108 protein-coding genes, 1 pseudogene and 1 riboswitch (2 of these 110 only partly in view) are annotated in these 112,303 nt (G+C 70.7%); of the genes and pseudogenes, 33 read left to right on the top strand and 76 right to left on the bottom strand.

Going from position 1 to position 112,303, the window contains the following annotated elements; translation table 11 throughout:
• The 13 genes from nuoL to BUB75_RS32015 form a co-directional block, all read right to left on the bottom strand.
• Nucleotides 1-1,676 carry the 5' portion of an NADH-quinone oxidoreductase subunit L gene (gene nuoL / locus BUB75_RS31955; protein WP_073262244.1) on the bottom strand. It extends 256 nt beyond the left edge of the window, so 1,676 of the gene's 1,932 nt are visible here — the first part of the coding sequence; the start codon lies at nt 1,674-1,676; the stop codon falls past the left edge of the window.
• Nucleotides 1,677-1,690: 14 nt separating this feature from the next.
• Nucleotides 1,691-1,990, bottom strand: coding sequence for an NADH-quinone oxidoreductase subunit NuoK (gene nuoK / locus BUB75_RS31960; RefSeq protein ID WP_073262246.1), 300 nt, complete (start codon nt 1,988-1,990; stop codon nt 1,691-1,693).
• 23 nt (nt 1,991-2,013) lie between these two features.
• Entirely contained in the window at nt 2,014-2,799 is a 786-nt protein-coding gene (locus BUB75_RS31965; protein WP_143175548.1) for an NADH-quinone oxidoreductase subunit J, read from the bottom strand.
• A gap of 5 nt (nt 2,800-2,804) precedes the next feature.
• Nucleotides 2,805-3,362, bottom strand: a complete 558-nt coding sequence (gene nuoI, locus BUB75_RS31970; RefSeq protein ID WP_073262248.1) for an NADH-quinone oxidoreductase subunit NuoI — start codon at nt 3,360-3,362, stop codon at nt 2,805-2,807.
• Nucleotides 3,363-3,364: 2 nt separating this feature from the next.
• Nucleotides 3,365-4,669, bottom strand: a complete 1,305-nt coding sequence (gene nuoH, locus BUB75_RS31975; RefSeq protein ID WP_073262250.1) for an NADH-quinone oxidoreductase subunit NuoH — start codon at nt 4,667-4,669, stop codon at nt 3,365-3,367.
• On the bottom strand, nt 4,669-7,203 hold the full coding sequence (locus BUB75_RS31980) for an NADH-quinone oxidoreductase subunit G (RefSeq protein WP_073262252.1): 2,535 nt from the start codon (nt 7,201-7,203) through the stop codon (nt 4,669-4,671). The genes nuoH and BUB75_RS31980 overlap by 1 nt, the downstream gene beginning before the upstream one ends.
• The gene (gene nuoF, locus BUB75_RS31985; RefSeq protein WP_073262254.1) at nt 7,203-8,510 is read right to left on the bottom strand and encodes an NADH-quinone oxidoreductase subunit NuoF; all 1,308 of its coding nucleotides are present in this window, start codon (nt 8,508-8,510) and stop codon (nt 7,203-7,205) included. The genes BUB75_RS31980 and nuoF overlap by 1 nt, the downstream gene beginning before the upstream one ends.
• Nucleotides 8,507-10,045 carry an NADH-quinone oxidoreductase subunit NuoE gene (nuoE, locus tag BUB75_RS48925; RefSeq protein WP_084741952.1) on the bottom strand — a complete coding sequence of 513 codons (1,539 nt, stop codon included), beginning with the start codon at nt 10,043-10,045 and terminating at the stop codon, nt 8,507-8,509. The genes nuoF and nuoE overlap by 4 nt, the downstream gene beginning before the upstream one ends.
• A gap of 34 nt (nt 10,046-10,079) precedes the next feature.
• Nucleotides 10,080-11,402, bottom strand: coding sequence for an NADH-quinone oxidoreductase subunit D (locus BUB75_RS31995; protein ID WP_073262258.1), 1,323 nt, complete (start codon nt 11,400-11,402; stop codon nt 10,080-10,082).
• 19 nt (nt 11,403-11,421) lie between these two features.
• Nucleotides 11,422-12,078: an NADH-quinone oxidoreductase subunit C gene (locus BUB75_RS32000; protein WP_245806349.1), complete on the bottom strand. Its 657-nt coding sequence runs from the start codon at nt 12,076-12,078 to the stop codon at nt 11,422-11,424.
• 62 nt (nt 12,079-12,140) lie between these two features.
• Nucleotides 12,141-12,803: a NuoB/complex I 20 kDa subunit family protein gene (locus BUB75_RS32005; protein ID WP_073262262.1), complete on the bottom strand. Its 663-nt coding sequence runs from the start codon at nt 12,801-12,803 to the stop codon at nt 12,141-12,143.
• Between the two features lie 108 nt (nt 12,804-12,911).
• Nucleotides 12,912-13,289: an NADH-quinone oxidoreductase subunit A gene (locus BUB75_RS32010; protein ID WP_073262263.1), complete on the bottom strand. Its 378-nt coding sequence runs from the start codon at nt 13,287-13,289 to the stop codon at nt 12,912-12,914.
• A 156-nt stretch (nt 13,290-13,445) separates the two neighbouring features.
• A complete protein-coding gene (locus tag BUB75_RS32015; protein ID WP_073262513.1) occupies nt 13,446-14,750 on the bottom strand; it encodes a geranylgeranyl reductase family protein in 1,305 nt (434 codons plus the stop codon).
• A gap of 456 nt (nt 14,751-15,206) precedes the next feature.
• Between BUB75_RS32015 and BUB75_RS32020 the strand changes: the two genes are divergently transcribed.
• A complete protein-coding gene (locus tag BUB75_RS32020) occupies nt 15,207-15,815 on the top strand; it encodes a superoxide dismutase family protein (RefSeq protein WP_073262265.1) in 609 nt (202 codons plus the stop codon).
• A 138-nt stretch (nt 15,816-15,953) separates the two neighbouring features.
• Here BUB75_RS32020 and BUB75_RS32025 read toward each other — a convergent pair whose 3' ends face one another.
• Entirely contained in the window at nt 15,954-16,640 is a 687-nt protein-coding gene (locus BUB75_RS32025; protein WP_073262267.1) for a demethylmenaquinone methyltransferase, read from the bottom strand.
• A gap of 189 nt (nt 16,641-16,829) precedes the next feature.
• Here BUB75_RS32025 and BUB75_RS32030 point away from each other — a divergent pair, with 189 nt between their 5' ends.
• Both BUB75_RS32030 and BUB75_RS32035 read left to right on the top strand, forming a co-directional pair.
• The gene (locus BUB75_RS32030) at nt 16,830-17,354 is read left to right on the top strand and encodes an SCP2 sterol-binding domain-containing protein (RefSeq protein ID WP_143175528.1); all 525 of its coding nucleotides are present in this window, start codon (nt 16,830-16,832) and stop codon (nt 17,352-17,354) included.
• A gap of 77 nt (nt 17,355-17,431) precedes the next feature.
• Nucleotides 17,432-19,072, top strand: coding sequence for an AMP-binding protein (locus BUB75_RS32035; RefSeq protein WP_073262269.1), 1,641 nt, complete (start codon nt 17,432-17,434; stop codon nt 19,070-19,072).
• A gap of 48 nt (nt 19,073-19,120) precedes the next feature.
• Here BUB75_RS32035 and BUB75_RS32040 read toward each other — a convergent pair whose 3' ends face one another.
• The 3 genes from BUB75_RS32040 to mqnC form a co-directional block, all read right to left on the bottom strand.
• Nucleotides 19,121-20,212, bottom strand: a complete 1,092-nt coding sequence (locus BUB75_RS32040) for a polyprenyl synthetase family protein (RefSeq protein WP_073262271.1) — start codon at nt 20,210-20,212, stop codon at nt 19,121-19,123.
• Nucleotides 20,213-20,257: 45 nt separating this feature from the next.
• The gene (locus BUB75_RS32045) at nt 20,258-21,241 is read right to left on the bottom strand and encodes a MerR family transcriptional regulator (RefSeq protein ID WP_073262517.1); all 984 of its coding nucleotides are present in this window, start codon (nt 21,239-21,241) and stop codon (nt 20,258-20,260) included.
• 108 nt (nt 21,242-21,349) lie between these two features.
• On the bottom strand, nt 21,350-22,519 hold the full coding sequence (gene mqnC / locus BUB75_RS32050; RefSeq protein WP_073262519.1) for a cyclic dehypoxanthinyl futalosine synthase: 1,170 nt from the start codon (nt 22,517-22,519) through the stop codon (nt 21,350-21,352).
• 159 nt (nt 22,520-22,678) lie between these two features.
• On the opposite strand from mqnC, the gene BUB75_RS32055 reads away from it, so the two are divergent.
• Complete coding sequence (locus BUB75_RS32055; RefSeq protein WP_073262272.1) at nt 22,679-22,972, top strand: hypothetical protein; 294 nt, start codon at nt 22,679-22,681, stop codon at nt 22,970-22,972.
• A gap of 59 nt (nt 22,973-23,031) precedes the next feature.
• Here BUB75_RS32055 and BUB75_RS32060 read toward each other — a convergent pair whose 3' ends face one another.
• Genes BUB75_RS32060 through BUB75_RS32070 form a run of 3 tightly spaced genes read right to left on the bottom strand, consistent with a single transcriptional unit; the run spans nt 23,032 to nt 26,198 of the window.
• Nucleotides 23,032-24,978 carry a molybdopterin-dependent oxidoreductase gene (locus tag BUB75_RS32060; protein WP_218617896.1) on the bottom strand — a complete coding sequence of 649 codons (1,947 nt, stop codon included), beginning with the start codon at nt 24,976-24,978 and terminating at the stop codon, nt 23,032-23,034.
• A gap of 41 nt (nt 24,979-25,019) precedes the next feature.
• Nucleotides 25,020-25,874 (bottom strand): menaquinone biosynthetic enzyme MqnA/MqnD family protein, encoded by an 855-nt coding sequence (locus BUB75_RS32065; protein ID WP_073262276.1) that lies wholly within the window; start codon nt 25,872-25,874, stop codon nt 25,020-25,022.
• A gap of 48 nt (nt 25,875-25,922) precedes the next feature.
• Nucleotides 25,923-26,198, bottom strand: coding sequence for an isoamylase early set domain-containing protein (locus tag BUB75_RS32070; RefSeq protein ID WP_073262278.1), 276 nt, complete (start codon nt 26,196-26,198; stop codon nt 25,923-25,925).
• A gap of 250 nt (nt 26,199-26,448) precedes the next feature.
• Here BUB75_RS32070 and BUB75_RS32075 point away from each other — a divergent pair, with 250 nt between their 5' ends.
• On the top strand, nt 26,449-28,491 hold the full coding sequence (locus BUB75_RS32075; RefSeq protein WP_073262280.1) for a HelD family protein: 2,043 nt from the start codon (nt 26,449-26,451) through the stop codon (nt 28,489-28,491).
• A 59-nt stretch (nt 28,492-28,550) separates the two neighbouring features.
• On the top strand, nt 28,551-29,141 hold the full coding sequence (locus BUB75_RS32080) for a Uma2 family endonuclease (protein ID WP_143175529.1): 591 nt from the start codon (nt 28,551-28,553) through the stop codon (nt 29,139-29,141).
• Between the two features lie 9 nt (nt 29,142-29,150).
• Here the strand turns inward: BUB75_RS32080 and BUB75_RS44520 are convergent, their stop codons facing one another.
• Nucleotides 29,151-29,450 carry a DUF4229 domain-containing protein gene (locus tag BUB75_RS44520; protein ID WP_178380026.1) on the bottom strand — a complete coding sequence of 100 codons (300 nt, stop codon included), beginning with the start codon at nt 29,448-29,450 and terminating at the stop codon, nt 29,151-29,153.
• 1 nt (nt 29,451) lies between these two features.
• Nucleotides 29,452-30,621, bottom strand: coding sequence for an aminofutalosine synthase MqnE (gene mqnE / locus BUB75_RS32090; protein ID WP_073262284.1), 1,170 nt, complete (start codon nt 30,619-30,621; stop codon nt 29,452-29,454).
• Between the two features lie 156 nt (nt 30,622-30,777).
• Here mqnE and BUB75_RS32095 point away from each other — a divergent pair, with 156 nt between their 5' ends.
• Together BUB75_RS32095 and BUB75_RS45670 are read left to right on the top strand one after the other, a co-directional pair.
• Nucleotides 30,778-32,544 (top strand): NlpC/P60 family protein, encoded by a 1,767-nt coding sequence (locus tag BUB75_RS32095; RefSeq protein WP_073262286.1) that lies wholly within the window; start codon nt 30,778-30,780, stop codon nt 32,542-32,544.
• Nucleotides 32,545-32,663: 119 nt separating this feature from the next.
• Nucleotides 32,664-33,923 (top strand): hypothetical protein, encoded by a 1,260-nt coding sequence (locus BUB75_RS45670; RefSeq protein ID WP_143175530.1) that lies wholly within the window; start codon nt 32,664-32,666, stop codon nt 33,921-33,923.
• Between the two features lie 118 nt (nt 33,924-34,041).
• On the opposite strand, the gene BUB75_RS32105 is transcribed toward BUB75_RS45670, so the two are convergent.
• Nucleotides 34,042-34,488: a MarR family winged helix-turn-helix transcriptional regulator gene (locus BUB75_RS32105; RefSeq protein WP_073262290.1), complete on the bottom strand. Its 447-nt coding sequence runs from the start codon at nt 34,486-34,488 to the stop codon at nt 34,042-34,044.
• 117 nt (nt 34,489-34,605) lie between these two features.
• Here BUB75_RS32105 and BUB75_RS32110 point away from each other — a divergent pair, with 117 nt between their 5' ends.
• Nucleotides 34,606-35,025, top strand: a complete 420-nt coding sequence (locus BUB75_RS32110) for a DUF6069 family protein (protein ID WP_073262292.1) — start codon at nt 34,606-34,608, stop codon at nt 35,023-35,025.
• Between the two features lie 14 nt (nt 35,026-35,039).
• Here BUB75_RS32110 and BUB75_RS32115 read toward each other — a convergent pair whose 3' ends face one another.
• Entirely contained in the window at nt 35,040-36,167 is a 1,128-nt protein-coding gene (locus tag BUB75_RS32115; RefSeq protein WP_073262294.1) for a MalY/PatB family protein, read from the bottom strand.
• 77 nt (nt 36,168-36,244) lie between these two features.
• On the opposite strand from BUB75_RS32115, the gene BUB75_RS32120 reads away from it, so the two are divergent.
• A complete protein-coding gene (locus tag BUB75_RS32120) occupies nt 36,245-36,832 on the top strand; it encodes a putative glycolipid-binding domain-containing protein (protein ID WP_073262296.1) in 588 nt (195 codons plus the stop codon).
• Here BUB75_RS32120 and BUB75_RS32125 read toward each other — a convergent pair.
• The 4 genes from BUB75_RS32125 to BUB75_RS32140 all read right to left on the bottom strand — a co-directional run bounded on the left by BUB75_RS32125 (nt 36,829) and on the right by BUB75_RS32140 (nt 41,270).
• Nucleotides 36,829-38,187 carry a hypothetical protein gene (locus BUB75_RS32125; protein WP_143175531.1) on the bottom strand — a complete coding sequence of 453 codons (1,359 nt, stop codon included), beginning with the start codon at nt 38,185-38,187 and terminating at the stop codon, nt 36,829-36,831. The two genes, BUB75_RS32120 and BUB75_RS32125, sit on opposite strands and share 4 nt — an antisense overlap.
• A 114-nt stretch (nt 38,188-38,301) precedes the next feature.
• The gene (gene cds1 / locus BUB75_RS32130) at nt 38,302-39,408 is read right to left on the bottom strand and encodes an L-cysteine desulfhydrase Cds1 (RefSeq protein WP_218617897.1); all 1,107 of its coding nucleotides are present in this window, start codon (nt 39,406-39,408) and stop codon (nt 38,302-38,304) included.
• Nucleotides 39,405-40,388: a threonine ammonia-lyase gene (locus BUB75_RS32135; RefSeq protein WP_073262302.1), complete on the bottom strand. Its 984-nt coding sequence runs from the start codon at nt 40,386-40,388 to the stop codon at nt 39,405-39,407. Before BUB75_RS32135 ends, cds1 begins: the two co-directional genes overlap by 4 nt.
• A gap of 426 nt (nt 40,389-40,814) precedes the next feature.
• Entirely contained in the window at nt 40,815-41,270 is a 456-nt protein-coding gene (locus BUB75_RS32140; RefSeq protein ID WP_073262304.1) for an Lrp/AsnC family transcriptional regulator, read from the bottom strand.
• Nucleotides 41,271-41,804: 534 nt separating this feature from the next.
• Between BUB75_RS32140 and BUB75_RS32145 the strand changes: the two genes are divergently transcribed.
• Nucleotides 41,805-42,020: a BldC family transcriptional regulator gene (locus tag BUB75_RS32145; RefSeq protein ID WP_073262306.1), complete on the top strand. Its 216-nt coding sequence runs from the start codon at nt 41,805-41,807 to the stop codon at nt 42,018-42,020.
• A gap of 19 nt (nt 42,021-42,039) precedes the next feature.
• Here BUB75_RS32145 and BUB75_RS32150 read toward each other — a convergent pair whose 3' ends face one another.
• The 4 genes from BUB75_RS32150 to BUB75_RS32165 all read right to left on the bottom strand — a co-directional run bounded on the left by BUB75_RS32150 (nt 42,040) and on the right by BUB75_RS32165 (nt 46,024).
• Nucleotides 42,040-42,705, bottom strand: a complete 666-nt coding sequence (locus tag BUB75_RS32150; RefSeq protein ID WP_073262523.1) for a UbiX family flavin prenyltransferase — start codon at nt 42,703-42,705, stop codon at nt 42,040-42,042.
• Nucleotides 42,702-43,598: a menaquinone biosynthesis prenyltransferase MqnP gene (gene mqnP / locus BUB75_RS32155; protein ID WP_218617900.1), complete on the bottom strand. Its 897-nt coding sequence runs from the start codon at nt 43,596-43,598 to the stop codon at nt 42,702-42,704. Before mqnP ends, BUB75_RS32150 begins: the two co-directional genes overlap by 4 nt.
• Complete coding sequence (locus tag BUB75_RS32160) at nt 43,595-45,040, bottom strand: menaquinone biosynthesis decarboxylase (RefSeq protein ID WP_073262320.1); 1,446 nt, start codon at nt 45,038-45,040, stop codon at nt 43,595-43,597. The genes mqnP and BUB75_RS32160 overlap by 4 nt, the downstream gene beginning before the upstream one ends.
• A 75-nt stretch (nt 45,041-45,115) precedes the next feature.
• Entirely contained in the window at nt 45,116-46,024 is a 909-nt protein-coding gene (locus BUB75_RS32165) for a C40 family peptidase (protein WP_143175532.1), read from the bottom strand.
• A gap of 84 nt (nt 46,025-46,108) precedes the next feature.
• Nucleotides 46,109-46,246: riboswitch (cyclic di-AMP (ydaO/yuaA leader) on the bottom strand.
• Between the two features lie 343 nt (nt 46,247-46,589).
• Between BUB75_RS32165 and BUB75_RS46610 the strand changes: the two genes are divergently transcribed.
• Nucleotides 46,590-46,742 (top strand): hypothetical protein, encoded by a 153-nt coding sequence (locus BUB75_RS46610; protein ID WP_178380027.1) that lies wholly within the window; start codon nt 46,590-46,592, stop codon nt 46,740-46,742.
• A 29-nt stretch (nt 46,743-46,771) separates the two neighbouring features.
• Here BUB75_RS46610 and ccsB read toward each other — a convergent pair whose 3' ends face one another.
• Genes ccsB through hemL form a run of 6 tightly spaced genes read right to left on the bottom strand, consistent with a single transcriptional unit; the run spans nt 46,772 to nt 52,902 of the window.
• Nucleotides 46,772-47,797 carry a c-type cytochrome biogenesis protein CcsB gene (gene ccsB, locus BUB75_RS32170; protein WP_073262324.1) on the bottom strand — a complete coding sequence of 342 codons (1,026 nt, stop codon included), beginning with the start codon at nt 47,795-47,797 and terminating at the stop codon, nt 46,772-46,774.
• On the bottom strand, nt 47,797-49,473 hold the full coding sequence (gene resB, locus BUB75_RS32175) for a cytochrome c biogenesis protein ResB (protein ID WP_084741956.1): 1,677 nt from the start codon (nt 49,471-49,473) through the stop codon (nt 47,797-47,799). Before resB ends, ccsB begins: the two co-directional genes overlap by 1 nt.
• Nucleotides 49,473-50,345 carry a cytochrome c biogenesis CcdA family protein gene (locus BUB75_RS32180; protein ID WP_073262326.1) on the bottom strand — a complete coding sequence of 291 codons (873 nt, stop codon included), beginning with the start codon at nt 50,343-50,345 and terminating at the stop codon, nt 49,473-49,475. Before BUB75_RS32180 ends, resB begins: the two co-directional genes overlap by 1 nt.
• On the bottom strand, nt 50,342-50,926 hold the full coding sequence (locus BUB75_RS32185; protein ID WP_073262328.1) for a TlpA family protein disulfide reductase: 585 nt from the start codon (nt 50,924-50,926) through the stop codon (nt 50,342-50,344). Before BUB75_RS32185 ends, BUB75_RS32180 begins: the two co-directional genes overlap by 4 nt.
• Nucleotides 50,927-50,931: 5 nt before the next feature.
• The gene (locus BUB75_RS32190; protein ID WP_073262330.1) at nt 50,932-51,582 is read right to left on the bottom strand and encodes a histidine phosphatase family protein; all 651 of its coding nucleotides are present in this window, start codon (nt 51,580-51,582) and stop codon (nt 50,932-50,934) included.
• Nucleotides 51,583-52,902: a glutamate-1-semialdehyde 2,1-aminomutase gene (gene hemL / locus BUB75_RS32195; protein ID WP_073262332.1), complete on the bottom strand. Its 1,320-nt coding sequence runs from the start codon at nt 52,900-52,902 to the stop codon at nt 51,583-51,585.
• 154 nt (nt 52,903-53,056) lie between these two features.
• On the opposite strand from hemL, the gene BUB75_RS32200 reads away from it, so the two are divergent.
• Together BUB75_RS32200 and BUB75_RS32205 are read left to right on the top strand one after the other, a co-directional pair.
• Nucleotides 53,057-53,701, top strand: coding sequence for a carbonic anhydrase (locus BUB75_RS32200; protein ID WP_073262334.1), 645 nt, complete (start codon nt 53,057-53,059; stop codon nt 53,699-53,701).
• 213 nt (nt 53,702-53,914) lie between these two features.
• Complete coding sequence (locus BUB75_RS32205; protein ID WP_073262336.1) at nt 53,915-54,526, top strand: hypothetical protein; 612 nt, start codon at nt 53,915-53,917, stop codon at nt 54,524-54,526.
• A 112-nt stretch (nt 54,527-54,638) separates the two neighbouring features.
• Here the strand turns inward: BUB75_RS32205 and BUB75_RS32210 are convergent, their stop codons facing one another.
• Nucleotides 54,639-55,784, bottom strand: a complete 1,146-nt coding sequence (locus BUB75_RS32210; RefSeq protein ID WP_178380028.1) for an NAD(P)/FAD-dependent oxidoreductase — start codon at nt 55,782-55,784, stop codon at nt 54,639-54,641.
• 118 nt (nt 55,785-55,902) lie between these two features.
• On the opposite strand from BUB75_RS32210, the gene BUB75_RS32215 reads away from it, so the two are divergent.
• Nucleotides 55,903-56,994 carry an S-(hydroxymethyl)mycothiol dehydrogenase gene (locus BUB75_RS32215; RefSeq protein ID WP_073262338.1) on the top strand — a complete coding sequence of 364 codons (1,092 nt, stop codon included), beginning with the start codon at nt 55,903-55,905 and terminating at the stop codon, nt 56,992-56,994.
• Nucleotides 56,991-57,620 (top strand): MBL fold metallo-hydrolase, encoded by a 630-nt coding sequence (locus BUB75_RS32220; RefSeq protein WP_073262340.1) that lies wholly within the window; start codon nt 56,991-56,993, stop codon nt 57,618-57,620. Before BUB75_RS32215 ends, BUB75_RS32220 begins: the two co-directional genes overlap by 4 nt.
• Before the next feature lie 60 nt (nt 57,621-57,680).
• Here the strand turns inward: BUB75_RS32220 and BUB75_RS32225 are convergent, their stop codons facing one another.
• Nucleotides 57,681-58,763, bottom strand: coding sequence for a hypothetical protein (locus BUB75_RS32225; protein ID WP_073262342.1), 1,083 nt, complete (start codon nt 58,761-58,763; stop codon nt 57,681-57,683).
• Nucleotides 58,764-58,859: 96 nt separating this feature from the next.
• On the opposite strand from BUB75_RS32225, the gene BUB75_RS32230 reads away from it, so the two are divergent.
• On the top strand, nt 58,860-59,867 hold the full coding sequence (locus tag BUB75_RS32230; protein ID WP_143175534.1) for a lytic transglycosylase domain-containing protein: 1,008 nt from the start codon (nt 58,860-58,862) through the stop codon (nt 59,865-59,867).
• On the opposite strand, the gene BUB75_RS32235 is transcribed toward BUB75_RS32230, so the two are convergent.
• The 4 genes from BUB75_RS32235 to BUB75_RS32250 all read right to left on the bottom strand — a co-directional run bounded on the left by BUB75_RS32235 (nt 59,849) and on the right by BUB75_RS32250 (nt 65,105).
• Nucleotides 59,849-60,706: a tetratricopeptide repeat protein gene (locus tag BUB75_RS32235; RefSeq protein ID WP_073262346.1), complete on the bottom strand. Its 858-nt coding sequence runs from the start codon at nt 60,704-60,706 to the stop codon at nt 59,849-59,851. The genes BUB75_RS32230 and BUB75_RS32235 overlap by 19 nt on opposite strands.
• Nucleotides 60,703-61,983: an MFS transporter gene (locus BUB75_RS32240; RefSeq protein ID WP_073262348.1), complete on the bottom strand. Its 1,281-nt coding sequence runs from the start codon at nt 61,981-61,983 to the stop codon at nt 60,703-60,705. The genes BUB75_RS32235 and BUB75_RS32240 overlap by 4 nt, the downstream gene beginning before the upstream one ends.
• Nucleotides 61,984-62,011: 28 nt before the next feature.
• Complete coding sequence (locus BUB75_RS46615) at nt 62,012-62,155, bottom strand: hypothetical protein (protein WP_178380030.1); 144 nt, start codon at nt 62,153-62,155, stop codon at nt 62,012-62,014.
• 124 nt (nt 62,156-62,279) lie between these two features.
• Nucleotides 62,280-65,105 (bottom strand): AfsR/SARP family transcriptional regulator, encoded by a 2,826-nt coding sequence (locus BUB75_RS32250; RefSeq protein ID WP_073262352.1) that lies wholly within the window; start codon nt 65,103-65,105, stop codon nt 62,280-62,282.
• 327 nt (nt 65,106-65,432) lie between these two features.
• Between BUB75_RS32250 and BUB75_RS32255 the strand changes: the two genes are divergently transcribed.
• The gene (locus tag BUB75_RS32255; RefSeq protein ID WP_073262354.1) at nt 65,433-67,325 is read left to right on the top strand and encodes a serine/threonine-protein kinase; all 1,893 of its coding nucleotides are present in this window, start codon (nt 65,433-65,435) and stop codon (nt 67,323-67,325) included.
• Between the two features lie 24 nt (nt 67,326-67,349).
• Here the strand turns inward: BUB75_RS32255 and hemB are convergent, their stop codons facing one another.
• The 6 genes from hemB to BUB75_RS32285 all read right to left on the bottom strand — a co-directional run bounded on the left by hemB (nt 67,350) and on the right by BUB75_RS32285 (nt 73,748).
• Nucleotides 67,350-68,402, bottom strand: a complete 1,053-nt coding sequence (gene hemB / locus BUB75_RS32260; protein ID WP_084741957.1) for a porphobilinogen synthase — start codon at nt 68,400-68,402, stop codon at nt 67,350-67,352.
• Nucleotides 68,403-68,504: 102 nt separating this feature from the next.
• Complete coding sequence (locus BUB75_RS32265) at nt 68,505-70,079, bottom strand: bifunctional uroporphyrinogen-III C-methyltransferase/uroporphyrinogen-III synthase (protein WP_073262356.1); 1,575 nt, start codon at nt 70,077-70,079, stop codon at nt 68,505-68,507.
• A complete protein-coding gene (gene hemC / locus BUB75_RS32270) occupies nt 70,076-71,017 on the bottom strand; it encodes a hydroxymethylbilane synthase (protein ID WP_073262358.1) in 942 nt (313 codons plus the stop codon). Before hemC ends, BUB75_RS32265 begins: the two co-directional genes overlap by 4 nt.
• Nucleotides 71,014-72,378: a glutamyl-tRNA reductase gene (locus BUB75_RS32275; protein WP_073262360.1), complete on the bottom strand. Its 1,365-nt coding sequence runs from the start codon at nt 72,376-72,378 to the stop codon at nt 71,014-71,016. Before BUB75_RS32275 ends, hemC begins: the two co-directional genes overlap by 4 nt.
• Before the next feature lie 43 nt (nt 72,379-72,421).
• Nucleotides 72,422-73,216 carry a redox-sensing transcriptional repressor Rex gene (locus tag BUB75_RS32280; protein WP_084741958.1) on the bottom strand — a complete coding sequence of 265 codons (795 nt, stop codon included), beginning with the start codon at nt 73,214-73,216 and terminating at the stop codon, nt 72,422-72,424.
• 283 nt (nt 73,217-73,499) lie between these two features.
• Nucleotides 73,500-73,748, bottom strand: a complete 249-nt coding sequence (locus BUB75_RS32285) for a glutaredoxin family protein (RefSeq protein ID WP_073262362.1) — start codon at nt 73,746-73,748, stop codon at nt 73,500-73,502.
• Between the two features lie 488 nt (nt 73,749-74,236).
• On the opposite strand from BUB75_RS32285, the gene BUB75_RS45675 reads away from it, so the two are divergent.
• The 3 genes from BUB75_RS45675 to BUB75_RS32300 all read left to right on the top strand — a co-directional run bounded on the left by BUB75_RS45675 (nt 74,237) and on the right by BUB75_RS32300 (nt 77,984).
• Entirely contained in the window at nt 74,237-75,448 is a 1,212-nt protein-coding gene (locus BUB75_RS45675; RefSeq protein WP_143175535.1) for an ECF subfamily RNA polymerase sigma factor, BldN family, read from the top strand.
• A gap of 133 nt (nt 75,449-75,581) precedes the next feature.
• Nucleotides 75,582-76,946 (top strand): DUF5667 domain-containing protein, encoded by a 1,365-nt coding sequence (locus BUB75_RS32295; protein WP_143175536.1) that lies wholly within the window; start codon nt 75,582-75,584, stop codon nt 76,944-76,946.
• A gap of 159 nt (nt 76,947-77,105) precedes the next feature.
• Nucleotides 77,106-77,984: an HAD family hydrolase gene (locus BUB75_RS32300; RefSeq protein WP_073262366.1), complete on the top strand. Its 879-nt coding sequence runs from the start codon at nt 77,106-77,108 to the stop codon at nt 77,982-77,984.
• Between the two features lie 47 nt (nt 77,985-78,031).
• Here BUB75_RS32300 and BUB75_RS32305 read toward each other — a convergent pair whose 3' ends face one another.
• The 9 genes from BUB75_RS32305 to BUB75_RS32345 all read right to left on the bottom strand — a co-directional run bounded on the left by BUB75_RS32305 (nt 78,032) and on the right by BUB75_RS32345 (nt 85,791).
• Nucleotides 78,032-78,226, bottom strand: coding sequence for a hypothetical protein (locus BUB75_RS32305; protein ID WP_073262368.1), 195 nt, complete (start codon nt 78,224-78,226; stop codon nt 78,032-78,034).
• Nucleotides 78,227-78,261: 35 nt separating this feature from the next.
• Entirely contained in the window at nt 78,262-79,656 is a 1,395-nt protein-coding gene (locus BUB75_RS32310) for a lysophospholipid acyltransferase family protein (protein ID WP_084741960.1), read from the bottom strand.
• 78 nt (nt 79,657-79,734) lie between these two features.
• Entirely contained in the window at nt 79,735-80,835 is a 1,101-nt protein-coding gene (locus BUB75_RS32315; protein ID WP_073262370.1) for an NAD-dependent epimerase/dehydratase family protein, read from the bottom strand.
• Nucleotides 80,836-80,855: 20 nt separating this feature from the next.
• Entirely contained in the window at nt 80,856-80,954 is a 99-nt protein-coding gene (locus tag BUB75_RS32320) for a 30S ribosomal protein bS22 (RefSeq protein WP_003948845.1), read from the bottom strand.
• 461 nt (nt 80,955-81,415) lie between these two features.
• On the bottom strand, nt 81,416-81,622 hold the full coding sequence (locus BUB75_RS32325; protein ID WP_425430909.1) for a helix-turn-helix domain-containing protein: 207 nt from the start codon (nt 81,620-81,622) through the stop codon (nt 81,416-81,418).
• Nucleotides 81,623-81,922: 300 nt separating this feature from the next.
• A complete protein-coding gene (gene proC / locus BUB75_RS32330) occupies nt 81,923-82,726 on the bottom strand; it encodes a pyrroline-5-carboxylate reductase (protein ID WP_073262372.1) in 804 nt (267 codons plus the stop codon).
• A 21-nt stretch (nt 82,727-82,747) separates the two neighbouring features.
• Nucleotides 82,748-83,668, bottom strand: coding sequence for a proline dehydrogenase family protein (locus BUB75_RS32335; protein WP_073262374.1), 921 nt, complete (start codon nt 83,666-83,668; stop codon nt 82,748-82,750).
• Nucleotides 83,669-83,907: 239 nt separating this feature from the next.
• Entirely contained in the window at nt 83,908-84,756 is an 849-nt protein-coding gene (locus BUB75_RS32340; RefSeq protein WP_073262376.1) for a sugar phosphate isomerase/epimerase family protein, read from the bottom strand.
• A 48-nt stretch (nt 84,757-84,804) separates the two neighbouring features.
• A complete protein-coding gene (locus BUB75_RS32345; RefSeq protein ID WP_073262378.1) occupies nt 84,805-85,791 on the bottom strand; it encodes a Ppx/GppA family phosphatase in 987 nt (328 codons plus the stop codon).
• 101 nt (nt 85,792-85,892) lie between these two features.
• On the opposite strand from BUB75_RS32345, the gene BUB75_RS32350 reads away from it, so the two are divergent.
• On the top strand, nt 85,893-86,681 hold the full coding sequence (locus tag BUB75_RS32350; protein ID WP_073262380.1) for a DUF3109 family protein: 789 nt from the start codon (nt 85,893-85,895) through the stop codon (nt 86,679-86,681).
• Between the two features lie 9 nt (nt 86,682-86,690).
• Here BUB75_RS32350 and BUB75_RS32355 read toward each other — a convergent pair whose 3' ends face one another.
• Nucleotides 86,691-87,665, bottom strand: coding sequence for a helix-turn-helix domain-containing protein (locus BUB75_RS32355; RefSeq protein WP_073262382.1), 975 nt, complete (start codon nt 87,663-87,665; stop codon nt 86,691-86,693).
• 117 nt (nt 87,666-87,782) lie between these two features.
• On the opposite strand from BUB75_RS32355, the gene BUB75_RS32360 reads away from it, so the two are divergent.
• On the top strand, nt 87,783-87,983 hold the full coding sequence (locus BUB75_RS32360; RefSeq protein ID WP_073262384.1) for a hypothetical protein: 201 nt from the start codon (nt 87,783-87,785) through the stop codon (nt 87,981-87,983).
• Nucleotides 87,984-88,129: 146 nt separating this feature from the next.
• On the opposite strand, the gene BUB75_RS32365 is transcribed toward BUB75_RS32360, so the two are convergent.
• Complete coding sequence (locus BUB75_RS32365; protein ID WP_073262386.1) at nt 88,130-88,810, bottom strand: response regulator transcription factor; 681 nt, start codon at nt 88,808-88,810, stop codon at nt 88,130-88,132.
• A 314-nt stretch (nt 88,811-89,124) separates the two neighbouring features.
• A pseudogene (locus BUB75_RS32370) lies at nt 89,125-90,222 on the bottom strand (sensor histidine kinase); the annotation flags it as partial.
• A gap of 200 nt (nt 90,223-90,422) precedes the next feature.
• On the opposite strand from BUB75_RS32370, the gene phoU reads away from it, so the two are divergent.
• Together phoU and BUB75_RS32380 are read left to right on the top strand one after the other, a co-directional pair.
• Complete coding sequence (gene phoU / locus BUB75_RS32375) at nt 90,423-91,073, top strand: phosphate signaling complex protein PhoU (protein WP_073262390.1); 651 nt, start codon at nt 90,423-90,425, stop codon at nt 91,071-91,073.
• Between the two features lie 17 nt (nt 91,074-91,090).
• Nucleotides 91,091-91,789 carry an HAD-IA family hydrolase gene (locus tag BUB75_RS32380; protein ID WP_073262392.1) on the top strand — a complete coding sequence of 233 codons (699 nt, stop codon included), beginning with the start codon at nt 91,091-91,093 and terminating at the stop codon, nt 91,787-91,789.
• A gap of 59 nt (nt 91,790-91,848) precedes the next feature.
• Here BUB75_RS32380 and BUB75_RS32385 read toward each other — a convergent pair whose 3' ends face one another.
• The 5 genes from BUB75_RS32385 to mshA all read right to left on the bottom strand — a co-directional run bounded on the left by BUB75_RS32385 (nt 91,849) and on the right by mshA (nt 99,372).
• The gene (locus BUB75_RS32385) at nt 91,849-92,604 is read right to left on the bottom strand and encodes a phosphoglyceromutase (protein WP_073262394.1); all 756 of its coding nucleotides are present in this window, start codon (nt 92,602-92,604) and stop codon (nt 91,849-91,851) included.
• A gap of 24 nt (nt 92,605-92,628) precedes the next feature.
• Entirely contained in the window at nt 92,629-95,616 is a 2,988-nt protein-coding gene (locus BUB75_RS32390; RefSeq protein WP_143175537.1) for a discoidin domain-containing protein, read from the bottom strand.
• 249 nt (nt 95,617-95,865) lie between these two features.
• Nucleotides 95,866-97,533, bottom strand: coding sequence for an MFS transporter (locus BUB75_RS32395; protein ID WP_073262398.1), 1,668 nt, complete (start codon nt 97,531-97,533; stop codon nt 95,866-95,868).
• Between the two features lie 54 nt (nt 97,534-97,587).
• The gene (locus tag BUB75_RS32400) at nt 97,588-98,091 is read right to left on the bottom strand and encodes a type III secretion system chaperone family protein (protein ID WP_073262400.1); all 504 of its coding nucleotides are present in this window, start codon (nt 98,089-98,091) and stop codon (nt 97,588-97,590) included.
• A 15-nt stretch (nt 98,092-98,106) separates the two neighbouring features.
• Nucleotides 98,107-99,372, bottom strand: coding sequence for a D-inositol-3-phosphate glycosyltransferase (mshA, locus tag BUB75_RS32405; RefSeq protein WP_073262535.1), 1,266 nt, complete (start codon nt 99,370-99,372; stop codon nt 98,107-98,109).
• A 195-nt stretch (nt 99,373-99,567) separates the two neighbouring features.
• Here mshA and BUB75_RS32410 point away from each other — a divergent pair, with 195 nt between their 5' ends.
• Together BUB75_RS32410 and BUB75_RS32415 are read left to right on the top strand one after the other, a co-directional pair.
• On the top strand, nt 99,568-100,326 hold the full coding sequence (locus tag BUB75_RS32410) for an SDR family oxidoreductase (RefSeq protein WP_073262402.1): 759 nt from the start codon (nt 99,568-99,570) through the stop codon (nt 100,324-100,326).
• The gene (locus BUB75_RS32415; RefSeq protein WP_073262404.1) at nt 100,323-101,126 is read left to right on the top strand and encodes an SAM-dependent methyltransferase; all 804 of its coding nucleotides are present in this window, start codon (nt 100,323-100,325) and stop codon (nt 101,124-101,126) included. Before BUB75_RS32410 ends, BUB75_RS32415 begins: the two co-directional genes overlap by 4 nt.
• A gap of 44 nt (nt 101,127-101,170) precedes the next feature.
• On the opposite strand, the gene BUB75_RS32420 is transcribed toward BUB75_RS32415, so the two are convergent.
• Nucleotides 101,171-102,223, bottom strand: coding sequence for a UDP-N-acetylmuramate dehydrogenase (locus BUB75_RS32420; protein ID WP_084741962.1), 1,053 nt, complete (start codon nt 102,221-102,223; stop codon nt 101,171-101,173).
• Nucleotides 102,224-102,403: 180 nt separating this feature from the next.
• Between BUB75_RS32420 and BUB75_RS32425 the strand changes: the two genes are divergently transcribed.
• A complete protein-coding gene (locus BUB75_RS32425) occupies nt 102,404-103,162 on the top strand; it encodes a maleylpyruvate isomerase family mycothiol-dependent enzyme (protein ID WP_073262408.1) in 759 nt (252 codons plus the stop codon).
• Between the two features lie 7 nt (nt 103,163-103,169).
• Nucleotides 103,170-103,814 carry a hypothetical protein gene (locus BUB75_RS32430; protein ID WP_073262410.1) on the top strand — a complete coding sequence of 215 codons (645 nt, stop codon included), beginning with the start codon at nt 103,170-103,172 and terminating at the stop codon, nt 103,812-103,814.
• On the opposite strand, the gene BUB75_RS32435 is transcribed toward BUB75_RS32430, so the two are convergent.
• Genes BUB75_RS32435 through BUB75_RS32445 form a run of 3 tightly spaced genes read right to left on the bottom strand, consistent with a single transcriptional unit; the run spans nt 103,795 to nt 105,398 of the window.
• Entirely contained in the window at nt 103,795-104,166 is a 372-nt protein-coding gene (locus BUB75_RS32435) for a DMT family transporter (RefSeq protein WP_073262412.1), read from the bottom strand. The genes BUB75_RS32430 and BUB75_RS32435 overlap by 20 nt on opposite strands.
• A gap of 48 nt (nt 104,167-104,214) precedes the next feature.
• The gene (locus BUB75_RS32440; RefSeq protein ID WP_073262537.1) at nt 104,215-104,937 is read right to left on the bottom strand and encodes an alanyl-tRNA editing protein; all 723 of its coding nucleotides are present in this window, start codon (nt 104,935-104,937) and stop codon (nt 104,215-104,217) included.
• A 5-nt stretch (nt 104,938-104,942) separates the two neighbouring features.
• A complete protein-coding gene (locus BUB75_RS32445) occupies nt 104,943-105,398 on the bottom strand; it encodes an Lrp/AsnC family transcriptional regulator (RefSeq protein WP_073262414.1) in 456 nt (151 codons plus the stop codon).
• Nucleotides 105,399-105,477: 79 nt separating this feature from the next.
• Here BUB75_RS32445 and BUB75_RS32450 point away from each other — a divergent pair, with 79 nt between their 5' ends.
• Nucleotides 105,478-106,518, top strand: coding sequence for a Glu/Leu/Phe/Val dehydrogenase family protein (locus tag BUB75_RS32450; RefSeq protein WP_073262416.1), 1,041 nt, complete (start codon nt 105,478-105,480; stop codon nt 106,516-106,518).
• Here the strand turns inward: BUB75_RS32450 and BUB75_RS32455 are convergent.
• The 5 genes from BUB75_RS32455 to BUB75_RS32475 all read right to left on the bottom strand — a co-directional run bounded on the left by BUB75_RS32455 (nt 106,499) and on the right by BUB75_RS32475 (nt 110,556).
• Entirely contained in the window at nt 106,499-107,263 is a 765-nt protein-coding gene (locus tag BUB75_RS32455) for an alpha/beta fold hydrolase (RefSeq protein WP_073262418.1), read from the bottom strand. The two genes, BUB75_RS32450 and BUB75_RS32455, sit on opposite strands and share 20 nt — an antisense overlap.
• Complete coding sequence (locus BUB75_RS32460) at nt 107,257-107,559, bottom strand: DUF2516 family protein (protein WP_073262420.1); 303 nt, start codon at nt 107,557-107,559, stop codon at nt 107,257-107,259. Before BUB75_RS32460 ends, BUB75_RS32455 begins: the two co-directional genes overlap by 7 nt.
• 59 nt (nt 107,560-107,618) lie before the next feature.
• On the bottom strand, nt 107,619-108,293 hold the full coding sequence (locus tag BUB75_RS32465) for a DUF4352 domain-containing protein (RefSeq protein ID WP_073262422.1): 675 nt from the start codon (nt 108,291-108,293) through the stop codon (nt 107,619-107,621).
• 87 nt (nt 108,294-108,380) lie between these two features.
• Nucleotides 108,381-110,063 carry a GGDEF domain-containing protein gene (locus BUB75_RS32470; RefSeq protein ID WP_073262424.1) on the bottom strand — a complete coding sequence of 561 codons (1,683 nt, stop codon included), beginning with the start codon at nt 110,061-110,063 and terminating at the stop codon, nt 108,381-108,383.
• A 127-nt stretch (nt 110,064-110,190) separates the two neighbouring features.
• Nucleotides 110,191-110,556, bottom strand: coding sequence for a VanZ family protein (locus BUB75_RS32475; protein ID WP_218617904.1), 366 nt, complete (start codon nt 110,554-110,556; stop codon nt 110,191-110,193).
• Nucleotides 110,557-110,589: 33 nt separating this feature from the next.
• Between BUB75_RS32475 and BUB75_RS32480 the strand changes: the two genes are divergently transcribed.
• The 3 genes from BUB75_RS32480 to BUB75_RS32490 all read left to right on the top strand — a co-directional run.
• Nucleotides 110,590-111,216, top strand: a complete 627-nt coding sequence (locus tag BUB75_RS32480) for a DUF47 domain-containing protein (protein WP_073262426.1) — start codon at nt 110,590-110,592, stop codon at nt 111,214-111,216.
• 3 nt (nt 111,217-111,219) lie between these two features.
• On the top strand, nt 111,220-112,215 hold the full coding sequence (locus BUB75_RS32485; RefSeq protein ID WP_073262428.1) for an inorganic phosphate transporter: 996 nt from the start codon (nt 111,220-111,222) through the stop codon (nt 112,213-112,215).
• Between the two features lie 77 nt (nt 112,216-112,292).
• On the top strand, nt 112,293-112,303 hold the beginning of the coding sequence (locus BUB75_RS32490) for a Uma2 family endonuclease (RefSeq protein ID WP_084741963.1). It continues 583 nt past the right edge of the window; only the first 11 of its 594 coding nucleotides appear in the window; it begins with the start codon at nt 112,293-112,295; its stop codon lies beyond the right edge, outside the window.

Consider the following 112,303-nt stretch of genomic DNA (forward strand, 5'->3'; position numbering starts at 1 on the left):
GCCACCACCAGCTGGTTGGCCGGCTGCTCCACCTTGGCGGTGCCGCGGCGGAAAATCAGGTAGGCCAGCGCCGCACCGATCACCGAGACCGCCACGACCAGGCCGGTGACGACGATCGGCTCCATCTTGTGCGCGACCTCGTGCACCTCACCGGTCTCGCCGACGAGCACGGGCTCGAGCCAGTGCACGGTGCGGTCGCCCTGGGTCAGCAGGAAACCGCCGGCCACCGAGCCGACCGCCAGCAGGATCATCGGCACGGTCATCGACAGCGGGGACTCGTGCGGGTGCGGAGCCCCACCCTCCTCCTCGGTGGTCCAGCGCGGCTTGCCGAGGAACGTGAGGACGAACAGCCGCGTCATGTAGAACGCGGTGAGCCCGGCGCCGAGCAGCGCCGCCCCGCCGAACAACCAGCCGGTCCAGCCCGGACGGTCGAACGCGTGCTCGATGATCGGGTCCTTGGAGAAGTACCCGGACAGCGGCGGGATGCCGATGATCGCCAGGTAGCCGAGTCCGAACGTCGCGGTCGTGATCGGCATGTACTTCGCCAGCCCGCCGAACCTTCGGATGTCGACCTGATCGTTCATCCCGTGCATCACCGAGCCCGCGCCGAGGAACAGCCCCGCCTTGAAGAAGCCGTGCGCGAGCAGGTGGATGATGCCGAGCGCGTACGCCTCGCCGCCGAGCCCGACGGCCAGGAACATGTAGCCGATCTGGCTGACCGTGGAGTACGCCAGGACCTTCTTGATGTCGTCCTTGGCGCAGCCGATGATGCACCCGATCAGCAGCGTCAGCGCGCCGATCGCACACACGACGGTCTGGCCGGTCCCGGACAGGTCGTAGATCGGGTGTGCCCTGGCGATCAGGTAGACGCCCGCGGTGACCATCGTCGCGGCGTGGATCAGCGCGGACACTGGCGTGGGGCCGGCCATCGCGTCCGGGAGCCACGCCTGCAGCGGGAACTGGCCGGACTTACCGCAGGCGCCGAGCAGAAGGAGCAGCGCCAGGATCGTGACCGTCGTCGACGAGAGCTCGTCGACCGACGAGAAGACGCCCTCGAACGAGGTGTCGCCGAGCGTCGCGAAGAGCAGGAAGATGCCCAGCGCCAGGCCGACGTCGCCGACCCGGTTCATGATGAACGCCTTCTTCGCCGCGGTCGCGGCTTCCGGCCGGGTGAACCAGAACGCGATCAGCAAGTAGGACGCCAGACCGACGCCTTCCCAGCCGACGTAGAGCGCGACGAAGCTGTTGCCGAGAACCAGCAGCAGCATCGCGGCGACGAACAGGTTCAGCATCGCGAAGAAGCGCCGCCGGCCCTCGTCGTGCGCCATGTACCCGATCGAGTACACGTGGATGAGGAAGCCGACGCCGGTGATCAGCAGCACGAACACCGCGGAGAGCGGGTCGTAGAGCAGCCCGGCGTCGACCTTCAGCCCACCGACCTCGATGAACGTGAAGAGGTGCTGGGAGACTGCCCGGCTTTCCTCTCCGAGCCCGCGCAGTTCGAGGAACTGGACGACGCCCAGGACGAACGCGATGCCGACCGTCGCGCACCCGAGCAGGTGGCCCCAGGCGTTCGCCCGGCGGCCGAGCAGGAACAGGACGAGCGCACCGGCCAGCGGCAGCGCGATCAGCAACCAGAGCAGGGCGAGAGACCCCGTCGGCTCTGCATACTCCACGGCGCTTTATCCCCTCAGTACTTCAGCAGGTTCGCGTCGTCGACCGAGGCCGACCGGCGGGTGCGGAAGATCGACATGATGATCGCGAGCCCGACGACGACCTCGGCCGCGGCGACGACCATGACGAAGAACGCCATGATCTGACCGTCGAGCGTGCCGTTGATCCGGGAGAACGTGACCAGCGAGAGGTTGGCCGCGTTGAGCATCAGCTCGATGCACATGAACACGACGATCGCGTTCCGGCGGATCAGAACACCCACCGCGCCGATCGTGAACAGTGCAGCGGAGAGCAGCAGATAGTAGGTAGGAGTCACTGCCGGCCCTTCATGGAATCAGCTCAGCCCTTCGGGGTGGTCAGACCGCTGTCGAGTTCACGCCGCTCGACCGACGGCGCGACGCTGCCCTCGGCCGGCGTGCCGTCGGGCAGCAGCGCCGGGGTGGCCACCGAGTCCGACAGCGCGTAGACGCCCGGGCCGGGCTTCGGCGCCGGGTAGTTCCCCTTCCGGAAGCGGGCGATCGAACGCTCGCGCTGCGTCGGGAGGCCGGCCTTGTCGCGTTCGATGTGGGCCAGGATCATCGCCCCGACCGCCGCCGTGATCAGCAGCGCGCTGGTGACCTCGAACGCGAACACGTAGCGGGTGAACAGGAGCGCGGCGATCGAATCCACGTTCCCGCCGCCGGCCTCGTTGGTCTGCGCCAGGCCGCGCGCCGACGTCTCGCCGAGCGCCCGGTAGAGGGCGGTGGTGACCAGCGCGGCCAGCCCGATACCGAGCAGGACGGCCGCCAGCCGTTGCCCGCGGAGCGTCTCGACGATCGAGTCCGCGGAGTCCCGGCCGATCAGCATCAGCACGAACAGGAACAGGATCATGATCGCGCCGGTGTAGACGATGATCTGCACCATGCCGATGAACGGGCCGGCCTGGAGGACGTAGAACACGCCCAGGCTGAACATCGTGCAGACCAGGAACAGCGCCGAGTGGATCGCGTTGCGGGCCATCACCATGCCGATCGCGCCGCCGAGCGCGACCGGACCGAGGATCCAGAACGCGACCTTCTCACCGGTCGGCGGATCGCCGGGGGCGGCGGCCGACAACACAGTCAGCCCGTCGAGAGCAACACTCAGCGTGCTCACCGGACGACCTCCTTCGGTTCCGACCGGTCCGGACGCTCGGCACCCGCCGAGGCCCCCGGGTTGGTCGGGCCCTGGACGTAGTAGTCGGTCTCGTTGGCGCCCAGCCGCATCGCGTGCGGAGGCGCCTCCATCCCGGGCAGCAGCGGCGCGAGCAGCTGCTCCTTCGTGTAGATCAGGTCGGCCCTGCTGTCGCTGGCCAGCTCGTAGGAGTTCGACATGGTCAGCGACCGGGTCGGACAGGCCTCGATGCAGAGCCCGCAGAAGATGCAGCGCGCGTAGTTGATCTGGTAGACCGCGCCGTACCGCTCACCCGGCGAGTAGCGGGCATCCTCGGTGTTGTCGCCACCCTCGACGTAGATCGCGTCGGCCGGGCACGCCCAGGCGCAGAGCTCGCACCCGACGCACTTCTCCAGCCCGTCGGGGTGCCGGTTGAGCACGTGGCGACCGTGGTAGCGGGGCGCGGCCGGCTGCGGGACGTCCGGGTACTTGATCGTCACCCGCTTCTTGAACATCGTCGAGAAGGTGAGCCCGAAGCCTTTGACGGAGTCGAACACGATCAGTTCTCCTTCTCGCTCGGCGACTCGTCGTCGGCGCCCACCTTGGCGGGGACCTGCTTGAGCCGTGGCGACGGTGGAACGACGAGGTCGAGCGGTGGCACCGGGAAGTCGGACTGGGGGTTCGGGTCGCGGGCGTCGACTTCCTTCTTCTCCCGCTCCGGGATCAGCAGACTCAGCGCGACCACGACCAGCAGCACGACCGCGACGCCGATCAGGATCTCGCGAGTCGAGAACTCGTACTCGCGGCGCAGCGTGTTCATCGCGGCGACCAGCAGCAGCCAGACCAGGCTGACCGGCACCAGGACCTTCCAGCCGAAGTGCATGAACTGGTCGTAGCGCAGGCGGGGAAGCGAGCCACGCAGCCAGACGAACACGAACAGCGCGGCGAGCACCTTGCCCATGAACCAGAGCACCGGCCACCAGTTCTCGTTCGCGCCCGGCCAGATCGTGCCGAGGCCGAACGGAGCGCGCCAGCCGCCGAGGAACAGCGTGGCGCAGAGCGCCGACACCGTCACCATGTTCACGTACTCGGCGAGGAAGAACATCGCGAACTTCAGCGACGAGTACTCGGTGTGGAACCCGCCGACCAGCTCGCTCTCGGCCTCCGGCAGGTCGAACGGGGCGCGGTTGGTCTCGCCGACCGCCGAGATCGCGTAGACGACGAAGCTCGGCAGCAGCGTGAACACGAACCACGTGTTCTCCTGTGCCCAGACGATCTCGCTGGTCGACAGCGACCCGGCGGTGAGCAGCACCGGCACGATCGAGAGGCCCATCGCGACCTCGTACGAGATCATCTGTGCCGCCGACCGCATACCGCCGAGCAGCGGGTACGTCGAGCCGGACGCCCACCCGGCGAGCACGATGCCGTACACGCCGAGCGACGAGCAGGCCAGGATGTACAGGACGCCGACCGGCAGGTCGGTGAGCTGGAGTGCGGTGGTGTGGCCGAAGACCGAGACGTTCGGGCCTAGCGGGATCACCGAGAACGCGATCAGCGCGACGACCGCGGAGATGATCGGCGCCAGGATGTAGACCGCCTTGTCAGCGGCCTTCGGGATCAGGTCTTCCTTGAACGCCAGCTTGATGCCGTCGGCGAGGCTCTGCAGCGTGCCCCACGGGCCGACGCGGTTCGGCCCGGGCCGGACCTGCATGTAGCCGATGACCTTGCGCTCGGCGACGATCGAGAACAGCACCAGGACGACGAGGATGGCGAACGTCGCGACGATCTTCGCGAGGATCAGCCACCACGGGTCGTTGCCCACCGCGGCCGGTTCGGCGGCGGCCAGCACCGCGCCTGCGTCCATCAGGACTCTCCTTCGTCCGAGTCGACCGCCGGTCGGCCGCCGTCCGCCGGGTCACCACCGTCACTGGTGGCGCGGGCCTCGACGTCGCCGAGCCCGCCATCCGGGCCCGGCCCGGCGCCGGTAGGTGAGCCTGCCGTAACGCGCACCAGATCGCCTGCCCCCACGCCGAGCGTCGGCCGCACTCGGGAGTCGACCGAGTTCGTCGGCACCCAGACCACCCGGTCGGGCATCTCGGTGATCGCGACCGGCAGCTGGATCGCCCCGCGGTCGGTGGAGACCAGGATGTGCGCTCCGGCGCGTACGCCCAGCTCGGCGGCGGTGCCCGGAGACAGGTGCGCGAACGCGGGCTTGGCGGTGCCCGCCAGGTGCTCCTCGCCCTCCTGCAGCGTCCCGACGTCGAGCAGGTGGTGCCAGGTCGCCAGCACGGCCTCGCCGTCACCGGGGCTGACCCGCGGTGCGGCCGGCTCCATCGGCGACGGTGGCGGGTCGGCGTCCGGGCCGGCGACGCCCAGCGCGGTGGCGTCGGCGAGCACGGCCTCCGCCGACGACGCGCCGAGGTAGGCACCGAGCTCGTCGGCCAGCGCGTCGAGCACGCGGGCGTCGGACATCGCGCCGGTGCCCTCGAGCGTCAGCCCGAACGGCCGCACCCGGCCTTCCCAGTTGATGAAGCTGCCGCCCTTCTCGGTCACCGGAGCGACCGGGAAGACGACGTCCGCGTAGTCCGCCACCGCCGAGCGGCGCACCTCCAGCGAAACGACGAACGGCGCTGCGTCCAGCGCCGCGCGCGCCACCGCCGGGTCCGGCAGGTCGTCCGGGTCGACGCCGCCGACGATCAACCCACCGAGCTCGCCGGACGCCGCCGCGGCGAGGATCTCGCCGGTCGAGCGTCCCGGGGTCTCCGGCACCGACACGCCCCACGCCGACTCGACCGCCGAGCGTGCGACCTGCGACGTGACCTGACGACCACCGGGCAGCAGCGTCGGCAGCGCGCCGGCTTCCACCGCACCACGCTCACCGGCCCGCCGCGGCACCCAGCCGAGCGTCGCACCGGTGTTGAGCGCCAGCAGCGACGCCGCGGAGTACGCACCACGGATCCCCGCCGCGCGTTCCCCGACCAGGATCACCGCGCCCGGCGTCCGCAGCGCGTCCGACAGCGACGTCAGGTCGGGCAGCTCACCGGCGCGCAACGCGTCCAGCACCTTGGGCTCCGCGCCCGGCGTCGCCTGGATCAGCGTTCCGCCGAGCTTGTCCAGGCCGCGGGTGGCCAGCGGCGCCACCGACCAGACCTTCGTCCCGTGCTTCCGCCACCCCTTGCGCATGCGGAGGAAGACGATCGGCGACTCCTCCTCCGGCTCGAACGCGACGAGCAGGACCGCGGGCGCGTTCTCCAGGTCGGCGTAGGTCACCTCGAGCGGCTTGCCCGCGACATGTGCCCCGAGGAACAGCGCCTCCTCGTCGGAGTGCGGCCGGGCACGGAAGTCCACGTCGTTGGTGCCCAGTGCGACCCGGGCGAACTTCGCGTACGCGTAAGCGTCCTCATAGGTGAGACGGCCACCGGGCAGCACGCCGACGCCCCCGGCCTCGCGAGCGGCCGACAGGCCGCGTGCGGCAACCGTGAAGGCCTCGCTCCACGAGGTCGGCTCCAGCTCACCGGCGGCGTTCCGCACCAGCGGCTGGGCCAGCCGGGCCTTGCCGGTCGCGTAGGTGAAGGCCCAGCGACCCTTGTCGCAGTTCCACTCCTCGTTGACCGCCGGGTCCTCGCCGGCCAGCCGGCGGAGCACCTTGCCGCGCCGCCAGTCGGTACGGAGCGCGCACCCGGAGGCGCAGTGCTCACACACCGACGGCGTGGAGACCAGGTCGAACGGACGGGCCCGGAACCGGTAGGCGGCGCCGGTGAGCGCACCGACCGGGCAGATCTGCACGGTGTTGCCGGAGAAGTACGACTGGAACGGCTCGTCGGACGCGATGCCGACCTGCTCCAGCGCCGAGCGCTCCAGCAGCTCGATGAACGGGTCACCGGCCACCTGCTTGGAGAACCGGGTGCAGCGCGCACACAGCACGCACCGCTCCCGGTCGAGCAGCACCTGCGAGGAGATCGCGAGCGGCTTCGGGTAGGTGCGCTTGACGTCACGGAACCGCGACTCGGCGGCTCCGTTGCTCATCGCCTGGTTCTGCAGCGGGCACTCGCCGCCCTTGTCGCAGACCGGGCAGTCGAGCGGGTGGTTGATCAGCAGCAGCTCCAGCGTGCCGCGCTGCGCCTTCTCGGCCACCGGGCTGGTGAGCTGCGTCTTCACCACCATGTCGGGCGTCACCGCCGCGGTGCAGCTCGCGACCGGCTTGCGCTGCCCCTCGACCTCGACGATGCACTGGCGGCACGCGCCGACCGGATCCAGCAGCGGGTGGTCACAGAACCGCGGGATCTGGATCCCCAGCTGCTCGGCGGCGCGGATGATCAGCGTCCCCTTCGGGACGGTGACGCTCAGGCCGTCGATCGTCAGCGTGACCGTGTCGACTTTGTCAGGTGCGATCGTCATCAGTGCGCTCCGGCGAGGGCGGCCTGTTCGGCGGAGAAGTACGGCTCCTTGCGACGCTCGATGTAGGCGAGGTAGTCGTCGCGGAAGTACTTGAGCGACGAGAGCACCGGGCTGGTCGCGCCGTCGCCGAGCGCGCAGAACGACCGCCCGAAGATGTTGTCGCAGGTGTCGCTGAGCGTGTCGAGGTCGGCCTTGGTGCCCTGGCCGGAGAGGATCCGGCGGAGCACCTGGACCATCCAGTAGTTGCCCTCGCGGCACGGCGTGCACTTGCCGCACGACTCGTGGGCGTAGAACGCGATCCAGCGGTACGTCGCGTAGACCGGGCAGTCCTTGTCGCTGAAGACCATCACGGCGGTGGTGCCGAGCATCGACCCGGCGGCGGCCGCCCCCTCGAAGTCGAGCGGGACGTCCAGGTGTTCCTCGGTGAACATCGGCGTGGAGGAACCGCCCGGCGTCCAGAACCGCAGCTCGTGACCGTCCTTCATGCCGCCGGCGAGTTCGAGCAGCTCGCGCAGCGTGGTGCCGAGCGTGCACTCGTACTGGCCGGGGCGGTTCACCCGGCCGGAGATCGAGTAGATCTTCGGGCCGGGCGACTTCTCGGTGCCCATCGTCTTCCACCACTCGGCCCCGCCGAGCACGATGTACGGCACGCTCGCGATCGTCTCGACGTTGTTCACCACGGTCGGCCCGCCGTAGAGGCCGGCGACCGCGGGGAACGGCGGCTTGAGCCGCGGCTGGCCGCGGTAGCCCTCGAGCGAGTCGAGCAGCGCGGTTTCCTCGCCGCAGATGTAGGCGCCCGCGCCGGAGTGCACGACGAGTTCCAGGTCGAAGCCGCTGCCCAGGATGTTGCGACCGAGGTAACCGCGCGCGTAGGCCTCGTTGACCGCGTTGCGCAGCCGCCGGGCGGCGTGCACGGCTTCACCACGGATGTAGATCGCGGCGAAATTCGCCCGGATCGCGTATGACGTGATGACGATGCCTTCGATCAGGCCGTGCGGGTCGGCCATCATGTACGGCAGGTCCTTGCAGGTGCCGGGCTCGCCCTCGTCGGCGTTCACCACGAGGTAGTGCGGCTTGCCGTCGCCCTGCGGGATGAAGCTCCACTTCAGACCGGTCGGGAAGCCCGCGCCGCCGCGACCGCGCAGCCCGGAGTCCTTGACCAGCTGGATCAGGTCGTCCGGGTGCGCCTTCATCGCCTTGCGGAGGGCGGAGTAGCCGTCCAGCCGCTCGTAGGTCGAGATCTTCCAGGCCTCGGGCGAGAGCCAGCGCTTCGTGAGTACCGGGGTGAGGACGTTGCGCTCGCTCATTTCTGCCCCTCGTTCTCGGTGCGCGGGTCTGTCGGCGGCGCGTCACCGGCCGGCTTGGAGTCGGCGGACGGCTCCGGGACGGTCGGCGACGTCTCGGCTGGGTTTGTCGGCGTCTCCAGGTCCTTGACCTGCGGGTCCGTGGCAGGCTGGGCCGGCGTGGCGTCGGCCTGCTCGACCGCCGGCGCCGAACGCTCGGTCTCCGGGTCGCGGTTGGTGGGGCGGCGGGTGCCGCCCCGCTTGGCCGGGGCCTTGTTGGCCGGGCGGCGCTTGGCCGGGTCGGCTGTCGCCGAGACCAACGGCCCGCTGCGACGGCGCGGGCGTGGTGCGGGCTTGTCCGCCGTTACGTCCTCGTCGGACGCTCCGCCGCCGGCCTCCGCCGGTTCGCTCGCCGCCGGAGCGGCCTTCGGCGGGGTTGCCTTCGTCGACTTCGTCGCCCGCGGAGCCCGCGGCGCCCGCGGCGCCCGAGACGCCTTCGCCGGAGGCGCCACATCGGCACCGGGCGCGTCCCCCGCGGGGCCGTCGGCCGCGGGCGCGTCGGCGGCCGGGGCCGTGGTCGCCGCAGGCGCCTCAGCCGGGGCCTCGGCCGCCGGGGCCGTGCTGGTCGCCGCAGGCGGCCCGGCCGGAGCCTCGGCCGCCGGAGTCTTGCTGGCCGCGGGGGCGGTGCTGGTCGCCGCGGGCGGGGTCTCGGCGGCGGGGGTCGTGCTGGCCGTCGCGGGCGGCTCGGCGGTCTTGGGGCCCTCGTCCGTAGACGCCGCCGCGGCCTTCGCGGCCGGGGACGCGCTCGCAGCCTTGGCGGGCGCGGCCTTGGTCGGCGTGGGCTTCGCGTCCTGGTCAGCTTTCCGCGGAATGGGCGTGTTCGGGAAGAACCCCGGCACGCTCACCCCACGCTCCTCCGCCAGCCGGTTCCCGGCCACCGTCGGCTCGAAGTCCGTCATCGGATCGGCGACCGCACCGTTCCGCGCCTCGGCGAACCCCGCCAGCTGGCGCGACATCTCCTTGAACGAGCACAGCCGAGCGCCCCGCGTCGGCATCGGACGCTCGCCGTCCTGGAGCTGCTTCACCAGGCTGAGCGCCGAGTCGGCGTCCACCTGGTCGAAGTACTCGTAGTTGACGGTCATCACCGGCGCGTAGTCACACGCGGCCAGGCACTCGGCGTGCTCCAGCGTGATCCGGCCGTCCTCGGTGGTCTGGTCGTGCCCCACCTCGAGGTACGCCGAGAGCGCCTCGTACGCCTTGTCTCCCCCGAGCACCCCGCACATCGTGTTCGTGCAGACGCTCACCAGGTACTCGCCGGTCGGGCGGCGCTTGTACATCGTGTAGAACGTCGCGACGGCCGCCACCTCGGCCTTGGTGATCCCGAGCTGCTCGGCGCAGAACGCGATCCCCTCCGGGCTCACGTACCCGTCCACCGACTGCACCAGGTGCAGCATCGGCAGCAACGCCGATCGGGACCGCCCCTCCGGGTAGCGCGCGACGATCGTCGCGGCCTGCTCGGCCAGGTCGGCGCGGACCGTCTCGTCGGTCAGCTCACTCATACTGCGGCCTCGCTCAGATCGATAGTTCCCGCGGTCACCGGTCGACGCCCCCCATAACCGGGTCGAGCGAGGCACCCGACGCGATCGCGTCCGCGATCGGAGCACCCTCGACCATCGCGGGGAACGCCTGCAGGTTCACGAAGCTGGGTTCGCGCACGTGGACGCGGTACGGCCGGGTGCCGCCGTCGCTCACCACGTGGAAGCCCAACTCGCCGCGGGGCGACTCGACCGCGGTGTACACCTGGCCCGCGGGCACCCGGAAGCCCTCGGTCACCAGCTTGAAGTGGTGGATCAGGGCCTCCATCGACTGGCCCATGATCTGCCGGACGTGCTCCAGCGAGTTGCCCATGCCGTCCGCGCCGAGCGCGAGCTGCGCCGGCCACGCGATCTTCTTGTCGGTGACCATGACCGGCCCCGGCGCGAGGCGGTCCAGCGCCTGCTCGACGATCCGCAGCGACTGCCGCATCTCGTTGACCCGCACCAGGTACCGGCCGAAGACGTCCCCGGTGGTCTCGGTGACGACGTCGAAGTCGTAGTTCTCGTACCCGCAGTAGGGCATCGTCTTCCGGAGGTCCCACGGAAGCCCGGCCGACCGGAGCACCGGCCCGGTGATACCGAGCGACAGGCAGCCGGTCACGTCGAGGAAGCCGACGTTCCTGGTGCGTGCCTTCCAGACCGGCTGGCCGGTGAGCAGCTTCTCGTAGTCGTCGAACTTCTCCCGCATATACGGGATGAACTCGCGGATCTTGTCCTCGATGCCGACCGGGAGGTCCTGCGCCAACCCGCCGGGGCGGACGAACGCCATGTTCATCCGCAGGCCGGTGATCTCCTCGAACAGGTCGAGCACGAACTCCCGCTCGCGGAAGCCGTAGATCATCATCGTGGTGGAGCCCAGCTCCATGCCGGTGGTGGCCAGCCAGACCAGGTGCGAGCTGATCCGGTTGAGCTCCATCAGCAGGACGCGGATCGTGGTGGCCCGCTCCGGCACCTCGACGCCGAGCAGCTTCTCGACCGCGAGGCAGTAGCCGGTCTCGTTGAAGATCGGCGAGAGGTAGTCCATCCGGGTGACGAACGTGGTGCCCTGCGTCCACGTCCGGTACTCGGTGTTCTTCTCGATGCCGGTGTGCAGGTACCCGATGACGGTACGGGCCTCGGTGATCGTCTCGCCCTCGAGTTCGAGGACGAGCCGCAGCACCCCGTGCGTCGACGGGTGCTGCGGGCCCATGTTGACGACGATCCGCTCACTGGCCAGCGGATCTTCGGCGTGGATCGAGTCCCAGTCGCCGCCGGTGACGGTATAGACGCGACCCTCGGTGGTCTCCCGGGAGTCGGCGTACGGGTCGCTTGTCTGGGTCATTCGGCCACCTCCTGGCGGCTCATCGGTAGGCCCGGCGGGTGTCGGGTGGCGGGATCTCCGCGCCCTTGTACTCGACCGGGACACCGCCGAGCGGGTAGTCCTTGCGCTGCGGGTGGCCATCCCAGTCGTCCGGCATGAGGATCCGGGTCAGCGCCGGGTGACCGTCGAAGATCACGCCGAACATGTCCCAGACCTCGCGCTCCTGCCAGTCCGCGGTCGGGTAGACCGAGGTGACCGACGGGACGTGCGGGTCGTCGACGGTGACCCCCACCTCGAGCCGGATCCGCCGCCGGTAGGTCATGCTGGTCAGCTGATAGACGACGTGCAGCCGCTCGGACTGCTCGGTCGGGTCGGTGCTCAGCGGAGCGTCCAAATAGTCGACGCCGGAGACCGAGCTGCAGAGCTCGAACCGCAGACCCTCGCCGTCGCGGAGCAGGTTGCAGACCTCGACGATGCGCTCCCGGCGGACGTAGAGCGTCAGCTCTCCGCGGTCGACCACCACTCGGGTGATCGCGCTCTCGAAGCCGACGTCGCGCTTGGCCAGTTCCTCGGTGAGGAGGTCGGCGACCTCGTCGAAGTAACCGCCGTAGGGCCGCTGGGTCGCGTGCGGGTCGGCGACCGGCCGGACCAGCCCGCCGAACCCGGAGGTGTCACCGGAGCCGGAGACGCCGAACATGCCCTTCTGGGCGCCGTGCTCGCCGTGCTCGCCGAGTTCGTCGGCGCCGTTGCCGTCAGTGCTCACTTGCGAGCCACCCCTGCCTCGTTCTGCCGTGCGGCCGTCTCGATCCGGAACTGCTCGGCGCGGCCCTCGGCCTCGGCCCGCTCCCACTCCCGCCGGAGCGTCTTGTCGTACCGGAAGGAGGACGGCATCGTGCCGTACCGCTTGGCGGTTCCGTCGGCCTTGGCCGCCGCGAGCTCGGCTCGGCGCTTGGGACCGAGCGGCTCGTGCATGACCTTTTCGTGCAGCTTCAGGACGGCGTCGAGCAGCATTTCCGGCCGCGGCGGGCAACCGGGCAGATACATGTCGACCGGAACCACGTGATCAACACCCTGGACGATCGCGTAGTTGTTGAACATTCCGCCCGAGCTGGCGCAGACGCCCATCGAGAGCACCCATTTCGGCTCCGGCATCTGGTCATAGATCTGCCGCAGCACAGGCGCCATCTTCTGACTCACCCGACCGGCGACGATCATCAGATCGGCCTGCCGCGGAGTTGCGCTGAACCGCTCCATTCCGAAGCGCGCGAAGTCGTATCTGGCGGCACCGGTCGTCATCATCTCGATGGCGCAGCAGGCCAACCCGAAGGTGGCCGGCCACATCGACGACTTCCGGCTCCAGTTGACGATCTTCTCGACGGTGGTCACCAGCACCCCGCCGGGGAGTTTCTCCTCCAGCCCCATGGCGCGGACCCCTCTCAGTCCGGTCGACCGGTATCCGGTTCCAACCGGTTTATTCAGACGGTCAGTTCAATCGGTGGGTCGGTGAGCGGACGAGCCTCGGTGTAAGGCTCAGTCCCAGTCGAGGCCGCCGCGACGCCAGACGTACGCGTAGGCAATGAACACAGTGCCGATGAACAGCACCATCTCCACCAGCCCGAACAGGCCGAGCGCCTCGTTGGCGACCGCCCACGGGTAGAGGAAGATGATCTCGATGTCGAAGACGATGAACAGCATCGCGGTCAAATAGAACTTGACCGGGAATCGGCCGCCACCGGTTGCCTGCGGTGACGGCTCGATGCCGCATTCGTAGGCGTCCAGCTTGGCCTTGTTGTAGCGCTTGGGCCCCACGAAGGCCGCCGCACCGACGCTGAACACCGCAAAAGCAGCAGCCAGCACGAAGAGGCCGACGATCGGCGCATAGAGCGCGAGTGAACCACCGGTGTCCATCGGTTCCCTTCCCTGACGTCGATGTGCAGCGAGGAGGTGCCGTAGAGCTATTTGGTCCTGCGTCTATCAGGACGCAGTCTTTTATCGGGGGTTTCTTTCGTTATCGACGGTTATGGTGTGACTCGTTATTCGGGGGTACTCAATCACACTGCAGGCTCACACTGCGGGCGCCAGCTTGGACAGGCCGTTGATGACCCGATCCATAGCGTCCCCACCGCGGGGATCGGTGAGATTCGCGAGCAGTTTGAGCACGAAGCGCATGAGGAGCGGATGCGGCAGCCCATGGCGAGTCGCGACCTTCATGATGTCCGGGTTGCTGATCAGCTTCACGAAGACGCCGCCCAGCCGGTAGTAACCGCCGTACCGCTCGGTGAGGAGCGTCGGGTAGGCGCGCAGCGCCCGCTCGCGGCTCGGGCCGGCGGCACGCGCGAGGGCCTGCACGGCGACCTCGGCGGCGATCTCGCCGGACTCCATCGCGTAGGCAATGCCCTCACCGTTGAACGGGTTCACCATGCCACCGGCGTCGCCGACGAGCATAAGTCCGCGGGTGTAGTGCGGCTTGCGGTTGAAGCCCATCGGCAGCGCCGCGCCGCGGATCGGCCCGTCGGCGTTCTCCTCGCGGTAGCCCCACTCCTCCGGAGTGCCGGCCATCCAGGACTTGAGCAGCTGGCGGTAATTGACGTCCTTGAACGCCGCAGAGCTGTTCAGGATGCCCAGGCCGACGTTCGACCGGCCGTCACCGAGACCGAAGATCCAGCCGTAGCCGGGCAGTAGCCGATCCTTGCCGTCGACCTTGTCCCACAGCTCCAGCCACGACTCCAGGTAGTCGTCGTCGTGGCGCGGGCTCTGGTAGTACCGGCGCACGGCGACGCCCATCGGGCGAGCCTCGTTGCGGGCCAGCCCCAGCGCGAGCGCGAACCGGCCGGAGACGCCGTCGGCGGCGATCACCAGCGGCGCCCGGTAGGTGGCCTTGGTCTTCTCCGGCCCGACCTCGGCCTCGACGCCCACCACCCGGCCGGCGGTGGACAGCACCGGGCCGGTGACGGTCGTGGAGGTGCGCAGCTGGGCACCGGCCTTCACGGCGGCCTTCGAGAGCATGTCGTCGAAGTCCATCCGGGTACGGGTGAGCCCGTAGTTCGGGTAGGCCGCCAGATCGGGCCAGGGCAGCTCCATCCGGACGCCGCCACCGATCACCCGCAGGCCCTTGTTGTGCAGCCAGCCGTTCTCGGTAGAGGTGTCGATACCCATCGACACGAGGGACCGGACCGCCCGTGGCGTCAGCCCGTCGCCGCAGACCTTCTCCCGGGGGAACTCGGTCTTCTCCAGCAGGAGGACGTCGAGCCCCGACCGGGCCAGGTGGTAGGCGGCCGCGGAACCGGCCGGGCCGGCGCCCACGACGATCACGTCGGCGTCCGCGAGTCTTTCCGCGTTGCCGACCGGCCCGCCGACAACTCCGGGCAGGCTAATGGAACGGCTATCGGCGGCGGTGTCGACCACGGGGGGCTCGGCACCGCGGGGAGCGGGCTCGGTGGTCACGGCTGCCTCTCGACTGTGGTGCTGACCGTGTTGCTGCTAGGGGTCTCAGGGGCCATCGGGCGGGGCTTGCGTGCGCTTGTGAAAATCTTCACGAACTCAGCACGGGCAGTCTATGCCGCGCATCACATGGCTGGGTACTAAGGCTCGCCTAACCCGAACCGGCGAGCGCCCGACGCCACGGCGACCACCCGCCGACAGCCTCGCGAGAAGACCTGACTTGAGACGTTTTGTCCACCGCACAAAAACGTCGATGCCGTTGTGTACGGGGTCACAAAAAATCGACGCAAGGAGTAGCGTGCCCGCAGAACGAAATAGCACATATCAGCACTTACGCTGATTGACTCGCACCGCAGCGACCCCTGCGCTCCCAAGGAGACCGTGATGCGCCGATCCGCAGCACTCGTCCTCGTAGCCACCTCGCTGCTCGCTGCCGGGTGCGGCGGGGCGTCCCGGGAGGACGGCGGTTCGCAGGAGGAATCGGCGTCCGCGGCAGTCGAAGCAGCGCAGCCGATGGTGGCGGAGGGTACGTTCGGCAGCTACTCACCGACCAGCGTCGCGGTGACGTACGACCCGTCGCTGGTCCCGCCCGGCGCCACCGCCCGCCTGACGATCGCCGAGATCGCCGACGCGACGACCGTGACGCTCGACGTCGGGGGGATGAAGCCCGACCGCACCTACGGGGCGCACCTGCACACGAAGCCATGCGGAGCCACCGGCACCGCAGCCGGGCCGCACTACCAGCACCGCCCCGACCCGGCCGCGTCCGCCTCGCCCCCGTCGGTGAACCCGACGTACGCGAACCCGCAGAACGAGGTGTGGCTCGACTTCACGACCGACTCGCAGGGCACCGGGATCAGCAAGAGCACGCAGCCGTGGCGGTTCACCACGAAGCCTCAGTCGCTGATCATCCACGCCCAGAAGACCCAAACCGCCCCAGGCAAAGCCGGTATCGCCGGCCCCCGCCTGGCCTGCCTGACGGTCAAAGGGTGAAAGGCGCGCTGCGCCTTTGCTCTGACGTGGAGCCCGCTGAGAGCGTCGGGGACAGTCGAGCGGGCCGACGCCGTGACATTAGGGGGCCGTCATAAGGAGGCCCGCTCGCCTGTCATCCGTCGTTCTCAGCGGGCCGCCCTACGCGCGGAAGGCGTGGTGGAGGGTGACGATTCCGCCCGTAAGGTTGCGCCAGCGGACGGAGCGCCAGCCGCTGGCGCCGATCGTTCCGGCGAGGTCGGCCTGCGTCGGCCACTCGCGGATCGACTCGGCCAGGTAGACGTAGGCGTCCGGCGCGCTGCTCACCGCGCGGGCCACCCGGGGTAGCGCGCGCATCAGGTACTCGGTGTAGACGGTCCGGAACGGCGCCCACGTGGGGTGGCTGAACTCCAGCACGACGAGCCGCCCACCCGGCTTCGTCACCCGCGCCATCTCGGCGAGCCCTGCGGCGGTGTCCGCGACGTTGCGCAGCCCGAACGAGATCGTCACCGCGTCGAACGTGGCGTCCGGGAACGGCAGGTGCATGGCGTCGCCTGCGACCAGCGGCACTCCGCGGTCGAGGCCCTCGCGCAGCATGCCGAGCGAGAAGTCGCACGCGATCACCTCGGCGCCGGAGTGCGCCAGCTCCGCGGTGGAGACCGCGGTACCGGCCGCGAGGTCCAAGCACCGCTCACCCGGCCGCAGGTCCAGGACGTCGGCGGTGAGCGTCCGCCAGCGCCGGTCCTGGCCGAACGAGATCACCGTGTTCGTGAGGTCGTACCGGCGTGCGACCTGGTCGAACATCGCCGCCACGTCGCGTGGTCGCTTGTCCAGTGATGCCCGCGTCATGACGTCAGCCTAAGTCAGGTCCGGACGCGACCCCGCGCCGCGCCCGGCGTCGGCGACTTTGTCATTCCCACCAGTAAATGGCGGAGTTTCGAGGAACCAGTAGCCCCGTTGTTTAACGCGGGAGTAACCTACTGGCGCGTTAAGTCGAACAGAGGGAGCACCGTCGTGTCGTCCTTCGATCCTCGGCAGTTGGCCGAGATTGATCCCAAGCAGATCAGCGCCGCTGAGTTCGAAGAGCTGCTGACCGCCGCCTCGCAACAAGCCGGAGAACCGGGCGCCACCGAGGGGCTCGAGGCGATCGACCCGGCGGCGTTCGCCCGGTTGATCGGGCGGGCCCGCAAGGACCAGCTCGAGGCCGTGATGAGCAGCCCGGTCCGGTCGATCGTCCTGGACCAGATCCTCCGCCGCTTCGCCGACCACTACCGCGCAGGCGACCCCCGCCCGCCGAAGGTCATCCACTGGAAGATCACCGGTCGGCCGGACGGCGGCACCGACGACTTCGAACTGGTCCTGTACGGCGATCGGTGCGAGGCCAACGCGGTCGCCCAGCACGGCGCCGACACCACGATCATCCTCGGCGGGCCTGAGTTCCTGCTGCTCACGTCGGGCAACGGCAAGCCGACGACGATGTTCATGACCGGAAAGCTCAAGGTCCGCGGCGACCTCGGTCTCGCCGCCGTGCTCGCCAAGATCTTCGTCATCCCTACGTCGTAGCCCCGCCCGCCCCTTCACCCAAGGCCCGCCCCTTCCCCCAAGGCCCGCCCCTTCCCCCAGGAACGAGGTGTCACCGAATGGCAGCGCAGGACGCCGTGGCCAGCCCCACCGGCGGCAAGGTGGCGTACGCCACCCAGCTGGCGACGACGCTGATCCGGGCAGGGGTGATCGCACCCGGACGCCCCGACCGCGTCACGCGGCAGCTCGCCGCACTGCGGAGCTGGGGGTTGAGCCTGGCAGGCGGCTACACCAGCGCTGCGGCACGTGACCCGGAGCGGATCGCGCTGATCGACGAGCGCAGGCAGGTGACGTTCGCCGAGGTGCGCGACCGCGCCACCCGGATCTCGCAGGGCCTCGCGGCGCTCGGCGTCAAGGGCAAGAGCCGGGTCGCGGTGCTCTGCCGCAACCACGCCGGGTTGATCGAGGCGCTGGTCGCGTCCGCGGGCCGCGGCGCGGACACCGTGCTGCTGAACACCGGCCTCTCGGCGACCCAGATCCAGACCGTCCTTCGTGAACAGAAGGTCGAGCTGCTCATCGCCGACGAGGAGTTCCTGCCGCTGATCGGCGAGCCGCCGCCCGGCGTCCAGCTGCTGCTGGCGTGGACGGACGGAACGAGCCCCGGCCCGACGACGCTCGAGGAGCTCGTCGCGTCGAACCCCGGTGGGAAGGCCTCGCCGCCCGAGATCGTGGGGCGGACGATCGTCCTGACGTCCGGCACCACCGGAGCGCCGAAGGGCGCGCGCCGTCCGCCGCCGCACGGGCTGGGGGCGCTCGCGTCGATCCTCTCCAAGATCCCGCTGAAAGTGCGGGACACAATCGCGATTCCGGCGCCGCTGTTCCACACCTGGGGTTTTGCCGGACTCCAGGTCGGGATGGGGCTGCGCGCGACGCTGGTGCTCCGGCGCCGGTTCGAGCCGGAGTCCGTGCTCGCCGACATCGCCACGCACCGCGCCGGGGGCGTGTTCGTCGTCCCGATCATGATGCAGCGGATGCTCGAGCTGCCGCCCGACGTCCGCAGCAAGTACGACCTGAGCGCGCTCCGCGCGGTCGCCAGCAGCGGGTCGGCGTTGATCGGCGACTTCGCGCTGCACTTCATGGACGCGTTCGGCGACGTGCTCTACAACCTGTACGGGTCGACCGAAGTGTCGTGGGCGACGATCGCGACGCCGAGCGACCTGCGCCGCGAACCCCGCACGGCCGGCCAGGCGCCGCTCGGTACCCAGCTGGCGATCCTCGACGAGAGCGGCAACGACCTCCCGACCGGGACGCCCGGCCGGATCTTCGTCGCGAACGGGATGCTGTTCGAGGGGTACACGAACGGGGCGAACAAGGAGGTCAAGCGCGGGTTCATGAGCACCGGCGACGTCGGGCACATGGACTCTACCGGCCTGCTGTTCGTGGACGGCCGAGACGACGACATGATCGTGTCCGGCGGGGAGAACGTGTTCCCGCGCGAGGTCGAGAACATCCTGACCGAGGCCGAGGCGGTACGCGAAGTCGCGGTGGTGGGGGTTCCGGACCCGGACTGGGGGCAGCGGCTCGCGGCGTACGTCGTCCTGCACGACGGGTACACGCTCGACGCGGACGAGGTCCGCGACCTGGTGAAGAACAAGGCAGCACGCTTCTCGGTCCCCCGCGACGTGCACTTCCTCGCCGAGCTCCCCCGCAACGCCACCGGCAAGGTCGTCCCCCGCCTTCTCCGCGAGGCCGCCTCCTGAACCGACGCGAAACCGGTCTCTAACCCCGGCTCAGAGGCCGGTTTCGCGTCAGGCGCTGCGGTCTACGGCGGCGACGGCCAGGTCTCGGAGGGCGGCGCGGCCCTCGGGGGTGAACGGCGCGCTCGCCAGCACGGCCAGCGCGTGGTCGCAGCGCTCGGTGATCATCCGCTCCACGCTCTCCCGGGCCCCGGTCTCGACGATGAGCGCGCGCAACGCGGCGACCCCCTCGTCGTCCAGATCGGGGTTACCGAGGCGCTCCGCGAGGAGCGCCCTCCCGCCGTTCGACGCCCGGGAGCGCGCCAGCGCGACCAGCACCGTCTGCTTGCCTTCCCGCAGGTCCTCGCCGGACGGCTTACCGGTGACCGCGCTGTCTCCGAACACGCCGAGCAGGTCGTCGCGCAGCTGGAACGCCTCGCCGATCGGGAGCGCGAACGCGGTGTAGGCGTCGACGACCGTCGCAGGCGCATCGGCGACCGCGGCGCCCAGGTGCAGCGGTGCCTCCACCGTGTACTTGCCGCTCTTGTACCGGGCGATCCGCAGTGCGCGCTCCAGCGGCACTCCCCCGCGGGTCGGAGCCGCGATGTCGAGGTACTGGCCGGCCATCAGCTCCAGACGCATCGTCGCGAACACGTCCCGGGCCCGCGACGCCGCGAGCGACGGCAGCCCCGCGGTGGCGAGCATCTGCTCGGAGAGCACCAGCAGCAGGTCACCCAGCAGGATCGCGGCGGCCTGACCGAAGCGCTCCGGGTCGCCGTGCAGACCGGCCGCCCGATGTGCCGCCTCCAGCGCGCGGTGCGCCGACGGGCGTCCGCGGCGTAGGTCGGAGCCGTCCATCACGTCGTCGTGGATCAGCGCGAACGCATGCAACAGCTCCAGCGACGCGGCGGCGCGGATCAGCGTCTCGTCGTCCGGCGCACCGGCCGCCCGCGCACCCCAGTACGCGAACAGCGGGCGGAGACGCTTGCCCCCGGCGAGCACCGCGGCCTGCAGCGGGCCATCGAGGTCGGACAGCTCCTCGCCGACTCGCCCCAGCACCGCCACGTAGTCGGCCAGGAAGTCCTCCAGCGCGAGACCGACGCGGGCCCGGACGTCTGCGTTGGTCGGGCTGACTCTCGCCGCTTCCACCGTCCGCGTGCTCATCTCGACCTCGTCCCGTTCGGCGGTGCATCGGTTGTGAGTCGATTCCTACCGTGAGACGCGCCGCCCCGCATCTCGAGACGCGGCCGGCCCACCCAGCGCGGCGAGCACACCCTCGACGGCTTCCACCAACGACGTCGGTAGCGCGACGCCGGCGGGCAACCGTCGCCGGACCGGACCGAGCCAGCCGGGGCCGGCCGCGATCATCCGTACGGGACGCCCGATCCCGGCCAAGCGGGTGAACACCGTCGGGTCAGCGGTCTCCGGCACCTGTGACCAGAGCACGACCACCGACGGGCCGGTCCGCCGCACGGCCTCGACCATCGCCTCGGCAGGAACCCGGGCACCGAGGATCCGTGTTCCCCGCCGCACCTCGCGCAGCGCGGCCGCCAGCGCCTCCAGCGGCAGCGTGTGCTGCTCCTCCTCCACCGCGGCGAGCAGCGTCCGGGGCGGGGCGAGCGCGGGCACCGGCTCGTCGGACGTGCGGGCCCGCCGCGGACCCGCCGGACCCGGCACGACCATGCGCAGCTCGGTGGAGATGTGCCAGGACAGCAAATGCTCGACCTCGACGACGCTGTGCCCGGCCTGCCAGCGCTGCCCGAGCGCCGAGAGCACCGGGACCAGGACCTCGCTCCAGGTCAGCACCGTGCCGTACGTCCGCAGGCAGGTGCGGATCTCCTCGGCGATCGCGTCCGAGTCCATGCTGCCCGCGGCCCTGGCCAGCCCGCGTGCGGCCGCCTGCGCCAGCCCCACCGGCATCACCCGCCGGTTCGGCACGCGGGCGCCGGGGCGCGGCGCGGGTTCGGTCAGTTCGCCCGGGTTGGCGGCCAGCGCGGTGCGCGCGGCATCCGCTGGTGAGACCCCCTGGAACGTGAGGCGGCGCATCATCTCCAGCCGCCGGACGTCCTCTGCGGAGTACCGCCGGTGCCGTCCTGCCTCGTGCTCACTCGGGCCGAGGCCGTACCGCTGGTCCCAGGTCCGCAGGGTGGTCACCGCTACGCCGAGCCGCCTGGCCACCGCCCCGGCGGTCAGGCGTGGACCGGCCCAGGACGGACGTACCGCCTCGGACGCCCCACTGCGCTCGTCGCTCGCCACCTACAGATCATCGCGCGCAACGGCGTAACGCGCGCGCCGAGCGCTTTATGACGCTTCGACCAGCGGCAGATTGCGGCCGACGCCACCGCCGGGCAGGGCGATCGACGCGAAGTGCGAGACAATGTGGTCGTCGCTCGGGTCGTTCGCCGGGTCGTCGTGGACGACCAGGTGGCGGTAGAGCGTGTCGCGCTGAGCAGGCGTCCGGCCCGCGCTGCGCATCAGGTGGATCAGCTCGGTGCGGTTGGAGCGGTGCTTCGCCCCCGCGCTGGAGACCACGTTCTCCTCGAGCATGACCGAGCCCAGGTCGTCGGCGCCGTAGTGCAGCGTCAGCTGGCCGATGTCCTTGCCGGTCGTCAGCCAGGAACCCTGCAGGTGCTTGACGTTGTCGAAGAACAGCCGCGCGACCGCGACCAGCCGCAGGTACTCCAGGCTGGTGGCCTGCGTCCGGCCCTTGAGGTGGTTGTTCTCCGGCTGGTACGTCCACGGAATGAACGACCGGAAGCCACCGGTGCGGTCCTGCACGTCGCGGATCATCCGCATGTGCTCGATGCGCTCGGCGTTCGTCTCGCCGGTGCCCATCATGAACGTCGCGGTCGATTCGACGCCGAGCCCGTGGGCGGTCTCCATCACCTCGAGCCAGCGCTCACCGGACTCCTTGAGCGGCGCGATCGCCTTCCGCGGCCGCTCGACCAAGATCTCGGCGCCGGCACCGGCGAACGAGTCGAGCCCGGCCGCGTGGATCCGGGTGATCGACTCCTCGATGCTGACCTTCGAGACCTTCGACATGTGCATGACCTCGGACGCGCCGAGCGAGTGCAGGGTCAGCGACGGGTACTCGCGCCGGATCGCGCCGAACACCGCCTCGTAGTACTCGACGCCGTACTCCGGGTGGTGACCACCCTGGAGCATGATCTGCGTCGCACCGAGCTTCACCGCCTCGTCGCATCGGCGCAGGATCTCGTCGAGGTCGTGCGACCAGCCTTCCTTGTGCTTCGGCGCGCGGTAGAACGCGCAGAACTTGCACGCGGTGACGCAGACGTTCGTGTAGTTGATGTTCCGGTCGATGATGTATGTCGCAATATGAGCGACATCACCATAAATCCGGCGCCGGACCGTGTCGGCCGCCGCCCCGAGCGCGTGCAGTGGCGCGTCGGTGTACAGCAGCAACGCCTCCTCCGGCGAGATCCGGCCGCCGTCGGCGGCGCGCTGAAGGATGTCGGCTGTGAATTCTTTTCGACCGGCCTCTGCCGAGGTCGGTCGACCTCGGAGAAGGCCGGACGTTGAAGAGAGTTCATCGGCAGCGTTTCCGGTCACGACGTCGAGCGTAACCCGGGCCGTGGAGTGCACCGGGCCGTACCGGGGTATGCGGCGCCCATGGCACAGAAGATCGATGTCCGGCCGATGGGGCCGCACGAGTACGCGGTGACGCTCACCGAAGGCACCGACACCACGAACCACCGCGTCGTGGTGCCCGACGATCTCCTCGACGAACTGGCGCTCGACCCCGATGACCGGGAGGTCGAGGCGGACCTGGTCCGGGAGTCGATGGCGTATCTCCTCGACCGACTGGCCGCCGACGAGATCGACCACGACGTCGACCTCGAGGAGGTCGCCAACGACCACGCCGACTACTCCGGCGAACTCCTGTCCCGCCTCGGCCTCGGCTGACAGCGGCGGGCGAGGCGCTGAACATTTTGTGCCGCCAGAGGGGCACAAAATGTGCAGCGCTATCGGGCGGTGACGCTTACCTGGTGCCAGCCCTCGGATCCGTTCGGAGCCGGGGGGCGCTCCGTTCCGGACTGGATGGCGCCGGTGGCGTCGGTGGCGCGGACCTCCAGGGTGTGGCGTCCGCCGCCGGCCTCGGTGGCATCCCAGTCCCAGCGCCACTGACGCCAGGTGTCCACGGAGTCGGCGTCCGCCAGCGTCGCTTGCTGCCACTGCCCCCCGTCGACCCGAACCTCGACGCGGCTGATGCCCCGGCGCTGCGCCCAGGCGACGCCCGCGACCGTGACCGTGCCGGAGACCCGGTCGGACTGCCGCGGGGTGTCGATCCGGGACGACGTCTTGATCGGGGCTTGCTGGGACCATCCGCGCGGCACCCAGTACGCGTCGAAGTCGTCGAACCGGGAGAGTTCCAGATCGACGAGCCACTTCGTGGCCGAGACGTAGCCGTAGAGGCCCGGGACGACCATCCGCACCGGGAAGCCGTGCGCGATCGGGAGCGGCACACCGTTCATGCCGACCGCGAGCAGCGCGTCCCGGCCGTCGCGGCACGCCGCCGTGGGTGTGCCGCAGGTCCAGCCGTCGGCCGAACGGCCGACGAGTTGGTCCGCGTCCGGGTGCGGGTCCGCTCGGTCCAGCACGTCAGCCAGTCGGACGCCGAGCCAGCGGGCGTTTCCGAGAAGGTCGCCGCCGACCTCGTTGGAGACGCAGGCCAACGTGATGTCGCGCTCGACCAGCGGCAGGTCCAGCAGATCCTGATAGGTGAGCGTGAGCTCGCGGCGGACGCGTCCGTGGATGCGCAGCCGGTAGGAGCGCGGATCGACCTGCGGCAGCACGAACGCGGTGTCGACCCGGTAGAACGTGTCGTTGGCGGTGGTCAGCGGGGTGATGCCGGGGACGTCGAGGCTCGCGCCTGCCGGTACCGGTGGCGCCGGGGACGCGGGGGCGGGCAGGCGGATCGCGGCGCGCTGGTCACTCACGCCGCGCCAGCGGGCGAGGAGGCGGCCGACGCCGCCCGCGGCCACCGCAGCCGTCGCGGCGCCCCCGGCGATCCAGAAAAACGTCCGCCGAGACGCCGCACCCCCACCCCCGACGAGCCAAGGAGCGGGAGAAGCGGAGCCGGCCGTACCCCCGGCCCCCACCGCCCGGCTCTCTGAGCCGGCGGACGAAGCGGAGCCGACCGTACCCCCGGCCCCCACAGCCCGGCTCTCTGAGCCGGCGGACGAAGCGGAGCCGGCCGTACCCCCGGCCCCCACAGCCCGGCTCTCTGAGCCGGCGGACGAAGCGGAGCCGACCGTACCCCCGGCCCCCACAGCCCGGCTCTCTGAGCCGGCGGACGAAGCGGAGCCGACCGTACCCCCGGCCCCCACAGCCCGGCTCTCTGAGCCGGCGGACGAAGCGGAGCCGGCCGTACCCCCGACATCGGCCGGCTCCGCGGTTCGATGGGAGTCCGCTGCTGCGACGCGCTCAGCCGCCTCGGCGTCCAGCGCCGCCCCCGCGTCCCGCGCGCGTCCGACGAGCAGCGACAGCACACCCATCGCCACACCGGCGCCGACCAGCGTCGGCACGACCGCGAAGCTCGTCGAGTCCGGACGCGACACGCAGGCCGCAGCCCCGATAGCCGCAAAAGCCGCAAAAACTCCCAAACCGAAGCCTATATGACGCGCCGCCAGCGCGCCCGTCACCGCGGCCACCCCGGCGAGCACCACCAGGATGATCAACGTCAGCACCGGCTTGTCCCAGCTGCCGAACGTCTGGACGCCGAACTGCTCGACCGACCGCGGGACCCGGTCCACGATCTCCCCCGCGACCGCGGTCAGCGGCGAGGACGACGGCCCGACGAACGCCGCGGCCACTTCGGCGACGCCGAGCGCGATCGCCGCCGCCACGATTCCGGCCAGCGCAGCGAGTGGCCGCGTCGCACGCGACCGCAGGATGATCACAGCTGTCACGATCCCCCGTCCCGGCAAGCCGCCGGAAGGGCCGCGCGCGCTCAGAGCTGGATGAACTCCGGCCCCCCGGCCGGTAACGACGGCGCCTCACCGGCCTCGGTGGCCTTCGCCGCGAACGCCCGCAACCCTTCCACCTGCCGCACCCCGAGCGAGAAGTCGAGCGTGCGGAAGTAGTTCGCGAGCGTGTGCGCGTCGAACACCTCCCAGCGGGCGGCGTCCGCGGCGACGTCGTCGATCTGGGTCAGACAGAGGTCTCGCGAGCGCAGGAACGCGTCGTGGACGTCCTTGACCTGCCCGGGGTGCCGTTCGGCGAACTCGCGCCTGGCCGCCCAGACCGCGAACACCATCGGCAGCCCGCTCCACTCGCGCCAGGCAGCGCCGAGGTCGGTGACCGCGAGCCCCATGTCCGGACCCTCGTAGAGCGCCCGGAGCGCGGCGTCGCCGATCAGGACCCCCGCCTCGGCCTCCTGCATCATCACGCCGAGGTCCGGCGGGCACACGTAGTAGTCGGGGCGGACGCCGTACCGCTCGGCGAGCAGCATCCTGGCCAGCAGCACGCTGGTCCGGCTGGTCGACCCCAGCGCGACCCGCCGGCCGTCCAACTCCTCCAGCGGCCGCTGCGAGACGACGTTCACCGAGAGCACCGGCCCGTCCGACCCCACCGCGATATCGGGCAGGAGCAGCAGCTCATCGGCGTGCCGCAGGTACTCGACCAGGCTGATCGGCCCGATGTCGAGATCGCCGCCGACCAGCGCTTCGCTGAGCCGATCCGGGGTGTCCTTCGTCAGGTCGACGTCGAGGAGAGCACCGGTGCGCACCAGCCCGTAGTAGATCGGGAGGCAGTTCAGGAATTGGATGTGTCCGACCCGGGGGCGTCGCGGCGCGTCCTGTCTCACGCTCCGACAGTACGTCGGCGTCTCCCCGACCGCCCCAGCAGTCGCGCCCTATACCTCCAGGACACTGCCCTGCGCGTCGATCCGGTCGGCCTCCGCGTCGTCGAGCCAGACACCGCCGGTCCCGAGGTAGCGGAAGCGGTGCACGCCGGTCGGCAACGTCAGCGTGACGCTGCGCATGCCGTTCCGTCGCGGGGTCAGCTCGTGCTTACCCGGCTGCCAGCCGTTGAAGTCGCCCACGACACTGACGGACGGCGTCGTGTCGTCCATCGGCAGCGTGAAGGTTACCTTGGTCTTGGCGTCGTTCAACCGTGTGCGCTTCAGCACGAACGGGCTCCTCTCCTACCACGAGGGGGGCCGAACTATGACTTACTAGACATTATTCCACAAATTTCCGGAGTTAAGCTCGGCTCCCGCCGAGGCGTGGAGCGCGCCCGCAAACGGCTCGCGGCCTCTCGTCCACTGGCTTAATGTTTGTCGGTCGCCGTAAGGCGGCCCCGTCGAAGCCGGGCGCCCCGGAGCGGAACCGCGCCGGGCCTAGGGCAGTGGGGACCAGCTACCGGTCCCGGAGGCCCGGATGACGACCCTGGACGCTGAGCTCGCCGACGAAGCCGTACACCTCGAGACCTCGCGCACCGCGCTGGCCGCGATGCGGGAGCGCACCGAAGCACTGACCCGCAGCGACGCCACCGGCGACCCGTTCTCCTCGGAGATGCTGGCCAGAGCACTCGCCCGGCGGATGGAACAGCTGCTCGACGACGGCACGACGCCCCTGTTCTTCGGCCGGCTCGACTTCGGGCCCACCGGGTCGCCGTACGCCGGCGAGACGTTCCACGTCGGACGCCGACACGTCACCGACGCGGCCGGCGATCCGCTGGTCGTCGACTGGCGCGCTCCGGTCTCGACTGCGTTCTACCAGGCCAGCGCGCTGGCACCGCAGGGCGTGCGCCGACGGCGCCGGTTCGGGTTCGCCGGTGGCAGGCTGACCTCGTTCGAGGACGAGCACCTGACGTCCGGCGAGGAGTCCGGGCTCGGCTCGCGGCTGCTGACCGAGGAGATCGAACGCCCACGGGTCGGGCCGATGCGCGACATCGTGGCGACGATCCAGCCCGACCAGGACGTGCTGGTCCGGGCCGATCTGGAGACCAGCCTGTGCATCCAGGGCGCTCCCGGCACCGGCAAGACCGCGGTGGGTCTGCACCGGGCGGCCTACCTGCTGTACGCCTACCGCGAGCGGCTGAGCCGTACCGGTGTGCTGGTGGTGGGTCCGAACGCGGCGTTCCTGCGTTACATCGCCGAGGTCCTGCCCGCGCTCGGTGAGGTCAACGTCCTCCAGCGCACGGTCGCCGAGCTCGTCGGCCGCGTTCCGATCAAGGCCGTCGACACCCCCGAGGCGCTAGCGGTCAAGGGCGACGCCCGGATGGCGGCGGTACTCGCCTCGAGTCTCACCAGCGCACTCAGGGCCCCCTCCGAACCACTCGTGTACCCCGAAACCGGCGCACGACTCCGCCTCGGACCGACCGAACTGGGCGAGATCACCACCGAAGCACGGACCGCCTACACCGCAGGCACCCCGTACTCCACCGCCCGCGACCGAGTCGCCCACCGAGTGGCCGAGCGGTTCCGGCGGCAGGTCGAACGCCGCGGCGGCTCACCGACCGACGCCTGGGTGAGCCGGGTCGCCCGGTCCCGCACGATGCGGACCTGGCTGGACGCGGTCTGGCCGCCCGCCGACCCCGCCGCGCTGGTGGCTCGCCTGTTCAGCGACCAGGACCTGCTGGCCCGCGCCGCCGACGGCATCCTCTCGCCCGCCGAGCAGGACGCGATCGCCCGGCCTCCCGGGCGTCCGCGCTGGACCGAGGCCGACGCCGTGCTCATCGACGAAGCCGCCGCACTGCTGGAGCGGACGCCAGGCTTCGGCCACGTCATCGTCGACGAGGCCCAGGACCTGACGCCGATGCAAGCGCGAGCGATCGCACGCCGGTCGCCGCACGGGTCGCTGACCGTGCTGGGTGACCTGGCCCAGGGCACCGCGGTCGGCGGCGCCCGCGACTGGGCCACGCTGCTGGAGCACCTGGCCAAACCCGCGACCGTCGTCACGCCGTTGACGACCGGCTACCGGATGCCGTCCGAGATCGTCGAGTTCGCCAACCGCCTGCTGCCCGCACTGGCCGCCGGCGTCGGGCCCGCCCGGTCGGTGCGGCACGCCCCGGGCGCGCTGGACGTGCAGGCGGTCCGCGACCCGATCGCGGCAGCCGTGGCAGCCGCGCGGGCCGCCGTTGCCGAGCCCGGCTCGGTCGCCGTGATTTGTGCGGACGCCATGGTCGCGCGCATTTTCCGGAAGCTGACCGCTGCGGGCCTCACCGCTGTCCGAGCGGACCAACCGTCCGACGAGCCCTCCGAGCCACCGATCACCGTGCTGCCGGCAACGCTGGCGAAGGGGCTGGAGTTCGACACGGTTGTCGTGGTCGAACCGGCGGCGATCGTCGCGGCGGAGCCCCGCGGCCTCAACCGGCTCTACGTAGTGTTGACCCGCGCCGTGTCACGCCTGATCGTTCTGCACACCGAAAACCTGCCACACTCGTTGGTACCTGTGGATACGATGGGAGACGCCCAGTGAACTTCCTACGCTGGCTTCGCCCCTCCGATCCGTCGGAGCAACGAGAGCAGGTGAAGTTGATGAGCGCACCAGCGCCCACGTACGGCCCATCCACGATCGACGACTATGACGCCCTGGGAGAGGACGACTGGGTCCACCACGAACTGATCGACGGACACATCATCGTGTGCGCGAGCCCTACCAATCTGCACAACCGTGTGGTCTTCATGCTGTGGGCCGCACTGGAGGCGGTGCTGCCCGCGGGCTTCGTCGTCGTCGGTGACGTCGACGTCGCGATGGCCGACAAGCGGCAGTGCCCCCGACCCGATCTGATCGTGGTGCCGCGAGAGGTCGGCGAGGGACGAGTTCGTACCCAGAGCGACGACGTCCGCCTCGCGGTCGAGGTGCTCTCGCCGGGCACTGCGCGGATCGACCGGCAGAACAAACCCCGCATCTACGCCGCCGCAGGCATCCCGTCGTACTGGCTCGTCGATCTGGAGCCGTTCACGATCGTCGAGCACCGAGTGACCGGCCGCTGGTACCAAGAGGTCCAGCGGGTGACCGGTGATCAGATCTCGGTCACCGAGCCGTTCGACCTGATGATCGACGTCTCGGAAGCACGGGCCGCCACCGTCCGGGCCGAGTCGACCCGGTCGCGCAACCGCCGGTAACCCGACCGGTCAGCGCTCGTCGTCCTCGCCGGCCAGGGCGGCGCGCAGTTTGGCCTTCTCCTCTTGACGCTTGCTCATCCGCCCCTCGACGCGCATGGCGAAAGCCTCCCGCTGCTTGCGCAGAAGGAAGAACGACAGCGGTGCGGAGAGCAGCAACGCCCCGAGCACGAGCAGCCAGGAGCGGAACCCGATCACGAACAGCACGACTACGCACGCGCCGAACACCATGAATCGGGCGACCGTATAGAGGAAACCCGGGTGCAGGTTCTCCAGCGTGCTCGACCGGTCGTTACCACGTGGCTCGGTCATCTCAGCTCCACATCGGCTGCGGCTCGGCTCGACGCTCCGCCAGCGGCGTCGGCCCGTCATACTGCCGCACGACCTCGTAGCGGGTGTTCCGCTCCACCGGAGTGAACCCGGCGTCCCGGATCAGGTCGAGCAGGCCCTCGCGGTGCATCGTGTTGGGCGTCCCGTACCGGTCGGCGTCGTGGGTGATCTTGTACTCCACCACCGAGCCGTCCAAGTCGTCCACGCCGAAGTTGAGCGACAGCTGGGCCAGCGAGAGCCCGTGCATCACCCAGAAGCACTTCACGTGCGGGACGTTGTCGAACAGCAGCCGGGAGACCGCGAACGTCTTCAGCGACTCGGCCGGGGTCGCCATTTGCGTGCGCTCTTCGAGCCGGTTACGGACCTTGCCGTCCGCCGGCTTCGCCCCGTCGTGCTGGTAGCGCAGCGGGATGAAGACCTGGAAGCCACCGGTCTCATCCTGCAGTTCGCGCAGCCGGAGCACGTGGTCGACGCGGTGGCGCGGCTCCTCGATGTGGCCGTAGAGCATCGTGCAGGGCGTCTTGAGGCCCTTCGAGTGCGCGAGGCGGTGGATCCGCGACCAGTCCTCCCAGTGGGTGGCGTGGTCGACGATGTGCTGCCGGACCTCCCAGTCGAAGATCTCGGCACCGCCGCCGGTCAGCGACTCGAGCCCGGCGTCGATCAGCTCGTCGAGGATCTCGTCGGCAGACAGGCCGGAGATCTTCTCGAACCAGTGGATCTCGGTCGCGGTGAACGCCTTCAGCGAGACGTTCGGCAGCACTTCCTTCAGCGCCCGGAGCGACCGCGGGTAGTACCGCCAGGGAAGGTTCGGGTGCAGGCCGTTGACGATGTGCAGCTCGGTGAGGCCCTCGGATTCCATGTCCTTGGCGAGCCGGACCGCTTCCTCGATGCGCATCGTGTAGGCGTCCTTCTCGCCCGGCTTGCGCTGGAACGAGCAGTACGCGCACGACGCCGAACAGACGTTGGTCATGTTCAGGTGGCGATTCACGTTGAACACGACGGTCTCGCCGTTCTTGGCGGTGCGCACCTCGTGCGCGAGACCACCGAGCCACGCCAGGTCGTCGCAGTCGTAGAGCGCGACGCCGTCGTCGTACGAGAGCCGCTCCCCAGCTCGTACCTTCTGCTCGATCTCGCGCTTGAGGCCGGAATCCATGCGGCCCAGCGTACGCGGGCCGGAATGTGCTCCGACCTGGGACGGCACGCCTCAGTCACGCTCGTTGGGCGTATCCGACAAACGTGACTAATCGTGCATACACTGCTATACCCAGTTAGTGGACACAGACGGGCAGAACCACGGGAACCGAGGCTGATGGCCGGCGCGCACCGAAAACCCACCCCGTCCTTCCGCCGTAGCTCGGCGCTCTTCCCGTCCGCGCTTGCCGCGATCCGGAACTTCGACGGCCTTCGTGCTGTCCGGCTCTCGGCCGCCGTCGGTACGGCGCTGACGCTCGTCGCCGGCTCCGGCCCGGCCGACGCATTCGGCGGGACGCCGGCGCGGGTGGTGCCGGCCCGGGTGGCGATCGACCGGCCGCTGGTCAGCGTCGAGCTGCCGAAGGGCGTCGCCGGGCCGGCCCTCCCCGCGACGTCCGCCCTGCGCCCCGAGTTCCACCCAGCCGCCACCCCGGGCCGCCCAGCCGCCCGACACCCGGCTGTCGGCGCAAAGCGTCCGTTGGCGGCCGGACACCCGGCCGGCGTAAATCGCCCGCCGTCTGCCGGCCGGCCGGCCGTCGGCGTGAAGCGGCCGCTGGTCGGTGGGAATCCGGCTGTCGGCGCCGGACGCGGGGCTGCGGTAGGCGCGCAGCCGGCGATCGGCGCGCGGCAGTCGCTGGCGGCCGGACACCCGATAGCCGGGGGGCGACCCGTGGCTCCGGCGCGGCCTGCGAGTCGGCCGCGGCCGGTGACCGACCCCGTGCTGGCGCAGATCGCCCGCGAGTCCGCGGCCGGCGAGGCAGTTGCCGAAAGGCTCACCGACGCCAAGATCACGCTCGGCACGCTCGCCGCCGCACACACCACCGCGGAGTCGGAGCTCGCCGCCGCCCGGGCAGTCACCGCCGACGCCGAGTCCGAAGCAGCGGCGTGGGCACGCGACTCGTTCATCGCCGAGGCGAGCCGCCCAACAGGCCTCGCCGCCGACCCCCGCAGCGCGGTCCTGGGCCGCCCCAAGGTAGGCCCGGCGCTGCTCGCCCTGGAGACCGCCGAGGCCCACGAACGCGCAGCCGCCGACGCCGCCCGCCGGGCCGGCGAACTGCTGGACGTGCAACGGAGCCGAGTCGACGCGCTCCGCCGCGACCTCGCCGCTCGCGGGGCGACGCTCCGACGACTGCGCGCCGCACGGGCAGCAGCGTTGGCCGCGGCCCAGCGTCGGCGGGACGCGGTCGAGGCGGCGCTGGTTCGTCGTCACCTGCGGGACGCGAAGGGCGCCGCCGGGAAGGCCGCCGTGTCCGCGGTGGAATTCGCACTCGCACAGCGCGGCAAACCGTACGAGTGGGGCGCGGAAGGACCGCAGCGCTTCGACTGCTCCGGCCTCGTACAGACCGCGTACGCGTCGGCCGACGTGACGCTGCCCCGCACCGCCCGCCCGCAGTACCGGGCGAGCCGGCCGGTGTCGATCACCGCCCTGCTCCCCGGCGACCTGCTGTTCTTCGCCACGGACCGGGCCGACTGGGACACGATCCACCACGTCGGCGTCTACCTCGGCCGCGGACTGATGGTGCACGCGCCCACCACCGGGGACGTCGTGCGAATCGCGCCGGTGTGGTGGTCGGAGTTCTTCGCGGCGGGGCGCGTGGTGCCGGGACGAGCCGGGAAACGGGGCGACGACCGTTCACGCATCGCGATTCGTCCGGAACGACGCGCGAAGCCACAAGCCACTCCGTCCCGGCCCGGCGCGACCGGCAGTCCGTCCGGCTCTCCGTCGACGTCCGGCAGCCCCGAGGCGTCGGGAAGCCCCACGGGTGCCGCGCGCACGTCGGAGAACCCGCGGGCGGTGAGGCGGAAGGCCGGTAAGGCGCGGCGCAGCCCTCACTCTCCGGCCACTGAACGGCCGAAGCCGACCACCCACAGTGACCGCGGCTGAAGAATGTTTCAGCATTCCCCGCTGGTAGGGGGTTCTGTCAGCTGTCCAACGGAAATCCTTACTCCCACGTGGCACGGTTTCGCTGGGCCGCCCGAACGACCGAGAGGTGGGAGATGGTCATGGCCGAGGAGGAAGAGGGTCCCCGCACCGTCAGGCTCGATCCGTCGCAGCTGCCGGGTGGATCCCGCTTCACGCCGCCGGTCATCCCGGAGCCGACGCCGGCTGCGCCGGCCGAGGGTGATGCATCCGGTTCGGGTCCCGCCAAAGCCGAGTCGGACGCGGTGCCTGCCGCGCCGGCCAGCGAGGACGACGCGGAGCCGGTGAAGCCCAGCGCGGCGACGCGGATCGCGCCACTCCCGGCCGACCTGGTCACCCGCCTCGCTGCGGCACAGCAGGAGGCTGCCGCCGCACCGGAACCCCCGAGCGACCAGGCCACTGAAATCGCCCCGGCCCCCAATCCCGAAGCCACACGCGCATCGGCCCCTCCCACCGCGAGCACCCCAGCTACCCCCGCCGGTCCGAGCGCCCCGGCCCCCGCCGCTGCGGCTAGTGCCTCGGTTCCGGCGCCGGCGAGCACGCCGACGCCGCCGCTGGAGAGCACCCGTGTGGCGGCCCCGAAGGGCGAGGTCGCGGATAAATCGCGCACCGATCAGACCGCTGCGCACCAGTCTCCGGTTGCGCCCTCCCGCACGGACGCGACCGCGGTCCACCAGACGCCCGTGCCGCCTCAAACGCCCGCGCCGCCCCAACCCACCGCGCAGCCGCAATCCACTGCGCCGCCCCAACCCACCCCGCAGCCCACCGACCAGACGGTCGTCCGCCCGACCAGCCCCGCCGCACCGGCGGCGGCAGGTAAGGCGTCCGTTCCGGTGCAATCCGCTCCGAACGTGGAGCCCCAGCAGGTTCCGCCACCGCGTCCCCCTGCCGGAGCGCGCGCCGCGGTACGCGTCCCCACGCACCCGGCCCCGCCGGCCCATCCCGTCCAGCCCACGCCGCAGCCCCCGGCCGCGCCGGTGTCGACCCCGCCGCAGGTCAGTCGGCCGGCGTGGACGATCGAGCCCGGATGGTCGGCCTACCCGGACGGCGTGCCGCCGCCCCAGCCCGAGCAGCCGCCGAGCTTCGACGAGCCGTTCGCGCCCGGCCGTGCCACCCCTCACCCGAGCGGCCGGTCGTCGGAGAACATCGAGAACACGTCGTCGCTGGCCGGTGCCCTGCTCGGCACCGGCACGAACGCCGCCGAGCCCGAGCCGGAGACCAACGGACGCAAGACCGTGCTGATCGTCGCCATCGTCCTGATCGTCGCGGTCGCCGCAGGAGCCGGCATCGCCATGCTCGCCGGCGACACGATCATGTCCCTACTCGACTCGATCCTCGCCTAGCGAACGCCGCAAATCCCGCCCCCGCGCAGGATGAAACGCGGATCGGTCCAGCCAGGGCTGGACTAATCCGCGTCTCACGCGATCCGAGCCCCGCTCCGCGCCGGAGCGCACCGCTGAATCAGCAGCACCCGGTCGGCTGTGTGGGGATTCTGCCTGCCACTCGGCGTAGCAAGTCCCGCAGCTGCGACTGGTCGGCGTCGGGCAACGCGAACACCTCCGCGGCCTGTGCGTCCGCGCGGGACCGCAGCTCCGCCCGTTTGCGCTCGCCCTCCTCGGTGAGCACCACGTGCTTGACCCGCCGATCCGCGGGATCGGGCTGACGAGTGACCAGCCCTCGACGTTCCAGGCCGTCGACGATTCCGGTGACGTTGGACGGCTCGCACGAGAGCCACTCTGCCAACTCTCGCATCGGCGCCGGCTGCGACAGGTTCGTCAGGACGAGCGCCTGCGCCGGCGGAAGGTCCAACTGCGCTGCCGCCGCGTTGAACTGCGTGCTCAGCCGTCGGGTGATCCAGAACGCCAAGGTGGTCAACTCGGCAACGACCTCGTCGGCTTCCGCACTCATCGTCCCAGCGTAACGCGCCACTTCAGAACCAGGACTGTTCAGCTTCTGAAGTAATCAGCTAGGCTGCGGGCTAATACTTCAGTTCCTGAACCTTGTACTAGCTTAAGGAGTACGGAGATGACACGCGCACGCCACCGCGCACTGGCAGTCGCCGGTGCTGTCCTGGCCACTGTCGTGATCTGGGTCGTGGGTGAGCCACTGCTCGGCAACGACCTGGTCTTCACCCAGCCCGGACAGGACCCACGCGACCTGGGCCCGGGCGAGATCGCGACGTTCGCGTCAGTCGCGTCGTTGCTGGGCTGGGCGCTGATGGCCGTCCTGGAGCGCGTCACCCGGCACGCGCGATCGATCTGGACGGTCGTGGCCCTGCTGGTCCTGGCCGCCTCGTTCCTACCGGTTCTCCAGATCGAGGCGTCGGGCGGCACGAAGGTCGTGCTCGCACTCACCCACCTGGCGGTCGGCGCCGTCCTCGTTCCGGTCTTCTGGCGGACAGCGACGGCGCCCAGCAGCCAGGTCGTCCCCGCACCCGCGGGCTGACGACAACAGCAGCGTCAGAGCGCTGCGGTGATGCGGGCCACACCTTCGGCGAGGATCTCGGGGCTGGTCGCGAGGTTGAGGCGAGCGAACCCGGCCCCCTCGGGTCCGAAGTCGAGCCCGCGGTAGAGCGCGACCCGTCCCCGTTCGAGCAGCACGGAGGCGGGTTCGTCGCCGAGCCCGACGTCCCGGAAGTCGAGCCACGCCAGGTACGTCGCGTCCGGCGGCCGGTACCCGACGCCCAGCGGGGCGAGCGCCTCCGCGAGCCACCGCCGGTTCACCTCCAGCGCCGCCCGCAGCTCGTCGAGCCACGCCTCGCACTCTTCGAGCGCGGCGACCGACGCGATCACCCCGAGGTTCCCGGTCGACGACCAGACGTCGTCCGGGATCCGCTCGAACTTCCCCACCACCTCGTCGCCCCCCAAGAGGAGCGCGGTCTTGAGGCCCGCGAGGTTCCACGCCTTCGACGTCGACACCGCGGCGAACCCGTGATGCGCCGCGGGCCGGTCCAGCGACAGGAACGGGGTGAACCGGGCGTCGCCGAGCGTCAGCGGAGCGTGGATCTCGTCGGACACCACGCAGACACCGTACTGCTCGGCGAGCTGGGCGACCGCGTCGAGTTCCGCTCGCGTATGGACGGTGCCGGTCGGGTTCTGCGGATTGCACAGCAAGTACACCCGCGCCCCGTCAGCGAACGTCGCCTCGAGATCGTCCAGATCCAGGCGCCATCCGTCCGGTCCGGACCGGAGCGGGCTCGGCACCAACCGCCGCCCGGTCATCTCCAGCCACTCGTAGAACGGCGGATACACCGGCGGGTTGATCACCACGGCGTCGCCCGGTTCGGAGGACAGCTCGATCGCAGTCCGCGCCGCCCGGGCGACGTCCGGCATCAACGTCATCGAACCCGGATCGGGGTGCCAGCCCCACCGCCTGCCGGCGAAGCCGGCATAGGCCTCGGGCAACACGTCGGGTTGGGCGTACCCGGTGTCGGAGTTATCCAGTGCGGTGGTGAGCGCGGTCCGGATCGGCTCGGCGAGCGTCGAATCCATCTCCGCGACGAACAACGGTAGGACGTCCGACGGGTAGCGCCGCCACTTTTCGCTGCGCCGCCGACGCAGCTCGTCCAGGTTCGCCCAGAGGTCCATGACACCAATGCTCCCCGACGACGGTGCGGACCGCAGCGTGGAAGGGTGGAGGAACAGCCGTCCGGAAGGAACCGCACATGCTCGAGCTTTCGTGGAATCGGGTGGGATTCGGGGCAGAACTGGCGGTCGTCAACGCCGACCGGGGCTTGCGAGCCATCGGCTGGACGCTCGGCGCGGCGCCGGAGCCGTACAGCTGCCGCTACACGCTGGCCACCGACGACCGGTGGGCCACGACCTCGCTGGAGATCCTGACCGAGGGCGCCGGCTGGTCACGCTCCCTGCGCCTGACCAGGCAGACCGGCCGCGACCCGTGGAAGGTGCGCGCGAGCGAGACCGGCACGTTGGCCGGGCCACCCGCAGGCGCCGAGTACCCGGAGACGTTCGCCGACGCGCTCGACGTCGATATCGAGTTCTCACCGCTGACCAACACGTTGCCGATCCGCCGCCTCGACCTGCTGAAGCAGCCGGTCGGCAGCGAGTTCGAGCTGAACGTCGTCTTCGTCGAGCTACCGTCGCTCGCGGTGATCGCCAACAGCCAGCGGTACGCGGCGGCAGGTGACGGGCAGGTCGGGTTCCGCTCCGGCGACTACCGGGTCCAGATCGCGGTCGACCCCGACGGGTACGTCGTCGACTACCCGGGCCTCGCGACCCGCGCCGACCGTTAGGCGCGCGGCGCCTCGTAGGTGACGGTCGCGGACGGGCCGGTCGAGGCGGGAAGGCCGGGCCCGGCCACCGGCAGCTCCAGCCGCGTCTGATGGATCACGGTCGCCCGATGGCGGACGGCGAGGTGCACCCGGTACACATCCGGACGCCGGGGCGCGACGAACGGCAGTTCCAGCCGCTCCGAGCGTTCCTCGGGCAGGCACGTGTGCGGGCCGCCGGGCTGGCACGGACACGTCCACGCCGCACCGTGCCGTGGGACGAACATCGTGTGCGGGCCGGCCGGCACGGTGGCGGTCTCGGCGACGACCGAGACCTGCACCCACGCCCCGATGGTGCCTGCCGTCGGCCCGTCCGGCGGCGCGCCGGTGGACGCTGCCCGCATGGCGACCTGGATCAGGTAGTACCCGCCCGGCGCCAGCGGACGGTCGATCCGGGTGCCGGTGGTGTCGGTGACGGCCACCGTGACGCCGACCGCGGGATCAGCCACCACGTCCGCAGCGGGTGGGACGGCGGACGGTGTGACGACGGCGGGTGGGACCGCGGCCGGCTGGCCGTCGGCGTCGAACGGCGACGCCTGGCGCCGCGCGCCGTCCGGGTGCACGGGATCGATCGACGGCACCGGCGGCGGCCCGACCGGCGGCGACCCCAACGACTCCGGCGTCGGTTCCGTCCGCCGCCACCACCGTCGACGCCGCGCGCCCGAGACGCTGGTGTCTTCCGGTTCGCGCGGTTCGGGCGCGGGCACCGAAGCGGTCGCGACCACCGGAGGAACCGGCTTCGCCAGCTCGGCAGCGGCCTCCGCCCAGGCGCGCCGCTGCGGTGGTACGTCGGGAGCGGTCGAGCCGAGGAGGTCGGCCACCGGGTGGACGCCACGGATCGTCTGACCGTCGACGCTCACCACGGCGCCGAACCGTAACGCGACCTCGCCGAACCGCTCGGCCTCGGCCAGGTCGTCCAGTACCAGCACCACCGTCCGCCCTGGCGCCACCAGCGCGCCGACGGTCTGGGCCGCATCGTCGTCGCCGAGCGCCGCGGACAGGCCTCGGAACGTGTCGACGAGAACCACGGAAGGCGGCATCGCCACCGCGCCGATCGCACCCGCGATCGCTTCCCAGCCCTTACGGCCGACCGCGGACGGCGCCCCGTTGAGACGGACGGTACGGGGACGGTCGCCGGGCGGGTCGACGGCCATCCACAGCGCACCGAGGTCGATCATCGTCCCCCCGGCGGCCGGACCGGCGAGAAGCGTGAGCGCCGCACTCCGCCCCGCCCCGGGCGGACCGACGACGAGCACCAACGGCTGACGGGCGACCAGGCCGGCCACCCCGTCAGCAGGGCGGCTCGGTTGTCCCGGCACGTGTCTGCTCACCGTCTACCCCGATACCTCCGGCCCTCGCCCCGCTTTTACTCCAAGCCAATGCTGCCTTGCGCTCAGTACGAAAGCCAGCGATTCCCCCGCATCCCAGGGTCGTTAGATCGAGACCCCAGGGGTGGGGCCGCCCCACTCCCCGGTCTCCTCGAACCGCATCAGCTTGTCGGTGTACGGGCCGAGGTCGAGGCCGGCGGCGCGGAGCCACTCGTCGTCGTAGTAGGTCCTGGCGTACCGCTCACCGCCGTCGCACAGCAGCGTGACGACGCTCGCGCCGCCGGCCGGGTCGGCCGCGCGCAACTCGGCGAGCAGCCGGAACGCGCCCCAGAGGTTGGTGCCGGTGGAGCCGCCGACGGGGCGACCCAGCCGTCGCGTGGCGAACCGGGCAGCGGCGATCGAGGCGGCGTCCGGAACGCCGATCATCCGGTCGACCACGCCGCCGACGAAGCTGGGCTCGACGCGCTGGCGGCCGATGCCCTCGATCCGCGAACCCCGGGCGGTGGTGACGCTCGGGTCGGCTGTCGACCAGGCGGGCAGGAAAGCGGAGTTCTCCGGATCGACGACGCAGAGCCGGGTCGGGTGCCGCCGATAGCGGAGGTACCGGCCGATCGTCGCGCTGGTGCCGCCGGTACCCGCACCCACGACTATCCAGGCGGGCACCGGGTGCCGCTCGGCCACCAGCTGGCCGAAGATCGACTCGGCGATGTTGTTGTTGCCCCGCCAGTCAGTGGCGCGCTCGGCGTAAGTGAACTGATCCATGAAATGGCCGCCGAGCTCCTCGGCCAGGCGGCGAGACTCCGCGTACACCGTGCTGGGGTCGTCGACCAAGTGGCACCGCCCGCCGTGGAACTCGATCAGCGCGACCTTCTCCGCGCTGGTCGTCGCCGGCATCACCGCGACGAACGGCAGACCGAGCATGCGGGCGAAGTAAGCCTCGCTCACCGCGGTCGAGCCGGACGAGGCCTCGACGACCGTGGTGCCCTCACGGATCCAGCCGTTGCACAGCCCGTAGAGGAACAGCGACCGCGCGAGCCGGTGCTTCAGCGAGCCGGTCGGATGGGTCGACTCGTCCTTGACGTACAGGTCGAGCCCGACCTCGGCGTACCCGGCCGGGAGCGGGAACGTCAGGAGGTGGGTGTCGGCGGAGCGGTTGGCGTCCGCCTCCACCCGGCGGATCGCCTCGTCCGTCCAGTTCCTGGCCCGTGTCACGCGTAGTACTCCAGGTATCTGGCCGGATCGACGTTGCCGCCGGAGACCACGGCCACGGTCCGGGACGCCGCGGGCAGCTCCGCGGCGTGGAACAGGTAGGCGGCGGTGGTCACCGCTCCGGACGGCTCGGCGACCAGACGCGACTTCCGGCCGAGCACCCGTACGGCCGCCGCGATCTCGTCCTCGGACACCGTCACCACGTCGTCCACGTACTTGCGGAAGTGCTCGAACGGCAGCACCCCCAGCGACGTCGTCCGCAGCCCGTCGGCGCTGGTCCGGTACGTCAGCTCGGGCGACCAGGTGACGCGCTCACCGGTGCGGAAGCTCTCCGCGGCGTCGGCCGCCAGTTCGGGCTCCACGGCGACCACGCGGGCCTCCGGCGCCAGTGCCTTGATCGCGGTGGCGACACCGGAGATCAGCCCACCACCGCTCACCGGCACGAGCACGAGGTCCGGGGACCCCGCCCCCAGGTCTTCGGCGATCTCCAGACCCACGGTCCCCTGGCCGGCGATGATCCGGGCGTCGTCGTACGGCGGGATGTGGGCATAACCGTGCTCGGCCACCAGCTCGAGCGGACGGATGTCCCGCTCGGCGGGCGGTACGACGACGACGTCCGCGCCGAAGCCGCGGGTCGCCTCCAGCTTCACGGCGGGCGTCGTGTCCGGCATGACGATCGTGGCCCGGATGCCGAGTCGCTGGGCGGCGTACGCGACGGCCTGGGCGTGGTTGCCGCTGGATTGTGCGACCACACCACGCGCGCGCTGCTCCTCGGTCAGCTGCGCCAGCGCGTTGCTGGCGCCGCGGAGCTTGAACGCCCCGGTCACCTGCAGGCTCTCCGGCTTCAGCCAGAGCGGACGCCCGGCCTCCGCCCAGGCGCACGGGAGCAACGGCGTCCGCACCACGAGGTTTCGAATCCGGGCGGCTGCTGCCTGAATGTCGCTCAGCGTCACCAATGACGGGGATGTGGCGGAGATCGTCATGTGCGCCACGATAGCCAGACCACCTGCGGATATCCGGTGCGCGGCCGGGACGGACCCGCAGGCTACGGTGGCTTTATCCGCTTTTAGGCGGATGCTATTTCGATCCAGAAAACGCAAGCGCTCAATTCGACATCCCCCGACCCGGCAATCACCATCATCGTTCGACGCCGAAGTGCCGACCGTTCCCCCTATCAGTCAACCACTCTCGGTATCGGCACCCGACGCGCGAAATTCACTCTGCGATTCCGAAACCGACGAGCGCAATCGATACGAGTACGCGGTAAATTGTCGCGACCCGAGACAGGGGCAGCCAACCGCTCGACGCAATTACTGAACGATCGGCATTTCGTTGGCCACCGAAACATCGTCTCACGACGCGAGATCGCAAAATACGAGCGCGGCTCCGGTTTCATTCCGTGCCATCGATTACCTCGGTTCGTCGAGCGGGCGCGCCCGCCCCTCCCACTTGGTCGAAAGCACAACGGTCGTACGGGTTCTCGCGACTCCGTTGATTCGGTTGAGCCGCCCGATCGTGTGCTCCAGCGCAGCGACGTCGGGTACCCGCACCAGCAGCAGGAAAGACTCCTCGCCGGCCACGAACCAGCAGGACTCCACTTCCGGTAGGCGATGCAGCGCATCCGCGATCTCGTCCTGTTCGGAACTCTCGGCCTGCAGAACACCGATGAGCGCCGTCACCCCCAGACCGATCGCCGTGGTGTCCACCGCGGCGTGGTAACCGGTGATGATTCCGGACGCTTCGAGCTTGCCCACCCGGTCGTGCACGGCGGGCGCGGAGAGCCCCACGCGCCTCGCCAACTCGGCGTACGTCTCTCGGCCGCTGCTCCGGAGCGTGTCCAGCAATCGCCGATCGATCTCGTCCACGGGCACCTCCCCGGCGGTAGCAGCTACTGCACCGACTGCGGCCGCTCCGATACCGGCCTTGCGCATCGTAAGCCGCTCGCGCAGTAGGTGCTGACCCCCTAGCCGCGATCCACCGTGGAACCCCAGGTCAGTAAGCGAAAGCGCCGACGTTGTCGCCAGGAAGTGCAACCCTGCGCCGCACGAACGGACCGTTGCACACTCCTTGATCAGGGCTCGACAATTCGTGACCGTAGACACAGAGCCGCGCAAGCGATTGAGAGAGCCGAGCGGGCCGTCTTCCACACACTGTGGATCGACGCAGCGGAAATCGCCGTAATCCCAGGTCATCCTAGGGATACGGACGCTCCCGGCGCGGCGAATCGATGTGCGCCCATACAATCGGTGACGCATCGACCATCGGATCCCGATCGATAAGTTTTGCCGTTTCCGGTCTGCAACCGTACCCACGGTGCTTGAATGACTCGCGAACCAATACCGCCGCGCCGTTCGGCGCATCATCGTGCGATTTCGCACCGGCGAAGAAGAGAGGCGAAAGTGGAGGTTGGCGAGCGTCTACTCACCCCAGGTGAGGTCGCGGCGCTTTTCCGGGTGGACCCGAAGACCGTGACGAGGTGGGCGGCCGCCGGGCGAATCAGCAGCATCCGCACCCCCGGGGGTCACCGTCGGTTCCGGGAATCCGAGGTTCGTGCGTTACTCGCTTCCGGCGACCCGGATGTCGAACTCGAGGACCGGAGAGCAGCCGGGCACTGAGGCCCCGGGCAGCACGTGGTCAGACGGCCTGTTCCGGGCCGGTCTCTCCGATACCCGCGTGTTCGCCCTGCGCCCTGGCCGCGCCCAATTCACCGCGCCACCGGGTGAACAGGGTATGGCCGACCCCGAGGCTGTCGAGCACCTTGCCCGCGACAAAATCGACCAGCTCCTGCACCGTCGAGGTGCCCGCGTAAAAACCGGGGCTGGCCGGAAGCACCACCGCTCCGGCGTCATGGAGTGCCAGCAGGTGGACGAGGTGACCCCGGGACAGCGGGGTTTCCCGGGGCACCACGACCACCGGCCGTCGTTCCTTCAGGTTGACGTCGGCCGCGCGTTGAAGCAGGTCTTTCGAGAGCCCCAGCGCGATGCCCGCGACGGCGGCCGTGCTGGCCGGCACTACCACCATCCCGCGCACCGGGTAGGACCCGCTGCTCGGTCCCGCGGCGAGATCGCCTGCCGACCAGTAGCGGACGCCCGACACGTCACGCCCGAGCCAGGCCGCGACGTCCTCTTCCCAGTGCGCGTCCCGGATCGTCCGGCCGACCTCGTCGAGCAGCGTCAGCCGAGCGGCTCGCGACACCACCAGATCGACCGGCTCCCCGGCGTCGAGCAGCCCAGCGAGCACCGCCCGCGCGTACGGCGTCCCACTCGCACCAGAGACGCCGACCACCCAGGGAAGTCTCACCACCGAAGGCCCTGCAGGAACACCAGGTCGGCCAGTGCGAACAGGAACAGCACGATCCCGATGACGCCGTTGGCGGTGAAGAACGCCCGGTTGACCCGGGACAGGTCGTTGGGCCGGACGATCGTGTGCTCGTACGCCAGCACGAGCGCGGTGATCACCAGCCCCGCCCACCAGAGCCACCCGTAGCCGGTCAGCGCGCCGAACCAAGCGTAGAGCGCCACCGTGACCACGTGCACGACCGTGGACGCGTGCAGCGACGCGGCGATGCCGAACCGCACCGGCACGCTCCGGACGCCGATCCGACGGTCCACCTCGACGTCCTGGCATGCGTAGATCAGGTCGAAACCGCCGATCCAGGTGCCGACCGCCAGCCCGAGGACGAACGCCTCCCACGACCACGAACCCGTGACGCCGATCCAGGCACCCAGCGGCGCGATCGCCTGCGCGAGGCCGAGGAACGCCTGCGGGAAGTCGGTGAACCGCTTGGCGTACGAGTAGATCGTCAGGAAGAACAGCGCGATCGGCGAGAGCAGCAAGCAGAGCCACCCGAGCCAGGCAGCGGAAGCCAGGAACACCACGAGCGCGGCGATCAAGCCCACCCAGGCCGACCGCACCGACAACGCGCCGGTCACCAGCTCGCGCTGGGCGGTGCGCGGGTTCTGGGCGTCGATGCGACGGTCGATGATCCGGTTGGCGGCCATCGCGACCGTCCGGGCCGCGACCATCGCCACGGTGATCACGACGAGCGTGATCCACTGAACGGAAGGACCCTCGGTCCGCATCGCGGTCAACGCCGCCACGTAGGCGAACGGCAACGCGAACACCGAGTGTTCGATCATGACCAGCCGGAGGAACGCCTTCACCTTGTTCGGCGCCTCGACGGTGCTGGTCACAGGCCGTACTCCCGCCAACGCGCATCGACGGTCGCGATTACCTCGGGGCTCATCCGCATCTCCTCCGGCCACCCACGGTGGTAGCCCTCGGTGGGGAGCTTGCGGGTGGCGTCCACACCCAGCTTGCCACCCCAGAACTGCTGGTAGGACGCGTGATCCAAGTGATCGACCGGTCCGGTGGTGAGCAACACGTCGTGGGCGTAGTCGACGTTGCCGAACGCCCGGAACGCGACCTCCCGGTAGTCGTGGACGTCACAGTCGGCGTCGACGACGACCACGAGCTTGCACAGCGAGAGCAGCCCGGCGCCCCAGACCGCGTTCATCACCTTCATCGCGTGCTTCGGAAAGCGCTTGTCGATCGAGACGATGCAGCAGTTGTGGAAGACGCCGGCTTCCGGCAGGTCGTAGTCGACGATGTCCGGGATCAGCAGCTTGATCAGTGGCAGGAAGATCCGCTCGGTAGCCTTGCCGATCGGCCCGTCCTCCTGGGGCGGCTGGCTCGTGACGATCGACTGGTAGATCGGCTTGCGCTGCATCGTCATGCACTCGACGTGCAGTACCGGGAAGTCCTCGACCGGGGTGTAGAACCCGGTGTGGTCGCCGAACGGTCCCTCCGGGGCACGCTCGCCGGGCTCGAGGTAACCCTCGAGGACGACCATCGCGTGCGCGGGTACCTGCAGCGGCACCGTCAGGCAGTCGACCATCTCGACCCGTTCGCCGCGCAGGAAGCCGGCGAACAGGTACTCGTCGATGTCACCGGGCAGCGGGGCGGTCGCGGCGTAGGAGACCGCGGGATCGCAGCCGAACGCGATCGCGACCGGCAGCCGCTGACCCAGCCGCTCGGCGACCGCGTGGTGCGCGGTGGAGTCCTTGTGGATCTGCCAGTGCATGCCCAGCGTGTTGTGGCTGTGCTGCTGCAGGCGGTAGAGACCGAGGTTGCGGACGCCGGTCTGCGGGTGCTTCGTGTGGGTCAGGCCCAGGTTGTGGTAGATCCCGCCGTCGCCGGGCCAGATCTGCAGGCCCGGGAGCCGGTTCAGGTCGACTGCGTCGTCCTTGTAGACGACCTCCTGACACGGCGCGGTCTTCACCTTCTTCGGGGGGACGTTCTTCAGCTGGGTGACCTTGCCCAGCGCCTCGCGGAGGCCGCTGAACCCCTGCGGCAGCTCGGGCTTCAGCATGCCGCCGATGCGCTGCCCGATCTCGTCCAGTGCGTCGACGCCCAGGGCCATCGCCATCCGGCGCTCGGTGCCGAACACGTTCATGACGACCGGCATGTCGCCGCGCGTCGGGTTCTCGAACAGCAGGGCGGGCCCCCCGGTCCGCAGCACCCGCTGGGTGATCTCGCTGATCTCGAGCGTCGGGTCGACCGGTGCGGTGATCCGCTTGAGCTCACCGGCCTTCTCCAGCCGCTTCAGAAACTCACGAAGATCGGTGTGGGCCATGAGAGCCAGTATCCCTGGCCCGGGAAACACGTCCGGCGCCGACCCGAGGGTGGGTCGGCGCCGGCATGCGTAGTGCTACGGGCGGCCCGCGCCCGCGTACGGCATGTTGTTGATGCTCTCGACCTGCACCGTCTGACCCTCGGTGGGCGCGTGCACCACCTGGTTGTTACCGATGTAGATCGCGGAGTGGTGCAGGTCGCTGTAGAAGAACACGATGTCGCCCGGCTGCAGGTTTCCGCGCGAGACGTGTGGGATCGAGTTGTACTGCTGACGCGACGAGTGCGGCAGCGACACGCCGACCTGCTTCCACGCCATCATCGTGAGGCCCGAGCAGTCCCAGGAGCCGGGGCCGGAGCCGCCGAATACGTAGGGCTCGCCCTGCTGCGCCATCGCGAACTGGACGACCGTCGCGGCGTTACCGCTGGCCTGCCCGTTGTACGTGACGGTCGCGGGAGCGGAGCCGTACTTCTTGGCGTACGCGGTCCGCCGGATCTGCTCCCACTTGTCCTGGTCCTTCTTGATCAGCTTCTGCTGATCGTCGAGCTGCTTCTTCAGCCGCTCGGCGGTCTTGACCTGGAGGTCGACCCGCTGCTTGGTGTCGTCGTACTTCGCCTGGTACGCCTTCGCCTGGTTGATCGTGTCGCGCTGCTGAGACGACAGCCACTCGACGGCGGCCAGCTGGTCGAGGTAATTCGCCGGCGAACCGTTGGTGAGGAGCGACGACGAGAGCCGCATGCCGCCGTCGCGGTAGGCCGCGGCTGCGATCTTCCCGACCTCGGCCTGGGAGGCGTCGAGCTTGGCCTGCGACGCGGCGAGCTGACGGTTCAGCCCGGCCTGCTGCGTCTGGACGCGCTTCAGCTGGACCTTGGCACTGTTCATCTGCTCGTTGACGCGGTCCATCTTCACGCCGAGAGCATCGAGTTGCTTCTCGGCTTCGGAGAGCGACGGAGCCGCACTGGCGCCGCTTCCGGGTAACAGAGCCACGCTGAGAATCGCAGCGATGACGCTGACCAGGACGATGGGACGACGAGCGTGAGTCCGGACGGATCTCACCTGTGCGGCACTCCTCACTCCCCTCGGAACCGCCTACCGGGTTAGCTGACGGGTTCGGGCGGGAGCTGCCCTACCGCGCTACGGCGGATTCACCCCGAGATCTCGGATCCCCGGCTCGATCTTCGTGACGCTGCGATTCGGCGGCGAATTTCCGACGCCATCCTTGGTGAACGGCGGACGCTCGGAAACTCGTGGGTCACGGTAAGGCATCTGTGACTGGCTGGTCCAGCCTCGCCTCCGAATCCTAATGAAGGCCTAATCGGCGGCGACAACCCGTAGCTAGTCCACTCCGGAACGTCTGCTTAAGCGATTCTTAATGCGCTTTCGCCGACCCCTCGGCCGAACGGCGGAACAGTTCGACCACAAAGGACAGACGAACGGTGGACCCGCCGCCGGTAACTCCTGAGGCGGCCGATTCGCCCGATGCCTACCGCCCCAAAGCGTCCATTTGTAGTAATTTGTCGGAAACAGGAAGTGGACTGAGGGGGACAAAACGATGGCGCAGCAGACCGAGCACGAAGACGTGGTCGTCGTCGGCTGGCTCCGGGGGGACGACTACGAGGCCGCACTGGCGTACCGGCGACGGGACGAGCCCGTCCGAACGGACGATCAGCCGCCCGCCCCGGCGCCGACACCACCCGAGCGCTGAATCCCGTATTCCAAAATTAAGGTGCCGCTCTACAGACCCGAGTACGAGTGGAGCCCCGACACCGCGAAGTTGATCACGTAAAGGTTGATCATCATCGTCACGAACCCGAGCACCGCGATCGCGGCCGCTCGCGGTCCGCGCCAACCCGTCGTCGCCCGCGCGTGCAGGTAGGCCGCGTAGACCACCCAGGAGATGAATGCCCAGGTCTCCTTCGGGTCCCAGCCCCAGTACCGGCTCCAGGCGGCCTCGGCCCAGATCGCACCGCAGATGATCGCGAACGTCCAGATCGGGAACGCGAACGCGTGCAGGCGGAACGTCATCCGCTCCAGCCCGGCCGCGGCGGGCAGGTGCCGGCCGACCCCGAACGGGAAGCCGGGCGCCTTCGCCGGACGCCCGGCCGCGATCCGCCGGTCGTACCCCTCCCGCAGCAGGTAGAGCACCGAGAGCACGCCGCCGATCAGGAAGATCCCGACCGAGATCGACGCGGTCGAGACGTGGATCCAGAGCCAGTACGAGTCCAGCGCGGGCATCAGCGGCCCGGCGTCGACGTACAGCACGGTCCCGGCCAGACCCAGCAGCAGGACGACCGGCAGCATCACGAACATGCCGAGGTAGCGCACCGGACGCCGGGCCGAGACCACGAGCCACGTCACGGTGCCGACCACGCAGGCCACCGACACGAACTCGTACATGTTGCCCCACGGCACGCGGTCGGCCGCGAACCCACGCGCGGCCAGACAGCCGATCTGGGCCAGCGCGCCGATCACCGCCGCTGCCACCCCGAACCGGCCGAACCAGGCCGCCCGGCCGGCGGTGCGCGGCGGCTCAGCCGGCGGGGTCACCGGACCGGCCGGGGACACCGGAGCGTCCTCCGACGGGCCGCCGGCGCCGACCAGGACGCGTTTCGCACGCGCGGGCGCCGCGGCACGGGCCGCCACCACGCCCTTGCGTCCGAACGCGAACTCGACGGCGTAGCCGAACATCGCGATCGTGTACGCCACGATCGCGACGACGAGCAACGTGTTCGACAGATCGGCGAGCTGGGGGTCCGTCATCACGATCCTTCTTTCCCGACGGAAACGGGGTGTTTCGGGTCTGTGGTGCGTGCGGTCGACTCGATCCGATCGACGAGGCGCCGGAACTCCTCGGCGAACCGATCCGGGTCGGTGCGAGCGAGACCGCCGACCGTCAGCTCGCCGCCGGGCATCGCGCGGACGAAGAGCCGACGCCGCCGCACGGTGAGCGACGCGATCAGGCCGACCAGCACGAACGCGGACGAGACCAGCACGGTCATCTCACCGGGGTCGTGCCCGACCTGGACGGTCATGAACTCGCGGTAGCCGACGAACTGGAGCGTCGATCCGTCGTCGAGCGTCCAGACCTCGCCGACCGAGAGCTTCTTCGACCCGACCGACTGCAGCGCGCCGCTGTCGACCTGGTTCTGGTCGATCGAGTACACCGAGCGCGGGATGCCGGAGTCAAGGCCGGTGTCGCCGCGGTAGCCGACCAGCGTCACCGCGGGATCCTTCGGCTCCGGGCTCACCGACTGGATCGGCGGCCCGGACGACGGCGCGGTCGGCAGGAAGAAGCCGGTGAACGCCATCTGCACGTCCTGGGTCCGGGCGCTCGACTTCGGGTCCTGGTTGGCGTCCGGGAGGATGAACGCGCCCTCGCTGGTGAGCTGCGTGTCCTGCGGGAGGAACGCCGGGGCCTCCTCGAACACCGTGCCGTAGCGGTCGGTGTACTTCAGGACCGGCGCGTACCCGTGATTGATCAGGTAGACGTTGGCGCCGTCCAACCGGAGCGGGTGGTTGACCCTGAGGTCGTACGAGGCGTCCGGCTCGTCGGTGAAGGCCCGGTCGCCCTGGACGTACTTGACCTTGGCCAGGAAGTCCGAGGGCTGGCCGTTGGCCAGGTAGGTGCCCTGGAAGTCGTCGAGCTGGACGCAGAACGACGGGAGCGCCGCGTCGCGCATCCGGCTGCCGGGGGTGAACGAGTCGTAGGCCTGGACGGTGTCGCAGAACGTGTTGCCCTCGACGACCAGCATGCTGGCTTTCCAGCCCCAGAGCGAGCCGGACGCGACGCCGACCAGTAGCCCGACCAGCGCGATGTGGAATGCGAGGTTGCCGGTCTCCCGGAGGTAGCCCTTCTCCGCGCTGACCGTGACCGCGCCGGACTCCTCGGTGCGCACCACCGTGCGCCAGCGTGCACGGCGCAGCACGCCACGGGCGGCGGTGGCCACTGCCTGCGGATCGCCGTCGACCTCGCCCGCCGCCGAGAGTGGCAGCCGGTCGAGGTGACGCGGCGCGGCGGGCGGCCGCTTCACCATCGCGCGGGCGTGCACCCGGAGCCTGGGCACCAGGCAGCCGACCAGCGAGATGAACAGCAGTAGGTAGATCGCGGCGAACCAGGGAGACGCGAACACGTCGAACGCCGAGAACCGGTCGAGGAACGGCGCCAGCTTCGGGTGCTCGGTGAAGTACTCCTCGACCTTCGCCTGATTCAGCGACCGCTGCGGGAACGTGCTGCCCGGCACCGAGGCCAGCGCGAGCAGGAAGAGCAGCACCAGCGCGGTGCGCATGCTGGTCAGCTGCCGCCACCAGCGGCGCGGAGCGGCCGTCAGACCGTCGAGCTTCCGGGGGCGGACCGGGCGACGATCCTCGGGTGCGGTGGCATCTTCCGGTGCGGTGGCGAGCCCGGTGACGGCTTCCTGGTCCTCGATGGTCGCCATCAGAGCGGCACCCCGCCGACGCCGAACACGCTGCGGACCCAGATCACCAGGTCGTCCCAGAAACCGAGCAGGAGCGCGGCGCCCACCACGACGAGCAGGACGCCGCCGATCCGGACCACCCATCGGCTGTTCCGGCGCACCGCGGCGAACCCGCCGAGCAGCCGTCGGAACCCGAGCCCGAAGAGGACGAACGGGACGCCGAGGCCCGCGCAGTACGCGAGGGCCAGCAGCGCGCCGCGACCGGCTCCACCCTGGACGGCGGCCAACCCGAGCACCGCGCCGAGCGTCGGCCCCACGCACGGGATCCAGCCGAGGCCGAACACCGCGCCGAGCAGCGGGGCGCCGGCCAGCCCGGAGGCGGGCAGCCACCGCACGCGCGCCTCCCGCTGCAGACCCGGCAGCACGCCGAGATACCCGAGGCCGAAGACGATCACCAGCGCGCCGACGACCCGCTGCAGCGTCGCCTCGTGCTCGAGCAGGAAGCCGCCGATCCCCCCGGTCGCGAACGCCAGCAAAGTGAACACCGCACTGAAGCCCGCGACGAACAGCACGCTCCCGGCCAGCACGCGCCCGCGCACCCGGGCACGGGACGGCGGCTCGTCCCGCGTCGCGACCGCCACCCCGCCCGCGTTCTCGGCGTCGTCGGAACCGACGACCTCGGCTGCCGTGACACGCCGCTGGACCGCGCGGCCGGACGGGTCGCTGCCGAGCGCCGCGTCCAGGTCCGCGCCGGCGATCCCGGTGACGTACGAGACGTAACCCGGCACCAGCGGCAGCACACACGGGGACAGGAAACTGACCAGCCCGGCGAGCGCGCTGACCCCGGCCGCGGCGATCAGCGGCCCGTCGGTGACGAGGTCGGGGATGCTCATGGCTTCTCCGCCGCGATCCGCTCGACCACCGGCTGCAGCTCGTTGTCGAGCAGACCCTTGCGGAACACCGCGGCGACCCGCCCCGACCGGTCGATCACGATCGTGGCCGGGATCGCGTTCGGCGGAGCGGCCTTGAGCTGCAGCGCGACGCGTCCGGCCTGGTCGTACAGGCTCGGGTAGGTGATCTTGAAGTTGACGTCGTACGCCTTGGCGCGCGACTCGGTGTCCTTCACGTTCACCCCGACGAACCGGACGCCGCTCGCCTTCGTGGCGGTGTAGACCCGCTCCAGGTCGTCGGCCTCGGCCCGGCACGGCGCGCACCAGGAGCCCCAGAAGTTCAGCACAACGACGTCGCCCTTGGCCTGACTGAGCCGGAACGTCCCACCGTCGAGCAGCTTGCCGGAGATGTCCGGGGCGGACTTCCGCTCGTCGAGCGCGTAGATCGTCGACGCCCCCGACCCGGCGACGAACCGCTGGCTGCCCCCGGACCCCTGGTCCACCGCGTCCGCCCCCGTCGAGCACGCCGCCAGCGTGGCGAGGGACAGGACGGCTGCTCCGCGTCGGAACCAGGAGAAAGACATGACGGTCAGGCGCCTCGCTCGGTTTGGGCGGTCTTCGACTGGGCGATCAGGGCGGCGGCCGGATCGGCGTACTCGACGCCGACCACCTCGTCGTCCTCGAACGTCACCGACGTGACGCTGGCCAGCGAGCACTGCCGGCGACGGGGGTCGTGCCAGAGCGTCTTCTTCTCCAGGAACCGGCGGAGGATGACGATCGGCGACTGGTGCGAGACGCAGACGGCCTCGTGCCCGGCGGCGGCGTCCTTGGCATCCTTGACCGCGGCGAACATCCGCTCGGCCTGGTCGGCGTAGGGCTCTCCCCAGGACGGCCGAAACGGGTTGCGCAGGTAGTGCCAGTACTTGCGGTGGCGCCAGAGGCCGTCGCCGGGGCCGAACGGCTTGCCCTCGAACAGGTTCGTGGCCTCGATCAGCCGCTCGTCGACCACCGGCTCGACGCCGAACTGCTCGGCGAACGGCTCGATCGTCTGCTGTGCTCGTTCCATCGGGCTGGTGACCAGGTGGGTGATGTCACGACCGGCCAGGTGCTGGGCAGCCACCTTGGCCATCTGCTCGCCGAGCGGCGACAGCTTGTACCCGGGCAGGCGTCCGTAGAGGATGCCGCCCGGGTTGTACACCTCGCCGTGGCGTAGCACGTGCACGATGGTCGTGACCGTCACTCAGGTCTCCCTCCGGGTCGATGCGGCTGCGCGGGCCGCCACCGGCAGTGCTGCCGCGATCCGACCCAGTGCCTCGTCGTCGTGCGCCGCCGACAGGAACCACGCCTCGTAGGCGCTGGGCGGCAGGTAGACGCCCTCGGCCAACATCGCGTGGAAGAACGCCGCGTACGCCGCGGTGTCCTGCCGCCGGGCGCCGTCGAAGTCCACGACCTCTCGGGCACCGAAGAACACTGAGAACAGGTTGCCAGCCGCCTGCACCCGGTGGGGCACACCGGCCTCAGTCAACGCCTCGGAAGCGAGCCTGGCCACCTGAGCGGCCGACGCGTCAACCGTGGCGTAGACCTCGGGCGTCGCCGCCCGGAGCGTCGCGAGGCCGGCCGCGCAGGCCAGCGGGTTACCGGAGAGGGTTCCGGCCTGGTAGACGGGCCCGGCGGGTGCGAGCGCTGCCATCACGTCGGCCTTGCCGCCGAACGCCGCCGCCGGCAGCCCGCCGCCCATCACCTTGCCGAACGTGAACAGGTCGGGGACGACACGTCCCTCGGAGGCGCCGAACCAACCCGAGCGGGAGATCCGGAAGCCGGTCATCACCTCGTCGCTGATCAGCAGCGCGCCGTTCGCGGTGCAGAGGTCCCGCAGGAGCAGGTCGAACCCGTCCTTCGGCGGGACGACACCCATGTTGGCGGGGACCGCCTCGGTGATCACCGCGGCGATGGCCTCGCCGTGCTCGGCGAACGCGGCCTTCAGCGCGTCACCGTCGTTGTACGGCAGGACGATCGTGTCGGCGGCGCTCGCACCGGTGACACCCGGGGTGTCCGGCAACCCGAACGTGACGACGCCCGAGCCGGCGGCGGCGAGCAGCGCGTCGACGTGGCCGTGGTAGTTGCCGGCGAACTTGACGATCTTGCTGCGCCCGGTGACGCCACGGGCGAGCCGGATCGCGCTCATCGTCGCCTCGGTGCCGGAGTTCACCAGGCGGACCTGCTCCACCGGCTCGACCCTGGCGACGATCTCCTCGGCCAGCTCGACCTCGCCGAGGCTGGGCGTGCCGAAGCTGGTGCCCTTCGCGGCCGCCGCGGTCAGCGCCGCGACGACGTCCGGGTGGGCGTGGCCGAGCAGCAGCGGTCCCCACGAGCAGACCAGGTCGACGTACTGGCGGCCGTCGGCGTCGTAGAGGTACGGACCCTCACCCCGCACCATGAACCGGGGAGTACCGCCGACCGCGCGGAACGCCCGGACCGGCGAGTTGACCCCACCGGGCACGACGGTGCTGGCACGCGCGAACCATTCGGCCGAGAGGGGCGCGTCGTCGGGATAGCTCACGTCGCCATTGTGACAACTACCGGCCGTAGACGTCCTGCCGGGTACCGTGGTGACACCCACATCAGTGGCCCCTCACGGCGTTTTCGTCGTATACAGAGCTTCAGGGCCCACTCCCCGAGGCCCAGACGACTCCCGAGGAGCCGCCGTGTCTGCGATGCCCGACCCCACGCCGCTGCCGGTGGCGCCCGTGGTGCGTCCCGTCCGTCCGACCCCGGACGAGGCCTACGCGCTGATGGTGGCCGGCAACGCCCGGTTCGCCGCCGGCACGCCCGCCCGCCCCAACCAGGACGACGCCCGGCGCGTTCAGCTCGTCGCAGGCCAGGAGCCGTTCGCGGCGGTACTCGGGTGCGCCGACTCGCGGGTGCCCGCCGAGATCGTGTTCGACCAGGGCCTCGGCGACCTGTTCGTGTGCCGCACCGCCGGGCCGATTGTCGACTTCGCCGTCCTCGGCAGCATCGAGTTCGCGATCGCTTACCTGCACGTGCCGCTGGTGGTGGTGATGGGGCACGAGTCGTGCGGTGCGCTCAAGGCCGCCGCCGAGACCGCGTCGGGCACGCTGGAGCCGGGCGGGTCGGTGCGCGACCTGGTCGAGAAGGTGCTGCCGATCACGCTGCAGGCCCAGCGCGAGGGCGGCACGAAGGACGAGCAGCTCTCGCGGGCGATCGGGTACAACGTCACGCGGGTGATCAACCTGCTGATCGAGCGTTCCCCGGTGATCGCGGACGCCGTCGCCGACGGCTCGGTGAAGTTGGTCGGCGCCGTGTACGAGCTCGACGGCGGCCGAGCCCGCTTCCTCTGAGAGCGCGCGGGGCCGCGCGTCTTTGTGAGGTGCGTGCGAAAGACCACGCCGTAATTCGGTGTGGTCGTCACAGGCGTCCCGGAATTTCGCGGAAGTTACCAACAGGCACTGGCGCATCCAGTTACTCGTCAGTAAGGTGACCGCTGCCACACGGCCGAAACGGTGACCGCCCTGCTCTCCGCCGTTTCCCCGCCCCGCCGTCAAGGAGGAACCGTGCGTCCCCTGCGTCGCCTGCTCGCCACGTTGACCGCAACGCTGGCGGCCACCGCCACCGGTCTCGCCCTCGCTCAGCCGGCTCAGGCCGCCCCGATCGACCTGGTCTTCGCCAACACCACGGGCACGACCTTCATCGCCAAGCAGAAGGTGACGGCCCAGATCCCGACCTCGGTCGTGAAGACCTCGATCGACCTGGACGCCAAGACGCTGACCGGTACGGCCGAGATCCCCGACCTGACCGTCAAGCTGAAGCTCGCCAACCTGATCCCGACGACGTCGATCGTCCGGATCGTCCCGCAGGGCGGCCTGACCGGCACCGTCGACCTGGCCGCGAACAAGCTCACGACCACGACGACGTTCAAGCTGCAGGTCCTGAAGGTCTACCAGGACGCGCTGCCGAGCCTGAACCTGGTCAGCCCGAACTGCATCAGCAAGACCGCCACCAGCGCCACGCTGACCAACACCACGCCGATCGACATCTTCGCGACGACGACGGTGACCGGCACCTACAAGATCCCGGCGTTCACCAAGTGCGGCCTGCTGACGCCGCTGCTGACCACGCTGCTCGCCGGTGACGGCAACACGCTCACCCTGAACCTCAAGGGCTGAGCGGCTTCACTGGGTGGCCGCCGATCGGGAGGGATCGGCGGCCACCGATAGACGCGAAACCGGCCTCTAAGCGCTGCTTAGAGGCCGGTTTCGCGTCTCCGCCCGGAACGGCTCAGGCCGCGGTGAGTTCTCGGCGGAGGCGTACGAAGGTTCGGGGGATGCGGGCGCCCAAGACCGCCACGAGGCGCCCCGAGCGGCGGTACGCGGCGACGAACCGGTGCGAAGCCGGATCCCCGTCGACGATCTCGACCGAATCACCCGGCCGCACGAAGCCCGCGAACTGCAGCATCACGCCGTACTGCTCGCTCCACACGTACGGCACCGGGTCGTACTCCACCGGCGCGCCGAGCAGCCCCGACGCCACCGCCGCCCCGTGCTCGCGAGCATGCGTCCAGTGCTCGACCCGGATCGCCCCACCGGCCCGCGCCGACGGGTACCGCGCCACGTCACCGCAGGCCCAGACGCCCGGCACCGACGTCCGCCCGGCCGCGTCGACGACCACCCCGTTTTCCACCGCGACGCCGGATCCGGCGAGCCAGGACACGGCAGGCTCAACGCCGATTCCCACCACCACGACGTCCGCGGGCAGCACCCGCCCGTCGGCCAGCGAAACTCCGGTGACGGCGCCGTCCGAGGACGAGAACCCGGCCACCGACACCCCGGTCAACAGCGTCACGTCGTGCAGCGCGTGCAGCGACGTCACCACGGAGGCCATCTCGGAGCCGAACACCGGCGCGAGCGGCTCCGGCGAAGCGTCCAGCACCGTCACCGCCGCGCCCAGCTTCGACGCCGTGGACGCCACCTCGGACCCGATGAACCCCGCCCCGATGACGACGACCCGTGCACCCGGCCCGAACGCCGCGCGCAGAGCGTCCGCATCGTCGCAGGAACGGAGGGTGTGCACGCCCCGCAGCCCGGCAGCGGCGGGCAAGTTCCGCGGCGAGGTGCCGGTCGCGATCACCACTGCGTCACCCGTCACCGATGTCCCGTCCGCCAACGCCACCGTGCGTTCGCGCAACGAAACCGCAGGCACCCCGAGCCGCCACGTCACCGGCACGTCCTCGTCCGGAACGAGCAGCGAGATGCCCTCGAGGTCGAGGTCACCGGCCAGGTACGCCTTGGACAGCGGCGGACGGTCGTACGGGCGGTGCGGCTCGTCGCCGATCAGCTCGATCGCGCCGCCGAAGCCGGCCGACCGCAGTGAGCGGGCCAGCGACCAACCGGCCAGCGACGCTCCGACGATGACCACCCTGTCCACCAGCGTTCTCCCATTCACAGGAAAGTAGGCTTCCTCTGACCGATCATCGTCCCGTAACAATCACCGCACGAGCCGGGGCGTTCCGTTTCCCGGCACCCGCGCGGGAAGGGAAGTCACAGTGACGCAGGAGGTACGCGGAGTCATCTCCCGAGCTAAGGGCGCTCCGGTCGAGGTGACGACGATCCTGGTGCCCGACCCGGGACCCGGCGAGGCGCTGGTGAAGGTGCAGGCGTGCGGCGTTTGTCACACCGACCTGCACTACCGCGAGGGCGGTATCAACGACGAGTTCCCGTTCCTGCTCGGCCACGAGGCGGCAGGCGTCGTCGAGGCGGTCGGGCCGGACGTCACGAATGTGGCCCCCGGCGACTACGTCATCCTGAACTGGCGCGCGGTCTGCGGCGACTGCCGGGCCTGCCTCCGCGGCCAGCCCTGGTACTGCTTCAACACGCACAACGCGACCCAGCCGATGACGCTCGAGGACGGCACGAAGCTCTCCCCCGCGCTCGGCATCGGCGCGTTCGTCGAGAAGACGCTGGTCGCGTCCGGGCAGTGCACGAAGGTCGACGCCAAGGCGGCCCCGGCAGTGGCCGGGCTGCTCGGCTGTGGCGTGATGGCGGGCATCGGTGCGGCGATCAACACCGGCGGCGTCGGACGTGGCCAGAGCGTCGCGGTCTGGGGCTGCGGCGGTGTCGGTGACGGCGCGATCGCCGGTGCGCGCCTGGCCGGTGCGCAGAAGATCATCGCGATCGACGTCGACCCGAAGAAGCTCGACTGGGCCAAGGAGTTCGGCGCCACCCACACGATCAACGCCCGCGAGGTCGAGGACGTGGTGACCGCGGTCCAGGACCTCACCGACGGTTTCGGCGTCGACGTCGCGATCGAGGCCGTCGGCCGCCCGGAGACGTACAAGCAGGCGTTCTACGGGCGTGACCTGGCCGGGACCGTCGTGCTGGTCGGCGTCCCGACGCCGGACATGACGCTCGAGCTCCCGCTGATCGACGTGTTCGGACGCGGTGGTGCGCTGAAGTCGTCCTGGTACGGCGACTGCCTGCCGTCCCGCGACTTCCCGATGCTGATCGACCTCTACCTGCAGGGGCGTCTCCCGCTGGACAAGTTCGTCACCGAGACGATTCCGCTGGACGGCGTCGAGGAGGCGTTCGGGAAGATGCACCACGGCGACGTCCTGCGTTCGGTGGTGACGTTCGGGTGAGCGCCCGCATCGATCGTCTCGTCACATCCGGGATCTTTGCGCTCGACGGCGGCGAGTGGGAGGTCGACAACAACGTCTGGATCGTCGGCGACGACTCCGAGTGCGTGGTGATCGACGCACCGCACGAGGCGGACGCGATCGCGGCAGCGGTGGGCGGCCGGACGGTGACCGCGATCGCGTGCACCCACGCGCACAACGACCACGTCAACGCCGCAGTCGAGCTGGCTGGGTACGTCGGGGCGCCGATCCTCCTCAACCCCGCTGACAAGGTGCTCTGGGACATGGTCTACCCCGACCGGGAGCCGGACGGGCCGCTGTCCGACGGACAGAAGCTCACGGTCGCTGGGATCACGCTGGAGGTGCTCGCCACACCGGGGCACGCTCCCGGCGCGGTGTGCTTCTACGCGCCCGAACTCGGCGCGCTGTTCTCCGGCGACACGCTGTTCCAGGGCGGACCGGGCGCGACCGGCCGGTCGTACTCCGACTTCCCGACGATCATCGACTCGATCCGCGATCGGTTGCTGTCGCTGCCTCCCGCGACCGTCGTGCACACCGGCCACGGCGATACGACGACGATCGGCGCCGAGGCGCCTCATCTGCAGGAGTGGATCTCCCGAGGTTCCTGATCAGAATTACGCCGCCCGGCGGCGCACCACCGCACTCCGGAGGTGCGCCGCCGCGGAACGTCAGGAGTGGCCAGGCGCCACCGGCGGGTGGCCGGATGCCGCAGGCGCGCCGCCCGGACGCCGAGACATCAGCGCGATCCCGCCCGCCACCAGCAACAACAACCCGACCACCGCCACCGCGAACCCCGCCGCGAGCAGGCTGCCGAGGATCTGCGCCAACGCGGTCGCCGGCACCACCAGCGCGATCAGCACGGCGGGCACCAGCGCCGGCCAGCGTCGCGTCGCCAGGTAGAGCCCGAAGCACCCGGCCGCGAACGCCACGCCCACGATCAGGCCGACGATCGCGAGCAGCGGCCCGTCGTCCGGCAGCGAGTCGGTGGTGATCGCCTCGGCGGCACCGAGCCCGGTCAGCCCACCGAGCAGCGCGGCGACACCGGGCTCCCGGATCGGGCTCACCCGCAGCGGGATCGCCAGCAGCATCCAGAACGCGCCGAACACCGCGTAGGCGATGCCCCACGGCAGGATGTCGTCGATCCCGGCGCGGTCGAGGAGGTCGCCGATCAGCAGCGCCCCGGCCAACCAGCCGGTGAACAGCAGCGGCGCGCCCCGGAACAGCGCGTACCCCGGCACCGCGAGCAGCAGCGCCGCCACCGTCCCGGCCAGCACCTCGGCGGAGTCACTGGCCGGCACCGCAGCCGCAGTGGCCACCGCACCGGAAGCCAGCGCCCCGAGCACCGACGCCAGCCGCATCCGCACCGCGAGCGTGTCGTCGCCGAGCCGCGCGAACCGGGCCGCGACCGCACCGGCGGCCAGCACGATCGTGGCGACCATCGCGAGCAGGAACCGCGCGACCGGCGGGAACGAGCCCCACGTCGGGACGACGATCGTCGCCGCACCGCCGAGGACCATCGCCCCACCGACGTACCCCGCGATCTCGACGATGCGCGTGCGGGTCCGGTTCTCCCCGTGCGAATGTGCGGCCAAGGTGGCCGCGGTGAGCGCCGTGGGGGTCGCCCACAGCGGGCTGAGGCGGTGCGCCACTGCGTCGGCCTGCCCGGGCGAGAGGACGCCGTCGCGGACGAGGTCGGTGAGCGCGGTCCGCAGGGCGGGGTTGGACCCGAGGTCGGGTCTCTCGCTGATCATGCGCACATCATGACTGGTGCTCCGACCTGCGCACATGAGTTGAACTACCTGCTCGGCAAGCGTGCACACGCCGCTCCGAAACGGCACCCTGGGACCGTGCGCAGCAAAACGGATAAAGACGACGAAGATGGGCACTCTGGGGAGCCCTGGCGGCGGGCCGCGGTCGCCTGGACCCAGCACGCCGAAACCTGGGCCGCGCAGCACGCCGGTCGAGCCGCCGCGCCGCCTTCGCCTCCCTCGGGACCATCGCCGCCGCCGAACGATCCTGGGCCCGCCCGCCGCTCTCGAGCCCGCCACTACTGGGCACCGGTCGCCGGGGCGACAGCGTTCGTCCTGTGCCTCGCGAGCGCCGGGTGGGTGGTGTGGGGCTGGAGCCGCCCGGAGGCCGAATCGCCCCTCGCCGACCCGCCCCCGCCGAACTCCGTACCGGCAGCCCCGACCGCCGCGCCTCCGCTCCTCACCGCCACCACCAGCGCGCTTCCCTCCGAGGGTGCCGCCAGCGCCCCGGTGAACGCCGCCCGTCCCGAGGAGACCGCCGACCGCCCTGCCGACGCGCTCGCGTCCTGGGCCCGCGCGCTGCGGCTGCTCGACATCCCCCCGGTCGCGCTCCAGGCCTACGGCTACGCCGAGGCGGTACTCGCGACGGCCAAACCCCGCTGCCACCTCTCCTGGACGCTGCTGGCCGGCATCGGCGCGGTCGAGTCGAACCACGGACGCTACGGCGGCGCGAAGCTACGGCCGGACGGCACCAGCAGCAGCCGGATCATCGGCGTCCCGCTGGCCGGCGGCGGCGGCGTCGAACTCATCCGCGACACCGACCGCGGGACCCTCGACGGCGATCGCACCTACGACCGCGCGGTCGGGCCGATGCAGTTCCTCCCGGCGACGTGGAAGGCCTGGTCGGTGGATGCCGACGGCAACCGCCGCGCCGACCCCTACGACGTCGACGACGCCGCACTGGCCGCCGGTTACTACCTGTGCGCCCGCGACCAGGACCTCGCGACCGGCGTCGGCTGGGCATCCGCGGTCTTCACGTACAACCGCGTTCCGGCATACGTCGAGCAGGTCTACCAATTCGCCGACGCCTACGGCCGCGCGGCCTGAGCCCGTTCGCGTCGCAGGTCCGCCAGGTCCGCGGTGGCGCTGCGCAACAGCGGGTGGTCGTCCTCGACAGCGCCGGTGAGCACCGCGACCGTCTCGGCGAGGAGCGGCTCCGCCCGGTCGTGCTCACCGAGCCGCCAGTGCGCCATCGCCAGGTTGTTGAGCGTGACCGCGAGTTCCGGGTGGGTGGGGGCGAGCGCAGCCCGCTTGATCGCGAGCGCCCGCCGCCACAGCTCGGCGGCCGCCGCCGGGTCGTCGTCGACGCGGAGCACGGCGAGGTTACCCAGCACGATCGCGACCTCGAGGTGCTCCGGTCCGTAGTGACGCTCGTACACGCCGAGCGCCCGGCCGAGCAGCGTCCGGGCTTCGTCGGTCGCGCCGAGCTGCTGCAGAACGGCGGCGAGCGCGACCTCGTCGGCGGCCACGTCCGGGTGGTCAGGCCCGCAGGCGCGCCGACGGATCTCGACCGCGCGACGCGCAGCCGGCTCGGCGTCCCGGTAGCGGCCCCGGGCGTGGTCGAGGCCGCCGAGGTTGTGATAGATCGCGGCAGCGTCGGCATGGTTCTCGCCGACCTCGGCCACGATGATCGCCAGCGCGCGGCGGTACTGCGTCCGTGCCTCGTCGAAGCGGCCGGTGTACTTGCCGAGGACGCCGAGGCTGTTGCAGACCTCGGCGACCGCGAAAGACTCCGGTCCGCACTCCTGCTCGGCGCGGCTCAGCAGGGCTCGCAGCGCCTGCTCGGCCTCGGCGTACCGCCCGGCCGCGCGGAGACGCTCGGCGTCGGCGCAAGCGGCCCGGACGGCTGCTGCGGCGTCGACCGCGCCCGCGGTGGCCTCGCTCATTGCGTCCCCCTGTGGTTTTGAACGGCCGGAAGGTTGACCGAGGCCGGAAGCAGCCGGCCGAGCCGAAGGCTCAGCAGCACCGCACCGAGAAGCACGACGACCGCGACCGTGAGCGGAGCCGCCGGATAACCCGCGGACAGGAACAGCGCGGCGAGCGCGGGCCCGGCCGTGAACCCGATCGTGTACGTGAGGTTGAACGCCGCGTTGTACCGCCCGCGCAGGTCGTCGGTCGCGAGGTCGTTGACGAGCGCCGCCACCACCGGCGAGAACGCTGTCGCGCCCAGGCCGAAGAGCCCCATCGCGACGACGAACGGCCACACGCTGTCGCTCACCGCGCCGCCGACGAGGGCGACCGCCCAGCCGAGCGCCGTCGTGAATGCCGCGGCTGCCATCGTGCGACTGCGCGGGATCCGGGCGGACCAGCCGTTGACCGGGAGCTGCGCCACCACGACGACGAGTGTGCTCACCGCGAACGCCAGACCGAGCCCCGCGGCGTCCACGCCGGCTCCCTCGGTCGCGTAGCCGGTGAATCCCGCGCTGTGCTGTCCGTAGCCGGCGGCGACCACCAGCACGATCAAGGCGAGGACGGCGCGCGTCGGACGGTCGCCGACGACCTGGCGGTACCCGCCCGGACTCCGGCCGACAGGTTCGTTCGTCCGCGGGCGCACCCGCACGGTGAGCAGCGCGAAGAGCAGGAACGTCACGGCCTCGACGAGGTAGATCGCCGTGAAGCCCCCAGGTGACGCGACGACGAGCAGAGCGCCGATCAGGCCACCCAGCGTCTGCCCGAGGTTGTTCAGGCCGTACCGCAGCGCGAACGCACGGCCGCGCAGCGGCACCGGTACGACCAGCGCGAGCAGCGCGCCCCGCGCCGGAGCGGCGAGCGCTATCCCGAGCCCGTACGTTCCTGCGGCCAGGAACCCCTGCCAGGTGGAGCGCACCGCCGGGGTCAGTGCGGCGCCGACCGCGACGACCAGCAGTCCGGCCACCGCGACGCGGCGGGCGCCCACCACATCGCAGAGCCATCCGCCCACCGGGTTGCCGACGAACCCGGCGAGCCCGATCGACGCGACGATCAGCCCGGCCGCACCCAGCCCGATCCCGCGCTGTTCGTGCAGGTACACGAGCAGGAACGGCAGCGTGAGGCCCATTCCGCCGCAGGAGACGGCTTCTCCCGCCAAGACGAGCCACGCGGAACGGGGCAGCCGGCGTGTGCTCGATCGCCCCGTTCCCTGCTGCGCGTCCGGTGCGGCCGGGCGGCCTACGTCGATACCCATCCCGGCCCCCGGCCGCGCAGCCGCGTCGTCAGCCGCGCGAGACGATGGTCTCGCTGTGGTTGGTGCTCAGCCCACGACCGACCACCGGCTCGCTGTGGTTGGTGCTCAGGCCGCGGCCCACGACCGTCTCGCTGTGGTTCGTCGCCAGGCCACGGGTGGCAATGTTGGACATCGGGCGTCCCTTCTCCACGGGGCGGCCCGCGATCACGGGCCTGGCCGGATCATCGGCACCGTGGCTTGAGGTGAGCCTGAGGTCCGCTGGAGCCGTGCCGCTCGCGTTGCCGCGGAAGGCCTGGTCAGACCGCTTGGAGAAGCAGGTCCCGCACCTGGGTGCGGGTCAGTTCGGTCCCGGCGGCCCGGGCGGCGGCGGCGACCTCGGGTGTGCACCCATCGGTCACCAGACGCTCGATCCGGGGCGCGTCGATCGGGTCCATCCGCGCCGGGTCGAACCCGAGGCGCGCCCCGATCGCCGTCACCGCACCCAACAGCATCGCGCCGTCCTCGGCGCGCCCGGACGCCGCCAGCGCGCCGGCCGCGGTGTGGACCATCACCAGCCATGACGTCCAGTCACCGGCTATCTCCTGCGCGACGACCTGCTCGGTGATCAGGCGGAGCGCGCGCGTCGACCGGCCGAGGTCCAGCGCTGCCTTCACGGCGGCCCACGCCGCGGACCCGGCCGCCCAATCGTGTCCGCACTCCTCCGCCAGGCGTTGCGCCCGGGTCAGCCGATCCAGCGCCGTCGCCGGATCGCCGCCCAGCCGGTCGACGTGCCCGAGTGCGCTGAGGGCCTCGGCCGCCACCCACTGCGGCGCCGAGCGTTCGGCCCAGGCGACGGCCCGGCGCGCCACCGCGGCCATCTCGGCCGGATTCTCCCCGGCCAGCACACCGAAATGGGCCCGGTAGCAGGTCGCGCGGATCAGCGTCAGGCGATCGTCCACGGCGCGCGCGGCGACGGCAGCGGCGTCCAGCCCGCCGAGCCCTGCTCGGAGGTCGCCGGCCAGGTAGTGCAGTCCGGCGAGGAAGAGCAGCGCCCGGGGAAGCGCTTCTGGCGCCCGGTCGGGGAACCGGAGCGCCTGCTGGAGGCTGCCGGTGCCCTCCTCGATCGCGCCGGTTCGGTACCAGTAGAAGCCCAGTGACGCGACGATCCGGAGCGCGCGGCCCGGGTCGTCGTCGGTGCTCGCGGACGCCAGCGCAGCGCGGCAGTTGGCCCGCTCGACGCTCAGCCGCGCGATCGAGTCGGCCGCGTCGAACGACACCATCCGCCGCTCCGCGGTGGCGGTGAGGTCCTCGACCCAGGCGCGGTGACGTGCGCGGACGCTCGCCGCCGCCGCTCCGGAGAGTTGCGCGGACGCGAACGCCCTGACGGTGTCGAGCAGTCCGTACCGGTCGCCGGCCGGTCCCGCCTCCTCGTCGCGTACTCGCACCACGCACGACTTGGCGACCAGCGCGGCCAGATCGACGGTCGCCGCGACGGCGGAGCGCTCGGGCCCGGCGACGGCGGCCACCGCGCGCGTGTCGAAGCCGCCCTCGAAGACGCTCAGCGCGGCGAACAGGCTCCGCTCGGACGCGCTCAGCATTGAGTAGCTCCAGTCGAGCGTCGACCAGAGCGACTCGTGCCGGTGCTCACCGCCGCGGTTGCCGTCTCGCAACAACGTGAACCGGTCGTCGAGGCGCTGTTCGATCTCCGGGAGCGGGAGCGCCGCCGCCCGCGCGGCGGCCAACTCGATCGCCAACGGCAGGCCGTCCAAGCGTCGGCAGATGCGCGTGACCACCGAGCGGTCTTCGGGGCGGACGTTCCAGCCGTGCGTGCCGGCACCGGCCCGATCGAGGAACAGCTCGACGGCGTCGTCGTCGGCCCGGAGCGGCCGCACCTCCAGCAGGCCCTCTCCCGGTACCCGGAGCGGTTCCCGGCTGGTGACCAGTACCCGGAGGCCCGCGCAGCGGCGGAGCAGGGCCGCAACCAGTTCGGCGACGGCCTCCCCGAGATGCTCACACCCGTCCAGCACCAGCAGGAAGTGCCGCTGCCGCAGCACGTCGGTCAGCTGTTCGGTGGTGTTCGCCCCGAACAGGCCCAGTATCCGGCCGATCGCCGGGGCCAGCAGCGATCCGGACGTCAGCCGCCCCACGTCGACCACCCAGGGGCCGTCGGGATCGTCCCGCGTACGAGCGACGTCGAGCGCCAGCCGTGTTTTGCCGACGCCGCCCGGGCCGGTCACCGTGGTCAGCCGGTACCGGGCGAGCATCGTCCGCAACCAGTCGGCCTCGGTCTGCCGTCCGATAGTTCGATCGAGGCTCAGCGGCACGTTGTGCGAGGCGGTTCCGTTCGGGCCCGCCGTGATGTCCGTCGGGAACAACGCCTCGTCGTGCGCGAGGATCCGCGCTTCGAGCTCGCGTAGGCGCGGGCCCGGATCGACGCCCAGTTCCCCGGCGAGCCGACGCCGCGCCTCCCGTAGCGACGCCAACGCGTCCGCCTGTCGGCCGTCTCGGTAGCGGGCGAGTGCCAGCAGCTCCCAGCCGCGTTCGCGCAGCGGGTGGTCGCGGCAGTGCTGGGCCAGCTCCCCCGCCACCGACGCGTGCTGCCCGAGCACGATCGCCGCGGCGAACCGGTCTTCGAGCAGCGTCACGTGCAACTCGTGCAGGCGGGCCACCTCGGCCGCGATCAGATCGACGTGGTCGGGCGCGTCCTGGAACGGCCGTCCGCGCCAGAGCGCCAGCGCTTCGGCCGATCCGGACGCCGCCGAGCCCGCCTCGCCGGCCTGTAGCTGACGGTTCGCGCGGGTCGCGAGGCGCGTGAACTCCTCCGCGTCGAGCGCACCGACCGGTAATCGGAGCGCGTAACCGGAGCCCTCCCGCACCAGGATCGAGCCGCGCTCGCCCGGCGCCCGTCCGGGTTCCAGCGTCCGGCGTAACACCGCCACGTAGCTCTGCAGCGTGTTCAGCGCGCTGCGCGGACGCTTCGCCGGCCAGAGCGCGTCCAGCGCCTGGTCGGTCGAGACGACAAAACCCTGCGCCGCCGCGAGCGTCACCAGCAGCGCGCGTGGTTTCGCCCCCGGCACGGTCACCGCGGTGCCGTTTCGCCCGATCCGTAGCGGTCCGAGCACGTCGATCTGCAGCCCGCTCATGTCCCTGCCCCCCGGCGTCGGGTCGCAAGTCACACGTCGCTGTGTGTACCCCCACTGGCGATTGGACTACAACCGGCATCACACCGTCCGGATGTGTCCGGAACCGGTCAGGCAGGTAGATCAGACCCCGTCGCACCCCCTGTCGCGGTGGTGAAACTTGACCCGAGCGGCAACGATGGACCACAGGGCCCGGGGCCGGCGGCGAACGGGCCCCGGGCTTACCGGGGAAGGAGCCGCAGGTTGAATTCTTTTCGACCGACCCGTGCGAACGGCGCTCAGCCTACGGAAATACGTGAGGTTGAAAAGAGTTCATCGAGTGCGCCGACAGTGGGCCAGCTCGGGCAGTACCGGCTGGTCGGAGTGCTCGGGACCGGCGGGATGGGGACGGTGTACCTGGGCCGGTCGCCGGGCGGACGGCTCGTGGCGGTCAAGGCCGTGCACGGGCACCTCGCGCTCAACCCGGACTTCCGCATCCGCTTCCGCCGCGAGGTCGCGCTGGCCCAGCGGGTCGGCGGGCCGTTCACCGCCGCGATGCTCGACGCCGACCCCGACGGGGACCCGCCGTGGCTCGCGACCGAGTACATCCGGGGCCAGTCGCTGGCCCAGGTCCTGAACGAACACGGCGCGCTGCCCGAGGACACGGTCCGGGCGCTGGCCGCGGGCCTGGCGGAAGCGCTGCAGGTCATCCACGCTGCCGGGGTCGTCCACCGCGACTTGAAGCCGTCGAACGTGCTGCTGTCGGAGAACGGCCCGCGGGTGATCGACTTCGGGATCGCGAAGGCCGTCGAGGGCATCGATCTCACCGGCGACGGGCCGCTGCTCGGTACGCCCGGCTACATGTCGCCCGAGCACCTCGCCGGTGCGCCACTGGCGCCGAGCAGCGATGTGTTCTCGCTGGGTGCCGTGCTGGCGCACGCCGCGACCGGCGTCGCGCCGTTCGGGGCGGGGCAGTCGTTCGCGGTCGCCAACCGGGTGGCCACCGCGCCGCCGGACCTGTCCGGGCTGCCGCCGGGGCTCGCCGAGCTGATCGGCCGCTGCCTGGCCAAGGAGCCGACCGAGCGTCCGTCGCTGGACTGGATCGTGCGGCAGGTCGGCTCGTTCGCCGACCAGGACAGCTGGCTCCCGTCCGAGGTGGGGAACGCGATCCGGCACCGGCCGGCGGCGACGCGGCCGTTCACGAACGCCGATGCCCCGCCGCCCGGTGCACGGCCCGGTGCGCGGCCCGCCGCACCGGCCGCGTCCGACGAGGAGCCACCGGACTTGGTGGCGTACCTGGCCGACCGCTTCTCGCGCCGCGCGGGTGGTCCCCCGATCGAGATCGGCGCCGCCCGTACTCCGGCCCCGGCACGCGCCACCGCAGCCGCCGGGGCCGCCGCAGCGGCGCCCGAGGCGCCGCCCGCGCAGGTCGGTCTGGCCAAGCTGAAGGAGGGCGCGGCGCGCCTCCAGGGGGCAGCCGCCCGCCTGCGCGCGGCCACCGCCCGTCCCCCGGAGGCCGCTCCCCCGCCGGGAGTCGTGCGGCCGGGAGCAGGGCGGCCGGGAGCGGGGCCGTCGGGAGCGGGGCCGCCGGGCGCCGTGCCGCCGCCCGGGGGCGTGCCGCCGCAGCAGCGCGCGCCCTGGAACCCGAACGGCGTGCCGCAGGCCCGCACTGCGGCGCCGCCGCTACGCGCTCCCCGACGCGTGCCGTGGCAGCGCCTCCAGTGCCCGCCGGTGGGCACCGCCACCGGGCGCAAGGTCTGGAGCCGCTGGCTGCTGGTGCTGATCCTGCTGGGTCTGCTCGACGCGATCGCACAGGCGCCGTTCGTCCGGCAGCTGTTCGTCGACGGCGGGCTGACCGAGCCGTCCTGGCTGTCCCGCGCGTTCGAGACGAGCACGGCTATCGACCGGCAGACGTCCTGGCTCCCCGACCCGGCCACGAGCTGGATCACGGCCGACGGCACCGCCGACCCCGGTACGGTGGCGAGTCGACTGGCGGCGGTACCTCTCACGTTGCTGATCTGCGTCGCGCTGATCCGCCGCGGGGGCACCACGAACTGGATGATGTGGGCCAAGACCGCGGCCGGGTGGATCGGGACGCTCATCGCGGCGTTCCTGATCCTGCGCTACCTGGCGACCGGCTTCGCATCCCTGCTCTGGGCCGTGGCGACGCTCCAGTGGGGGCTCTTGTTCGTCTTCCCCCCGCTGGCGTTCCTCACCATCCGCGCCGCCGGATCCCCGCGCTAGGGTCCCCGCGCTAGGGTCCCCGCGCTAGGAGATCAGCGCCGCAGCCTCGGTGGCCCAGTAGGTGAGGACGAAGTCGGCGCCGGCGCGGCGGGCGCCGATCAGCGTCTCGAGCATGACCTGCTCGCGGTTGATCCAGCCGTTCGCCGCCGCAGCCTCGACCATCGCGTACTCACCGGAGACCTGGTACGCGGCCACCGGCACGTCCACCGCGTCGGCGACCTGCCGCAACACGTCGAGATACGGCAGCGCCGGCTTCACCATGATGATGTCGGCGCCCTCGGCGACGTCGAGCGCCACCTCGCGCAGCGCCTCGGCGGCATTGGCCGGGTCCTGCTGGTAGGTCTTGCGGTCGCCCTGGAGCTGCGATTCCACCGCGTCGCGGAACGGCCCGTAGAAGCCGGACGCGTACTTCGCGGCGTAGGCGAGGAGAACGGTGTCGGTGTGCCCGGCAGCGTCCAGCGCCGCCCGCACCACGCCGACCTGGCCGTCCATCATTCCGGACAGCCCGAGCACGTGCGCTCCGGCATCCGCCTGCCCGACCGCCATCTCGGCGTACCGCAGCAGCGTGGCGTCGTTGTCGACCGAGCCGTCCGCAGCCAGGATCCCGCAGTGACCGTGGTCGGTGAACTCGTCCAGGCAGAGGTCGCTCATCACGACCGTGTCGTTGCCGACCTCGGCGATCACGTCGGCGATCGCGTCGTTCAGCACCGCGTCGGTGGTGCCGCAGTGGTCGCGCTCGGTCGGGACGCCGAACAGCATGATCCCGCCGATGCCGGCCTGCACGGCGTCGGCGGCGGCCTTGCGCAGTGAGTCGCGCGAGTGCTGGAACACACCCGGAAGCGACCGAATCGGTCGCGCCTCGTGCAGGCCTTCCTTGACGAACAGCGGAAGCACCAGGTCGGCGGGGTGCAGACGGACCTCGGAGACCAGCCGTCGCATGGCCGGGCTCTGCCGCAGCCGCCGCGGGCGGACGGTCGGGAACCCGCCACCGCCGCCGCTGCTGCCCGGCGATAGGCCGGGGCAGAGCTTCTCGAGCGAGGGCGCGCCTGCGATGGTCCGCCGCAACGTTCCGCTCATCGATCTCCCTCTCCCGGCTGCGTCCTTCCACCATGCATGACGCAGCCCTGCGTTTGTTGGTTCAGTTGACGTTCCGTGCGTCACCTGAACCGGTACTGCTCCTTACCGGGCGAGCCGCCCGGCCGTCGGTCCCTGTGCCTTCGCGCCGCGCCGCGGCTTGGTCGGCAGCGCCGCGAGCTTCTCCCGGAGCTCCAGCGCGTACTCGGCCAGCGACTCCACCAGCGACGGCACGTTCGCGGTCTCCGGCTGCACGTCGACCCGCAGGCCGAGCTCGCGGGCGGTGTCCGCAGTCTTCGGTCCGATGCAGGCCACGACCGTGCGCGCGTGCGGCTTGCCGGCGATCCCGACCAGGTTCCGGACGGTCGACGACGAGGTGAACAGCACCGCGTCGAAGCCACCCGACTTGATCGCGTCGCGGATCGGCGCGGGCGGCGGAGCGGCCCGGACCGTGCGGTAGGCGGTGACGTCGTCGACCTCCCACCCACGCTCGATCAGACCGGCGGCGAGCGTCTCGGTCGCGATGTCGGCGCGCGGCAGCAGGATCCGGTCGATCGGGTCGAGCACCTCGTCGTACGGCGGGAAGTCGGCGAGCAGACCGTCGCTCGACTGCTCACCGCTCGGCAGCAGCTCCGGCCGGACGCCGAACGACTGCACGGCCGCCGCGGTGGCGTCGCCGACGCAGGCGATCTTCACGCCGGCGAACGCACGAGCGTCCAGGCCGAACTCGGCGAACTTCTCCCAGACCGCCTTCACCGCGTTGGTCGAGGTGAAGATGACCCACTCGTAGCGGCCGGTGACCAGGCCCTTGATCGCCCGCTCCATCTGCGCCGGGGTCCGGGGCGGCTCGACGGCGATCGTCGGCACCTCCTCCGGGATCGCGCCCCAGCCGCGCAGCTGCGCGCTCATCGCACCGGCCTGCTCCTTGGTGCGCGGCACCAGGACCTTCCAGCCGTAGAGCGGACGCGACTCCCACCAGGAGAGCTTGTCGCGCAGGCCGACACCGGCGCCGATCGAGACGACGAGCGTGCCGTAGAGGCCGATCGCCGCGTCGACGATGCCGTCGAGCGTGGAGACCGAGGTGGACTGCGTGTCAGTGGTGCCGTCGCCGGTCACCAGCACGGTCGCCTGGCCACTCATGCCCGCGGCGAGCAGCCCGTCACGGACGGCGGGCAGGTCACCGGCGTCCAGCGTCAGCGTCAGCGAGCCGGGCACGGCGACCATCGCGTCGAAGTCGAGCGCGGTGACGTCCCGCACCTCGACGGTCGTCCGCAGACCGCCGGTCGGCGCACCGGCGTAGCCGGTGACACCCTCGGCCAGCGGCACACCGGGCACCACCTCGAACGGCACCGACGTGCGGGCGACCGCCTGCACCTCGCGGACGATCGACTCCGCGGTCAGCGGGTCGCCGGCGACCAGGCGGGCCACCGTGCGGCCGGAGCGGGCTCCGGACAGCAGGACCTTCGCGATGTCGCCCGCCGCGCCCTCGGCGACGCTCACCTCGACCTCCGCTGGCGCGGCGGCGACCACCGCGGCCAGGAGCGGGGCCGGAAGTGACCGGTCGTGCAGGATGTGGTCGGCGTCAGCGACGGCATCGAGCGCACGCCGGGTCAACAGCCCCGGGTCGCCGGGGCCTGCCCCGACGAACGTGATCCGGCCAGTCGTGGAGCGACGGGTCATGCGGTTCTCCCCATCAGGGTGTCGGCGCCGGAAGCGAGGAGGTCAGCAGCGAGCTGCCGACCCACCGTCTCGGCGTCGGTGTGCAAACTGTCGTGCGGGTCGGGGACGGTGATCGTCCGTGCGTCGGTCAGGACGGTGGTGCCGTCCAGCGACGCGACCCTGGCCCGCAGGGTGAGTTCAGTGGTACCGGCGGTCGCCCAGGCCGCAACCGGGGCACTGCATCCGGCCTCGAGCGTGGCGAGCAGCGTCCGCTCAGCGACGACCTCGGCGCGAGCACCTGAATCTTCGAGCGTGCCGAGCAGTTCGACCAAATCGGCGTCGTCGGCGCGGCACTCGATCGCGAGCGCGCCCTGCGCCGGTGCGGGCACGACGACGTCGGGGTCGAGAGCCTCGGTGATCTCGGCGGCCCGGCCGAGGCGGGTGAGGCCGGCCACCGCGAGCACGACCGCGTCGAGCTCGCCGCTGCTGACCTTGCCCAGCCGGGTGTCGACGTTGCCGCGGATCGGCACGCAGACCACGTCCGGGCGTGCGGCCAGCAGCTGGGCGATCCGGCGCGGCGCACCGGTGCCGATGCGTGCGCCGGCCGGCAGCTTCTCCAGCGTCAGGCCGTCCCGGGCGATCAGCGCGTCGCGGGTGTCGGCGCGGACCGGCACCGCCGCGATCGTCAGCCCCTCGGCGGCCGCCGTCGGCAGGTCCTTGTACGAGTGGACCGCGAAGTCGATCTCGTCGGCGAGCAGCGCGTCCCGCAGCGCCGAGACGAACACCCCGGTGCCGCCGATCTGCGTCAGCGGCGTGGTGCGGTCGCGGTCACCGTCGGTGCTGATGTGCACCAGCTCGACCGCGCGGCCGGTGGCCGCGGTGAGCGCGGCGGCGACGTCGCCGGACTGGGCCAGCGCGAGCTTCGAGGCCCGCGTACCCAGGCGCAACGGCCTGCTCATCCGGACACCTCGCTCTCGCTCACGATCCAGGGGTTGCCGTCGACGACGCTCTCCGAGCCGACCGGCTCGACGGTGACCGCGGCAGCCGGCCGCGCGTGTCCGTCGAGCAGGAACAATTCCCGGACCGCCGCAGCGTAGCGGTCTCCGCCAGGGGCCGTAGCCAGCTCTTTCATCCGCACGGTCGGCGTGTGCAGGAGCGTCGACACCACCCGGCGCACGGTCTTCTCCACCTCGCGGCGGGCGGCGTCGTCGAGGTCGGGCAGCCGGGAGTGCAGCCGATCGAGTTCACCCGCGACGACCTGGTCGGCTCGGGCACGCAGCGCGACCACGGTCGGTGCGACCTCGGTCGACCGCTGCCAGGCAGCGAACGCCTCGACCTCGTTCTCGACGATCGACGCCGCGGCGTCGACGGAGGTGGTCGCGGGCTCGTGGGCCAGCGCGGCGGTGAGCGCCTCGATGTCCAGCACGACGACGCCCGGCAGCATGTCGACCGCGCGCTCGGTGTCGCGCGGCACCGCCAGGTCGAGGATCGCCAGGTCGGCCGCGTTCGGCCCGCGTGCCTCTAGCGCTGCGGAGACGTCCTGGTACGTGAGCACGGCCTCGGTCGCGCCGGTCGCGGTCACGACGACGTCCGCCTCGGCCAGGGCCGCCCGGATCTCGGTCAGGTCGCCACCGCGCCCGCCGACGCCCGCGGCGACGCGGTGGGCGGTCTCCGGGGTGCGGTTCAGGACCGTGATGTCGCCGATGCCGTCGCGGCGGAGCGTGGCGGCGGCGAGCGCCCCCAGGGAACCGGCGCCGACGACCAGTGCGCGGCGGCCGGACAGCGAGCCGACCCGCTCGGAGCCCAGCCGGAGCGCGGCGGTGACCACCGACTGACCGGCGTGGTCGATGTCGGTGTCGGTGTGGACGCGCTTGCCGACCCGCAGGGCCTGCTGCATCACCTCGTGCAGCATCCGGCCCGGTGCGCCGTGGCCGTCCGCGGCGTTGTAGGCCTCGCGCATCTGGCCGAGGATCTGCGGCTCGCCGACGACGAGCGAGTCCAGCCCGGACACGACCGTGAAGAGGTGCCGCACCGCGGCGTCCGCGTAGTGGACGTAGAGGTGGTCGGCGAGTTCGGCGATGTGGACGCCGGTGCGGGCGGACAGCACCTGCCCGATCTCGTGCAGCGCGCCGTGGAACGTGTTGACCGCGGCGTAGACCTCCACCCGGTTACAGGTGGAGAGCACGACCGCCTCGGCGACGTGCGCACCACTGATCAGCTCGGCCAGCACGCCACCGAGTTCCGGGGACGGCACCGAGGCTCGTTCCAGCAGGCGCACCGGCGCGGTGCGGTGGTTGAGACCGACGACGACAACGCTCATGCCAGGTGCACGCTCCGCTCGGGGCTCCCGGTTCGATACAGGCTCACTGACCGACGACCTCCCGGGCATCGACTCGGGGAGCCGGCAGTGGCGTCACGGTGCCGCTGGCGGCCGACGGCACCGTGTTGCTGCCGTTGACACCCGTTCCGTTCACACCGGATCGGCCCCCGGCGCTGTCCGCCTTCCGCTGCTCGTGGAAGGAGAGGATCTGCAGCTCCAGCGCGAGATCGACCTTGCGGACGTCGACCCCGTCGGGGACCTGCAGGACGCAGGGGGCGAAGTTCAGGATGCTGGTGACCCCCGCCTCGACCAGCCGATCGGCCACCTCTTGGGCGGCGTCGGACGGCGTGGAGATCACCCCGATGGAGACCTGCTCCTCGTCGACGACCCGGGGAAGGTCGTCGATGTGGCGGATGTCGAGGCCCGCGATGCGCTCGCCGACGCGCTCGGCGTCCGCATCGAAGAGGGCCGCGATCCGGAAGCCACGGGAGGCGAAGCCGGCGTAGCCGGCCAGCGCGTGACCGAGGTTTCCGACCCCGACCAGGACGACGGCCCAGCGCTGGGTGAGCCCGAGCGCGCGGGAGATCTGGTCGACCAGGAGCGCGACCTCGTAGCCGACCCCACGGGTGCCGTAGGAGCCGAGGTGGGAGAGGTCTTTGCGGAGTTTCGCGGAGTTCACGCCCGCCGCGACCGCCAGCTCCTCGGAGGACACCGTGTCGTGGCCGGCGTCGGCGAGCGCGTGCAGCGCCCGCAGATAGACCGGGAGCCGGGCGACCGTCGCTTCGGGCACACCGCGGGTACGACCCGCGGCGCGGATGCGCGGACGATCTCCGGACATCGGTCTCCTCGACGGTGCGGACGCCGACTGATGGTCGCGCGATCGGTACGCCCCGGAACCGCTACCTGGACCCGGCGCGGTAACAGCGCTTAGCCCTCACCGTAGCCGCTTGTGAACGCCTGCACAAAGTCGACACCGCAGGCCAGAGCCTCGGTGACGAGCAACACAAACACCAAGAGTGTTGAAGAAGTCACAGAACGCTAGTTCGACGCTGGTTAACCCGACGGTAACCCGACCGGGCCCGCGACCCAGCGTCACTGTCGCCTTGTCGTCACCACCGCGGTCAGCGCGCGAGGTCGCGGAGCAGGCGAGCCTCCTCGACCCGCCAGAAGCCGTGCTCCTTGCCGTCGAGCAGGACGACCGGCACCCGGTCGCCGTATTCGTAGGCCAGCTCGGGGTCGGCATCGACGTCCACCTCGTCCCAGCCGACGCCGGTCTCGGACGCGATCCGCACCAGCACGTCCTTGGCGTCGTCACAGAGGTGGCACCCGACCCGGGTCAGCAGCGTCACGGTGTGATCGGTCGCCGCCATCTCACCCTCGATCGATCGTGGTCCGGAATGGACCGTCACTCGGTCCGTCGCCGGAAAGTCTGCCACGTAGCCCCATCGCCGGAGCGTCCGTCACCAGAGAGACGAGCGAGAACTCCCGGTCGTTCCGAGCACCGACGGACGTTCGGGGGCCAATCGTGGAACTACTGGCGCGGCACTGCCCCCCGTACGGGGGCTGTGACTAACTTTTGCAACTCTGAGTGGCGCGACAGTGCCAGGATGTGCCGCAGTGCATGACAAGGGGGCCGGAATGGAAGAAATGTCGTGGTGTGTGCGTCCCCGACGCGGCGAGAGCCTTGGGGAAAGTATGATCTCTGCGTTATCAGTCATGTACTTGCTGTAGTCGGTCCGTCCGGACGTCGTCCGGCCGGCGGGCTCGCCACTTCTGGGGCACCGCTGGTGACCGCTTGGCGGAGGCCGTCGCTCACGGCCTCCCGGGCGGGCTCGGCGGGCCACGTGGGGGGACGAGCATGATCGGCGGGACGGTGGGGTACGGCGCGTTGCCGGGCGGCATCGAGCTGGAACTCGACCTCTCCGATCTCCGGCAAGCGCTCGCGGACCTTCGGGAACGCACCGGCCTGCGCAGCCGCACCGGCTTGGGCGGGCTCGGCCTCGGCCTGGGCGGCAGCCTGGGCGGTGGCTTGCGTTGCCTGACCGGGCGACGGGAACCGACCCGGATCCCGTGGGCTCGCCGTGCCGAGCACGCGGGGCCGCTGGACGCCGACAGCACCCCGACCGCAGCGCTACCCCTACCGACGTTGCCCCCCGCCGGCACCCAGGCGGGACCGGTCCTGCCCGCGCAGCCGGGTGTCGAACCGCCGCCCGGCGGCCCCGACACCCCCGGCGCCCAGGGCGAACCGCACCGCGCCGATCCGCGGCCGGGGCGGCCGTCCTCGCGCGCGCTGCGCAACCCGGCCCAGCGCCGCCCGGTCGATTCGGAGACCGGGGGCACGGTCGTGGTCGGGCGACCACCCGGCGGAGCCGGTTCGGGCGGACCACCAGGCCAGGAGCCTCCGGGCCACGACGGCCCTGACCGCGACGACCAGCCCGGTTACCGCGTTCCCGGCCCGACCAGGGGCCGACGTTCGGCCGAGCGACCCGCGCCCGAGACGCACGATGAGGACGAGGACGTCTGGGACCTGGTGCGCCAGGCACAGGCCGGCGACGCGAGCGCGTTCGCGCGGATCTACGACCGGTACTTCGACACGGTCTACCGGTACATCTCGTACCGGATCGGCTCCCGCACCGTCGCGGAGGACCTGACCAGCGAGGTCTGGCTCCGCGCGCTGCGGCGGATCGGCAGCGTCACCTGGCAGGGCCGCGACCTCGGCGCCTGGCTGGTCACGATCGCCCGGAACCTGATCGCCGACCACTACAAGTCGGCGCGGGCCCGGCTCGAGGTGACCACCGCCGACATGCTCGACGCCGACGACGAGGCACCGGGTCCGGAGGGCCGCCCCGAGGCCGAGGTGATCACCCGGCTGGACAACGCGACGCTGCTGGACGCCGTCCGTCGCCTCAACCCCGAGCAGCAGGAGTGCATCACGCTGCGGTTCCTCCAGGGCCTGTCAGTGACCGAGACCGCGCAGATCATGGGCAAGAACGACGGGGCCATCAAGGCACTGCAATACCGGGCAGTACGGACACTCGGCCGGTTGCTCCCGGAGGGATTCACTCCGTGAGGGTTCCGAACCGACGCGCCCCCGTAACCCCGGGGCGGCGCGGCGCGTTATCCGGTGTGCCGAGGCGATGGTGTCCTCGGCACCGGCAGCGGACGGCCGGGACGTGGGGGGCGGAGAGGAGGTGCCCACGGTGATGTTGAGCCCAGCGGAACGCCGACGAGCGCGGGACTTCAACGCGAGGGTGTCGGCCCGCCGTGGTGCCGAGCGCCGTTCTGCCGACCGGACCGCCGACCGCGCCGGCGAGCGCCGCACGATCGACCACCCCGGTCGCTCACGACATACCGGCCAGCACGCGGCCGGTCAGCACGCGGCGCCGCCGCACCCGATCGGCGTCCATCGCGCCCCGGCCGGACGCGGATCGGACGAGGTCAGCGACCTGGTGCTCCTCGCCGAACGGCTCGGGAGCGCGGGCGAGCAGGTCAAGGCGGACGACGAGTTCCGTAACCGGCTGCGGCAGCGGCTCATCGCGGTGGCCTCGGTGCACGGCATCAACGCCGAGCCCGGGTTCCGGCCGCCCCCTTCCGTCGACGTCGAGCCCGGCACACGCACGTTCCCGCTGGGCCGGCGGCGGATCCCGCGCCGCGTCACGGTGGTCAGCGGGACGCTGGCCGGGCTGGTCGCGCTGTCCGGGGTCGGATTTGCCAGCGGCGGTGCCAACCCCGGCGACGCGCTCTACGGCGTCAAACGGAGCCGTGAGGCCGCACAGCTCACGCTGGCCCGCTCCGCGGTCGCCCGCGGGCAGCTCCACCTGGACTTCGCGCGCAACCGGCTGCAGGAGGCCGCCGCGGCCACCGGCGACCTCGCCCAGCTCGGCCGGTTGCTCGACGACATGGACAGCGACAGCCGGCTCGGGATGTCCGACCTCGGCACCGCAGCCACCACCCAGCACCACCCCGCGCCGCTCGATCTGGTGGACGAGTTCGTGGTGTCGCAGCGCCGGGGGCTGACCCGGATCGAGAAGGCGCCCGGAGCGGCACCCGCGGTCGTGCGCCGGATACACGCCTCGCGCGCCCTGCTCGAACAGATCAGCGTCCGCTCGTCCCAGGTCCGTGAGGTCCTGCACTGCACCGGGCCGTTCAACCGGGACGAGCTCGGGCCGATCGCACGCCCGTGTTCGGACACCTCCGCCGACGAATCCCGGATACCCTCGGACGAGCCGGCACCGCCGAGAGTTCCGTGGACCGAGAGTTCCCGGTCGGACAGCTCGGACCGCACGTCCGAAACGCCGACCACCGCACCAACTGGCAGCGCAGCCAGCACCGGCCGGGTCTCCCCCGGAGCCGCAGGCCGGAAGTCCTCCGCAGCCGTCACCGACGACGACTGGGAATCCGACCCGTCGAGTGCTGCGGAAAACCTGATCCCGCAGTCCGGATCGATCCTCCCCTCGCCGAGCACCGGGTCACCGACCGACTCGCTGATCGGCTCCGCGGACCAGACCGTCGACAGCATCGTCGGCAGCGCGCTCACCAGTGACGTCGGAGAGGCAGGCCGGGACTGAACGGGCCGCCCCGGACGTTCATTCTGCGGGCCCGCACGCCTCACGTTCTGTTGCCCCGACCGGCACAGAGCCGTTCAGGCAGCCGCCCGTAAACTGGGGCGCGGTCGCCCCCAGGGTCTACAGGCGCGTTTCTGCACGTCAGTGTTTCGGAGGTAGCGCGTGATCACGCTCACTAAGCGACGCCGCCGCAAGGACGCTCTGGCGGTCGTCGCCGGCGCCGCGAGCGCAGCCGCCGCCGAGGTGGAAGCACCGGCCCAGGTGGCGCCGGACCTTAGTGCTGCGGCGTTCTTCGACGTCGACAACACGATGATGATGGGCGCGTCGATCTATCACTTCGCCCGTGGCCTCGCCGCGCGGAAGTACTTCAGCAGCCGCGACCTGTTCGGGTTCGCGGTGCAGCAGATGCGGTTCCGGATGTCCGGCGTCGAGGACGCCGCCAACATGGTGACGGCCCGCCAGGCCGCGCTCGCGTTCGTCGCCGGACGCGACGTCACCGAGATCGTCGGCCACGCCGAGGAGATCTACGACGAGGTCATGGCCAAGCGGATCTGGTCCGGCACCCGGGCGCTGGCCCAGATGCATTTGGACGCCGGTCAGCGGGTCTGGCTGGTCACCGCGACGCCGGTCGAGCTGGCAAGCATCATCGCCCACCGGCTCGGGCTCACCGGCGCACTCGGCACCGTCTCCGAGGTCGTCGACGGCAAGTACACCGGCCGTCTGGTCGGTGAGCCGCTGCACGGTCCGGCGAAGGCGGAGGCCGTGCTCTCGCTGGCGCGCCGCGAGGGCCTCGAGCTGCCTCGCTGCACGGCGTACAGCGACTCGGTCAACGACGTCCCGATGCTCAGCACGGTCGGCACCGGCGTGGCGATCAACCCGGACTCGGCGCTGCGCCGCGAGGCCCGGGAGCGTGGCTGGCAGGTGCGTGACTACCGCACCGCCCGCAAGGCCGCCAAGGTCGGCGCCCCGGCCGTGGCCGCCGCCGGCGTCATCGCCGGCGGCGTAGCGGGCACTCTCGCCATGCGCCGAAAGATCGCCTGAAGCGCTGAACATTCTGTGCCCCTGGAGGGGCACAGAATGTTCATTGCTCAGAGGCCGGTGTCCGGGGTGGGGCGGGTGTCGTCGGATTCGGCGGCGGCGCGGGCGCGCTGCACTTCGGCCAGCGCGTCTCCGCCGGTTGCGTCGTCGCCCTGACCGTCACCGGAGTAGGTGGCCATCGCGTCCCGCACGTCCTTCGGAGTCACCCGGCGGGTCGTGCCCTGTTCGTTCGCGTTGTCGGTCATGACCGGACGTTTACCCAGCTCGGGCACGAGCTAACTCACCCGAAGACGCTGCGCCGCCGCATGAGCAGTTGGTAGAGCATCTGCTGGATGGTCTCCCGCACCTGGTCGGTGAGGTTGAACACCTGCATCGGGTCGTCCGCGCCGGACGCCAGATCCGAGGTCTCGATCGGCTCCCCGAACTGGATGTACCACTTCGACGGCAGCGGGACCACGCCCAGCGGCCCGAGCCACGGGAACGTCGGGGTGAGCGGGAAGTACGGCAACCCGAACATCCGTGCGATGACCTTGGCGTCCCCGATCTTCGGGTAGATCTCCTCGGCGCCGACGATCGCGCACGGGATGATCGGCGCCTTCGTGGCCAACGCCGCCGACACGAACCCGCCCCGACCGAACCGCTGCAGCTTGTACCGCTCGCTGAACGGTTTGCCGACGCCCTTGAACCCCTCTGGGAAGACGCCGACCAGCTCACCGCCGGACAGCAGCCGCTCGGCGTCCGGCTGGCAGGCCAGCGTGCTGCCGGACTTCCGCGCCAGCTCACCGACGAACGGCATCTGGAACACCAGGTCGGCGCCGAGCAGCCGTAGGTTCCGGTGCGCCGGGTGGCGGTCGAGGAGCCCGAGCTGCAGCATCGTCGCGTCCACCGGGATCGTGCCGGAGTGGTTGGCCACCACGAGCGCGCCGCCGGTGTCGCTGATGTGCTCCAGGCCGGAGATCTCGACCCGGAACCACTTCTCGTAGATCGGGCGCAGCGCCGGTGCCAGCACCGAGGTCGCGAACTCGGGGTCGAACCCGAACTCGTCGGTCTCGTACTCGCCGGTGAGCCGACGGCGGAGGAAAGCGAGCGCTCCGGCGACCCGCCGGTCCCAGACGTCTCCCTCGGGCCCTGCCGTCGGCGCCTGACGCGTACCCGCAGCGTCGTCCTTCGCCGGGTGGGCCTTCGGGGTCGCCGCCCGCCCGTTAGCGCTCGCCGTGCCCCGACCCGCGCCGTTACCGCTCGCCGTGCCCCTGCCCGCGCCAGCCGCCTTCTTCACGGCGACCTTCTTCACGGTCCCGCCGGCCGCGGTCGTGCCGGACGCACTGCGCCCCTTGGCCGCCGTACTGCGGCCCTTCCCTGCCGTGCCGCGGCCCGTGCCGGCGGTGCTGCGTCCAGTGCCCGCCGTGCCGCGGCCGGAGCCCGGGGTCGTGCGCCGTCGCGGTGCGGGCTTGTCCGCGCCCTGCGGGGGGATGACGGCCGCTTCCACGGTCACGGCCTCACCGGCGGCTCGCCGATCGGCGTCCGCGTCGGCGGTGATTCCTTCGTCGGTGGCCACCACAGGTTCGGTGGGAAGCGTCGGGTCGGCGGCGTCGTCCACCTCGATCGGAGCGTGCTGTTCGGTGCGCTGAGCACGGGACGCGCCGCCGTCGAAGGGGATGATCTGGGCGTCGGGCATCTGCGGCACTCCTTGCCAACCGGGGGTCTCGCCCTACCGGGTTCCACCAGGGTCGGGGGCCATACGTCGGGGAGCAGCTCAGGATCGGGGGGCGCCGGACCGGACCGACTCGACCAGGCGGCGAGCCGCCGACCAGCGCGTCCGCAGCCCCCGTTCGACCGCGCTCAGGTTCTCGGCGGACAACAGGGACGCGAGATCGCTGCCGCGGACAAAATCGTCGAACGCCGCCGCGGTCGTGAACGCCGGGGTGAGCCCGAACTCCTGCTGGAGCCGGGAGATGTCGACGACGCGGCCGTACGTGAGCAGCCGCGTCTGTTCGGGGGAGAAGTCGATCGAGCCGGCCTGCCGCACGACCATCCCGAGGTAGGGGGCGGTGATCGACGGCACCGGCAGCTGGACCCGCCCGGCCCGGCGAATCGCCTGCGACAGCAGCAGCGACCCGGGTCCGGCGACGTTGTACGTACCGGGGTGGTCCTCGAGCACGGCGCGGCAGAGCGCGTCGAGACCGTCCTCGACGTGCAGGAACTGGAGCCGGGCGTCGTAACCGAGCACGGTCGGCACCACCGGCAGCGCGAAGTACCTCGCCAGCGGCGTGTCGATCCGCGGGCTGAGCATGTTCGCCAGCCGCAGGGTCGTGACGATGACGTCCGGACGCCGCCGGGCGAACCCGCGGACGTACCCTTCGACCTCGGTCGCGTCCTTGGCGTAGCCGCTCGGGGGGCTCTGCTTCGCCTGGATGTTCTCGGTGAACACCGCCGGATCACGCGGCGAAGCCCCATAGACGGCTGTCGACGACCGCACGACGAGCTTCCGGACCGTCGGCGCCTTCTGGCACGCCGCGAGGAGCTGCATCGTGCCGATGACGTTGAGCTCTTTCATCGACGCCCGCCCGCCGAGACCGGCCGGAGTCGCGAGCACGCTCATATGGACGACGGTGTCGACACCGGCGTCGGCGATGACCTTCGCGATCAACGGGTTACGGATGTCGGCACGCACGAATTCCGTGCGGCCGATCCGCTCTGCCGTCTCCGCGTCCGGCGCCACGGTGTCGACGCCGAGTATCCGCTCGATACTCGGGTCGGCCGCGAGACGGGCGGCAAGACGACCGCCGAAGTACCGGCTGACGCCGGTGACCAAGACAACCCGGGGCAGACCCGGCGGTGTTTCCTCTGCCGGCATGCTGCCTCCCCGGGTGCGGCCTACTTCTTGTTGCGACGCTGAACGCGGGTCCGCTTCAGGAGCTTGCGGTGCTTCTTCTTCGCCATCCGCTTGCGGCGCTTCTTGATGACCGAACCCATACGACTTCCTCAATGTTCTTCGTACGACGATAGAGAGACGGAAGTACACCCTATCTTGAGCCGGCCCGACTGCCCTGCCCGGGCTGCTGTCGCCCGCGCCGGACCCCCTCCGCGGGAGTCGCCGAGCGTGCCGCTCGTCGTACCAAAAGTGAGCCTAGGCCGGACATGCCAGACCCGCGACCCGAACCCTGAATGCCACTAGTCACACGACTACGGCACTGGAGCCCACACGAAGAAGCCGTGGGGGTGGAGGTAGGGGGCCTCCACGCCACCACGGCCGATTCGTGGACGGCTCACGCCGCCCGGTCAGGCCAGGTTCCCCCACCCGGAGCGGAGGTTGCAGCGGACTCCCCGGCCGCTACTGCCCCTCTCCGGGTCGGAGCCGTCAGATGAACTCTTTTCAACCTCACGCCTCCTCCAAGGTCACCGCGACCTCGGAGAGTCGGTCGAAAAGACTTCACTCAGGCGGTGTCGGTGAACGCGTCGCGAAGATACTCGTGCACTGCACGCTCGGGCACTCGGAACGAGCGACCGACCCGTACTGCGTTCAGCTCTCCTGAATGGACGAGCCTGTACACGGTCATCTTCGAGACTCGCATCAACGTCGCCACCTCAGCGACGGTGAGGAACCTGACATCGGACAAATTCGACGGTCCTGCCATTGCCATACGACCCACCTCACCCGGGCACGTATCGGGTGCCGGCTTCCCCTCCGGCACGGTGGTCACGCACGTGCTCCTAGTAGAGTAACGGTGCAAGTGGGAGCGAGCGATACCCTCAGCAACTCTGCCTATGCTGATCGCAACATTCCTTGGGATTTCATCCGAGTTTGCCCCACTTTAGACCGTCCGAATTCATGTTTTGTCATGTCCCGGACAGCTCGATCCGCCCCACGAATCGCCCTGAGGACCCTCGGATTCGGCCCTCGGCAGCCCCACTGGACACTCCGGACCCCCGAGTTCGCTCGCTCAGTAGAGGCGACCCAACTCAGTGGAGCGGTCTCGGGCGGCCTCGATCGCATCGAGTAGCGCAGCCCGAACCCCGTGCCGCTCAAGCTCCCGGATAGCCGCGATCGTCGTCCCGCCCGGCGACGTGACCGCCTCGCGCAGCTGCACCGGGTGCTGTCCGCTGTCCCGCAGCATCGTCGCGGCGCCGAGCGCACTTTGGACGATCAGGTCCGCCGCCACCTCGCGGGAGATCCCGAGCAGTATCCCGGCGTCGATCATCGCCTCCACAAGGAAGAAGAAGTACGCGGGACCGGAGCCGGACAGCGCGGTCACCGCGTCCTGTTGCGACTCGGGCAGCCGGCGGACCTTCCCGACCGGCCGCAGCAACGCCTCCGCCGCGGCCAGGTGCTTCTCCTCGGCGTGCGCTCCTGCGGACAGGACGCTCATCGCCTCGTCAACCAGCGCAGGCGTGTTCGGCATCACCCGGATCACCGGGACGCCGTCCGCGAGCCGCTGCTCGTAGTACTTGGTCGGGATCCCCGCCGCCACCGAGACGACCAGTTGGTCCGGCCCGACCAGCGGCGCCAGCGTGTCCAGCAGCACCCCGACGTCCTGCGGCTTCACCGCGATGATCAGCGTCCGGGCGTGCGCGACCGCGTCGGCCGGGGAGACCGCCCGCACGTCGTAGCGCTCGAGCAGGAACTTCGCCCGCTCCTCGGAGCGCTCGACGACGACGATCTCTTCCGGCGCCCGGCCGGCCCGCCGCAGGCCGGAGAGCAACGCCTCGCCGAGCTTGCCCGCACCGAAGATCGCCAGCGTGTCCACAGGAGTTTCCTTCCAGCTTGTTCAGCGACTCGAGACCAGCGACCGGGCGAACAACGCCAGGTACGCCGGACGCTCCGCGAGGCGGCGCATCAGGTAGGGGTACCAGTCCCGCCCGTAGGGCACGTAGATCCGCACCGTATAGCCGTACCGGGCGAGCCTGCGCTGCTCGTCGGTCCGCACCCCGTGGAGCATCTGGAACTCGAACGTGTCCGGCGTCCGGTCGTACCAGCGGGCCCGTTCCTCGCCGATCGCGACCAGACGGGGGTCGTGCGTGGCCAGCATCGGGTACCCGTCACCGGCCATCAGGACGTTCAGGCAGCGGACGTACGACCGATCGACGTCCAGCGCGTTCTCGAACCCCACCGACTCCGGTTCCGCGTAGGCGCCCTTGCAGAGCCGCACGCGCGACCCGGCGTAGGCCAGGTCACGGCAGTCGGTCTCGGTTCGCCGCAGGTACGCCTGCAGCACGGCGCCGGTGGACGGGTAGTCGGCCCGCAGCGCGGCGAGCGTGTCGAGCGTCAGGTCGGTGGTGGTGTGGTCCTCCATGTCGAGGGTCACGGTCGTTCCCACCGCCGCGGCGGCCTGGCAGATCTTGCGGGCGTTCTCGGTCGCCAGCTTGGCGTCCAGACGCTGGCCGACGGCGGAGAGCTTCACGCTCACCTCAGCTGGTGGTGCGACGCCTGCGGTGGCCAGCGCATCGAGCAGCCCGCAGTAGGCCGCGGTGGTCGCCGCCGCGCCGGCCTCGTCCTCGGTGTCCTCACCCAGGTGGTCGAGCGTGACGGTCAGGCCGTCGGCGATCAGCTCCCGGCTGATCCGGACCGCATCGGTGGCCTCATCGCCTGCCACGTACCGGGCGACCAGGCTTCGGGCGACCGACGCGTTGGTTACCAGGCGTTCGACGGTCGGGGTTCGAGCCGCCGCGAGGATCGCCGTTCGAAGCATGGCTGGAGCCTAACGCGGGCTCCTGGGCGGCCCTGCTCAGGAGATGCCCGCGCCGACACCCGCAAAAAGACCAACGCCCCCGGACGGGTGGGTATCCCGGTCCGGAGGCGAGGTTTGGGGCGCCTTGGTGGGGCGTCCTTCAAAAGAGTACGAGCGTCCTACGAAATCTGCACGACATCGGGGGTGATCGTCGCAACATGTGAGACTCGCGGTCGAACCGCCGAGGTGTGCAGTGTGTGCTAGACCGTGCCCAGATGAGCGGCCGGCGCCGCCGGTGCGGCCAGGTGCAGCCTGGCGAACGCCAGCGACTCGGCCAGGTCGGCCTCGCGCTGCTCACGCTCGAGCCCGCGGGTCGAGACCTCCACCACGACCGAACCGCTGAAGCCCCGGCCGGCCAGCCGTTCGAGCACGGTTCCGCAGGGCTGGTCGCCCCGCCCGGGGACCAGGTGCTCGTCCCGGAACAGCCCGCTGCCGTCGCCGAGATGCACGTGCGCCAGCCGCCCGTCCATCCGGTCGAGCAGCGCGAGCGCGTCGGTGCGCGCGACCGCGGTGTGCGAAGTGTCCAGCGTGAAATGCCGGTACGACGCCGAGGTCGGGTCCCAGTGCGGCGCGTACGGGATGAACTCGCGACCACGAGCTCGCAGCGGATACATGTTCTCCACGGCGAACTTCACCGGGGTCTCGGCGCCCAACTGCTCGATGCCTTGGACGAAATTCCGCGCGTAGTCGCGCTGCCACCGAAAGGGCGGGTGCACGACGACCGTCTCGGCGCCGAGCACCTCCGCGGCCTCCTTGGACCGACGCAACCGCTCCCAGGGGTCGGGGCTCCACACCCGCTGGGTGATGATCAGGCACGGCGCATGGATCGCGAGCACCGGGAGCGCGTAACGCTGCTGCAGGTCACGGAGCGCGTCGATGTCCTGGCTGACCGGGTCGGTCCACACCATGACCTCGATGCCGTCGTAGCCCAGCGCAGCAGCGAGTTCGAACGCCGCCGGAGCAGTCTCTGGGTACACCGAGGCGGTGGAGAGCCCGACTTTCGCGGCCGGAACCCGAACCGTCTGCGGTGTGTCGCCTTCCCTGGTCACTCCATCCAGGGTAGCCCCCGGCCGTTTCCGGCAGCGGCCCCGTCTCGCTCAGGCGTTGGCCGGTCGGCGGTCGGTGACGACCTCCGGAAGCGAAGGATCTTGTATGCCGCTGTCCAGCCAGTCCAGACGCTGCAGGATCACGCCCTCACGGAGCGCCCAGGGGCAGATCTCGACCTGGGTCAAGCCGAGCCGCCGCATGGCCGCCTCGGCGACGACCGCTCCGGCGAGCAACTGGTGCGAGCGGCCCGCGCTCACGCCCTCCAGTTCGGCGAGGTCGGTGGCGGAGATCCGGGAGATGAACTCGGTGATCTGGCGGAGGCCGTCGACGGTCAGTACCCGGCGGACGCGTGGCCCGGCCGCGGACGGCGCTGCGCCGGACAACCGGGCCAGCGTCCGAAAGGTTTTGGACGTGGCCACCGCACGGTCGATCTCGCCGGCCTCGGAAACCCCTTCGGCCACCGGGTCGAGCGTGCTGTCGACGTACTCGCGGAGCTCGGCGATCTCCTTGCGCTTCGGCGGATCGTCGGTCAGGCGCTCCCGGGTCAGCCGCCCGGCGCCCAGCGGCACCGACAGCGCCAGCTCCGGGCTCTCGTCGACGCCGACCGCGATCTCCAGCGACCCACCGCCGATGTCCAGGCAGAGCAGGCGCCCGGCCGACCAGCCGAACCAGCGCCGCACCGCGAGGAACGTCAGCCGCGCCTCGTCGTCACCGGAGAGGACGGAGAGGCCGACACCGGTCTCCTTCCGCACCTTCTCCAGCACCTTCTCGCCGTTGCGCGCCTCGCGGATCGCCGAGGTGGCGAACGCCAGCAGGTGATCGACATCGAGCCGACGCGCCGCCTCCTTCGCCGACGCGACGGCGTCCAGCAGGGAGTTCGCGCCCTTGTCGGAGAGCTTGCCGTTGTTGCCGACCGCTTCGGCCAGCTTCAGGACCGACTTCTCCGAGTAGGCCGGCGTGGGGTGGCCACCCCGGCGGGCGTCGACCACGAGCAAATGAACGGTATTCGAACCGACGTCCAAGACCCCCAGGCGCATCCCTGAACGGTACGCCCTGGTTCGTGCCGCCTACGGCCTGGTCACCCACTGTTCACCGGCACCCGTACGCTGGGATCGTGGCCCGTACGGTGCAACTCCCGATGCCCCGCCCGCGCGACGCGGAGGTCGGGCTCGATTTCCCTCGCGAGTGGTTGGAACTGATCGACCCCGCCGACCCGGAACACGTCGTCAAAGCCGACCTGACCTGGTTGCTCTCCCGATGGACGTGCATTTACGGCGTCGGCTGTCACGGGGTGGTCGAGGGCCGTGCGGAGACCGGATGCTGCAGCCACGGCGCCTTTTTCACCGACGAGGACGACGTCACACGCGTCGCCGCGTTCGTGCGGGACCTCGGCCCGGCGGACTGGCAGTTCTACCGGCCGGGCGACGCCGACGCGTGGACCGAACGCGACTCGGTGGGCGACGAGGACGACCGGCTGCGAACCGCGGTTGTGGACGGCGCCTGCCTGTTCCACAACCGCGAGGGCTTCCCGGGCGGAGCCGGGTGTGCGCTGCACGCGTTGGCGCTGCGTACCGGGCGGCACCCGCTGGAGACCAAACCCGACGTCTGCTGGCAGCTGCCGGTACGCCGGGAGCAGGAGTGGGTGACGCGTACCGACGGCACCCAGGTCCTCGTCGACACGCTCGGGGAGTTCGACCGACGCGGCTGGGGCGAGGGTGGACACGACCTGCACTGGTGGTGCACGTCCGCGCCCGAGTCCCACGTCGGCGCCGAGCCGCTCTACCTGACGTACGGGCCGGAGCTGACCGCGCTGATCGGCGCGAGCGCCTACGCGGAACTGGCGCGGCTCTGCGCCGCCAGGGAGTCGCGCGGTCTGATCGCACCCCACCCCGCCACCGTCGAAGCCTCCCGCCTCGCCGGGGAGTGACGCGAGGAGCTACGCGGCGCCCTCTTCCTCCGGGCACTCGGCCGCGCAGCGGAACGCACGACGGTATTCGCGTGGCGGAACCCCGCGACGGCGGACGAACTGGTCGCGCAGCGCCGCTGCAGTGCCGAACCCGACCCGCCTGGCGACCTCCTCGACCGGCAGGTCACCACCTTCGAGCAGTTCCTCGGCACGGTGCAGCCGCTGTGCGAGCAGCCAGGCGCGCGGCGTCGTGCCGGTGGTGGCCCGGAAGTGCCGTGCGAAGCTCCGCGGGCTCATCAGCGCCTTAGCCGCCAGCGTCTCCACGGTGAGGGGCAGGTGCAGGTTCGCCCGCATCCACGCCAGCACGTCGACGAGACGCTCGGAATCCCCGACCTCGGGCAGCGGCGAGACGATGTACTGCGCCTGACCACCGTCCCGGTGCGGCGGGATGACCACCGATCGGGCCAGCGCGTTCGCTACCCGCGCGCCGTACTCCCGACGCACCCAGTGCAGGCACAGGTCGAGCCCGGCCGCGCTCCCGGCGCCGGTGAGCACCCGCCCCTCGTCCACGTAGAGGACGTCGGCGTCGATCGTGACCTGCGGGAACGTCTCGGCGATGAAACTCGAGTTGCACCAGTGCGTCGTCGCCCGGCGTCCGTCGAGCAGACCGGTCGAGGCCAGCACGAACGTGCCGGAGCAGAAGCCCATCAGCGTGGCGCCGCGGTCGTACGCCCGGCGCAGCGCGTCGAGGTAGGCGACCGGCGGCGGGCTGAAGGTCTCCCACGGCATGACCAGCACGAGATCCGAGTCGTCGATCCGGCTGAAGTCACCGTCGAGCTGGATGGTGGCGCCGTAGCGGGTACGGATCGGGCCGTCCTCGGCGGGGACGATCGCGAAGTCGAAGGTGGGAAGGCCGATGTCCGTGCGGTCGTAGCCGAAGACCTCGGTGACGATTCCGAAGGTCAGCGCGCCGATCATCGTGGGGGTGACGCCGGTGACGATCATGGCGTCATCATGGCAGTTTTCTTGCGCTCAACGGAACCCTGACGTTGGCAGTTTTCTGCCGATGGCGGTCGGGTTTGCCACTCACACCCGGACGCCGTCCGACGAGAAGCTTTTCGCATGTTCGCAATCGACTGCCACCACCACGGCGCCCGCACTCTGGCCAGCACCGACGACATCCGACGCATCGAGCACACCGACCGCGGCATCGTGATGGAGGTGGAGTGCTGGTGCGGCGGGATCGTGACCGTCGTGACCGGCCGCACCGCCGACACGACCACCGCTGACCGCGAGCCGGTCGCCTGCGGCGCAGCAGCGTGAAGCGCCGCCAGGCGCGCGCAGTTGCACGAACCCGGAGCCCGCTGACGGCGTCGGGGACAGTCGAGCGAGCCGACGCCGTGACCTTGGCCTCGGTGTCATAAGGAGGCTCGCTCGCCTGTCATCCGTCGTCGTCAGCGGGCCGCCCACTAGGCTTCGAATTTGTAGCCGAGGCCTCGCACCGTCACCAGGTACTGCGGGTTGCTCGGCGACGGCTCGATCTTGGCGCGCAGCCGCTTGACGTGGACGTCGAGCGTCTTCGTGTCGCCGACGTAGTCCGCGCCCCAGATCCGGTCGATGAGCTGCCCCCGGGTGAGCACCCGCCCGGCGTTGCGCAGCAGCATCTCCAGCAGCTCGAACTCCTTGAGCGGCAGCGAGATCCCGGCGCCGTTGACCGTGACCGTGTGCCGGTCGACGTCCATCCGAACCGGACCGGCCTCGAGCGTCGCCGGCGTCAGCTCCTCCGGCTCGGTCCGCCGGCGCAGCACCGCTCGGATCCGCGCGACCAGCTCGCGAGGCGAGTACGGCTTCGTGACGTAGTCGTCGGCCCCGATCTCCAGCCCGACGACCTTGTCGATCTCGCCGTCCCGCGCGGTGACCATGATGATCGGCACCGTCGACCGCGCGCGGAGCGTCCGGCACACCTCGGTACCGGACAGCCCCGGCAACATGACGTCGAGAAGCACGATGTCGGCGCCTGCCCGGTCGAACTCGGTCAGCGCGTCCGGCCCGGTAGCGGCGAGGCCGACCTCGAACCCCTCCTTACGGAGCATGTACGACAAGGCGTCGGAGAACGACTCCTCGTCCTCGACCACCAGAACTCGGGTCACGCTTCACCTCTCGTTACTGCTGTGGGGCGATCGGCCCGGGGCTCGGTGCCCGGGTCCTCCTCGGCGGACGCCTGCGGCGCAGCGTCCGCGTTGGCCGCTTCGTGCGCGTCGGCGCGCTCCGTGGCGTCCGCATCGGTTTTTGTGCGGTTCTCCGGGCCCACGGGCCCGGAGAGGTCGTCCGGGTCGGACGGGCCTAACTCGGCGCGTCCGTTCGACCCCTTGGGTTCGGTTTCGTCGCCGGAGAACTCGGCCAGGCGGTCGAGGTCCTCGAGCGCGTCGAAGTCCTCGAAGCCCGGCGAGTCGCAGCCGGGGTCGGGCAGCCGGAGCGTGAACGTCGAGCCGGACCCCTCCACGCTCCAGACATCGACGCTACCGCCGTGGTTGGTCGCGATGTGCTTGACGATCGCCAACCCGAGCCCGGTGCCACCGGTTGCCCGCGACCGCGCCGGGTCGGCGCGGTAGAAGCGCTCGAAGATCCGGTCGAGGTCTGCCTCGCCGATGCCCATGCCCTGGTCGGAGACCGAGATCTCGATCAGGTGGCCGCGCCGCCGGGTGCCGATCGCGACCCGGGTGCGTTCCGGGCTGTACGTGACCGCGTTCTCCACCAGGTTGACGATCGCGCTGACCAGCTGGTTCTCGTTGCCTTCGACGATCAGCCCGCGCTCGCCGCCGGAGACGACCGTGATCGACTTGCCCTCGGCCACCGTCCGGGTGCGGTCGACCACCTCGGACACCACCCGGTCCACCGGCACCGCGACCGGCTCGGGCAGCGGGTCGGCGCCCTGCAGCCGGGACAGCTCGATGAGTTCCTGCACCAGGCGGCCGAGCCGGCCGGACTCGTGGCGGATCCGCTCCGCGAACCGCTGGATGGCTGCCGGGTCGTCGACGGCGTCGAGCATCGCTTCGGCCAGCAGCGAGAGCGCGCCGACCGGCGTCTTGAGCTCGTGGCTGACGTTGGCGACGAAGTCGCGGCGAACGTTGGCCAGCCGGTGCGACTCGGTGACGTCCTCGACCTGCATCACGGCGTGGCCGCTGACGCCGAGCGGGGCGGCCCGGACCCGAACCCCCAACGGTTCCAGGCCGCGCCCGCGCGGCAGCTCTACCTCGGTTTCCCGCACCTCACCGATCTGCCGAACCTGTCGACTGAAGGCGCGAAGTACCGAATGTCCGATCCGACCGTCCCGGACAACCCCTAGCCTACGTGCCGCAGGGTTCGCGAGCACGACATCATCGCGTGGATCCAGAACAACTACGCCAATTCCTAGGGCATCGAGGCTCCGGCGGGCCAGATCGAGGTCCAACGCGGTCACCGGAGGGGCCGGCGTCTCCGGCCGCGATGGACGCCGGGTAGCGGCGAACACGGCAATCCCGATCACCGCGCCGAAGAGCACAGCCGGAACGCCGATGAGCAGCGCCGATACGAGATCCACGGCAACGATCGTAAGAGGCGCACCGTCCGTCGTGACCCTAACGTGACCGCCTGACCGAAATCTGCGGCAGCTGTTCACCGGAAAGCCGCCCAACCTTCAGGGGATCGACATCGGTGGGGAAAGCCGCGCGGGCTCCCCGACCACTAACGTCGGAGAAACTGTGGTTACCCCTCGGAGTTTTCATGCGTGACTCGTTCCACGGCGAGCTCTCGAAGATCAACGAGATCCTCGTCCGGATGACCGACCTTGCCCGCGTGGCGATGGATTCGGCGACGACCGCGCTGCTCACGTCCGACCTCCGGCTCGCCGAAGCGGTGATCTCCGGCGACGCTCAGATCGACGCGCTCCACCGCGAACTGGAGGAGCGCTCGATGGATCTCCTGGCGCGCCAGCAGCCGGTCGCGGTCGACCTGCGGACGATCATCGGCGGGCTGCGGATGGTCTCGTCGCTGGAGCGGATGGGCGACCTGGCCCGGCACGTCGCGACGATCGCTCGGATGCGCTACCCGGATTGTGCGGTTCCGGCCGATCTCAAGCCGATTTTCGCCGAGGCGGCACAGGTGGCCGACAAGCTCGTCGTCAAAACCCGGGACGTGTTGGTCGAGCGAGATGTGTCACTCGCGGCCGAGATCGCCAAGGACGACGACCGGATGGACGAGCTTCATCGGGAACTGTTTGCCCGGGTTTTGGACGACAACTGGTCCCACGGCATGGAGGCAGCGATCGACGTGACGCTGCTCGGACGGTTCTACGAGCGATACGCGGACCACGCGGTGTCGCTGGCCAGGCGGATGGTTCAACTGGTGACGGGTGTGCTGCCGACCAACGCCTGAGGAAGAATGCGGTCGTGATGGCCGCACGAACGCACCTGGATCGTCTCGCCAACCCGGAGACCTGGTCGACCACGCTCGCCGGGATCCTCTTCGATCTCGACGGCACGTTGGTCGACTCCACAGCGGTCGTGGAGCGACAGTGGTGGACGTTCCTCGACTGGTACGGGCTTCCCGCCGAGGCGTTCCCAGAGCCGTTGCACGGCAAGCGCGCCGAGGACCACATCCGCGGTCTGCTCCCGGACGACCAGGTGGCCGACGCCGTGGCACGCCTCTCGGCGCTGGAGGCCACTGACATCGCGGGCGTGACGGCCGTTCCCGGCGCCGCCACGCTGCTGGACGCGGTCGCCGGGGTGGTGCCCTGGGGGATCGTGACCAGCGGTACCTACGAGGTCGCCACGGCGCGGCTCGCCGCCGCGGGGTTACCGACGCCCGGCGTGCTGGTGACCGCGGAGGACGTGCGCGCCGGTAAGCCGGACCCGGAGCCCTACCTGATCGGCCTGGAGCGGCTGGGCGCCGCCGGGCCGGTGGTCGTGTTCGAGGATGCGCCGGCCGGCATCCGCTCCGGGCGGGAGGCGGGGTGCCCGGTCGTCGCGGTGACCACGTCCCACCCGGCCGCCGACCTGGCCGAGGCCGACGTCGTGGTCCCCGACCTGACCGCGATAGCCCTGACCGCCCCCGCGAGGGACGACAGCGCGGTCCTCACCGCAGCACGGTGATTCACGCGAAACCGGCCTCTAAGCGGCGCTTAGAGGCGGTTTCGCGTGAACGTGCGTCTTCAGCGGCCTTGGTTCGCGACGGCGGCGGCTGCGGCCTTGGCTGCCTCGGGGTCCAGGTAGGTGCCGCCGGGGTTGGTGGGCTTCAGGTCGGCGTCCAGGTCGTAACGCAGCGGGATACCCGTCGGGATGTTCAGACCGGCGATCGCCTCGTCGCTGATCCCGTCCAGGTGCTTCACGAACGCCCGCAGCGAGTTGCCGTGCGCCGCGACCAGCACGGTCTTCCCCGCCTGCAGGTCCGGGACGATCGAGTCGTACCAGTACGGCAGCGCTCGGACCAGCACGTCCTTCAGGCACTCCGTACGCGGCCTGACCTCCGGCGGCAGCGCGGTGTACTGCGCGTCACCGAACTGCGACCACTCGTCGTCCACGTCGATCGGCGGCGGCGGCGTGTCGTACGAGCGACGCCAGAGCATGAACTGCTCCTCGCCGAACTCCTCGAGGGTCTGCTTCTTGTTCTTGCCCTGCAGAGCGCCGTAGTGCCGCTCGTTCAGACGCCAGCTGCGGGTGACTGGGATCCACAGCCGGTCGAGGACGTCCAGCGTGAGGATTGACGTCCGGATGGCCCGGCGCAGCACCGAGGTGTGCAGGACGTCCGGCAGCAGCCCGGCGTCCTTCAGCAGCTCACCGCCGCGCCGTGCCTCGTCCTCGCCCTTGGCCGTGAGGTCGACGTCGACCCATCCGGTGAACAGGTTCTTCGCGTTCCACTCGCTCTCGCCGTGGCGGAGCAGAACCAGGGTTCCGATCGCTGCACTCATGACGAACAGCCTGCCAGACCTCCGTCAGGACTCCGCGTGCACCACCGAGATGGAGTACGGCGGCAGCTTCACCTTCGACGAGGATTGGTGGGTCTTGGTCGGCGGGAAGCTCTTCTTCGGCTTACCACCGTTCTCCTTGGTAGGCCCTGGCTCCCAGTCGTAGTGCTCGCTCGAGTACTGGTACATGTGGTACGGCCCGCTCAGGTCGCCACCGGTGGCCTTCAGCTCGACCGTGACTTCCTTCTTCGGGTCCTTGTTGATCAGCAGGATCGAGATCTTGCCGTCCGGTCGCCGCACCGCCCACGAGGTGACCTGCGGGTTCCCGTCCGCCAGCTTCAGGTCCGACTTCGCCTTCAGCATCTGGTGCTTCTCGTTACCCGGCTTCACCCAGTGGCGGGTCACTAACTGCGCCGCGTAGTACCCGACCAGCGGCCGGATCTCGAAGTTGTCGTGGAACTGCAGCATCATCAGGTTGCCGTACGTGTCGCACGGCTCGCCCTCTTTCTCCTGGAACACCCAGTTCGGTTCCAGCCCGTAGAAGTAGCTGGTGTGGCCACCGACCTCCAGGTGCATCGCCGCGGTCTCGACGTTGACGATCGCGCCGGGGAACTCCAGCTCCACCTGGCCGGCGAACGACGAGTAGCCGTACTCGGTGATCACCATCGGTACGTCCCGTGGCAGGCCGTTCTTGTACTGCTTCTCGATCTGCTCGTAGAACAGCTTCGGGTGCTCCGCGATCTGCTTGTCGTGCTTACCGCAGACGTCGTCGAACGGGTACCACTCAAACGAGAAGAAGTCGAAGTCCTCCATGCGGTTGTTGCCCTTGAGGTACTTCACGAACCGGCTGGTCCACGCGTTGTCGCCGTTCTCGTCCCGCCAGTGAATCCAGTCCGGGATGACGGTCTGGTAGCCGGGACCGCCCATCTCGATCTTCGGGTCGACTTCCTTGATCGCGTCGGCGACCTGCATGTAGAGCTGCGCGTAGTCCTCCGGCGTCGCCAGCTGACCGTCGGGCTCCTCACCCATCTCCACCTGGAAGAACGGGTACTTCTTCTTCTTCAGGTACCGCATCAGCGCAGCCGCGTCGTCCGGGATGCCGTAGAGCACCGGCACCGGGATCATCATCGGCTCGTTGTTCGTCAGCCCGCTGGCGTAGGTGCGCTCGAAGCTCGCGTGCTCGTAGTCCTTGTCCATGTCCGAGGCGCGGTGCCACGGGTCGGTGGACGAGACCCAGGTCGGCGACTGCTCCTGGTCCTTGCGGTGGACGATGTGGTCGACGAACGAACCGTCCTTCGTGTAACCGATGGAGAGCTCACGCACCGAGTAACCGAGCGAGTCGCGGATGTCGGAGGAGCCGGACGGTCCGGTGCCGGAGCCCTCGGACATCACGATGCGGATGAACTGCGCACTCACCGGCGAGTCGGCCACCGTGACGGTCTGCTTGCCGCCGGTTCCGGTGTGCGACGCGTTCGGGAAGTCCTTCCAGTTGGCGGTCGGGTGCGAGGGGTGAATCGCGTCGTTGCTCCCGTGCCAGTACTGGACCTTGAACTTCTTCGCGTACGGGTCGCCCCAGTTGATCGTGATGTCCTGCACCGGCTTCTCGTAGCCGAGGCCGATCATGATCCACTGCTCGTGCTCGGTGCTCGGCTTCTTGGTGTAGTGCGGATCCAGGTACGGATTGCTCTTCCAGAAGCTGTCCGGGTCACCGTCGGTGATCTTGGCGAACGCGTCGTTGTTGGCCTGGTCGATCGTGTTGCCGCGGCGGGGCAGGTGGAAGCCGTACGAAACGCCGGCGTCCTTCTCGATCGTGTCGCTGGAGGTCCAGTAGCCCTCCTTCTTCGCCGCGTTGCTCCAACTGCCGACCGGATTCCAGTGCCAAGCCTTGACGCCGAGCTCGGTACGGAGCCGGTAGCTGATCGCGCCCCAGCCGGCCGACTTCATCGCGGTGATGTTCTTCTGCGTCCAGACCTTGGCGATCTCACCGCCTTCCAGGCCGTCGACGCCTGCCCCGAGCTGCTTGTGCGGCTGGAACTCGTTGATCTTCTCGTTCAGCGCGACCGTCACGGTGCCGTCGGCGGAGCCGCTCAACAGGTGGAGCGGCGGCCGGACGTTGCTGTCCGCGGCTGCCAGCACGACGACGAGAGCCGCCGCGGCCAGCGAGATGATCTTCGGGCGCTGCCAGAGCGGGCGCACGTCGGGGAGCTTGCGAGCACCGTCGCGACCCCGGCGGTGACCACCGCCGTGGATCGGCGTGCCGCCCGGGCTCACCGGGATGCTGCTGACCGGTGCCGTCTCGGCGCCCGGAGCCCATCCGGCGTCGGCCGTCGCGGCGGCGGAGGGGCCGGCCGACCAGCCGAGTTCGGTCGGGGGCGGGCCGGGTGGGGCCGACGGCACGGACGCCGGGCCGCTGACGGGCCGGGCGCTGCTCACCGGCCGAGCGCCGCTGACGGGCCGGGCACCGCTGACCGGAGCCGCGGGGCCGCTCACCGGCCGGGCACCACTGACCGGGGCGGCGCCGCTGGTGGGCGCCGACGACCAGTTGTCGCGAGGTTGCGGGGTCCCGTACTGCGAACCGCCGTACTCGTTGGACCGGCCGTATTCGCCGGCGCGGTATTCCCCACCGCGGTACTGACCGGAAGAACCGTGGTCGGCCGAGGAGCCGTACTGGCCCGAGGAACCGTACTGGCCGGAGGAGCCGTACTCGGTCGAGGAACCGTACTCGGCCGACCGGCCGTACTCGTTGCCCCGATATTCGTTGCCGCCGTACTCGTTACCGCGGTATTCGTTCCCGCCGTACTCGTTACCGCGATACGGCTCCGGCGATCCGTACTGGGCCGACGAGGACCCGTACTCCGTCGCGCCGTACTGACGCGGCGGCATCGGCGCACCGCTCACCGGCGGTACCGGAGGGACGCCTGCGGCACCACCCGCCCGGGGGTCCCACTCGTCGGGCTGACCATCGTGGTTCCATCCACCAGGCCCGCCGGCTCCGTACTGACCGCCTGCGTTCACGCTGCTCCCTGCTCGACCGGCAGGGCAACCGTTAACTGTTACCCCGTCGAGCGCGATCGTAGGCGCCACACGCCGCAACAAATCCGGCTCTTCACCACACAAAAAGGGTGAATCGCTCACGTTCAGAGCAAATTCTTAGGCACTAGCTAAGCATCGTTTAAGAGAACACTCAGGAAGGCGGTTCGGTCACCAAATCACGCCTAACAGGCCTGAATCATCCGCTTATGCAGCCGAACCACGTACCCGATCTCAGACTTTGGCCTCGTCTTCCGACACCGCGCTGCCACTCCGATGGTCCTTCAGATCCGCAACCCCGGCGGCGGGCGGCTCCGATTCCGCCACAGCGTCCCCGCCCGGCTCCGCTGCTTCCGCGCCCGCGGCGCCCCGGCCCGTGTCAGTAGGGGTACGCCGCCGCTTCGGCAGGAACAGGAGCGCGACAACGGCTCCGAGCCAGGCCACCACCGCCGAGCCGACGGCGGTCAGGTGCATGGCGTCCACGAAGGCGTCCTTCGCGGATTCGACGAGCGCCAGCGCGGCGGAAGGCGCCTCACCGGCCAGCCGCCCGGCGGCCTCCAACGCACCACCGATCGACTCCCCCGCGTCGTCGCGCGCTGCCGCAGGCAGCACGTCGACCGCGTCACCGAGGTGCGACCGGTACGACGCCGAGAGCAACGACCCCATGATCGCGACGCCGAGCGCCCCACCGACCATCCGCACGGTGTTGTTCACCGCCGACCCGGCACCGGCCTTGGTTCGCGGCACCGCCGACATCACGGCCTCGGTCGCCGGGGCCATCGTGTTGCCCATGCCGAAGCCGAGCGCGAACACGATGATCTCGATGACCCAGACCGGCGTGTCTCGCCCGACGAACGTGTAGGTGCCGAGCGCGAGCCCGACCAGCGTCATCCCGAACGCGACCACCGCACGGGTGCCGAATCGCTTCGCCATCTTGGCCGAGCGCGGCGCCGCGAGCGCGATCCCGACCGCCACCGGAACGACCAGGAGCCCGGCCTCGAGGGGCGAGTAGCCCCGGACCGCCTGCCAGAAGTAGGCGAGGAAGAACGTCGCACCCTGCATCGCGAAGAAGACCAGGCCGAGGCTGACCGCCCCGGCCGAGAACGCGGCGTTCTTGAACAGCGTGACGTCCAGTGACGGGTGGCTGCTGCGCGCCTCGACGTAGACGAACAACCCGACCAGCGCGATGCCGCCGAGAATCGGGGCGAGCACCGCCGGAGAGCCCCACTCGGTGGTCTCGCCGCCGTGGATGATGCCGTAGACCAGCAGCGACAGGCCGGCGATCGAGAGCAGCACGCCGAACGGGTCGATGCGGCCGGGTGACGGGTCCTTCGACTCGGGCACCACCAGCGCGATCGCGACGACGCCCACCAGCACGAACGGGACGTTGACCAGGAAGACCGAGCCCCACCAGAAGTGCTCGAGCAGCAGGCCGCCGGTGACCGGGCCGATCGCGATGCCGATCCCGGAGAAGCTCGCCCAGATGCCGATCGCCTTGCCGCGCTCGGAGGGGTCGAAGACGTTCGTGATCACCGAGAGCGTCTGCGGCTGCACCATCGCGGCGCCGATGCCCATCAGCGCGCGGGTGGCGATCAGCTGGCCGGGCGTGTCCGCGAACGCGGAGGCGACCGACGCCAGGCCGAACACGATCATGCCGATGATCAGGAACCGGCGGCGCCCGAAGCGGTCACCCAACACGCCCGCGCTGAACATCAGTCCGGCGAAGACCAGCGTGTAGGAGTTGATCGCCCATTCCATCTGGGACTGGGTTGCACCCAGGTCGGCCTGGATGGTCTTCAGCGCGACGTTGAGGATCGTGTTGTCGAGGATCACGACGAGCAGGCACACCACCAGCACGCCGAGAATCAGCCAACGCCGCCGGTGCACGGTCTCGTTCTCCACGTCTCCGAACGCTACTGCGCAATCATTGCGCCCTGCAACTGTTCTGATCGCCACCTAGGCGGGAGCGTCGGAACCTGCCCAGTCGGCGAAGGCTTGGAGGTTGGCGAGCGACTCGCCGCGCTTCACGCGCCAGGCCCACTCGCGGCGGATCGCGCTCGGGAACCCGATCTCGAGCATCGTGTTGAAGCTCCCGTCCGAGTACTCCAACACCGCACCGAGGATCCGGTCGAGCTCGTCCGGCGTCACCGACGACAGCGGCAGTCGCCCGGTGAGATACACGTCACCCGCCTTGTCGATGCTGAACGACACCGCGTACATCCGCGCGTTCCGGGTCAACAGCCAGGCGTGCAGTTCCTCCCGGTTCTCGTCCGGGTGCCGCATGACGAACGCCTCGACCCGCAGCGAGTGGTCGCCGATCACCAGGTTCGCGAGCGTCTTCTGCTTCCGTGTCCCGGGCAGCGTGACGACGAAGTCCCCGCCGGGCGTCCGCTCGTACTCGGCGTCCCGGTCCTTCAGGAACTCCTCGACCAGCGCGGTCAGTTCATCCTTCGTCGCCACGCGACCTCCCGAGTGTTAGACGGGGGTCAGATCACCCCGACGCTGGCGCATTGCGGCACGGTACCCGTCCAGTAGCCCGTCGGCAGTTCGCTGCCACGAGAAGCGTGCGGCATGCCGCACGCCGCCCCGGCCCAGCGTCGCCCGGTAGCGCGGCTCGGCGATCAGCCTGCCGAGCACGCGCGCGTAGTCGCGCGGATCGTGCGAGTCGACCAGCACGCCGGACACCCCGTCCGCCACCGCGGTTCGTAAACCGCCGACCGCCGCGGCCACCACCGGCGTTCCGCACGCCTGCGACTCCACCGCGACCAGCCCGAACGACTCGTTGTGGCTCGGCACGACGGTCACGTCCGCGGCCCGGTACAGCCGGCTCAGTTCGTCCGGCGGCAGCGGGTCGAGGAAGCGCACCAGGTCGGTGACGTCGAGAGCAGCCGCGAGCCGCCGTAGCGCCGCGGGCTCCCCCATACCGTTACCGCTCGCACCACCGCACACCACGACGGTCAGCGAACTCCGCAGCGCCGGGTACAGCGAGACCAGTTCGGCCGCCGCCCGCACCAGGATGTCCGGCGCCTTCAGCGGCTGGATCCGCCCGACGAACAGCAGCACGGTGCCGTCCTCGGGCAGCCCGAACCGACGCCGCGCGACCCGCTGGTCCCCCGGCCGGAATCGCCCCAGGTCGACGCCCGGCGCCACGGTGGCGACCCGGTCGGCGTCCGCGCCGTACAGATCGATCAGCTGACGGGCCTCGGCCGGGGTGTTCGCGACCAGCAAGTCGGAGTCCGCGACGACCTGCTCCTCGCCGAGGACGCGGCTGTCCGGCTCGGGCTTGTCGCCGTCGGCCAGCGCAGCGTTCTTCACCTTCGCGAGCGTGTGCGCGGAGTGCACCAGCGGCACACCCCAGCGCATCCGGGCCAGGCTGCCGACCTGGCCGGACAGCCAGTAGTGCGAGTGCACGAGGTCGTACCACCCGGGCTCGTGGTGCGCCTCGGCCTCGAGCACCGCGCCGGAGAACGTGCAGAGCTGGCCGGGCAGCTCGTCGCGTCCGAGCCCCTCGTACGGGCCCGCCGGCACGTGCCGCACCAGCACCCCGGGCGCCATCTCGACGATCGGCGGCAGCTCCGAGGACGTGGCCCTGGTGAAGATCTCGATCTCGACGCCCGCCGCGGCCAGTCGCCGGGAGACCTCGGCCACGTAGACGTTCAGGCCACCCGCGTCGCCCGTTCCTGGTTGGTCTAGCGGAGAGGTATGGAGGGTGATCGTCGCGACCCTGCGCGGCAACCCCATACCGTCCAGCCGGCGACGGCGGGTGGTGAACGGCACCCGTGACTCCCCTCGACGAGGCATGACCTCTGCAAGAACTTCGTCGGTCTTCCCCGGGACCCGACCTTACGTAACACTCTCTTCTTCAACTATCTTCCGGGCGACCGATCGTGACGTCCCGCACTACGTGGCCCCCGGTGCATGCGGCAGGATTCAGCCATGAGCAGCCCCCGTCCGGTCGCGGTAGTCACCGGCGCCAGTAGCGGTATCGGAGCAGCGAGCGCACGGCGGTTGTCCGCCGAAGGGTTCCAGGTCGCACTCGGCGCCCGCCGAACCGATCGGCTGGTCGAGCTGGCAGCTGAGATCGACGGCGTCCCGCTGCCGCTGGATGTGACCGACGACGCCTCGGTCGCCGCGTTCGCCGACGCCGTGAGCGCGCTGCCCGGACCGGTGAACGTGCTGGTCAACAACGCCGGCGGCGCGAAAGGGCTGGACCCGATCGAGTCCGCGGACGTCGCCGACTGGGCGTGGATGTACGAGGTGAACGTGCTCGGCACGCTGCGGGTGACCCGGGCGTTGCTCCCGGCGCTCGAGGCCTCCGGCGCGGGGCACGTCGTGCTCATGTCGTCCACCGCCGCGCACGGCGTCTACGAGGGTGGCGCCGGATACACCGGGGCCAAACACGCGATCAACGCCTTCGCCGAGACGCTGCGGCTCGAGCTCAACGGGCGGCCGATCCGGGTGACCGAAATCGCACCCGGCATGGTGAAGACCGACGAGTTCGCGCTGGTCCGGTTCGGCGGTGACGAGCAGCGCGCGGAGAAGGTCTACGAGGGTGTCGCCGAGCCACTGACCGCCGACGACGTCGCGGACTGCGTCGCCTGGACCGTGACCCGCCCGCCGCACGTCGACATCGACCTGCTCGTCGTCCGACCGGTCGCGCAGGCGTCGAACTACAAGGTGCACCGGGTCAAGTGAAGCGGCAGCCTCGGCTGGCCGCGGGCCGGGCCCGCGCGCTGGGGCTGCCCACCCGCGGCACCACGAACCCCAACCGGCTGCGCCGGATGGACCGCTGGCTGGTCGATACGCAAGCATCGGTCCTGCGGGGTTCACCCCTGGTCGTCGACCTGGGGTACGGCGCGTCGCCGGTCACGACCGTCGAGCTCTACACCCGGTTGCGGGCCCGGTTTCCCGCCGTCTCCGTCGTCGGCCTCGAGTTGGACGCCGAGCGCGTGGCCGCCGCAGCGGACGCCGCCGATCCGCCCGGCCTCACGTTCCGCCGGGGCGGGTTCGAACTGGCGGGGTTGCGCCCGACCGTCGTCCGGGCGGCGAACGTGCTCCGGCAGTACGAGGAGGCCGCGGCGGCCGAGGCCTGGCGGACGGTGTGCGCCGGCCTGGCGTCCGACGGGCTGTTCCTCGACGGGACGTGCGACGAGCTGGGCCGGATCGGCGGGTGGGTCGCGCTCGGGCCGGAAGGCCCGCGGACGTTGACGTTCGCGGTCCGGGTGGCCTCGCTCGACCGGCCGTCGACGCTCGCCGAGCGGCTGCCGAAGGCGCTGATCCACCGGAACGTGCCGGGGGAACGGGTGCACGCGCTGCTCGCCGCGTTCGACGCCGCCTGGGACGCCGCCGCGCCGATGGCGCCGTTCGGGCCAAGGCAGCGGTGGGTCGATGCGGTGGGACGACTCGCCGACGACGGTTGGCCGGTGCTGGGCAGCCGCCGCCGCTGGCGCCTGGGCGAGCTGACGCTCCCGTGGGAGGCCGTCGCCCCGATCTGACGAGTAACCGGGGGTGTACGACGACCTTAGAGGCCGATTGCGCGTCAGACGGCGGGCACCGACGAGAGCTCGACGCCGACCAGGCGGGGTTCGGGCACCAACGTCACGCCGAACTTGTCGCGGACGCCGGCCACGATCTCCTCCGCGAGCGAGAGCAGCGCCGCCGTGGTGCCGTCGCCCCGGTTCGTCAGCGCGAGCGTGTGCTTCGTCGAGATCGCCACCCCGTCGCGTCCGTAACCGCGACGGAACCCCGCACGCTCGATGAGCCAGGCCGCAGACGTCTTGATCCGCCCGTCGGCGCCCTCCCAGCGCGGGGGAGCCTCCGGCAGACGCGCCTCCAGCTCGGCGAACACGTCCGGGTCGAGCACCGGGTTCGTGAAGAACGAGCCGACGCTCCGGGTGTCCGGGTCGTCCGGGTCGAGCACCATGCCCTTGCTGCGGCGCAGGCCGAGCACGGCCTCGCGGACGTCGCCGAGCGGTGCCGTGCCGTCGGCGGGCACGCCCAGCACCCGGGTCAGCTCGCCGTACCGCAGCGGCTGCGACACCAGCTGCGGAGCCAGCCGGAACCGCACGGACAGCACCACGTAGCGGTCGGTCTCCTTGAACGTCGAGTGCCGGTACCCGAACCCGCACTCGGCTGCGGCGAGCTGCACGACTGCGTCCTCGACCCGGTCGTACGCGGTCACGTCGAGGAGCGTCTCGGCCACCTCGGCCCCGTAGGCGCCGACGTTCTGGATCGGGGTCGCTCCGGTCGAGCCCGGGATGCCGGACAGGCACTCCAGCCCCGACCAGTGCTCCGCGACCGCCTCGGCGACCAGTGCGTCCCAGTCGTGGCCCGCCTGCACGGTGACCTCGATGCCGTCGCCACGGCGAGCGGCCACGACCCCGCTGGACCGCACCAGCACGACCGTGCCGCGGAACCCCTGGTCGGCCACCACCACGTTGCTGCCACCCGCCAGCACCAACAGCGGCTGACCGGTGGCGTCGGCCAGCCGGACCGCCTCGACGATCTCGGCCGCGTCGGCAGCGGTGACCAGAGTGGCCGCCGGACCACCGAGACCGAGCGTGGTCAGGGGGGCCAGGGAAGCGTCGCTCACGCTGCGAACGATACGGCGCGACCCTCGGTTGCCGGTGGCCCGCCCGGGGTATCGGAGCGGTGCCCGACCACCGCACCCCGACGACGTGTGTCGATGCCGCCACGCTCCGCGCGCCCGGCGGCCGATGCGTGACTAGGCTGGTGCGGGAGCAACCCCACTCACCATGACAGGACGCCATCGATGAGCGAGAACCGCCTGACCGCGGACTTCTGGCTGGACAGCCTGCGACGCGAGGGTGCTGCCTTCCGTACGGCAGTGACGCCCGAGACGCTCGCGACACCGGTTCCTTCCTGTCCGGAGTGGAACGTCGAGCAACTCGTCGCACACGTCGGCGAGGTCTACCGGTTCCACGCGGCTCATCTCGTCCGGGGTGTCTCGACCCCGCCGGACGAGGAGCCGATGGACGTCCCGAGCGGTCCGGCCGTGCTCGAGTGGTGGGACGATTCGTTCCGGACGATCATCGCGGCGCTGGAGTCGACGGACCCGGCCGCGCCGGCGTGGAACTGGTCCATCCAGGAGCCGGTGGCGCAGTTCTGGTTCCGCCGGATGGCGCACGAGACCGCGATGCACCGCTGGGACGCCCAGCTCGCCGCGGGGGCCGCGCTGACCGAGCCGATCGAGACGCGGCTCGCGGTCGACGGCGTCGACGAGGCGCTCGACACGTTCCTTCCGGCCGGGCACCGCGCCGGGCCGGACAACCTGCGCGGGGTCGTGACCCTGCGCTGCACCGACGCGGACGGGCACTGGGCGGTCCGGCTCCGTGGGACGGGCATGTCGCTGCTCGACACCGGAACCGTCTTCGACGACCCGCCGCACGCCCAGACCGCGGTCAGCGGGCACGCCAGCGACCTGCTGCTCGCGCTCTGGGGCCGGGTGCCGCTCGCGGTGCTGACCGTCGAGGGCAACCCGGAGCTGCCGCAGGCCCTGCTGGTCGGCTGACGCCGAGATGGCAGCGGTGGTGGGGGTAGCCGGTCCCGGTGATCCGGGGACGGACGAGTGGTCGGCGGCGCTGGCCCGAGGCGTGGCGGCGGCGGGAACGGTCGGCACCGTGTCGTCGCTGCAGGTCGTCCCGGCCGGTGACGACGGGCTGCCGGACGCCGACGACACGGCCGTCCGACGCCTGCTGGACGAGTTCGGCGGCTCCGACCCGCTGCTGGTCGAGCTGGCCCGCACGCTGCACGGGTACCTCACCGGGAACGCCGCGGCCACGATCGAGCGCGTGACGCAGGCCCTGGTGCCGGAGACCACGGTCCTGGTAGGGCACGGCTTCGGCGCAGTCGTGGCGTTCGACGTCCTGCGTCGCGCGCGCTCCACCGGCCTCCGCGGGCTGGTGACGCTCGGGTGCCCGTTGAGCCTGACGGTGGTGCGTCGCGCGCTGAACATTCCCGAGCCGCTGGCCCGGCCGGACGGCGTCCGCTGGGTGAACGTCCTCGACCCGGACGACGTCCGCACCGGCGGGGAAGGCCTCGCCGACCTGGGCCCCGGAATCACCGATGAATACGTCGACAACGGCGAACCGCCGCACTCCGTGGAGGCCTACCTCGCCCAGGGCTCGACCGGCCGCGGGGTCCTCACCGCTCTGACGGGCTGACCGGTGGTGGTGCCGCGGCCTCGGTGTGGCCCGCACCGCTGAGGTTGACCAGCACCACACCGGCCACGATCAGCAGGATCCCGCTGATCGCCGCGATCCCCAGGCGGTCGCCGAACACCACCCAGCCGATGATCGCGATCAGCCCGGTGCCCACCCCCGCCCAGACCGCGTACGCGGTGCCGAGCCCGAGACCGAGCTTCAGCGCCTGCGAGAGCCCGACGAACGAGAACCCGTAGCCGAGCACGACCACGATGCTCGCCCAGAGGACCGTGAAGCCGTTTGACGCCTTGAGCGCACTCGTCGCGATCACCTCCGCCACGATGGCCGACGCTAACCACACCCATGCGCCCACGGCGTCCCCCTTGTAGACCCTCGGATCGTACGTCCCGGGTCGGCCGTGTCAGTCGGCCAGGCGCAGCCGAACGCGGCGGAAGCCCCGTCCCTTGTTCTCGATCTTCGCCACGGTGATCCGGCCGATCTGCTTCGTCGACGCGACGTGGGTGCCGCCATCGGCCTGCGCGTCCAGCCCGACGATGTCGACGACCCGGACCTCGGCCAGATCCGGCGGCAGCAGGTTCGTCGCGGTGCGGATGATGTCCGGGATCGCGAACGCCTCCTCGCGCGGGAGCACCTTCACCTCGACCGGACGGTCGGCTGTCACCTCGACGTTGACCGCCTCCTCCAGCGTCTGTTTGAAGCCGGGCGGCACCTCGGTCAGGTTGAAGTCCATCCGCGCCTCGCCCGGCTCCATGTTGCCGCCGGTCACCAGCGCGCCGAAGTCCCGGAACACCACGCCGCAGAGGACGTGCAGGCCGGAGTGCGTCCGCATCAGCAGCGTGCGGCGCTCGTCGTCCAGCGCACCGCGGACGGCCGTCGCGACCGGCGGGACCGGGTCACCCTCGGCCGGGATCAAGTACAGGTCGTCGCCCTTGCGGGTGCCGGCGATCCGGGTCTGGGTGCCGCCCCAGAGCAGGGTTCCGTGGTCCGGCGGCTGTCCGCCGCCGCCCGGGTAGAACGCCGAACGGTCGAGGACGATGCCCTGCTCGGGATCGACGTGCAGCACCGTGGCGTCCCACTCGCGCAGCGTCGGGTCGGTCAGGTCGAGTCGGTGGGTGTGCGGCATGACCGTCACGGTAGCGGCGTGATCACCGGGTTTCGTGTGTGCTGGTAGATCACCGAGCTGTTGAAGCCGATGACCTCCCGCCGTCCGCTCAGCCGGTCCATCAGGAAGTTGTGCAGCGCGTCGATGTCCGGCACCGCGACGTGGATCAGGAAGTCGTCGCGGCCGGCCACCACGTACACCGAGAGCACCTCGGGCAGCGCAGCCGCGTACCCCTTGAACCCCTCGATCACCTCGCGGTTGAGCGGCCGGACCTGCACCGCGATCAGCGCCTGCACGTGCCGGTTCAACGCGGGCAGGTCGACCCCGGCGTGGAACCCGGTCAGCACACCGGCGGCCCGCAGCGCGCGTACCCGCTCGAGGCAGGTCGACGGCGCGATCCCGACCGCCGCGGCCAGTTGGCGGTTGGTCTGCCGAGCATCTCGCTGCAGGTGGGCGAGGAGCGCCGAATCCAATTCGTCCATGGCCAGGATTCTGCCGCACACGCCGAATTTCGTTCGGCGCTACGTTTTCGACACCGTTCGAACGCCTACCTTTTCGGCCATGTTCACTCACGAAGAAGTCCACGTCACGGCCGGGCGACGCTCCGGGCTGCCGATCACGATCGCCATCCACTCCACCGCGCTGGGACCCGGCCTCGGCGGCTGCCGGCTCTGGACGTACGCCGACTGGCGGGACGGCGTGGAGGACGCGCTGCGACTCTCCACCGCGATGACCGCGAAGACCGCGCTGGCCGGTCTCGCCAACGGCGGCGGCAAGACCGTGGTCGCGCTGCCGCCGGGCACCCGCCTGGACGTCGACGCCCGCCGCGCGCTGCTGCACGACGTCGGGGACGCCGTGGAGACGCTCGGTGGCCGGTACGGCACCGGGCCGGACGTGGGAACCGGAACCGACGACATGGTCACAATCGGCGAGCGCACCGACCACGTGTTCTGCCGCCCGGCCGCGCACGGCGGCAGCGGCAGTTCGTCGCCGGGCACCGCGGCCGGTGTGGTCGCGGCCCTTCGGGCCACGGTCGAGCACCTCGACGGGTCGGCCGATCCGGCCGGGCGCACGTTCGGTGTGATCGGCCTCGGTTCGGTCGGCGCGGACGTCGCCCGGCGGCTCGCCGCTGCCGGGGCTCACCTGGTCGTGTCCGACGTCCGGGCGGACGCCCGCGCGCTGGCCGATGAGTGGGGCGCGCGGTGGGTGTCGCCGGAGGAGGCGCTGACCGCCGAGGTCGACGTGCTGGTGCCGTCGGCGCTGGGTGGGGTGCTGACCCCTGCGGTGGTGCCACGCCTGCGGTGTCGCGCCGTGGTCGGGCCGGCGAACAACCAGCTGGCGTCCCCCGACGTCGCCGGGCTGCTGCACGAGCAGGGCGTCCTGTGGGGGCCGGACTACGTGGCGAGCGCCGGCGGCATCGTCCACGCGGTCGCGGTCGAGCAGTACCGGGAGACCGAGGCCGTCGTCGCCGCACGGATCGATCGGATCGGCGACACGATGGCCGAGATCTACCGCACCGCCGCAGCGGCGAACGAGCCCCCGGCGCGTGCCGCCGAGCGCCTGGTCGCCGCCCGTCTGAAGGTCACCGCAGGAACGCGCTGATCCGACGGCGGAGGTCGGCCCGCTGGTTCCAGAGCACGCCGGGCTCGTCGTAGACGTGGAGCGTGGCGCGCGGCAGCGCGCCTGCGAGCGCCTCGGCCACACCGACGGGGTGGAGCGGGTCGCCCACACAACCGATCACCAGCGCGGGCACTGCCACCGCACGCAGAGCGTCCGCGGAATCAACGGCGGTCAACGCGGGCAGCCGGCGCAGGGCCCCCGCCATACCGGGCGCGCGCAGCGCGGCCACCCGCTGCCGCACATAACCCCGCGCCGCCGCACTACGAGTGAACACCGCAGGAACCTCGAGCTCGACGACCCGCGCCAACTCCTCGTCGTCGCCCGCCTCCAGGGCGGCGGCGAGCGCGGCGAACCGGCTCTTCGCGTCCTCCGGACGGGGCCGGTCGAGCACCGCGGGCAGGAAGAACACGAGGCGCTCGAAGCGGTCGGGCGCCGCGGCGACCAGCCGGGTCAGCGCGCCTGCGCCGAGGCTGGTCCCGACCGCACGGCTCGCGTGCCGGGCGTCCGCGACCTGGCGCAGGTCGTCGGCGAGCGTCTCGTAGGTCCAGTCGGCCGGCAGCGGCGCCGAGCCGCCGTGACCGCGGAACGCGAAGAAGACCCGAGTCCCGGCGACACCGGACCCGAGCGGACGTGTGTCCGAGATACCGCCGCCGAAGCCGTGCGCGAAGACGGTGACCGGGTCGCCGCTGCCGGTGGCCAGCCAGTCGACCCGCGAACCGGCTACCAGCGGCTACCGCCGCCGCTGATCTCGCGGATGCGCGGCCGGACGTCGAGCAGATACACCAGCGCCGCGATCAGCGCGATCATCGCGAACAGCATGCCGAACGCATAGAAGAGGAGCGAGGCGAGCATCGTGCCGCCGATGAGCGCCAGCCAGACGCCCTTCTGCAGCGTTTCGACGGCCGGGAATGCCTCCGCCTTCTGCAGCAGCGCATGCACGAACGCCCAGGCCTCGAGCCCGAGGCTGACTACCAGGACCACCACATTGATGACCCCGATGACTTGGCCGACCCATCCACCCACGTGTCCAGCCTACGGGAGTGCGCGAAGTAAGGGGCGTTGACCCGATCAGCCGTTGCCCGCTACTTCAGCGAGATCTTGATTTCGTCGTCGTAGTCACCGACCGGATTCATCAGGAGAGTGGCCGGTGTCTGGTCTTTCGGCAGGTCGAATGCGATGACGCCGGTTGCCGTCTTCTTGGGGTAGATGTTCTCGAACAGCGGGAGCTGGTTGTCGGGGTTGGCCCGGTACGAGCCCCAGTCGACCGAGGTCTCGCCGCCGTTCTCGTCGACCAGCTTCGTGCCGAAGTCCGTCGGCTTGACCGCCTTGGCGCCGGTGTTCTCGAACTTGAGGTCGATCAGGCAGTACTGGCCCTTCTGGTTCTCCTGGGCCGAGTAGCCGCTGCCGATCGACTGGACGCCGCACCGCGGCTTGCCGGTCACCGTGATCAGCAGGTCGCCCTGCCGGACCGGCTTGCCGATCACCCCGTTGCCGCTGGTCGGAGCGGTGGAGTCGGTGGTGGTCTCGCCGGTGTCCGTCGCCGCCGGGCTCGAGGAGGTGGGGTCGGCGACGACGCGGTCTTCGCTCGAACCGCGGTTCGAGACGTAGACCGCTGCGGCCACGCCGGCGGCGATCATGATCAGCACCACGACCGAGACGATCGCGGCGACGATCAACCCGACCTGACGCTTCTGCTCGGGTGGCTGCGGAGGCTCCCCGTAGCCGGAGTAGTAGCCGGGCGCCTCGGGCTGTGCCATTGGGAAATACTCCAGAATCCGACGTCCACACGTGACCGCAGCATCCAACCACGCCGCCGTTCGATCGCGGAACGGCTTCAGAATTCGTTAAGCCTGATGCCGCTCCGCGCTCGCGCTGAGTACCGGACGGCTCGCGTACTGCACCCGGACGCCGGGCGCCTCGTACGTCGCGGCCACCCAGGCGGTGCCGCCGAGCTGGTGCCCGTGGCGCATCAGCTCGGCGAGCCGGACGGACAGGCCGGACGGGTCGCCCGCCGCCGACGGCGGACAGTCGAGCGTCCCCACCGTGAGGTCGACCGGGCGTCCGTACCGGTCTTCGGGGCGGTAGTCGAGCAGCGAACGGATCGTCCGGTCGGCGGTGGCGCGGTCGGTCAGCAGAACGAACGCTCCGGCGCCGAAATGGCCCAGCCAGTTGCCTCGCCCGGTCGAGGAGGCGACCCGGCGCAGCACCGCAGCGGCCTCGACGACCAGCGCGTTGCCTGCCAGGAACCCTTCGGCCTCGATCACCGACTGCCGGTCGATCTCGATCCAGCTGATCGCGACCCCGCCGGGCTCGCGCACGCGGCGGCGCACGGTCTCGTCGACGACCTTGCCGCTGGGCAGCTCGGTGAGCGGGTCCAGCGAGATCGCGGCGTCGACCTGGTTGCGCTGCGAGGCGGTCAGCAGGTCGGCGACCCGGACGATGCCGACGCACCGCCCGTCGTGGTCGGCCACCACGAGGTCGTCGTACACCCGGCTGCGGGACCGCGACGTGACCAGCCGGATCGCCTCGGCGACCGGCGTGTCCGGCGCGACCAGCCGCGGCTTCACCGCGTGCTGCAGGACGCTGCGCCGGGCGTGCAGCGCGTGCCCGAACGGCCCGCTGGCCGCCAGCATGAACGTGCCGCGCGGGATGACGCCGGCGATCTGGCCCGCGTCGTCGATCAGGACGACGGTCAGCAGGTCCTCGTCCAGGCCGAACACCTCGCGGATCTCGTCGCCGGACGCGTCGACGGAGGCGGACATCGCGCGGCGCAGCAGTTCCCGGAGCGTCTGGCCCTCGAACGCGTCGCTGCCGGCCTCGGCAGCCACCGGCTGTTCGTCGGCGAGCAACGGCGGCACTCCGACGACGTCGCTCCAGTGACTCTCCGGGTCGCCGAAGTAGCTTCCCTGGCCGTAGCCGACTCCGATCGAGCGCAGCGTCGAGACCGAGGCAGCGGTGTCCACGCCGGTCGCCATCAGCGTCGCTCCGAGTTTGCGGGCGAACAGCACGGACGCCTCGACCACCGCCGACGCCTCGGGGTACTCGCCGAGCGCGGAGACGACGGTCCGGTGGACCTTGATCACCTGCGGGTGGATCGCGGCGAGCACGGAGAGCGACCCGTGGAACGCACCGACATCGTCGATGCCGATCGAGAACCCGTGTCGACGTAGTGCCGCGCACCGGCGGCGCAGGCTCACCACGTCGGTCATGCAGTGTTGTTCGGCGAGCAGGAGCGTGACGGTGTCGGGCGCGCGGCGGGTCGCGGCGCAGCGCTCGGCCAGCCGGTCGGGTAAGCCGGCGTCCCGCAGCAGAGCGTCCGGGTGCAGCGGGAGGTGGACCGCCGTCGGCAGCCCGGCGGCGAGGTCGAGGAGTCGGAGGGCGGCCTGCTCGGCGCCCGGCGGGTAGGCGCTCCCGATCAGGGAGACCTCGTGCGCCGGGACGCGGCCGCTGAACAAGTCGGCGACCGGCTGGTAGCCGATCGTCCCACCGGAGAACGGTGCGTCGAAATACTGAGTCGATTCCCCCACGGCATCAGTATTCAGCCGCTCCCGTGGCCACAGCTATACCCGCTGACCAGCGTTAACTCTGACTCCGGCCGCCGTTCACCCGGACGACCGCGCTGCTTTATCCGGGTGACGATCGGGTACTGGCCGATCACCGGGCGAGGCGGCGCGCCAGTAGCCAGCCGAGCGCGATGCCGATCACGTCGGCCAGTGCGTCCCACGGGCTGGCCGAGCGGTTGAGCGCCGGGGCGGCTTGCACGACCTCGGAGACGACCGCGTACAGCGCCAGCGTCGGCAGCAGCCACGCCGCCCGCACCCCGGCACGACTGCCGGTCAGCGCCAACGCGGCGAACAACGCGCCGTGCACGAGCTTGTCGGTTCCAGGCGGGAACCCGGAGGGAACATCATCATTAGGAAGAAAAAGAACAAAGAGACTAATAACGATTACGACGACGAAGGACGCCTGCCCGCTGCGGCGCGCCTTCTCAGCTTTACCTAGCATCTCCTTGCGAAACACCTTCCCTACACCTCGACGTCACCAGGGGTTCACGTGCGCTTCCGGCTCCGCCCCACCGAGACCGTCTTTTACGACTTCTTCAGCCAGGCCGCCGACAACCTGGTGAAGGGGGCGGACATCCTCGGTGAGCTCAGCCTGCCCACCCCGGACTTCCAGTCGATCTCCGACCGGCTCAAGGAAATCGAGCACGCCAACGACGAGGTTACGCACGAACTGCTGCGGAAGCTGAACTCGACATTCGTGACGCCGTTCGACCGCGAGGACATCTACCGGCTGGGCTCGCTGCTCGACGACGTCATGGACCACATGGAGGGCGCCGGAAACCTGGTCTACCTCTACGGCCTCTCGCAACTGCCCAACCTGCCCCGGGAGATGCACGAGCTGATCGAGACGCTCAGCCGCGCGGCCCAGCTCACCGCGTCCGCGATGCCGCGCCTGCAGTCGCTCAAGGACCTCGAGTCGTACTGGATCGAGGCCAACCGGATCGAGAACGAGGGTGACCACGCGTACCGGATGCTGCTCGTCCGGCTGTTCAGCGGGGAGTACGACGCGCTGACCGTGATGAAGCTCAAGGAGGTGGCCGACGAGCTGGAGGCGGCCGCCGATGCGTTCGAGCACGTCGCGAACACGGTCGAGACGATCGCCGTCAAGGAGTCCTGACCGGTGGAGATCCTCCCGGTCCTCGCGATCATCGTCATCGCGCTGGCGTTCGACTACACCAACGGTTTCCACGACGCAGCGAACGCGATCGCCACGTCGGTCTCCACCCGCGCGCTCACGCCGAGAGCCGCGCTGATCATGGCCGCGGTGGCCAACTTCGCCGGTGCGCTGCTCGGCACCGACGTCGCCAAGACCGTCGGCGAGGGCATCGTCTCGGCCCCGACCGGCGGCGAAGGCCTGCTGCTGGTGTTCAGCGCACTGTTCGGTGCGATCGTCTGGAACCTCATCACGTGGTACTTCGGGCTACCGTCGTCGTCCTCACACGCGCTGATCGGCGGCCTGGTAGGTGCGGCGCTCTCCTCCGACGCGATCGTCAAGTGGGCCGGCGTCTTCGACAAGGTCGTCATCCCGATGATCTTCTCGCCGCTCGTCGGCTTCGGCCTCGGATACCTTCTGATGCTCGCGATCCTCTGGGCGTTCCGGCGGGCGCACCCGGCGAAGATGAGCCGGGGCTTCCGGTACGCCCAGACCGTCTCGGCCGGCGCGATGGCGCTCGGGCACGGCCTGCAGGATGCCCAGAAGACGATGGGCGTGATCGTCCTGGCGCTGGTCGTCGGCGGATACCAGACGGGTTTCGAGGTGCCGCTCTGGGTGGTCACCGTGGTCGCGTTGGCACTCGCGGCCGGGACGTACGCCGGTGGGTGGCGGATCATGCGGACGCTCGGCCGCCGGATCATCCACCTCGACCCGCCTCGCGGTTTCGCCGCCGAGACGGCCGGCGCGGCCGTGCTCTACACGACTGCGTACGTGTTCCACGTGCCGATCTCGACGACGCACACGATCACCTCGTCGGTGATGGGTGTCGGGGCGACGAAGCGGCTGTCGGCGGTGCGGTGGGGTGTTGCGACGAACATCGTCACGGCCTGGGTGCTGACGATTCCCGCCGCGGCGCTGGTGGCCGCCGCCCTCGAATCGATCCTCCACCCTCTGATGTTCTGAAACAGGTTCACTCGTACCACCGAGTTGCGCTAGCCTCGCCTCGTCGGTTGTTATCGTGCACGCGAGGAGGAGTCGACATGATCGCGCT

The sequence above is a fragment of the Cryptosporangium aurantiacum genome (assembly GCF_900143005.1).
Classification (GTDB): domain Bacteria; phylum Actinomycetota; class Actinomycetes; order Mycobacteriales; family Cryptosporangiaceae; genus Cryptosporangium; species Cryptosporangium aurantiacum.

Excerpts from the sequence above, each read along its gene's own strand:
- nuoH (WP_073262250.1), bottom strand. The coding sequence starts at position 4,669 with ATGGACGCAGGCGCGGTGCTGGCCGCCGCCGAACCGGCCGCGGTGGGC.
- BUB75_RS31980 (WP_073262252.1), bottom strand. The coding sequence starts at position 7,203 with ATGACGATCGCACCTGACAAAGTCGACACGGTCACGCTGACGATCGAC.
- nuoF (WP_073262254.1), bottom strand. The coding sequence starts at position 8,510 with ATGAGCGAGCGCAACGTCCTCACCCCGGTACTCACGAAGCGCTGGCTC.
- nuoE (WP_084741952.1), bottom strand. The coding sequence starts at position 10,045 with ATGAGTGAGCTGACCGACGAGACGGTCCGCGCCGACCTGGCCGAGCAG.
- BUB75_RS31995 (WP_073262258.1), bottom strand. The coding sequence starts at position 11,402 with ATGACCCAGACAAGCGACCCGTACGCCGACTCCCGGGAGACCACCGAG.
- BUB75_RS32000 (WP_245806349.1), bottom strand. The coding sequence starts at position 12,078 with ATGTTCGGCGTCTCCGGCTCCGGTGACACCTCCGGGTTCGGCGGGCTG.
- BUB75_RS32005 (WP_073262262.1), bottom strand. The coding sequence starts at position 12,803 with ATGGGGCTGGAGGAGAAACTCCCCGGCGGGGTGCTGGTGACCACCGTC.
- BUB75_RS32010 (WP_073262263.1), bottom strand. The coding sequence starts at position 13,289 with ATGGACACCGGTGGTTCACTCGCGCTCTATGCGCCGATCGTCGGCCTC.
- BUB75_RS32020 (WP_073262265.1), top strand. The coding sequence starts at position 15,207 with ATGCGCCGATCCGCAGCACTCGTCCTCGTAGCCACCTCGCTGCTCGCT.
- BUB75_RS32025 (WP_073262267.1), bottom strand. The coding sequence starts at position 16,640 with ATGACGCGGGCATCACTGGACAAGCGACCACGCGACGTGGCGGCGATG.
- BUB75_RS32035 (WP_073262269.1), top strand. The coding sequence starts at position 17,432 with ATGGCAGCGCAGGACGCCGTGGCCAGCCCCACCGGCGGCAAGGTGGCG.
- BUB75_RS32040 (WP_073262271.1), bottom strand. The coding sequence starts at position 20,212 with ATGAGCACGCGGACGGTGGAAGCGGCGAGAGTCAGCCCGACCAACGCA.
- BUB75_RS32055 (WP_073262272.1), top strand. The coding sequence starts at position 22,679 with ATGGCACAGAAGATCGATGTCCGGCCGATGGGGCCGCACGAGTACGCG.
- BUB75_RS32075 (WP_073262280.1), top strand. The coding sequence starts at position 26,449 with ATGACGACCCTGGACGCTGAGCTCGCCGACGAAGCCGTACACCTCGAG.
- BUB75_RS32080 (WP_143175529.1), top strand. The coding sequence starts at position 28,551 with ATGAGCGCACCAGCGCCCACGTACGGCCCATCCACGATCGACGACTAT.
- BUB75_RS44520 (WP_178380026.1), bottom strand. The coding sequence starts at position 29,450 with ATGACCGAGCCACGTGGTAACGACCGGTCGAGCACGCTGGAGAACCTG.
- mqnE (WP_073262284.1), bottom strand. The coding sequence starts at position 30,621 with ATGGATTCCGGCCTCAAGCGCGAGATCGAGCAGAAGGTACGAGCTGGG.
- BUB75_RS32095 (WP_073262286.1), top strand. The coding sequence starts at position 30,778 with ATGGCCGGCGCGCACCGAAAACCCACCCCGTCCTTCCGCCGTAGCTCG.
- BUB75_RS45670 (WP_143175530.1), top strand. The coding sequence starts at position 32,664 with ATGGCCGAGGAGGAAGAGGGTCCCCGCACCGTCAGGCTCGATCCGTCG.
- BUB75_RS32105 (WP_073262290.1), bottom strand. The coding sequence starts at position 34,488 with ATGAGTGCGGAAGCCGACGAGGTCGTTGCCGAGTTGACCACCTTGGCG.
- BUB75_RS32110 (WP_073262292.1), top strand. The coding sequence starts at position 34,606 with ATGACACGCGCACGCCACCGCGCACTGGCAGTCGCCGGTGCTGTCCTG.
- BUB75_RS32115 (WP_073262294.1), bottom strand. The coding sequence starts at position 36,167 with ATGGACCTCTGGGCGAACCTGGACGAGCTGCGTCGGCGGCGCAGCGAA.
- BUB75_RS32120 (WP_073262296.1), top strand. The coding sequence starts at position 36,245 with ATGCTCGAGCTTTCGTGGAATCGGGTGGGATTCGGGGCAGAACTGGCG.
- BUB75_RS32135 (WP_073262302.1), bottom strand. The coding sequence starts at position 40,388 with ATGACGATCTCCGCCACATCCCCGTCATTGGTGACGCTGAGCGACATT.
- BUB75_RS32160 (WP_073262320.1), bottom strand. The coding sequence starts at position 45,040 with ATGGCCCACACCGATCTTCGTGAGTTTCTGAAGCGGCTGGAGAAGGCC.
- BUB75_RS46610 (WP_178380027.1), top strand. The coding sequence starts at position 46,590 with ATGGCGCAGCAGACCGAGCACGAAGACGTGGTCGTCGTCGGCTGGCTC.
- ccsB (WP_073262324.1), bottom strand. The coding sequence starts at position 47,797 with ATGACGGACCCCCAGCTCGCCGATCTGTCGAACACGTTGCTCGTCGTC.
- resB (WP_084741956.1), bottom strand. The coding sequence starts at position 49,473 with ATGGCGACCATCGAGGACCAGGAAGCCGTCACCGGGCTCGCCACCGCA.
- BUB75_RS32180 (WP_073262326.1), bottom strand. The coding sequence starts at position 50,345 with ATGAGCATCCCCGACCTCGTCACCGACGGGCCGCTGATCGCCGCGGCC.
- BUB75_RS32185 (WP_073262328.1), bottom strand. The coding sequence starts at position 50,926 with ATGTCTTTCTCCTGGTTCCGACGCGGAGCAGCCGTCCTGTCCCTCGCC.
- BUB75_RS32200 (WP_073262334.1), top strand. The coding sequence starts at position 53,057 with ATGCCCGACCCCACGCCGCTGCCGGTGGCGCCCGTGGTGCGTCCCGTC.
- BUB75_RS32225 (WP_073262342.1), bottom strand. The coding sequence starts at position 58,763 with ATGATCAGCGAGAGACCCGACCTCGGGTCCAACCCCGCCCTGCGGACC.
- BUB75_RS32235 (WP_073262346.1), bottom strand. The coding sequence starts at position 60,706 with ATGAGCGAGGCCACCGCGGGCGCGGTCGACGCCGCAGCAGCCGTCCGG.
- BUB75_RS32240 (WP_073262348.1), bottom strand. The coding sequence starts at position 61,983 with ATGGGTATCGACGTAGGCCGCCCGGCCGCACCGGACGCGCAGCAGGGA.
- BUB75_RS46615 (WP_178380030.1), bottom strand. The coding sequence starts at position 62,155 with ATGTCCAACATTGCCACCCGTGGCCTGGCGACGAACCACAGCGAGACG.
- BUB75_RS32250 (WP_073262352.1), bottom strand. The coding sequence starts at position 65,105 with ATGAGCGGGCTGCAGATCGACGTGCTCGGACCGCTACGGATCGGGCGA.
- hemB (WP_084741957.1), bottom strand. The coding sequence starts at position 68,402 with ATGAGCGGAACGTTGCGGCGGACCATCGCAGGCGCGCCCTCGCTCGAG.
- BUB75_RS32265 (WP_073262356.1), bottom strand. The coding sequence starts at position 70,079 with ATGACCCGTCGCTCCACGACTGGCCGGATCACGTTCGTCGGGGCAGGC.
- hemC (WP_073262358.1), bottom strand. The coding sequence starts at position 71,017 with ATGAGCAGGCCGTTGCGCCTGGGTACGCGGGCCTCGAAGCTCGCGCTG.
- BUB75_RS32275 (WP_073262360.1), bottom strand. The coding sequence starts at position 72,378 with ATGAGCGTTGTCGTCGTCGGTCTCAACCACCGCACCGCGCCGGTGCGC.
- BUB75_RS32280 (WP_084741958.1), bottom strand. The coding sequence starts at position 73,216 with ATGTCCGGAGATCGTCCGCGCATCCGCGCCGCGGGTCGTACCCGCGGT.
- BUB75_RS32285 (WP_073262362.1), bottom strand. The coding sequence starts at position 73,748 with ATGGCGGCGACCGATCACACCGTGACGCTGCTGACCCGGGTCGGGTGC.
- BUB75_RS45675 (WP_143175535.1), top strand. The coding sequence starts at position 74,237 with ATGATCGGCGGGACGGTGGGGTACGGCGCGTTGCCGGGCGGCATCGAG.
- BUB75_RS32295 (WP_143175536.1), top strand. The coding sequence starts at position 75,582 with ATGTTGAGCCCAGCGGAACGCCGACGAGCGCGGGACTTCAACGCGAGG.
- BUB75_RS32305 (WP_073262368.1), bottom strand. The coding sequence starts at position 78,226 with ATGACCGACAACGCGAACGAACAGGGCACGACCCGCCGGGTGACTCCG.
- BUB75_RS32310 (WP_084741960.1), bottom strand. The coding sequence starts at position 79,656 with ATGCCCGACGCCCAGATCATCCCCTTCGACGGCGGCGCGTCCCGTGCT.
- BUB75_RS32315 (WP_073262370.1), bottom strand. The coding sequence starts at position 80,835 with ATGCCGGCAGAGGAAACACCGCCGGGTCTGCCCCGGGTTGTCTTGGTC.
- BUB75_RS32320 (WP_003948845.1), bottom strand. The coding sequence starts at position 80,954 with ATGGGTTCGGTCATCAAGAAGCGCCGCAAGCGGATGGCGAAGAAGAAG.
- BUB75_RS32325 (WP_425430909.1), bottom strand. The coding sequence starts at position 81,622 with ATGGCAATGGCAGGACCGTCGAATTTGTCCGATGTCAGGTTCCTCACC.
- BUB75_RS32335 (WP_073262374.1), bottom strand. The coding sequence starts at position 83,668 with ATGCTTCGAACGGCGATCCTCGCGGCGGCTCGAACCCCGACCGTCGAA.
- BUB75_RS32345 (WP_073262378.1), bottom strand. The coding sequence starts at position 85,791 with ATGCGCCTGGGGGTCTTGGACGTCGGTTCGAATACCGTTCATTTGCTC.
- BUB75_RS32350 (WP_073262380.1), top strand. The coding sequence starts at position 85,893 with ATGCCCCGCCCGCGCGACGCGGAGGTCGGGCTCGATTTCCCTCGCGAG.
- BUB75_RS32355 (WP_073262382.1), bottom strand. The coding sequence starts at position 87,665 with ATGATCGTCACCGGCGTCACCCCCACGATGATCGGCGCGCTGACCTTC.
- BUB75_RS32360 (WP_073262384.1), top strand. The coding sequence starts at position 87,783 with ATGTTCGCAATCGACTGCCACCACCACGGCGCCCGCACTCTGGCCAGC.
- phoU (WP_073262390.1), top strand. The coding sequence starts at position 90,423 with ATGCGTGACTCGTTCCACGGCGAGCTCTCGAAGATCAACGAGATCCTC.
- BUB75_RS32380 (WP_073262392.1), top strand. The coding sequence starts at position 91,091 with ATGGCCGCACGAACGCACCTGGATCGTCTCGCCAACCCGGAGACCTGG.
- BUB75_RS32385 (WP_073262394.1), bottom strand. The coding sequence starts at position 92,604 with ATGAGTGCAGCGATCGGAACCCTGGTTCTGCTCCGCCACGGCGAGAGC.
- mshA (WP_073262535.1), bottom strand. The coding sequence starts at position 99,372 with ATGGGGTTGCCGCGCAGGGTCGCGACGATCACCCTCCATACCTCTCCG.
- BUB75_RS32410 (WP_073262402.1), top strand. The coding sequence starts at position 99,568 with ATGAGCAGCCCCCGTCCGGTCGCGGTAGTCACCGGCGCCAGTAGCGGT.
- BUB75_RS32425 (WP_073262408.1), top strand. The coding sequence starts at position 102,404 with ATGAGCGAGAACCGCCTGACCGCGGACTTCTGGCTGGACAGCCTGCGA.
- BUB75_RS32430 (WP_073262410.1), top strand. The coding sequence starts at position 103,170 with ATGGCAGCGGTGGTGGGGGTAGCCGGTCCCGGTGATCCGGGGACGGAC.
- BUB75_RS32440 (WP_073262537.1), bottom strand. The coding sequence starts at position 104,937 with ATGCCGCACACCCACCGACTCGACCTGACCGACCCGACGCTGCGCGAG.
- BUB75_RS32445 (WP_073262414.1), bottom strand. The coding sequence starts at position 105,398 with ATGGACGAATTGGATTCGGCGCTCCTCGCCCACCTGCAGCGAGATGCT.
- BUB75_RS32450 (WP_073262416.1), top strand. The coding sequence starts at position 105,478 with ATGTTCACTCACGAAGAAGTCCACGTCACGGCCGGGCGACGCTCCGGG.
- BUB75_RS32465 (WP_073262422.1), bottom strand. The coding sequence starts at position 108,293 with ATGGCACAGCCCGAGGCGCCCGGCTACTACTCCGGCTACGGGGAGCCT.